This window comes from Acidovorax sp. (assembly GCF_046291265.1).
Lineage (GTDB): Bacteria > Pseudomonadota > Gammaproteobacteria > Burkholderiales > Burkholderiaceae_C > Acidovorax.
The window spans coordinates 1-115,148 of the sequence record NZ_JBKBTV010000008.1; the positions used below are offsets into that span (position 1 = coordinate 1).

Genomic DNA, 115,148 nt, shown 5'->3' on the forward strand with positions numbered 1-115,148 from the left:
CGCGCCTCCAGCGCCACCACGGTGCCCGCCATGGGGGCGTAGATGCGCGTGTAGCCCAGCCGCGCCTCGTCGGCCTTCAGGCTGGCCTGGGTCTGGTCAATCTGCGCCTTGAGGTGGTCGGTGCGCGCAGCCGCCGACGCCAGCGTGGCCTCGGCCACCTGCAGGTCTTCGGTGCGGGTGGCGCCTTCGCGCTCCAGCTGTTGCTGGCGCGCCTGTTGTTGCTGGGCCAGGCGGTGTTGCGCCTGCTGCTCGGCCAGTTGTGCGCGCAGCCCCGCCAGCGCGGCGCGGGCGCCATCTACCGTGGCTTGCTGCACGCTGGGGTCAATCTCCACCAGCAACTGGCCCTTCTTGACCTCGGCGCCCGGCTGCACATGCAACCGCAGGATCTGGCCGGACACCTGTGCACCCACATCCACATAGCGGCGCGGCTGCAGGGTGCCGATGGCGCTCACGGTGGCTTCGATGTCGCCGCGCGCCACAGGCACGGTGTCGTACAGCACGGCGGGCTGGCGGCTCCACCACCAGCCTGCTGCAGCCATTGCCGCCAGCAAGGCCAGCACACCGGCTACGCGAAGCATTCGGCCTGCGCGCCGAGACAGGTGCTGCGCCATCAGCGGGGCACCTCAAAACTCAGCGTGGCCGTGTGGCGCACGTCATCGTATTTTTTGCCCTCCACCGTGGCAGACCCGTTGACCCGGGCCGTCACCTCCAGCACGTATTGGCCGGGGAAAGGCGTCTCCAGTTGCACCGTGCCGTCCGCACCCGGTGCCAGCGTGCGGCGCCAGCCTGCGCTGGTTTCTACATGCACTTGGGTGGCGGCCACGTTCTGGCCCTTCCAGACCAGCTTGAAGGTGTTGCCACCTGCGGCCGTGGGCACCAGCTCCAGGTCATTGACTGCACGGGTCTCTTGCCGTCCCAGCCGTGCCTGGTAATAGGTGAGCACACCCTGCGGGCTGACGCGACTGGCCACGAAGCGCAGATCGGCGGGCGTTGCGGTGGCACTGGCCTGCCGATCCCCCAGCGAGACGTCGATGTAGGCGGCCTGCGGTGTGATGGGCAGGTCCTTGCCATCGGCCAGATAGGCGCGCGGTGCCAGCAACGTGGGCAACGCCGGGCTGCGTTGACCCTGCTCGCCCCAATGGGCGCGGGCGCCGGTGGCATGCCGCTCCAGCCAAAGCGCGTCAGCAAGCGCCGCCTGGTGGGCCACCACCAAAGAACAAGCCAGCAAGGAGGATTTCAGGGCAGAAGTGAACATGGTCGGGCGAAAGGCGGGGTATGCGGGTAATGCAGAGGTGACGCAAAGGCCAGAAAGGGCGCCCTTGCGGTCGATGGGAAGCAAGGCGTGCAGGCGCTGGCGCGCACCACGGCGAGACCGTGGCGAACGGGGCTGGGCAGAGCCTGACGTGGCGGCACCGGCGCTCACACGGAGCGCCAGAGCACTGTCGCGGACTTATGGAGCCACGAAGCTGAGCGTGGCGGTGTAGCCGAGTTTGTGCACCTTTTGCCCGGCGATGACTACGTCACCCACTGCATCGACCGTGTGGGCGCTGATGAGCACATAGCGGCCTTTGCCCTGCACGGGCACGTCAATGCGGCCTGCGGCATCGGTCTTGAAGCCCTTGCTCCACTTGCCCGGCGTGATCACGGTCACGGCCTTGCCCGGCAAGGGCTTGCCCTTGAAAAGCACGGTGAAGGTGTTGCTGTTGGGCGCCACAGGCACGAGTTCGTAGTCCAGCACTGCGCTGGTGTCAGCGCGGCCCGCGCGCGCATTGAACACAGCGGCCTGGAAGGTGCCGTCCTTGGTCTTCCAGGGCTTCCAGACCTGGTCGTTGACCAGGCGCACATCACCCGCGGTGGCCACAGCCGCTTCGAGGTGGTCTTCCTTCACGGTGAGCTTGGCGGTTTGCGTGCGGTCCGACGTGAAGACCTGCGTGGTGGCAGCCAGCTTGGCCACTTCTTCGCCGCGGTCGTGCTCGGCATCCGCATCACCCACATAAACGCGCACGGGGCCGGTGGCGTCACGTTCCAGCCACAGCTGGTGGGCGCTGGCCGACAGTGCGGTGGACAGCAGCGAGAGTGCGACGAGAGATTTCTTGAGCATGGAGATTCCTTTGATTTGAGTAGAAGGCCAAATGGCAACGGCCGGGCGCGCGCGCGCCGATCAGAACCGCACGTCCACACCCACACGCAGATTGCGGGGGGCGCCGTAGTACGAATTGCCGGTGGTGGTGTAGTAGCTCTTGTCCAGCGCGTTGTTGAGATTGGCGGTGACCGCCACGGTGGAGGTGACGGCGTAACGCACCATCAGGTCCACCACTGCATAGCTGGGCTGGGTGAACCGAACCCGTGATGGGCCCTGGTTGTCGCTGTAGATGGCGTTCTGCCAGCGCACGCCGCCGCCCACCGTCAGGCCCTTGCCGATGCTGGCAATGCGGTAGCTGGTGAACAGCTTGGCCGTGTTCTGCGGCACATTGGTGAGCAAACGCCCGCCATTGCGGTCCTGAGTGAGGTTGCGGGCAAAACTGGCGGCCAGCTGCCAGCCGGGGCGCAGTTCGCCCGAGGCTTCCACTTCAAAACCGCGCGTGCTGGTGCCCGACATCGATTCATAGGCTTGCGATCCATCGGGCGCAAACACGTTGGGCAGCGAGACGGCCAGATTGTCTTGCCGCGCCTTGTACACCGCCGCTCCCACATTCAACCGGTCGCCCATGAACGCGCCTTTGACACCCACCTCAAAGCTGTCGCCCGTCTGGGGGTCGAGGTAGTCGCCGTTGACGGTCTTGTTGTTCTGCGGTTTGAAGATGTTGGTGTAGCTGGCGTAGGTGGACCAGTGGGCGCCCAGGTCAAGCACCAGACCCAGATACGGGGTAAGTTCGCCGGATTCCGCGCGGTCGGTAAACGTGGTGGTGCTGGTGCTGAAGGACGTGTCGGTCTGGTAGCGGCTCCAGTTCGTCACCCGCGCACCCACCAGGATCGACAGGGGGTCGAGGGGCTTAAAACGCGCCGTGGCATAGGCGCTGTTCAGGCGCTCGTCCGAGCTGTAGGTGCCTACGCTGGGGTTATTGGGAGCTGCGGGGAAGTTGCCGTTCCAGGTGTAGATGTTGGGCACGGCGCTGCTCCAGCCGTCATGCCACCAGTTGGTGTAGGTGGGGTCAAAGTAGGTGGTGCGCGCCAGTTGTGCACCGACCGCCAGGTCGTGCTTGCGGCCCAGCCAGTCAAAGCTGCCGCTGGCCTGCACATCGAGGCTGTCCTGTGTGGGTTTGGCGGACCAGCGGCCCGCCCAGACCGTGACCCCTGCGCCGGTGGCCCGGTCCGGGTAGCCACCGCTGGCGTACCCCACCAGTTCGTCATAGTGGCTTTGGGTGCGGCTGGCCGAGGCCTTGATGCGCCAGTCGCCGTCCAGCCGATGTTCGAGCGATGCAAAGAGGGATGTGTTGTGGCGTTTGGAGTACGCCCAGGAGGGTGCCGCCGAATCCGACCGCGCCCATTGAACGCGTGAGCCATCAGCGTAGTAAGCAGGCAGGCCACCTCGGGCATGGCCTGTGGCATCGTGGTGCTGCACAGACGCACCGGCCAGCAACTGCGTGCGCGGCGCGAGGTCCACCTCGACCACGCCGTAGAGCAAACGCTTGCTTTCCTTGAGCCGGTCGATGTAGGAACCATTGTCCTGCGCGGCGGCCACCAGGCGCCCGCGCACCGTACCGGCCTCGTTCAGCGGCGCAGAGATATCGCCCTCGACACGGCGATGATCCCATGAGCCTGCCTCCGCCCTCACCGCAGCCTGGAAGTCTGCGGTGGGCCGCTTGCGGATAAGGTTGATGGCCGCGCCGGGCGTGCCCAGGCCGTTCATGAGGCCCGTGGCGCCCCGCACCACCTCGACGCGGTCGAACATGGCCATGTCGTTGGTCTGAAAGATGTCGGTGTAGTTGGAGTCCACCTGCCGCACGCCGTCCACCATGTAGGTGTCCACCGTGAAACCCCGCGCATAGATGGGCGAGGTGTCAGACCCCTGGTTGCCGCTTTGGCTGACCACCAGACCCGCGGTCTGCGCGGCAATCTCTGACAGCTGCGTGAGGCCCTGGTCTTCCATCCGCTGGCGCGTGATCACGCTGACGGACTGCGGCGTTTCGCGCAGGCTGAGCCCGAGCGGCGTGGCAGTGCCCGCCAGAGACGTGGTGTAGGAACCCGTGTGCTCGGTCAACGCACTGCGCTCTGCCTGGGCTTGCACCCGCACCTCCGACAGGCTGGTCTCCCCCTGGCTGGCTGGCGGCGGACGGCGCACCAGAATGGTGGAGCCCTCGATCACGCCCACCAGGCCGGTGCCTGCCAGAAGACGGCCCAGCGCCTCGTTCACCGTCAGCGTACCCGCCACGGCGGGGGCCGACCGGCCCGCCACCAGGGTGGGCTGGACCATGAGTTCCATGCGGGTCTGGCGCGCCAGATCGTTGAGCGCCTGTGCCAAGGGCTGGGCCGCAATGCTGAGCCCCGCGGCGCCTTGTGCGGTGGGTGCGACCTGGGCGTGAGCGCCCACGGCGGCCAAGCCCAGCGCCACGGCCAAGGCCAACGGAGCGGGCCGAAAGTTGAAGCGATGCATCTGCGAAATCTCCCTGGAAAACAAATCTTGAATAAGAAGCCTTCTCATGTAGACGCATCGAACTGCCAGCCCCCTAGGTCGGTTCAAAATTTATTTTTCATCGCGCACTCGCGGCCATGCAGCCGCAGCGGCCTGCCCGCAGCGCGGCCGCCCCCCCTATGGCAAAGGCGCGGCGATGATTTCTGTGGTGTCGCCCTGCGTGCGCAACTGCACGGGCAACACCTTGGGCAGGGCCCGCATGAAGTTGTCCAGGCGCCGTGGGTCGAAGGTGCCCGTCAGGCGCAGCGCGGCCACGCTGGCGTCCCGCACCACGAGGCGGCTCGCGCCATACCGCTCAAACTCCGCCAACGCCTGGGACAGCGGCGTGTCGTCAAAGCTCACCCGGCCGTCGCGCCAGGGCGCGATGCCTGCAGGCGCTACCGCCGCCACAGGCCCAAGCACACCAGCCGCATTGCTGGACACCTGCTGGCCTGCGGTCAGCTCCACCACCGCGGTGGGATCTGCAGCGTTAGAGCGCGCCACCCGCACGCGGCCTTCTTCCACCGCAATGCGGACGCCCTCTTCACCCGGCACGCCTGGCGTGTGGCGCACAGAAAACCGGGTGCCCACCACGGTGATGCGCAGCGGCCCGGCCACCACGTCAAACGGCCGAGCTGTATCGCCCTGCACCCGAAACAAAGCCTGGCCTTCCGGCAGGATCACTTCACGCCGCTGGCGGCGGAAGGTGACATCGAGCCGGGTGTGGGTGTCCAGCCGCAGCGTGCTGCCATCGGGCAACTGCACTTCTGACTGTTGACCAAACCCCGTGGCGACTGTCTGCACGAACACCGGTTGCTGCTGCCAATGGCTCCAACCCAGCCATCCACTCGCCACCACCAGGCAGAGCGATGCAAGGGCGAACGTCGGTCTGCCCCAGGCTCGGTGCAGTCTTCCCGTCAGAAAGCGCAATGGGGATCCCCAGGGCCGATGGGCTGCGGCCCGGGCCTTGTCTTGGGCGAGGCGGTGTCGCAAGTGCTGCAGCCCTTCGGCGGGCAGAGCGTCCAGCTGGCTCCAATCCTCTGCCCAGCGCGCCCAGGCAGCGGCATGTGAAGGGTCCGCGGCCCACCAATCGTCAAAGGCGCGCCGGTCTTCCGGGTCGAGGGTGCCAACGCCGCGCACAAACCATTGCAGCGCGATGTGGTCTGCGGCGGTCAAGGATGGGATGTTTGGTGTCACGCTTGCTCCCCGCCCTCGTTGGCAGCGCGGCATTGGCGGCACGCCACCATCGCCCGCTGGATATGCTGCTCCACCATCTTGCGGGAGATGCCCATCTGCACCGCCACCTGGGCCTGTGACAGCCCATCGAACTTGTGCAGGATGAAAGCCTCCCGACAGCGCAGGGGCAGCCCGTCAATGGTGGCAATGAGCGACGCCATTCCCTGTGCAGAGGTGGCAGCCACCTCAGGTTCATCCTCCGCAGGGGCGGGGATTTCTGCGATATCGAGAAGTGGAGTTTCTTCCGCCTCCCCACCATGGCTCCTCACTGCGCTGCGGCGGTGCTGGTCGATCAGCAGGTTGCGCGCAGTGCGATAGAGCAGTGCTCGGGGCTGGTGGATGACTTGCCCGGTTTGCTGCAACGCCAGAACCCGCGCGTAGGCCTCATGCACCAGGTCGGCGGCGCCATCGCGGCTGCGCACCATGCGGGCAAAGTAGTTCAGTAGTTCTTGGTAATAGTGGACAACCACGGGGAACACAGCCGGTCGGCAGAAATCGGTTCATCGTCTGGTGAACAGATTCCAGGGCCCCGGCACGGGGTCGGGGGCGATGCGGCTGAGGGCGTGGCGGTGGCTGGCCCCTGGCTATTTAATAAGAATAATTCTCAATATTGTAATTCGGCTGCTTCAGGCATTGACCGCCAAAGACACTGCGTTGCACCCGTCATTTCACCCAAGAATGACGTCTCCGCTGGGAGGCGTCGCATACATCGCCGCCACCGCCTCCGCTCTGCGCGACAGCACCGCACCTTGGTTGATATAGCCCTTGTCGGTGATTTCGCCCACATCAGGATCGGGTGGCGTGGACATGACCAGCGCACGTGTGGGGCATTGGGACGACCCCGCTCCGCCGCTGCGCCGCGTTTGCATGGCACTGCGCAACGCGGCATGCAGAGCCCCCAGGTCGCTCGCCCCCGCAGCGGACGGAAAAACGAGCATGCCCACTTCATCCCGGTCGTGGCCGGCGAGCACGATGTCCTGCACCAGCGGGGCCAACGCCGACACCAGATCGACCCGCAAGGTGCCCACCGACACCCAGCTGCCGCTGGACAGCTTGAAGTCTTCGGCCACGCGACCGTTGAAGACCACGCCGCGCTCGGGCCGTGTGGCGTCCACCAGATAGCCCGCATCGCCAATGCGGTAAAAGCCCTCATCATCGAACGCAGCAGCCGTTTCGCGCGGGGCATTGCGGTAGCCGCAGAACACCGAAACGCCTTTCACCCGCATCTCCAGCTTGCTGCCGTTGGGCACGAGTTTGAGCTCCAGCCCCGGCAAGGGTGCACCGATGCAGCCCGCGCCTTCGAGCTGCCAGTGCGCGGTGGTCACGGCCGGGGCGGTTTCGGTCGCGCCCCAGGAGGTGGTCAACCACAGGGGCTGCGCGGGTCGAACGCGCAGCGCCACCGCCTGCAACCGCTGCCAGGTAGACGGCGCCAGCGCAGCCGCTGCATAGAAAGCCAGGCGCATGCGGGACAGCACCTCAGCGGCCAGGGTGTCATCAGCCTCCAAAGCGGGCAGGAGCATGTCAAACCCGCGGGGCACGTTGAACAGCAGGGTGGGTTTCACGTCGCGCAGGTTGCGCACGGTCTTCTCGATGAGCCCCGGCACGGGGCGGCCCTCGTCGATGTAGAGCGTGCCCCCGTGACACAGCACCATGTTGAGGTTGTGGTTGCCGCCAAAGGTGTGGCTCCAGGGCAGCCAGTCCACCAACACGGGCTTTTCGTGGGCCAGAAAGCGCCATGTCTGCGCCATCATCTGCTGGTTGGCGCAGAGCATGCGGTGGGTGTTGATGACCACCTTAGGGCGGCCGGTAGAGCCCGAGGTGAGCAAGTACTTGGCATGGTCGTCCGGACGAATCGCGTCAAATGCCTGCTGCACTGCGGGTGTCTCCTTGCCATCGAGCAACTGTTGAAACGGCAGGCTGCCCGGGCAGGCGTCTGCATGGCGGCTGAACACCTGGACCGCGTTGCTCGCAAAGCCTGTGAATGCGGGCCCGTAGACCGTGGCGTCCGACGCATACACCAGGCTGGGTTGCAAGGCCGACAGCATGCTGTGCAACCGGCTGGAGTCTTGGGACCGCGCATACGCGCTCGACAGCGAGCACGGCGTGATCCCCACGTGCATGGCCGCCAGCATGAGCACGGCATGGTCCACAGCGTTGTCAGAAAGAATGGCGATGGGTTGTCCGGCAGGCAGCTCCAAGTCCAGCAGAGACTGGGCGACCGCGCGTACCTGGGTGCGCAGTTCGGCATAGGTCAGACCCCGCCATTGCTCACCACGTTCGTCGCGTTCCGCCAACGCCAAGGTCTCTGGCGTTTCGCGCACCCAGTGCTCCAGCCAGTCACCTACACACCGCTTATAGGGCCCCAATGCCTCCGGCGAGCGCAAGGTAAAAGACCCGTCTTCATAGGGCATCAGCACCGTGCGCGGCGGTGCCATCTGGGTTTCGTCGTCGAGGAATGCGGGGTACATGGTTTTGTCTCTTGAGCGATTTTTATGAAGGTCGATGTGCGCACGCTCCAGGCGGCGTACCTGGCGTTCCCCGGATTCAGTCCAATACCCCAGACGATTGCTTGGCCCGCAGCAAGTCAATCAGCAGGGCATCCCTGGCACGGGTCAAGTCGCTGGTATTGCGTTCCCCCAGCTCCTGCGCGACCCCTTCCACCACTTGGCGCTGCAGGTCGGCGCTCATCAACGGCGCACCCAGATCGCGCCACCAGTCTTCAATGGGCCCGCCCAAATGGTCCAGGAGGTGAGCGATCCCGCCTTCTCCCCCTGAGAGATGCAGATTCATGAACGGCCCCATCAACGCCCATCGCAGCCCAGGGCCTTGTGCAATGGCGGTATCGATGTCCGCCACACTGGCCACGCCCTCGTTCACCAAATGAAACGCCTCGCGCCAAAGCGCTGCTTGCAGCCGGTTGGCGATGTGGCCCTTGATTTCGCGCTTGACGTGGATGGGTCGTTTGCCGATGGCAGCATAGAACTCCATGGCCTCTTCAATCGCCTGCGGCGAGGTCTGCAGCCCGCCACCCACCTCCACCAGCGGAATCATGTGGGGTGGGTTGAACGGATGTCCCAGCACCACCCGCTGCGGAAACTGGCAAGCGCTTTGCATGGCGGTGACGGACAAACCCGAAGAGCTGGAGGCCAGAAGGGTGTGCTTGGGCGCTGCCGCATCCATCCTGCGAAACAGCTCCACCTTGAAGTCAATGCGCTCAGGGCCGCTTTCCTGCACAAAGTCGGCGTGCTCCAGGGCACTCTCCATCTGCGCATGGAAGCGCAAGCGGTCCATGCTGGCGCCTGGTGCAAGGCCTTGCTGCGTGAGTGCGGCCCAATGTGCGTGCACGGCATCGCGCAGGCGCTGCTCAGCACCCGGCGAGGGATCGGTCGCATCCACATCCAGCCCGCGTGCCAGAAAATACGCGGCCCAACTGGCACCAATCACCCCCGTGGCCACCACGGCCACCCGTTTCACATTCAAAGCCATAGCGCGCTTTCTCAGGACTCGGCGGTGAAGCCGATCTTCTTGACCAACGGACCCCAGCGCTCAAACTCTGCCTGCTGAGAGGCCTGCATCTCGGCAGGGGTGGAACCCCGGGCAATCAATCCGACCACCGCGAGGCTGTCGATGACCGATTTCTCTTTGATGGCCGCATTGATCGCTGCGTTGGCTGCAGTCACCATCCCCGCAGGGGTTTTGGCAGGCGCATAGAAGCCAAACCACTCTTCGGTGGTCAGCTCGGGGAAACCCTGCTCGGCAAAGGTCGGCACCTCGGGAGAGAACGGCGACCGTGCATTGCCGGACGTGGCCAGCAGCCGCAGCTTGCCTGCCTTGTGGTTGGGGATGAAGTCCCCGCTGGGCGTCACCATGGACGCGATCTGCCCACCCACCACATCGGTGACACCGGGGATGGAACCGCGGTAGGGCACGTGTTTCAGGTCCACACCGTTGTTCAACCCGAGCAGTGCACCGATGAAATGCGGGGTAGACCCTGCTGCTGGCGAGCCGTAGTTGGCCTGGCCGGGGTTCGCTTTGGCCCAGGCCAGAAAGTCCTTCACCGTCTTCACCGATGCTGGCACCAGCGGGCCCACAGCCAGGCCATGGTGCATGACAGCGCCAATGGACACCGGCACAAAATCCTTGGTGGGGTCGTAGCTGAGCTTGCTGTAGATGTGGGGATAGATCGACGTGCAAGAGAAAGGTGACAGCGTGAGCACACTGCCGTCCCCAGGGGCGCCCTTGAGCGACTCCAGCGCAATGCGGCCACCGGCCCCGGGCTTGTTTTCCACCACGGCGGCATTGCGCGTGTAGGCAGAGCCGGCCAGCTTTTCACCCACCCTGCGCGCCACGTTGTCATCCGTACTGCTCGCCGGAAAGCCATAAAAAATCTTGACCTGCTCAATGGTCTGGGCCCAGCTGGCTATGGGGGCCAAAGCGCCAAGCGCCGTAGCGCATCCCACGTGATTCATGAATTGGCGGCGTGTGTGCATCATCATTGGTCTCCTCTTTCTGGGTGGTTGAACGCAAGAACATTTTCAAAAAACAGTTGAGTCGACAGCGAATGCGGGGCGCGCGCCCTGGGCGCGGGGAAGCCCCATCAGCGCCCGCGCCTCTGCGGGCGTCGCGGGCTCCATGTCCAGCTCGCGGATGATGCGCACGATGCGCTCCGTCAGCTGCACATTGGTGGCGATCTCCCCTTGGCGGAAGTACAGGTTGTCCTCCAGGCCCACGCGCGCATGGCCGCCCAGCAACAACGCCGCCACATTGGCTTCGAGTTGCGACGGGCCAATGCCGCTCACGCAGAAAAGGCTGTTCTTGGGCAAGGTGTCCACCATCATCTGCAGGTAGCGGGGCGAATACGGCATGGCGTTCTGAAAACTGCGGTGCACATTCATGACCAGGTTGATGAAATGAGGGCCATCGTCGTGCCCCTCCTCGATCAACGTGGTGGTGTCCTGCAGGATATGGGTGGGGCTGAACACCTCCCACTCGGGCTTGATGCCACGCGCCTTCATGCCCATGGCCAGTTCGCGCCCCTTGCTCAGCGGCGTGTCCATCAATATCTCGCGGCCATCAAAACTCAGATTGAGCGTGGTGGCGTCCAGCGTGCACATCTCGGCACCCGCATCCATGCCCTTGATGCGCTCTTCCCAGGCGATCTCCCAGCGGCCGTCCGTCAAGGGTTTGACCATGTCGCCATGCACACCGCCACCGGTGGAGTTGTTGATGACAATGTCGCAGCCCTGGTCGCGGATGCGGGTGTTGATGTCGCGGTAGATGTCTGCGTTGCAGGTGGCGCCATCGTCAGGCCGCCGAGCGTGGATGGCCACCACGCTGGCGCCCGCGTTCCAGCAGCGTTCCACGTCATCCGCAATCTCGTGCGGCTGCGTGGGCAGGTGCCGGTTTTGTGCCTTGTGGGCCATGCCACCCGTGGGAGCAATGGTGACGATGACTTTGCGCTTGGTCATGGCGTGGGCTGGTAGAAAATGGTAGTGCTGGCCATTATTTTTTTTAGTGCCCACACACTCAGTCATCGCGATGACATTTGGACTCAGGGTATACGCTGGCCCGTCGTATTAGGGGGCCGGGCATACAGGAGAACGCTCACCATGCTGGTCAAACTGGCTTCGCCAAACATCACTGCACTGCTCAAGACATCGGCATGGTTTCCCGTGCTCGGCGATGCAGCGCAGCAGAAGGAGGTCGATGTGCCCCAAGGGGGCGCGTTGTGCCGTCGCGGCGATACACCGGTGCACTGGTACGGCGCCATTGACGGGCTGCTCAAGTGGACGGTGACATCCGACAATGGCCGCTCTGTCACGCTGGGGGGCCTGTCGGCTGGCAGCTGGTTTGGCGAAGGCACCTTGCTGCGTGGTGTGCCGCGCACGGCAGACATCATTGCGCTGCGCCCCAGCCGGGTGGCTTTGCTGCCCGTGGACACCTTTGACTGGCTGCATGCCACCCAGCGCAGTTTTGACCACTTTTTGCTGCGCCAGATCAACGAGCGCATGCACTGGTTTTTGGGCAACTTCACTGCCCACCACCTGCTCGATACCGACAGCCAGGTGGCGCGCGCGCTGGCCGGCCTCTTCCACCCGTTTCTCTACCCCGGCATGGACCGGCACCTGCAGATCTCGCAGGAGGAGATCGCCAACCTCACGGGCGTCTCGCGCCAGCGCTGCAATGCGGCCTTGAAGCGCCTGCAGGAGGCGGGCATCCTGCAGATCGAGTACGGCGGCATCACCGTGCTCGACCTGCCGGGGCTGCGGCGCTATGTCGAATAGTCAGAACGGGTAGGTGATGGGCCGCGCGAGCGTGCTCACCCACTGCGTCGTCGTGAAGGTTTCCACATTGGCCGGCCCGCCAAAGCGCCCGCCGCTGCTCGATGCGCCCATGCCGCCGAACGGCACCTGGAACTCGTTGTTCACCGGCTGGTCGTTGATGTGCACCATGCCGGTCTTCAGGCGGCTGGCCAGGGCGCTCGCGCGGCCGAGGTCTGCGCTGTGGATGGCGGCAGCCAGCCCGTATTCGCTGCCATTGGCCAGGGCAACGGCTTCCTCGTCGGTGTCGAACACGGTGATGGGCGCCACGGGGCCGAAGATCTCTTCGCGGAACGCGGGCATGTCCGGCGTCACGCCCGTGAGCACGGTGGGACGGTAAAAGCGTCCTTCATGGGTGCCTCCCGTGAGCAGCTTCGCGCCTGCGGAGAGAGAAGCCTGCACGATGCCGTGCACCTTGGCCATCTGCCGGTCGTTGATCAGCGGCCCCAGGTGCACGGGGCCTCGGGCCGGGTCGCCAACCACCAGGGCTTCTGCACGCGCAGCCAGCTTCTGGGCATAGGCCTCGGCCACGCTGCGGTGCACCAGATGGCGCCCGGCCTGCATGCAGATCTGTCCCTGGTGCAGGAAGGCGCCCCAGGCGGCGCAGGAGGCCGCGCCATCCAGGTCGGCGTCGGGCAGCACGATCATGGCGTTGTTGCCGCCCAGCTCCAGGACCACTTTCTTCAGCGCGCGGCCACAGGCCTCGCCAATGCCCCGGCCGACGGCCGTGGAGCCGGTGAAGGAGACCATGTCGGTCAGCGGGTGGCGCACCAGCGCATCGCCTGTCTCGGCGCCGCCGGGCAGCACCTGCAGCACGCCAGGCGGCAGGCCCGCATCCTCGAACAGCTGCGCCATCAGCAGGCCACCGGTGATGGCCGACTGCACATCCGGCTTGAGCACCACCGCGTTGCCCAGAGCCAGGGCCGGCGCCACCGAGCGCATGCCCAGCAGCAGCGGGAAGTTCCACGGGGCGATCACGGCCACCGTGCCCACGGGCACGCGGCGCCAGGTGTTGGTGCGCCCCGGCATGCTGGAGGGGAACTGCAGGCCATCGGCCTGCATGGGCAGGGCCGCAGCCATCCACAGCTGCTCCACGGTCGCCTGGTGCTCCCACTGCGCCTTGGGCTCGATGGAGCCGCACTCGCGCACGTTCCAGTGGTTGAACTCGGCCGCGCGTGCCTCCAGCAGCGCAGCGGCGCGGCGGATGACGGCGGCGCGCTGGTCGAAGGGAGTGGCTGCCCAGGCTGCGCCTGCGCTCCTGGCACGCTGCAGCGCGGCATCGACATCCTCGCGGTCTGCCAGGCCTGCGGTGGCCAGCAGGGCGCCAGTAGCGGCCTCGCGCACCTCCAGCGTGCCGCCGTGGGCGGCCTGCCAGCCGTTGCCGTAGATCTTGCCGGCCCAGGCCGATGAGGTAGGTATGGGGGTGGGGGTAGTGCTTGCGTCCATGCTGCGGGTTCCTTGTCGGTTGAAAAGAGGGAAGGAGAAGAAGGAGCTGCACCGGTTCAGGTGCGAAGGATCTGGGCCATGCGCTCGCCAATGACCACGCAGGGCATCATGGTGTTGCCGGTGGTGACGGCAGGCATGATGGAGCCGTCCGCCACGCGCAGGCGGTCGATGCCGCGCACGCGCAGCTGTGCATCCACCACGGCCAGGGGGTCGCGGCCCATGCGGCAGGTGCCTACCTCATGGAAGTAGGTGCCCGCCGCATTGCGGATGAAGTTCTCCATGTCCGCGCCCTTGAGCGGGCCGGGCATGACCTCGCGCTTCACGAACTCGCGCATCTCGCGCGAGTTGCCGATCTCGCGGCACAGGGCCACCCCCCGTACCAGCGCCTTGAGGTCGTCGGGGTGGGACAGGAAGTTGGCGTCGATGACCACACCATCGGACGGCTTGTTGGAGCGTACCGTGAGCCGCCCGCGGCTCTTCGGCCGCACCAGGCCGGGCGCGATGGACCAGGCGTTCTCGGCCATGGGGAACTGCTTGCCCGTGATCTCATTGGCGTAGGGGATCTCGATCTGGAAGGGCTGCAGGTCCGGCGTGGGCAGGCTCGCGTCGCTCTTCCAGAAGAAGGTGCACTCGGCCGCGTTGTTGCGCGGCGGTATGGCCTTGGGGTACTCCCACAGGCAACCGGCCAGCAGCAGGTGGTCGTGGTAGTTGCGGCCCACGCCCGGCAGGTGGTGCGCCACGGGGATGTCCTTGGCCCGGAGTTCGGCCTCGTCGCCGATGCCCGAGTGCATGAGGATGCGCGGGGTGTTCACCGCACCGGTGGACAGGATCACCTCGCGGCGCGCGCGGATGCGGCGCAGGCCGCCCTGGTGCAGCACCTCGATCCCCTCGGCGCTGCGGCCCTTGAGCAGTACGCGCTGCACCTCGGCACCCGTCAGCACCGTGAGGTTGGGGCGGTCCATGGCCGGGTACAGGTAGGTGCGCGCCACGCCGTGGCGGCGGCCGTCCTTGATGGTGGTGTTGGCGATGGCGCAGCCGCCCGGGCCTTCCATCATGCGGCCGTTGTGGTCGGCAAATGAAGGGATGCCCACGCCGCGCGCGGCGTCGACCATGGCCGGTGCAATCGGGTTCGGGTCCTTGGCGGGCTGCACCCAGAAGATGCCACCCTGGCCGCGCCACTGTGGGTCGGGTGCGCCCTGCCAGTCCTCGATGGACTTGTAGAGTGCCAGCACGCTGCGGTAGGACCAGGCTTCGTCACCCGCCTCGCTGGCCCAGTGATCGAAGTCGTTTTGGTGGCCGCGCACATAGGCCATGGCGTTGATGGCGCTGCCGCCACCGAGCGCCTTGCCCATCGGCTGCGCCACTACGCGGTTGTTGAGGTGGGCGTTGGGCGTGGTCGCAAACGACCAGTCCAGCGGCGAGCCCAGGTTGGTGAACCACACGCCGGGGTCGTTCACCGAATCCACGTCGTCGGTGCCGCCCGCTTCGATCAGCAGTACCCGCACCGTGGAGTCCTGTGTCAGGCGGTGCGCCACCACGCAGCCCGAGCTGCCGGCACCGCAGATGATGTAGTCGTATTCGTCGGTGAGCGCACGGTTCAGGGCGCGCTGGTTGTCGCGCACAGCCACGGCCTTGTCGGCCATGGTGCAGGCGGCGGTCATGGAGACGCCGGCCGTGAGCGCCCAGCGGACAAAGCGGCGCCGGTCGATGCGCCCGCGTGCCAGCGCCATTTCGGCGGCGTCGATGGCATCGCCACGGGCAAGGGCATCGGGTGGTTGGGATGGGTGGTACATGCGTGTCTCCTGTTCCTGGTATGCGGGCGCTGAAGGTGCCCGGTACACGCTGTCTTGCGTGCCAGGAAGTCTAGGAAGACGCGGGCATGGCTGCGAGCTCAGGACAAACCCGCAGGCAAAGTGTTCCGATCCGGAACAGCTTGCTCAGGTCGGAGTGCCGCTGGAAGGGGCAGGCACGCCTTGGTTGCGCTGCAGGTGCCGGTAGATGACCCCGCGCGACACGCCCAGCGCCCGGGCCGCGCGCGCCACCTTGCCGCCCGCAGACTCCAGCGCACGCGCGATGCTCTCGGCCTGGGCCTGTTCGAGCGTCAGCGGTGTGGCGGGCTGCGCAGTGCTATCCTGTTCCGGCAGGGCCGCAGGGGGCAATACCTGCGCAGGCGGTGCGAACGGTGCGGGCGTGAGCGCGGCAGCGCCATCGGGTGCCTGCAGCCGCGCGCTGCACCACACGGCAAGCCCGTTGGGCAGGCGCAGTGCGTGGGGCCCCGGATGGCGCGCCAGGGCAACCAGGGCATGCAACGGGCAGCCCAACACGTCCAGTGCGGGCAGGCCGCGTTCCGCGCCCGTCAGGCGTGCGCCCGTGCCATTGGTCCAGCGCACCGTGCCCTGGCCATCGATACCGGCCAGCGCTTCGAGCGGTGTGCCCAGAAGGCCTGCATCGGCATGGAAGGCCAGCACCAGCATGTCGTCGGACTGCAGCTGCAGCAGCCTGTTCTCGATGTCCCGCGCATAGGATGCAATGAGGGTGTAGGCGTCAAACCCGAAGCCCCGGCCCTCCACCGACAGGTCCAGCACGCCGGCCAGCCGGCCCTCCACGTCGTGGATGGGTGCAGCCGCGCACTGGACGCCCAGGATGGCTTCGTTGAAATGTTCGTTGGCCAGCACGGAGCAGCCCTTGCCCGTGGCGCTCACGATGCCCGGCGCCGTGGTGCCCAGCGTGCTCTCCGACAGGTCCATGCCCAGGCGTGCGAGGGCCGGCAGGGCCGACTCTGCAGCGCAGGGCGAGCGCTGGCCGATGCAGATGATCATCCCTTGCGCATTGGTCAGCAGGATCTGGCTGGCCGTGCCGGCCAGCGCCGTCTCCAGCCGCGACAGGCCGGGCGATGCGGCAGCACGCAGCAGCCGGCTGTGCCGCAGTGCGGCATCCAGGCGCAGTGAACTCACAGGTTCTGCGGTGATGCGGTCGCCCGTGCGCTTGCCTGCGGCATTGCAGCGCGACCAGGACTGCAGCACGGCATCGTTCACCAGGCCCGTGGGCTGATCGCCCTCTTCAAAGAAGCGCTCGCGCGCCAGCGCAGCACGCTGCTCCGGGGTGGAGAAGAACAGCTGTGCGGGTGGGCCTGTGCGCGGGTTGGGCATGGCCGGGGCTGTGTGTTCAGCAGTGCTGTGCTGCCTGCGCGATGAAGGTCGTGGCCGCCGCGATGACCGCATCGGGCTGGGCGCGGTGGGGCGAGTGCCCGCAGCCGGGCAATTCGAGCAGCTGCGTGCCCGGAACCTGGCGCGCGATGCCGCGGATCTGCTCCAGCGTTCCGTACTCGTCGTCCAAGCCCTGGATGGCCAGGACCGGGGAGCGGATGGTGGCGATCTCCGCTTCGATGTTCCACTGCCGGAACGGCGGGTGCAGCCAGATGCGGTTCCAGCCCCAGAAGGCCGAGTCCGCATCGCCGTGGTAGCGGCCCAGCTTCGCGGGCAGGTCGGTGGTGAGGTAGGCCTCGCGCGCCAGCTCGATGTTGGCGATGGTCACGTCCTCGACGAAGATGTGCGGCGCCATCAGCACCAGGCCGCGCACGGCGTTCGGAAACCGCGCGGCATACAGCAGTGCGATCGATCCGCCGTCGCTGTGGCCCAGCAGCCAGGGCGCTTCAGCGATGCCCAGCGCGTCGAAGAAGGCCGGCAGCACCTCGTGCGCCTGCTGGTGCATGAAGTCCATGTCCCAGGTTTCATCCGCGCTGCGCGGGGTGGAGCGGCCGTAGGCCGGGCGCGAGAACACCAGGCCGCGCACGCCGGCGGCGTTGCACAGGCGCTCGGGGAAGTCCTTCCACATCGCCACCGATCCCAGGCCCTCGTGCAGGAACACGATCAGCGGTGCGCCGCTGCGCTCGGGGGCGATCCACTGGTGCTCGATCTGTACCGTGCTGCCACGCCAGCCGATGCTGGCGAATGCGGTGGCCTGTGTCATGTGCGGGCCTCCTTCTCGCGCAGGCGAAAGCGCTGGATCTTGCCCGTGGCGGTCTTGGGCAGCTCGTCGATGAACTCGATGAAGCGCGGGTACTTGTAAGCCGCCAGCCGTTCCTTCACGAAGGCCTGCAGGGCCTGTGCGTCGGTATGCTGGCCCGGCTTGAGCACCACGTAGGCCTTGGTCTTGGTCAGGCCTTCGCCGTCCTGCACGCCGATCACGGCGGATTCGAGCACGGCGGGGTGCTGCATCAGCGTGGCCTCGACCTCGAAGGGCGAGACATAGATGCCGCTGACCTTGAGCATGTCGTCGCTGCGCCCCGCATAGGTGAAGTAGCCGTCGGCGTCGCGCGTGTACTTGTCGCCACTCTTGGTCCAGCCGCCCTGGAAGGTCTCGCGCGACTTCTCGCGGTTGGCCCAGTACATCAGCGCCGCGCTCGGGCCGCGGATGTACAGGTCGCCCACCTCGCCATCGGGCACGGGGCGGCCGTCCTCGCCACGCAGCTCCACCTCGTAGCCGTCCACCGGCTTGCCGGTGGTGCCGTAGCGCACGTCGCCGGGTCGGTTGGAGATGAAGATGTGCAGCATCTCGGTGGAGCCGATGCCGTCGATGATCTCGCAGCCGAAGTGCGCCTTGAAGCGCTGGGCGATCTCACCGGGCAGGGCCTCGCCGGCCGACGAGCACATGCGCAGTGCCACCGCCTCGCGCGCGGGCAGCGCGGGCGAGGCCAGCATGCCCGCAAAGCCCGTGGGCGCGCCGAAGAACACGGTGGGCCGGTGCTGCGTCCAGCGGCGGAAGGTGGCGTCGGGCGTGGGCCGCTCGGCCATCAGCACCACGGTGGCACCCACCGAGAGCGGGAAGGTCAGCGCATTGCCCAGGCCGTAGGCGAAGTACATCTTGGCGGCCGAGAAGCAGATGTCGTCCTCCGCCAGGCCGAGCACCGGCTTGCCGTAGAGCTCGGCCGTCCACCACAGGTTGGCATGGGTATGCACCGTGCCCTTGGGCTTGCCGGTGGAGCCCGAGGAATAGAGCCAAAAGCCCGGGTCGTCCGCCGCGATGCTGACCGGCGCGGCGAGCGGCGTGGCCTGCGCCAGCGCGGCCTCGAAGTCCTGCGCACCGTCGGGCAGCGGCCCTGTGGGCTGGGAGACGAGCAGGGTGCGCACCTCGTGCGGCGCGCGGCCCATGGCGTCCTGCAGCACGGCCAGCAGTGCGCCCGAGACAATGGCCGCCTGCGCGCGGCTGTGGTCCAGCATGTAGGCGTAGTCGTCGGCCGTGAGCAGGGTGTTCACCGCCACCGGCACCACGCCCGCGTACAGGCAGCCCAGGAAGGCCACGGGCCAGTCGCTGCTGTCGTGCATGAGCAGCAGCACGCGCTCCTCGCGCCGCACGCCGGCGCTGGCGAGGGCCGACGCCAGGCGCCGCGCGCGGTCTTCCAGCGCGCCGTAGGTCAGTGTGCCCCGGTCGTCGATGTAGGCCGTGCGCTGGGCGCGGTCCTTGTTCAGTGCGAACAGGTGGTGGGCAAAGTTGAATCGCGGGGGCAGGCTCATGGTGTTGTCTCCTTTGGCCGTCTTGTGGTGGGGTGGCGCGGGCTGTCTCGCAAAGCCGCTCAGAGCCCGAGCGCGGCCAGAACCCCCGGGCTGGCCTGCACGGCCGTGCGCTGGTGGTAGAAGTCGAGCGCGCGCAGACCGCCCAGTTCCGCACCGCCGCCCGCGCGGCCCGGGCCGCCGTGCTGCGACATGGGCATCACGTTGCCGTGGCCGCTGTGGGCCTGCGCCACGTCGGGCGTGACCACGTGCACACGGCCATGGCTGGCAGCCACGGCCAGTGCGGTGTGGGCCAGCGCCGTCTCGTCGCTGCCATACAGCGAGGTCACCAGCGAGCCCTGACCCCGGTGCGCCAGCGCGATCGCATGGGCCGCATCGCGGTAGGGCAGCAAGGTGGCCACGGGGCCGAAGACCTCCACGTCATGCACCTGGTGCGCTGCGTCGGCATCGCGCGCGCCCAGCAGCACGGGGCCGATGCAGGCGGCCACGGCGGGGTCGGCATCCACCAGGGGCTGGTCGCGGCCATCGTGCAGCACGCTGGTCTGCGCAGCAAGGGCGCTGAGGCCTTCGCGCACCGCATTCAGCTGGGCGCGGCTCACGAGCGAGCCCATGCGCACGCCCTCGTTGCGCGGGTTGCCCACGATGATGGTGGAGAGCTTGGCGGCGATGGCTTCAGCGGCCGCGTCGTACACCTCGGCCGGCACCAGGATGCGGCGGATGGCCGTGCATTTCTGGCCCGACTTCACCGTCATTTCGCGCACCACCTCGCGCACCAGCAGGTTGAAGGCCTCGCTGCCCGGGGCCTCGCCCGGCAGCAGCATGGCGCTGTTGAGGCTGTCGGCCTCGATGTTGGCGCGCACCGAGCGCTGCGCCACAGCGGGGTGGGAGCGGATCACGCCGGCAGTCTCGGCCGAGCCGGTGAACGACACCACGTCGAAGGGCTGCAGCTGGTCCATCAGCCCCGCCGAGCTGCCGACGATGACCGACAGCGCGCCTGCGGGCAGCACGCCCGCATCCACCACGTCACGCACCATGCGCTGCGTGAGCCAGGCCGTGGCCGTGGCGGGCTTGACGATGACCGGCATGCCCGAGAGCAGGGCCGGTGCCGCCTTTTCCCACAGGCCCCAGGACGGGAAGTTGAAGGCGTTGATGAACAGTGCTACACCCTGCCGAGGCACCGAGAGGTGCTGCGACTGGAAGGCCGGGTCCTTGCCCAGCCGGGCCGCATCGCCATCGCGCAGCGCGCGGGCATCGCCCAGGGCGTCCCCCCATTTGGCGTACTGGCCCAGGGTGAAGATGGCGCCGTCGATGTCCACGCCCGAATCGTTCTTCACCGTGCCCGCATTGGCCGTGGCGATCTCGTAGTACGCGTCGCGGTGGGCGAGCAGCACCTTGACGATGGCGGCCAGCAGCGCGGCCCGCTCGCGGTAGGTCAGCGCGCGAAGCGCCGCGCCGCCTTGCTGGCGCGCGAAGGCGAAGGCCTCGGGCAGGTCAAGCCCGGTGGCGTCCACGCGCACCAGTTCGTTGCCCAGCACAGGGTCGAACAGCGGCGTGCCGTTGCCGGTGCCTGCCTGCCAACGGCCCGCGGCGAAATTGGGGAGAAGTTCGGTCATAAAGATAAATTGAAAAAGAAACGTGGTTTCGGTTGACCAGCGCGCGACGCACAAAACTGGCGCGACCCAAGCCAGTGCCCCCGTGCAAGGGCCGCCCCGCCGCACCGGGGGCGTCCCCCTCCCGACTCGCGCAGCGGATCGAGAGAGGGGGAAGGCGCGAAGCGACTCAGGGGGTGTTTCACTTGCTGAATTGGATTTGGCCTTCCGGCAACAGATAGAGAACCAGGGCACGCCCCTGTGCCACCGTGGGGTGGTGGGCCGTGCCGGGCGGGTAAACACACCAGCCCGCAGGGTGCCCGTCAAAGGTGGCATGCCCTTCGATCGGCATGATCAAATCGATTTCGCCGTTGGGGTGGCTGTGGTGTGGACCCGCGATGTTTTGCATGTCCACGACGTCTACCGAAAACCGGTGCAACGCGTCTTCTGCCTTGAAGACGCGGCCATAGCGGATGCCTGCACCCTCGCGGTCACACAGCCAGCCTTCTTCGACACCTTGAACACAAGCGGCCTTGAGGGTCTGGTACGACACACTCTCTACCCCGTGCACGTCGTTGAGCCAATCGGCAAGGGCGGCGGTCAAAGGCTGCCCTGCAATCTGGCCCGTAAGGTCGGACAACGCTTGGTGAAATGCAGCTTTGGTGGACATCGAATCCTTGAAAGAAGTGGGGCGCAGGTTCAAACCCGCGGCGACCAGTTTGATCTGATCGCTTGTGCCAAACAAAGATGTGCAGTATTTTGCACTTGCACAAACAATAAGGTCCAAACCTGCACATGTCAAGCACTATAGTGCATATCAAGAAATTCCAAGCTATTTGCCAGCCGCATTGAAACCACAACCCTGTGCGTCGTACAGGTGGTGTGTGCCGCAGGCACTCAGCGCGTTAGACAATGAGATTCCGTGAACGAGGATGGGTATGAACGAACAAGAAGAAGCCGGGGCGCTGTTGATGCCGGACACCGCAAGTGACGCGGCCGCCCCCGCAGAAGACGCCAAGAACCCCTTGCTGGTGGCGCTGGGCGACCGCGTGCGCAACCTGCGCGCGCAGCGCGGACTCACACGCAAGGCGGTGGCCACGGCGGCCGATGTGTCGGAGCGACACCTGGCCAATCTCGAGTACGGCACCGGCAATGCCTCCATCCTGGTGCTTCAGCAGGTGGCCACTGCGCTGCACTGCTCGCTGGCCGAACTGTTGGGCGACTTCACCACCCGCTCGCCGGAGTGGCTGCTGATCCGCGAGTTGCTGGAGCACCGCAGCGAGCCCGAACTGCGCCGTGCACGCCTGGCCCTCAACGAACTGCTGAGTGGCGCAGGCAAGGACACCGCCCGCCACCGGCGCATTGCTTTGGTGGGACTGCGCGGCGCGGGCAAGTCCACCCTGGGACCGCTGCTGGCCCGGCACATGGATGTGCCGTTCATTGAGCTGAGCCGCGAGATCGAAACCCTGGCAGGCTGCAGCGTGCGGGAGATCCACGATCTGTATGGCACAACGGCCTACCGCCGCTACGAGCGCCGCGCGCTGGAAGAAGCCGTGCAGATTCACAGCGAAGTCGTCATTGCCACGCCTGGCGGCATCGTGTCCGACCCTGCGACCTTCAACGAGCTGCTGGCGCACTGCACCACCGTGTGGTTGCGTGCGGCGCCAGAAGAACACATGGGCCGCGTGCTGGCCCAGGGCGACATGCGTCCCATGGCCGCCAGCAAAGAGGCCATGGACGACCTCAAGCGCATTCTGGACGGGCGAGCCGCCTTCTATTCCAAGGCCGACATCACCATCGACACATCGGGCCAGACGCCCGACCAAAGCCTGCACGCGCTGCAGTCGAGCGTGCGCAAAGTCATGGCACAAGCCGTCTGATGCGCTAGAGGGAGGCCGCCGCAACGGTTGCCCCTCGCGCCACCCCACGCAGGGACTCCACCCTGCCGCCCCAGTCCAGTCCAGTCCAGTCAGAAAAATCTGCGACATGCATTGACTTGCACACGAATATGCATGATGATGCACATCAACGCACCGATACATGCATTATTATTCCTGTTAGCAGTCCTACGGAGACACCATGACCGAACTCACGCAAGCCCCTGCCCGCGTTGACTACCGCACTGACCCCACGAAGTACCGCCACTGGAATCTGGCAGTGGACGGCACCGTGGCGCGCCTGTCGCTCGACATTGCCGAGGACGGCGGCATTCGCCCGGGCTACAAGCTCAAGCTCAACAGCTACGACCTGGGCGTAGACATCGAACTGGCCGACGCCCTCAACCGCGTTCGTTTTGAACACCCCGAAGTGCGCTCGGTCATCGTCACCAGCGCCAAGGACCGTATCTTTTGCTCGGGCGCCAACATCTTCATGCTGGGGGTGTCCAGCCACGCCTGGAAGGTGAACTTCTGCAAGTTCACCAATGAGACCCGCAACGGCATCGAGGATTCGTCGAAATACTCAGGCCTCAAGTTCGTGGCGGCGGTGAACGGCGCCTGCGCCGGTGGCGGCTACGAGCTGGCGCTCGCGTGTGACGAAATCGTGCTGGTGGACGACCGGTCGTCCTCCGTGTCCTTGCCCGAGGTGCCGCTGCTGGGCGTGTTGCCCGGCACGGGCGGCCTGACCCGCGTCACCGACAAACGCCATGTGCGCCATGACCTGGCCGACATCTTCTGCACCAGCGTGGAAGGTGTGCGCGGCCAGCGCGCGGTGGACTGGCGCCTGGTGGATGCCATTGCCAAACCCGCGCAGTTCGCAGCCACCGTGCAGGCGCGTGCCGACAAGCTGTCTGAAGGCAGCCACCGCCCCGCGGGCGTTAAGGGCGTGACGCTTACCCGTGTGGAGCGCGAAGACAGCGCCGACAGCCTGCGCTACACCCATGTCACCGTCGATATCGACCGCACCCGCCGCACCGCAACCCTGACGGTGAAGGCGCCCACCGGCCCGCAGCCTGCGGACGTGGCAGCCATCGAGGCCGCAGGCGCCCACTGGTGGCCGCTGGCCATGGCGCGCCAGCTGGACGACGCCATCCTGAACCTGCGCACGAATGAACTTGCTATCGGCACCTGGCTGATCAAGACCGAAGGCGACGCGCAAGCGGTGCTGGCCAGCGATGCCACGCTGCTGGCCCACCAAGACCATTGGCTGGTGCGCGAAACCATTGGCGCGCTGCGCCGCACGTTTGCACGCCTGGATGTGTCCTCGCGCAGCCTTTTCGCCCTGGTGGAGCCCGGCTCGGCCTTTGTGGGTTCGCTGGCTGAGCTGGCCTTTGCGGCCGACCGCACCTACATGCTGGCGCTGCCGGACGACGCCGACCGCGCACCCCGGCTCATCCTGAACGAGTTCAATTTCGGACTGCTGCCGCTGGTCAACGACCAAAGCCGCCTGCAACGCCGCTTTTATGAAGAACCCGCGCCGATGGAAACCGCGCGTTCGGCCGCAGGAAAACCGCTGGACGCGGACGCTGCCCTGGCACTGGGCCTGGTCACCGCTGCGCCCGATGACATTGACTGGGACGACGAGATTCGCATCGCCATCGAGGAGCGCGCCGCCATGTCGCCCGATGCCTTGACGGGCCTGGAAGCAAACCTGCGTTTTGCCAGCAAGGAAAACATGAACACCCGCATCTTTGGCCGCCTGACCGCCTGGCAAAACTGGATCTTCAACCGCCCCAACGCCGTGGGTGCGCAGGGCGCATTGAAGGTTTACGGCACCGGTCAAAAAGCGGGCTTCGACCTGAACCGCGTCTAAGAACACCATCCCTCAAGGAGCACGTCATGAGCAGCATCAACTACAGCGAGAAGATCCCCAACAACGTCAACCTGGGCGAAGACCGCACGCTGCAGCGTGCGCTCGAAGGCTGGCAGCCCAACTTCATCAACTGGTGGGACGACGTGGGCCCCGAAGGCTCGACCAACCACGACGTGTACCTGCGCACAGCCGTCAGCGTGGACCCGCAGGGCTGGGCCCAGTTCGGCCACGTGAAGATGCGCGACTACCGCTGGGGCATTTTTCTGAACCCGGGCGATGCCAACCGCGAGATCCATTTCGGCGACCACAAGGGCGAGAAAGCCTGGCAGGACGTGCCCGGCGAGCACCGCGCCAACCTGCGCCGCATCATCGTGACGCAGGGCGACACCGAGCCCGCGTCGGTCGAGCAGCAGCGCCACCTGGGCCTCACGGCGCCCAGCATGTACGACCTGCGCAACCTGTTCCAGATCAATGTGGAAGAAGGCCGCCACCTGTGGGCCATGGTGTACCTGCTGCACAAGCACTTTGGCCGCGACGGCCGCGAAGAAGCCGAGGCGCTGCTGCAGCGCACGTCGGGCGACGTGGACAACCCGCGCATCCTGGGCGCCTTCAACGAGAAGACGCCCGACTGGCTGGCGTTCTTCATGTTCACCTACTTCACCGACCGCGACGGCAAGTTCCAGCTGTCGGCGCTGGCCGAAAGCGCGTTCGACCCGCTGGCCCGCACCACCAAGTTCATGCTGACCGAAGAAGCCCACCACATGTTTGTGGGCGAAAGCGGCGTGTCGCGCGTGCTGTCGCGCACCGCGCAGGTGATGAACGACCTCAAGACCGACGACCCCGCCAAGGTGCGCGCGGCCGGTGCCATCGACCTGGGCACCATCCAGCGCTACCTCAACTTCCACTACAGCGTCACCATCGACCTGTTTGGCGCAGATCAGTCGAGCAACGCGGCCATCTTCTACAGCTCGGGCCTCAAGGGTCGGTATGAAGAAGGCAAGCGCACGGACGACCACGTGCTCAAGGGCCAGACGTACAAGGTGCTGGAAGTGGTCAACGGGCAACTGCTGGAGAAAGATGTGCCCATGCTCAACGCCCTGAATGAAGTGCTGCGCGACGACTTCATCAAGGACTCGATGGCCGGCGTGGGCCGCTGGAACAAGGTGCTGGAAAAAGCCGGTGTCCCGACCCGCCTCACGGTGCCCCACAAGGCGTTCAACCGCCAGATCGGTGCGCTGGCAGGCATCAAGATGTCGCCAGACGGCCGTGTGGTGAGCGAGACGGAATGGGTCGCGCGCAAGGCCGAATGGCTGCCCACGCCGGAAGACTTTGCGTTTGTCGCCTCGCTGATGGGCCGCGTGGTGGAGCCCGGCAAGTTTGCGGGCTGGATTGCGCCACCGGTCATGGGCATCAACCGCCAACCGGTCGACTTTGAATACGTCCGCTTTAATTGAGCCCCCTGAGCCGCTGCGCGTCTTCCCCCTCAGGGGGACGCCACCAGCGGCCCGGCGAAGCCGGTTCCGCGGTGGCACTGGCATGGTTCGCGCCAGTTCCGGAGGCCGCTCCCGGCGGGGTCGGGTGACTTTTTGGAAGAAGAACATGGATACCACCACGCTGATCGACAACGGCATCCTGAAGCAGCACCTGATCGACCCCGAGATCTGCATCCGCTGCAACACCTGCGAGGCCACGTGCCCCGTGGGCGCCATCACGCACGATGACAACAACTATGTGGTGCGGGCCGATGTGTGCAATGGCTGCATGGCCTGCATCTCGCCCTGCCCCACGGGCTCCATCGACAACTGGCGCACCCTGCCGCTGGCACGCGCGTATTCGATTGAAGAGCAGCTGACGTGGGAGGAACTACCGCCCGAACTGACGCCAGACCAACTCGCCGCCGAGGGCGTTGCGCCCTCCACCGCTGATGAGGCGGCGGCGTTGGCACCGGCCACGCTCGCAGAGCCGGGCACCCAGACCTTCAGTTCGGCCCAGTACGGCGCCACCGTACCGCCCTGGTCGGCTGCGCACCCGTACACCAACCTGTTCCCGCCCAGGAGCCCCACCACCGCCACCGTGGTCGGCAACTTCAACTGCACCGAGGCGGGCTTTGAAAGCGAGACGCACCACGTGGTGCTGGACTTTGGCAGCATGCCGTTTCCGGTGCTGGAGGGCCAGTCCATCGGCATCGTCCCGCCTGGCACCGACGCGCTGGGCAAGGCGCACCACGCACGCCAATACTCGGTGGCCAGCCCGCGCAATGGAGAGCGGCCCGGCTACAACAACCTGGCGCTGACGGTGAAACGCGTGACCACCGACCACGACTGCAACGCCGTGCGCGGCATCGCGTCCAACCATGTGTGCGACCTGAAAGTGGGCGACCAGGTGCAGGTGGTGGGGCCGTTTGGCAGCTCGTTCCTCATGCCCAACCACCCGCGCTCGCACATCGTGATGATCTGCACCGGCACCGGCAGCGCCCCCATGCGCGCGATGACCGAATGGCGGCGGCGCCTGCGCAGCAGCGGCAAGTTCGAGGGCGGCAAGCTCATGCTGTTCTTCGGCGCACGCACGCAGCAAGAGCTGCCGTACTTTGGCCCGTTGCAAAACCTGCCCAAGGATTTCATCGACATCAACCTGGCGTTCTCGCGCACCGCCGGGCAGCCCAAGCGCTATGTGCAGGACCTGATGCGCGAGCGCGCCGCCGACCTGGCCGCGCTGCTGCGCGATGGCAACAGCCACTTCTATGTGTGTGGCCTCAAAAGCATGGAAGAAGGCGTGGTGATGGCGCTGCGCGACATTGCCCGTGACGCAGGCGCAGACTGGGACACCCTGGGCGCCAGCTTGAAGCGCGAAGGACGCCTGCACCTGGAGACCTATTGAGCTGCGGAGCTGTTGCCTGGCGCTCTCGGAGACTCAAGGATCCAGGCAAATTCATAGCCAAACTGCCTGATTAGGTACCCGCCTCAGATGGCTCTCACTCCCTCTCCCCTGGTGGGAGAGGGCCGGGGAGAGGGGGCGAAGCGGGCGCGGCGCGGGTGCAGGCCCCCTCTCCCCAACCCTCTCCCGCGAGGGGAGAGGGGGTTAATCCCCGCGCCGCTCCTAACGCGTCGGCGGATGCCCCCATCTGAGACATGTAAAAAATCAAGCCAAATCGGCCTCTAGCGCTTATCTATCAAGCGCTAGTAGCTATATTTTTGGTAGTAACAGCCCTATAAAACGCCCGGTGGATGGATCAAACCAGGGCGCTCACCCGCCATTGCACCCGCAGCGCGCAGGTCTCGCCCTGCGCCAGCACCCGCAGGCCGGGTTGGCCCGGCAGATGGAACGCATCAATGGGCTGGGTGATGGGCTCAAAACAGAACGCGGGGCCCTGCGGCGGGCGGTAGACCAGGCAGTAGTGCTGGTCGGCGCCCCCGTCTTTGTCAAAGTCCGGCATGTGCGCGGTCAGCGTCAGGCCGCGTTCGGGCCAGTCGATCTGTGCGGTGCCGCCCCAGCCGGTGTAGCCGTTGTCGATCAAATCGCCATGGGCAGACGCGCCCTGGTTCAGATCCCACCCGGGCGGAAACTGCGTGGTGTGTTCGGTGGGCAACGGGTCGACGCCACACAGCCACACGGCCTGCACCGGCGCGGTGATGCGCGTGGCGGGCGTGCGGGGAAACCACGGGTGCACGCCGATGCCGTAGGGCAAGGGCTGCGCGCCAAGGTGGCGCACCACCACGTCCTGGTCCAGTCCGCCGTCGACCAAGCGAAAGGTCTGCACCGATTCGTAGTCGTAAGGGTTGCCATCAAAACACGTGGATCGCAGCGTCATCACCAGCGTGTCGGGCGCGGGTTGCGACAAGCTCCACGGCTGCAGCCAGCCATCGCCATGGATGGGATACGGCTCGCCCACACGGTTGGGCTGCATGGGGTGAAACTGCCCGCCGTGCGTAAAACCGCCCCCGCTGATCCGGTTGGACCACGGCACCATGGCGAACGACGCCATCTGGTACAGGTCGGGCGTCGCGCCATCCCACGGGCGCCACAGGTCCAGCCGCCCGTCCGGGCCCTCTGGGTGGTCCAGCTGCCAGGCAGCGACACTGCCGCCCAGCGACGGGACCAGCCCCAGATGCTGGCCTGCGTGGTGCAACCAAAAGATGGGGTGGGCTGGCTGTGTCATGGATGAACGTGCTTTCAGAAATTCAAAAGGAGGAGGCATGGAGCGGCATCAGCCACCAAACCGGTGCGCGGCAAGCCCCGGCCCATCGACCGGCACCGCAAACACCCCGCCTGCAAGCGGCTCGACCACCAACTGCTCGGCACTCAGGCCCACCCGCGCGGTGGAGATGAACAAGGTGCGCAGATCCGCGCCGCCAAATGCGCAGTTGGTGACCTGGCTGGCGGGCACCGGCACACGGGCCAGCTCTGCCGCCGTGATGGGGTCGTGGCAGGTGACGCAGGCGCCGCCCCAGTGCGCGATCCAGATGCGGCCCATCGCATCGGTGGTCATGCCGTCGGGCACCCCATCGCCCAGTGCGAACTGGTTCCACAGCACCTTGTTGGACACCGTGCCCGCAGCGCAATCGCCGTCGTAGCGGTAGGTGCGGCCTTGGACGGTGTCGTTGAAATACATCGCGCCATCCAGCGCCCAGATGGGGCCGTTGGTCACGGCAAACCCGGTGTCGTGCTGCGTGCAGCGCCCATCCGGGTCAAAGCGATACAACGCGCCGGTGGGCGCCTCGCACGCAAAGTCCATGGTGCCCGCCCAGAACCGCCCCTGCGCATCGCATTTGCCGTCGTTGAAACGGTTGCCGGGCATGTCGGGCTCGGGCTGGTGCAGGTAGCGGGGTTCGGTGTCCACAGCGGGGTCGAACAGCGCAAAGCCGCGCCGCAGCGTGACGATGAGGCCCGGCGCCTGGGCACGCTCGGCCAGCGCAGAAATCTCTTCGGCAAACAGCCAGTGCCTTTGCGCGCCACTGGCGGGGTCCCACCGGTGCAGCTGGCACGACAGGATGTCCACCCAATACAGCGCCTGTTCGCGCACCGACCACAGCAAGCCCTCGCCCAACTGCGCGCCCGCAGGCCACACACAGCGCACATCGCCCAATACCAGCGGCGCAGCCAGCAGCTGGCCGGATGGCCGAGCCATCCCAGTTTCTGAGGGGTTCACACCAGTCTCCGTGTTCGTTGTTTCTGCACCTGTCTGACGCAGGGCTCTTGACGGCGGCCATCTTATCAACGCACAGTGATGCTTGTAATAGATATTTTTTCAATCAATCGATATTCATATTGATATGTCAATGATTTCAAATCCTTCTTCCATCCCGTCCGCTGCGGCACCTGACGCCGCCCGTTTCTCGCGTTTCCCCAGCCTTCAGGGCCGGGCGGTGTTTGTGACCGGCGGCGGCAGCGGTATTGGCGCCGCCATCGTGGCGGCGTTTGCCGAACAGGGCGCGCGCGTGGCGTTTGTGGACGTGGCCCGCGAGGCCAGCGAAGCCCTGGTGCAGCAGATGGCCGACGCGGGCCATGCCCGCCCGTGGTGGCGCGTGTGTGATGTGCGCGACGTGGCGGCACTGCAGGCCGCCATCGCAGATGCCGCGTCGGAACTGGGTGACTTCTCAGCCCTGGTCAACAACGTGGCCAGCGACGACCGCCACACACTCGAATCGGTCACGCCCGCCTATTACGACGAGCGCATGGCCATCAACGAGCGGCCCGCGTTTTTTGCGATCCAGGCAGCGGTGCCGGGCATGAAGCGGCTGGGTGCGGGGTCGGTCATCAATCTCGGGTCCACCGGCTGGCAGGGCAAGGGCGCTGGCTACCCTTGTTATGCGATTGCCAAGTCGTCGGTGAATGGCCTGACCCGCGGGCTGGCCAAGACCTTGGGGCAGGACCGCATCCGCATCAATACGGTGTCGCCGGGGTGGGTGATGACGGAGCGGCAGATCAAGCTGTGGCTGGACGCGGAGGGCGAAAAAGAGCTGGCGCGCAATCAGTGTTTGCCGGACAAGCTGCAGCCACATGACATTGCGCGGATGGTGCTGTTTTTGGCGTCGGATGATGCGGCGATGTGTACGGCGCAGGAATTCAAGGTGGATGCGGGGTGGGTTTGATTTTTGAGTGAAATTGGGCTCTATCGCTTATCCATAAAGCGCTGGTAGCTATTGTTTTTGTAGCAACAGCGTTTTCTTCAGGCCGTTCGGGCTGAGCTTGTCGAAGCCTTGGCGTGCTGATTTGAAAAGCATGCTTTTGTTGAGGGCGGAGGCCGGGAGTCGCCCGGCATGCGAGTAACTTCTCTTTTGCTTCGCCAAAAGAAAGTCACCAAAGAAAAGGCGACCCCGCTGTCTGCGTCCCTTCGCTTCGCTGCGGGCAACCTGCGGTGCTCGCGGGCGGGGTGCGCCGCAGAACTCGCTGCGCGCTGGCGCGCTCCGCTCAAACAACTGCGGCGAGCTAGACCACGATGCATGTGTGTCCTTCGGCACACATGCCACCCCGCCCGCTGCGCTCCTCGGCGCATACAGAGGGGCGGGGGAGAGAACATCCATTCGGGCCATTGCTTCGCTGCGCTTCGCTCGGCCTCGAACGCGCGGGCGCTAGCGCCACGCGCTGCGCAGACTGGGCCGAGCGAAGCAAAGGCCCGTGGGGATGTTCGGATGTTGGGCTGTTCGGCTGTCCACCCCCTGCTGGCTGCGCCTGCGGCGGGGCGGTTGCGGGGTGAGCATGCGCGTCGAAGCGCGCATGCCTCGTGATCTAGCTCGCCGCAGTTGTCTGAACGAAGCTGCACAGCAGCGCAGTGAGTTCTGCGGCGCACCCCGCAACCGCCCCGACGCAGGTCGCCCCGTAGCGAAGCGAAGGGGTCGCAGACTGGGGGTCGCCTTTTCTTTGGTGACTTTCTTTTGGCGACGCGAAAGAAAGTTACTCGCCCGCCGGGGCGACAACCCGGCCTCCGCCCTTAACAAAGGCACACACCACAATCGGCGCCAAGGCTTCGACAAGCTCAGCCCGAACGGATTGGGGTGCGCCCAGCATTCGAGAAGCTCAGCCCGAACTGGTTGCAAAACTATCAAAACAATAGCTACCAGCGCTTAATAGATAAGCGCTAGAGCCCTAAAACACTTAAAACCACGCCATGCAAGAAACCAAATCCACCTGCCCCTACTGCGGCGTAGGCTGCGGCGTGATCATCGAAAGCACCGGCCCCCAAATCACCGGCGTGCGCGGCGACCCCACCCACCCCGCCAACTTCGGCCGCCTGTGCACCAAGGGCTCCACCCTGCACCTCACCGCCACCAGCCCGGTCACGCTGCAAACCCGCCTGCTGCACCCCCTGCACCGCGCGCAGCGCAAAGACAAGACTGCACTGCCCCTGACCTGGGACGCCGCACTGACCCTGGCCACCGACCAGTTCGCACGGGTCATCAGCGAACACGGCCCCGATGCCGTGGGTTTCTACGTCAGCGGCCAGCTGCTCACCGAGGACTACTACGTCTTCAACAAACTCGCCAAGGGCTTGATCGGCACCAACAACATCGACACCAACTCCCGCCTGTGCATGAGCAGCGCGGTGGCGGGCTACAAGCAGACCCTCGGTGCCGACGCGCCCCCCGCCTGCTACGACGACGTGAACCACGCGCAGTGCCTGTTCATCGTGGGCAGCAACGCGGCCTGGGCCCACCCCATTTTGTTTCGCCGCATTGAAGACGCGCGCGCCGCCAACCCCGGCATGAAGGTCATCGTGGCCGACCCGCGCCGTACCGACACCGCCGGCATGGCTGACCTGTTTTTGCCCATCCAGCCCGGCAGCGATGTGATGCTGTTCAACGGCATGCTGCACCTGATGCTGTGGGAGGGCTGGATCGACGCCAACTACATCGCCGCGCACACCACGGGTTTTGACGAACTCAAGGCCCTGGTGCGCGAAGCAACGCCCGAGCGGGTTGCGCAGGTGTGTGGCATTTCGGTGGCCGACCTCACCACTGCAGCCAAATGGTTTGCCACATCCAAGGCCACGCTCAGCCTGTACTGCCAGGGCCTCAACCAGAGCACGAGCGGCACCGCCAAAAACGCTGCGCTCATCAACCTGCACTTGGCGACGGGCCACATTGGCAAGCCCGGCGCAGGCCCCTTCAGCCTGACCGGCCAGCCCAACGCGATGGGTGGGCGCGAGGTAGGTGGCCTGGCCAATTTGCTCAGCGCCCACCGCGATCTGGCCAACCCTGCACACCGCGCCGAAGTGGCTGCGCTGTGGGGCGTGGCCGATGTGCCAAGCCAACCCGGCAAGACAGCCGTGGAGATGTTCCAGGCCGCAGCCGACGGCGAAATCAAGGCGCTGTGGATTGCCTGCACCAACCCCGCGCAAAGCATGCCCGACCAGGCCACCGTGCGCCGCGCCCTGGAGCGCGCGGAGTTTGTCGTCGTGCAGGAAGCCTTTGCCACCGCCGCCACCTGCGCGTACGCCGACCTGTTGCTGCCCGCCACCACCTGGGGCGAAAAAACCGGCACCGTGACCAACAGCGAGCGCCGCATTTCGCGCGTGCGCACTGCCGTGCCCGCCCCCGGCCTGGCGCGCCACGACTGGGCCATTGCGGTGCAGTTTGCGCACCAACTGGAGGCGCGGCTGCGGCCAGGGCTGCCCACCCTCTTTCCCTACACCACCGAGCAGGCAGACCAGGGCGCCGAGACCGTGTGGAAAGAACACCGCGAAAGCACGCGCGGGCGTGATCTGGACATCACCGGCCTGTCGTGGGACCTGCTCGAATCTGAAGGCCCTCAACAATGGCCATTCGTTGCAGATGCAGCCACCGGCAAGGCCCGCCTGTACGAAGACGGCGTCTACCCCACCGCGGATGGCCGCGCCCGTTTTGCCGCGCATGCGTGGCAACCCACGGCCGAGCAACGCGAGTCGCGCTACCCCTTCAGCCTGACCACCGGCCGACTGCGCGACCAGTGGCACGGCATGACCCGCACCGGCACGCTGGGCCGCCTGTTCGGCCATGTGGCCGAGCCCTGCGTGCAGCTGCACCCGCAGGACATGGAGCGGCGCGGCCTGAAGAACGGCGACCTGGTGCACGTGACCAGCAAGCGCGGCTCCATCGTGGTGCCTGTGCAAGCCGATGCCACGCTGGGCCTGTCGCAGGCGTTCATGGCCATGCACTGGGGCAGTGAATTTTTGAGCGGCGTGTCGGCCACCGGCGAGCGGCTGGCGGGCGTAAATGCACTCACCACGTCCGCGTTTTGCCCCACGTCCAAACAGCCGGAGTTGAAACACGCTGCGGTCAAAGTGCTGAAGGCTGAACTGCCCTGGACGCTGCTGGCCATGGCCTGGCTGCCAAACGAAGGCGCCGACGGCGTGCTGGCCACACGCGAGGCGCTGTCGGCACTGATGGCGGAGTTTCCGTTTGCCAGCTGCGTGCCGTTCAGCAACAACACGCCGCTGGATGAGCCGGGCCGCGAACGCACCGGTGTGCTGCTGCGCGCGGCCGCACACGAGGCGCCTGCCGACGCGGTCATCGAACGCATCGAGGGGTTGATGGGCCTGGCCGCCGCCGACACGCTGCGCTACGCCGACAAAAAGCGTGGCCAGCGCCGCGCCGCACGGTTGGTGCGCAGGCTGCCTTCCGAGGGAGGCGCCACCACACTGGAAGGCGTTGTGCTGGCGGGGGACACCAGCGCCGAAGGCTGGCTCAAAACCCTGCTGCAAGAAGAATTGCCCGCACAAACCTACGGCCGCCTGCTGCTGGTGCCCAGCGCCAAGGCCCCGGTGGCGGTGCAATCGCGCGGCAAAACCATCTGCACCTGCTTTAACGTGACCAATGTGGCCATCACCGGCGAGCTGGCACGCTGCCACGGCACCGACGACGACCGCCTGGCCCAGCTGCAAGGCAAGCTGCGCTGCGGCACCAACTGCGGCTCGTGCCTGCCCGAACTCAAACGCATGGTGCGCGCCACGGGTCCGCTCGCCGCTGCCCCGACTGCAGCCCACGTCACCATATAACCAGAAGTTGGCTGGGTTGCGCGAAAATAGCGCCTCGCCCCCAAAAACACCCACAAGGACTTGTGCAACAGGACTCCAGCTAGGCATTTTCGGCGCAGACAGTACGCCTGTACGGCAAGCCGAAATAACGACGCTGGAGCCCTGTTTCACAAGTCCCACCACGAAAAGACCATGGGCATTAGCCAGTACATCAAGGAAATAGGGCGCGGCGCGCGCGGTGCCAAGCCGCTGTCGCGCGAGCAGGCCACCGACCTGTTCGGCCAGGTGCTGGACGGCAGCGTGACCGACCTGGAGATCGGCGCCTTCTGCCTGGCCATGCGCATCAAGGGCGAGACCGCCGAAGAGATGTGCGGGTTTCTGGACGCCACGCACCAGCGCCTGGCGCTGCTGCCCGCCACCGACCGCCCGCTCATCGTGCTGCCCAGCTACAACGGTGCGCGCAAGCTGCCGGTGTTGACGCCACTGCTGGCGCTGCTGCTGGCCCGCGAGGGGCTGCCGGTGCTGCTACACGGCATGCGCACCGAAGCGCGGCGAATTTTGGCATCCGATGTGCTTCTAGCGCTTGATATAACTGCACTGATAGCTCCTGAAAAAATAGCAAATGGAACAGTAGGACACATTCACACGCAGCACCTGCACGCAGGCCTCGCCCGCCTGCTCTCGGTGCGCGACGTGGTGGGTCTGCGCAACCCGGGGCACAGCGTGGTCAAACTGATGAGCCCGTGCGCGGGGCCATCGGTGGTGGTGACGGCCTACACCCACCCGGAATATTTCGAGATGCTGCAGACCACCTTTCGCACCCTGGGCATGAGCGCCCTGCTCTCGCGCGGGCTGGAAGGCGAAGTGGCCACCGATCCGCGCCGCACACCCCGTTACGACGGCTTTGTGCACGGCTTGCACGCGGTGCTCGAATCGCAACAGCCCGGCACCGCCAGCGAAGTGCCCGGCCTGCCCGCCGAGATCGACGTGGCCACCACGGCCCACTACACACGCCACGTGCTCGCAGGCGAGTTGCCCATTCCGCCCGCGATTGAGCGACAGGTGGAACACATCTTGCGACTTGCTGATCAAACAGTTTCGGAGACATCCCCATGAGCCGCCCAACGCCCCCCCACACCCTGCCCCCGTCCAAGCCCCATCTGGGCACCGGTGGCAGTTGCACGCTGGTGGGCGCAGGCCCTGGCGACCCGGAATTGCTCACCATCAAGGCGCTCAAGGCCATTCAGGCCGCCACCGTGCTGCTGGTGGATGACTTGGTGAGCGACGCCATCGTGGCCCACGCATCGCCCACGGCGCGCATCGTGTACGTGGGCAAACGCGGCGGCTGCAAAAGCACGCCGCAAGCCTTCATCGAAAAGCTGATGCTGATGGCCGTGAACGAAGGCGAGACCGTGGTGCGCCTGAAGGGCGGCGACCCCTTCATCTTTGGCCGCGGGGGCGAAGAGGTGGAACACCTGCGCGCTGCGGGCGTGCCCGTCACAGTCATCAACGGCATTACCGCGGGGCTGGCAGGATTGACATCCCTCGGCGCACCGCTCACGCACCGCGAGCACGCACACGGCGTGGTGTTTGTGACCGGCCACGCCAAGCCCGGCGACGCAGGCACCGACTGGCGCCAACTGGCTGCGACCGCACGCGACGCCAAGCTGACGCTGGTGATCTACATGGGCGTGAGCGGCGCAGCCACCATCGAACAAGAACTGCTGACCGGCCTGCCCGCTGACACGCCCGTGGCCATCATCCAGCACGCCAGCCTGCCCCAGCAGCGCCACGCGGTCACCACCCTGGGTGCACTGCACGCCACCATCGCCCGCGAAGGGCTGGCCAGCCCCTCGGTGATCGTGGTGGGGGATGTGGTGCGGGGCGTGGCGCTGGCATCGCACGACGGGATGGCGCAGCCGCTGGCGCGCCGCGCTGGCTGATCGGCCAGCCCTTTCGGCAAAGGCAGTCGCTGCGGCTACTGCCACCACAGCAATCACTGAACCACTGAACAACGGCCTCTGCGGCGCGCGCCAAGCGCGGCGGTAGGCTGGGCGTTCGTGAGTTCATGCGCGCGTGTGCAGCTGGTGCAGCCATGTTGTGGCACCGGTTTGGTTCATGCACCAACACACACCACTGGCCCAGGTATTGCTTAGTTATCTGTATCTGGATGCAACCAGCACAAGGAACACCATGGCAGCCTTTTCACTCTCGCCCCGCAACGGCATGCCCTTTTCTTCAACACCTGCACTGGCGCCCAAGCCCGGCGCTTCAGCAGGGCGCGACAGCGAGATGTCGCTGGTCAACCTGGCGGCACGCCAGCGCATGTTGTCGCAACGCATGGTGCTGCAGACCGTGCTGGCCGCACGCGGCAGCGACCTGCACATGAAGGCCGCGCGCGGCTCGCTGGCGCTGTTCACCGACAGCCAGGCCAAGTTGGTAGATACCGCCCGCCACCTCGACGCAGCCAGCGGCGACATCATCCGCAAGACCTACCACGGCCCCCAGGGCGTCGGACCCATCATCGACGCGTTTGCGCAGCAGGTCGGCACGGCGCTGGACCTGGCGGAGCGCCAAAGCCCACGGGTGGAAGACGCGCTGGCGCGGCTGGTGGAATCCACCGACAGCGCGCTGGAAGCACTCAACACGGCGACCACCGCATTCGATCAGGTCGGCAAGGCCAAATCGGAAACATTGATGAAAGAGCTGGCGGGCATCGTGGCCTCCATCCAGACCGTAGCGCGCGAGGCCAAGGTGGTCAGCTTCAATGCCCAGGTGATGGCGGCGCGGGCCGGGCAGCACGGGCGCGAGTTTGCCGTGGTGGCCAACGTGCTCTCGGGCATCACCAACGAGATCGATGGCCTGTCTCTGCAGGCGGTGTCGCTGGCGGGGCGCAGCCGGACTGCGGCGTAGCGCGCCGCGCAGGTAGTGTTGTCGTCAAGGGGTGGCTGTTTCACGCACTTGCTGAAAGCGCTCCGCCAGCTCCTTGCGCAACGACTTGCGCAGCAGCGCGGCGTCCCAACGGCGGCGCTCGTCGGGGGTGGATGGCGACAGCGGCGGCACCTGCACAGGCTTGCGCGCCTCGTCCACCGCCACCATCGTGAAGAAGCAGCTGTTGACATGCCGCACGACCTGCGAGCGGATGTCTTCGGCCACCACCTTGATGCCCACCTCCATCGACGAAGAGCCGGTGTAGTTGACGCTGGCCAGAAACGTGACCAGTTCGCCCACATGGATCGGTTGCAGAAACATCACCTGGTCCACGCTGAGCGTGACGACGTAACAGGCCGAATAGCGGCTGGCGCACGAGTAGGCCACCTGGTCCAGCAGCTTCAAAATGGCTCCGCCGTGCACATTGCCCGAGAAGTTGGCCATGTCGGGGGACATCAGCACGGTCATGCTGAGTTGGTGGGAAGGGATGTTCATGCCGAGATTTTATGGGCCCAGCGCAGCCGCGCTGGCGATTCTGTGGCCCGCTACACTCGCGCCACACAGGCCCGTAGCAGCGCAGTCAGGCCACCAAGATCAATTGCTTTAAAGCACGCAGGCAGCAGATGCCGGAGGGAAACATGCTCGAAATCGACAAGCTCAATGAGTTCACCGAAAGCCACGGCGCATTGCGGCGCGGGCGGGGGCTGGTGTCTGGCGTGATCGCGCTCACGCTGGCTATCTTGTGTTTTCTGGGCGTACTGGCGTTTCACTTCCCCGAATATCTGACCACACCGCAGCTGCGCAAGAGCTACGACGTGGCCGTGATCCGCAACATCATGCTGGGTGCGATGGCCGTTGCTGGCGGCATCTCGCTGGTCAACATTCTGTTCAACCGGTCGCGATGGTTGTCGACCTTCGCGTTTGCCATGGTGGCGCTGACCGCCATCCTGGGCGGCCACAAGGTGGAGGTGAACCCCAACTTCCCGGATGACACGCTGTACATCGGCCTGGACTGGTTCATCCTCGACCTGCTGGGCAGCTCGCTGATTTTTATCTTCATCGAAAAGCTGTGGGCACTGCGCAAAGACCAGCCCGTCTTTCGCGCCGAATGGCAAACCGACTTTCACCACTTCATCGTGAACCACATGGTCGTGGGTTTTGTGCTGCTGGCCACCAACCTGCTGGTGCACAAGTTTTTTGGCTGGGCCGCCAACGACGGGATTCGTGGCTGGGTGCAGGGCCTGAACTTTTGGGTTGCGCTGTTCCTCATCGTGCTGGTGGCCGACCTGGTGCAGTACTGGACGCACCGCGCGTACCACGAGGTGCCCGTTTTGTGGCGCCTGCACGCCGTGCACCACAGCGTCAAAAGCATGGACTGGATGGCGGGCTCGCGCCAGCACATCCTGGAGCTGATCATCACCCGCACACTGGTGCTGGCGCCCATCTATGTGCTGGGTTTCAGCAAGGAAGTGATCGACGCTTACATCGTCATCGTGGGCTTCCAGGCGGTGTTCAACCACGCCAACGTGAGCGTGCGCCTGGGACCGCTGCGCTACGTGCTGGTCACGCCCAATTTTCACCACTGGCACCACAGCCAGGATAACGAAGCGCTGGACAAGAACTATGCCGCGCACTTCGCTTTTCTGGACTACCTGTTCGGCACCGCCGTCAAAACCACCAAGCTCTGGCCCGAGCACTACGGCGTGCTGGGCGACTATGTGCCCAACGGGTTTGTGAAACAGTTCAAGTTTCCATTTACCTGGAAGGGATAGACGCCGTCAACAAGATGCATCAAAGTTTGGAGAGTTCGCCTTCGAGCGACTTCAACTGCTCGCGCAGCTCTTGGATGCGAGCGTCACACGCGGCTTTGTCCTTGGCCGCATTGGCCGATTGCTCTTGCGCAAACTGGGAGCCGGAGCTCAGGCTGCGCCGCAGCGGCCCCGACTGGGCCACCCCCTCTTGCGGCGTTGCCGCGCATTCACGCTGATTGCGCTCAATCGCCGCGCGGGCCTGGGGAATGCCCTGGCTCTGAAGCTGGTTCTTACGCTGCCATGAGGGGCCAAAGGCTCCTTCTTGCGAAGTAGAAGGGCTTGGCTGTGCAGGGGCCGCGCCCTTCATGGCGGGCCGCACTTCAATCTTCTCGCCCTGGCCAATGCAAGGCGCATCCTGAAACGACACCTTGCCTTTGTCGTCGATGCATTTATTGATGGCCCAGGCAGGGGCCAAAAAGCCAAGCGCGAAGGCGCAGACGGCAAATCGAAACATGTTCATGGAGCAAGTCCTTGTCAGATGAACGACCTGACCAAAAGGCCTGTCGGGCTTGAGATGGGGCCGCCGAAAATTGGGCTAACGATACTGACCGAGCTAGATTGCGGTCAACCACCGTTTGGTTTTTAACGCCTTGATCCGACCAGCTCCCAGCACACTGCGCACAATGTAACGCGGCGGACATGACAACCCCCGTGTTCGACGCGATCCCATCCGCATCGTTAGCGTCAACCGCGTCGGTTTGCTCACTTTATCCCCGTTGTCCGGACCGTGCTCCCATCACGGCACCGCAACGCGGCGCAGCGCCTCAAACGGGTTCACCGGCGTGCCCTTCCACCACTGTTTTTCAGGCCCCAGCCGGAACACCGCGAAGTGCAGGTGCGGCGCATCCGGCGAGGCGTTGCCGGTAGACCCCACGTAGCCCACCAGATCCCCCCGGCGCAGCGCAGCGCCTTCTTTCAGCCCGGGTGCGTAGCGGTCAAGGTGGGCGTAGTAGTAGGCCAGCTGTCCATGGGGGTCGAACTGGTAAACCGTCAGCCCGCCCGGTACGCTGGTGAAAAGCTTTGCCAGGCGCCCGTCGTCCACTGCATACACCGGCGTACCACGCGGCGCGAGGATGTCGATGGCCTCATGGGTGTGGCCAGGGCGTCCCTCGTTGAAGGTGTCGCGCAGGGACGAGGCCGGCACACCGTCGATGGGCATGCGGAGCGGTCTCGCGTCCAGCAGCGTCCGGCCGTCGCAGATGGCGTCTACCGGAGCTGGCTGCACGACAGACTGTGCACCTGCCCACCCCGCGCAGGCGCACAACGCGAAAGCGGCGGCGCAAGCAGACCATCGCATGACGTCAGACCTTCACGTAGACGACGAAACCGGCTTTGGCCACGGTTGACAAACGCTGTGCGTCCCAGTTCGTCATGTGGATGCAGCCATTGGTTTCATCGTGTCCCACGCGCGATGGAGCTGGCGTGCCGTGAATGCCCCAGTGCGGCTTCGACAGACCCATCCACAAACTGCCGACGGGATTGTTCGGGCCCGGAGCCACCTCGACCTTGGTGGCGTTGGCGGGGGCATTCTTCAGGATCTCGGGGTTGTACGTGAAGGTCGGCAAATTGACCTCTTTGGTGATCTTCATGGCGCCGAGCGGCAGCGGGTCCTTCGGACTGCCGATGCTGATCGGAAAGCCCGCCAGCGGCTTGCCGTCTTTATCGAGAACAAACAGCACATGCTCGGATTTATCGATCTCTATCGACCCCGCCGATTTGGCAATGGCATCACCCGGAGCATTCGGTGTACCCGAAGCCACCAGCACATTGGGCACGATGATTTCATCGCCTGCACCAAACGCTGCACCCCGATTCAGGCCCTTGAGGTACTTCGGCGACACATGGTGTTTTTCTGCCAGCGCTTCTTCGATGTTTTCGTAGTCCAGCGATTTGAGTTTGGCGCGTTCGTTCATGTCTTTCGGCGTGGTTGTGAACGGGCCCGCAGCTTCTTTGGCCGTCACCGTGTAGCGGACAAACAGCTGATCTTCATCGCCGTTCAGTGCGTTCAATGCAGCCCAGGTCGGCGCATCGACCTTGCCGGTGCTCTTGATCTCGTGCGCCTTTTGAAACGCTGCCACCATACGGCGCATGTTGGCGCCGAAACGGCCATCAATCTCGCCGGGCGAGAACCACGCTCGGTCCAGCAGTATCTGCGCGCGGACCACGGCGGCACTGGCCGCGCCCTGCACCAGAACCGGTGCTTCTTTGGCTGCATTGAGCTTATCGAGCCTGGCGCTGATATCGCCTTCTGGGACCATAGCGCTCTTATTTCCTGCGGCGTCTTTGGTGCCGGCTTGGCGTTGTGTGGCGGCCCATGCAGCGGTGGGCAACACGGCAGCGGCCAACGCGGCGGCAGACAACGACAGGAACAAGCGGCGGGGTGTGGTCATGAAAAATCCTGGGCAAAAGCAATCGACTCAGGCTACACATTTCGGGCGCGGTGCGCTGTCGGTGGACACGCCTTCAAGGGGAGAGCAACCGCCCATGTTCACCAGCGATGCAGTGGGCTTTCATTCCCCTGCCACAAGCATCGGCCGTTCCATTGCATGTCACACATCGGACACCACGCCCGTGAAAACCCGCAGCGGCTGCGACGCACAGCCCTCCTAACATCGGGCCACCTTGCGGCCACCCCGGCCGTCACCAGGAGACGCGGACCGATGGCAACAAAACCCGTTGTGCAGCCCAGCCCGGCCCAGCGCCACACACCCCGCGCTGCGCACACACTTTCGGTTCAGCGCCGCAGCCTGATGGCAGCGATAGGCGCCAGTGCCGCAGCCATGGGCCTGCCGCTCTGGGCGCAGCCATCGGCCGCGACCAAGGGCGACATCCTCATCGGCCGCTCCACCGCGCTGTCGGGTGGCATGGCCCCTTTCCTGCAGCCCATTCACGAAGGCCAGGATGCCGCCATCGATGACGCCAACGCCAAAGGCGGCGTCGGTGGCCGCAAGATCCGGTTGGTGACGCTGGACGATGGGTTCGACCCGCGTCGCACGCTCGAAAACGCCAAGCAGCTGGCCGAAAAGGACGGTGTGGTGGCCTTGTTTGGCGTGTCGGGCACCTCGCAGGTGATCGGGCTGCTGCCCTATCTTTCTCAGGCCAAGTTGCCGCTGATCTCGGTCTACACCGGCAGCCCGGCGGTGCGTGCGCAGCAGCACCCGTACCTGTTCACCACACGCGCCAGCTATGCCGACGAGCTGGTCAAAATTGTGCGCAACCTCGTAGCGGTGCAAACATCGCGCATCGCGGTGGCGTATGAGAACAACGACTTTGGCAAGCTGCTGCTGCCGCTGGTCGAAAAAACCATTGTGGCCGAGGGTGGAACGCTGGCGGGATCGCATGCGCTGGCCCCGACGGGACAGGACGCAGCGGACGCCGCCAAGGCGCTGGCTGCGCTCAAACCGCAAGCCGTGTTGCTGGTGGCGGCTGGGCCGCCCGTGGTGACCTACGTGCGCGCCAACCGGGCGCACCTGGGGGTGCCGGTGTATGCGCTGTCGCTGGCTGCGGGCTCCGCCGTGCTCAAGGCGCTGGGCGAAGACGCGCGCGGATTGGCCGTAGCGCGCACCGGCCCGTCCCCCAGCAGGCCCACCATTGCGCTCACACGAGATTTCCAGGCGTCCATGAAGCGGTACGACAAACCCGTGGACTACGACCGCTACACCGGCTACATGGATGGGCGCGTGCTTGTAGAAGGCCTGCGCGCCGCCGGACCGGGCGTGACCCGCGCCAGCCTGGTGACGGCCATGCAGGGGCTGGGCAACCTGGACCTGGGCGGCTATGCCTACCAGTTCAGTGCACAAAACCACCATGGTTCCAACTTCGTGGACATCGTGGTGGTGGGCCCGGGTGGTGTGTACCGGCAGTGACCGGATGATCCGTTGATCAAGCCCCCGTGAGCGCTGCGGCGACAATGGCGACCCCGCCACCGCCGCCTTTGTTTTTACCGTGCCCCACACACCCCCAGTTTTTGACGCCGTCATCATCGGCGCCGGTGCCGCCGGCCTGTTCTGCGCCGCGCAGGCGGGTCAGCGGGGCCTGAAGGTCTTGCTGATCGACCACGCCGAGAAGGTGGCCGAGAAGATCCGCATCTCGGGCGGCGGGCGCTGCAACTTCACCAACCGCGACCTGGACCCGGCCGCGCCGCACAAGCACTTTGTGGGGCAGAACCCGCAGTTCTGCCGCTCGGCGCTGTCGCGCTATTCGCCTGCCGACTTCATCGCACTCGTGCAAAAGCACGGCATCGCGTTTCACGAAAAACACAAGGGCCAGCTGTTTGCCGACCGCTCGGCCGAGGACATCATTGCCATGCTGCTGGCCGAGTGCGCCGCAGGTGGGGTGACCCATTGGCAACCTTGTGGCGTTAAAAATATAGTGTTTTTGGCCTCTAGCGCTTATCCATCAAGCGGTAACAGCTATCAAATTGATACTTATCGAGGCCCAGTGCATGCGCGCTCTCTGGTGATCGCCACGGGCGGCTTGTCCATCCCCAAGATTGGAGCGACCGACTTTGGCTACCGGCTGGCGCAGCAGTTCAACATCCCGCTGATCGAGCGCCGCCCGGGGCTGGTGCCGATGACGTTTGATGGCGCGGGTTGGGCGCCGTATGCGCAGCTGTCGGGCCTGGCGCTTCCGGTACAGATCAGCACCGGAGCCAAGAAAAACCGCATGGCGTTTGACGAAGACTTGCTGTTCACCCACCGGGGCCTGTCGGGCCCGGCGGTGCTGCAGATCTCCAGCTACTGGCAAGAGGGCACGCCGCTGACCATTAACCTCGCGCCCACGGTAGACCTGCCCGCCGCCTTGGCGCAGGGCAAGGCGCGTTCACGCAAGCTGATTGCCAACGAACTGGCAGCGTTGGTGCCCGGCCGCCTGGCCGATGCCTGGGCCCAGCGCGAGTCCGACTGGCAGCGCCCCATTGCCGAGGCATCCGACAAGGCCCTGGCGCGGCTGGCCGAGCAACTGGCGCGCTGGGAGCTGACGCCCACGGGCACCGAGGGCTACAAGAAGGCCGAGGTCACGCTGGGCGGTGTGGACACGCGCGTGCTGTCGCAGCAGACCATGGAGTGCAAGACACAGCCAGGCCTCTACTTCATTGGCGAAGTGGTCGATGTGACGGGCTGGCTGGGCGGCTACAACTTTCAGTGGGCCTGGGCCAGCGCCTTTGCGTGCGCACAGGCGTTGCAGCCATCGGAGAGCTGACACGTTCCATTCGAAATCGGGATGGGGCACCGCACCCAAACGCCCACCGGCAAAGCAGCTCGTTACCCGTGACACGTTGAGGGCACAGCATGGATGGATTCGAACGCGCAGAGAAGTACCAGGCGGCCGCAACCGCCGTGGGCGCACTGGTCGCCCTCGTCCCTGCAGCCAGCATGGGCGGAAACATCTTCATCGCGATCCTCGCGGCGCTGGGCGTGGGCTCGCTGGCCGGTGGCGCGGTGATGGTGTGGTGGCTGCGCACCGATGAGGGCGACGCCTACCTGCGGGCCGATTCGCGCATCTCGGGTCGCGCCACCTCTCGCACATCACTATGGCTGGGCAACCTGACCCCAGGCGTCACCCTGCTCGGGCTGGCCGTTGCGCTGCACATCCGGCTTGCCTGAGCGGTTTGCATGAGCGGCGTAGGTCGGGTTGGCCCGCAAGGGCGTAACCCGACGCCCACAGGGTGCGCAGCGTGGCGTCGGGTTACGCTGCGCTAACCCGACCTACGGGGTCTTGCCTGATGGTGCCGACGGGCACTGACGGCTGGATCAACCCACCAATGGAGCGGGCTGCGTGTTGGAAGGCTCCATCCAGCGCAGCGATCCATTCTGCAGCGCACGGTGCTGCCGTGCCCATGTTTCCAGTTGGTCCACCGGCAGCGGGCGGCTGAAGTAGTAGCCCTGCAGCTCCTCACAGTCCAGCACGCCCAGCACCTGCGCCGTGGCCAGGTCTTCCACGCCCTCGGCCACGATCTTCAAACCCAGCGTGTGGCCCAGCGCAATGATGGCGCGCGTGATGGCCATGTCGGCGGGGTTGCTCAGCATGTCGTGCACAAACGATTTGTCGACCTTGAGACGGTCGATGTCAAAACGCTTGAGGTAGGCCAGGCTGGAATAGCCAGTGCCGAAGTCGTCGATGGACAGCTGCACGCCCAGCGACTTGAGGGCCGCCAGTTGCTGCTCGGCCGCGTGGGCGTTGTCCATCAGCTGCGACTCGGTGATCTCCAGCTCCAGCCGGTGCGGGGGCATGCCGGTGCGGGCCAGCAGAGCCTCGATGTCGGGCACCAGCAGTGGGTCGGCCATTTGCGCGGCCGACAGGTTGACCGATATCGACACATCGGCCAGCGGGTGCGCAGCCGTGCCGCGGGCGGCGTCGCCCGCCACAGGCTGCCAGCGCACCCACTGCTCGCACGCCTGCTGCAGCACCCAGCTGCCAATCGCGCGGATCATGCCGGTCTCTTCGGCGATGGGGATGAACTCGCTGGGCGGGATGTGGCCCAGCGTGGGGTTGCTCCAGCGCAGCAGGGCCTCTACACCGAGCAGGCGCGTGCCCTTGGCGGCGAGGCGCGGCTGGTAGTGCAAGGTGAACTCGTTGCGCTCCAGCGCGCGGCGCAGTTGCTGCTCCATCGACTGGCGGGCCAGCGCGCGCTGGTCGGTCTCCATCGAATAGAACAGCGCCATGTCGCGCCCGGTGGTCTTGGCCTCGTACATGGCCGCGTCGGCTCGGCGCATCAGCTCGTCAATGTCACTGCCATCATCGGGGTACACCGCAATGCCCACGCTGCAGGACACGTTCAGTTCATGCCCTTCGACCGGGTGGCTTTGGCGGATGAGCGGGATCAGGCGCCGCTCCACCAGCTGCTGCACATCTTCGCGCCCGGCCACGTCTCGCATCACGACCACAAACTCGTCGCCGCCCAAGCGGCTGACGGTGTCGCGACTGCGCACGGCCTGCGTAAGGCGCGCAGCCACCGAGCGCAACAGCCCATCGCCAATGTGGTGGCCCAGCGTGTCGTTGATGGCCTTGAAGCGGTCCAGGTCGATGAACAACACCGCCACCTTTTCGCCCGTCATCGGCGCCTGCGCCAGCGCCAGTTGCAGGCGCTGCACACACAGCGAACGGTTGGGCAGCTCGGTCAACACATCATGGTGCGCCAGGAACTGAATGCGCTCTTCGTTCAGCTTGCGGTCGGTGATGTCGATGGCAATGCCGATGTGGTTGGCCACGGGTCCGCCTTTGCTCTCGCGCACGGCGGACACCATGAGCCAGGCCGGATACGTCTCGCCCGAACGGCGGCGAAACCGCACTTCGCCCTGCCACGATTCCTTTTCGAGCATGGTGCGGTTGATTTGGGCCGACAGCGGCTCGCCGCCCGCCTCTTCCAGCAAAAAGCCCAGGTCTTCGCCAATGACCTCGTAGAAGTCGTAATGCGTGCTGCGGCAGAACGCCTTGTTCACGCTGATGATCTGCTGCTCGGCGTTCATGATGATGATGCCCTCGGACGAGGCCTCGAACACCTTGGCCCACAGCTCCAGCCGCTGCTCCATCACCTTGAGCACGTTGATGGGCGTGAACGCGGTCAGCACCGCATCGCGCCCCTGAAAAATCAGGCGCCGCGCCGACAGCACGGCCCAGGAGGGTTCGGGGCTGCCCTTCCAGCGCACCTCAAACTCGTCCACCGAGCCTTGGTCCGCCAAGCGCTGAAAGAACCGCGCACGCACGCCCGGCTCCAGCCCCGCGGCCCAGGGGTCGGTGGTGCGGTCGTTCAGCCAGTGGGCTGCGGGCGCGTTGGAGTGCAGCACCTCATGCTCGGGGATGGACGTGACCACCATGGGGATGGGAAAAGCCTCCACCAACTCGCGCTGCGCCTCAGAGGCGCGGGCGCTGGCGGCCAGTTCTTGCTGCAGCACACGGTCGCGGTCCAGCTGGGACAGCATCTCGTTGAAGGCGGTGACCAGGCGGCCAATTTCGTCGCGGCTGTTCCAGCGCGCGCGCAGGGTGTGGTCGCCGCTTGTGCGCACCTCGTCAGCCACACGGGCGAGTTGCTGCAAAGGTTTGGCGATCTGCCGGGCCACCAGGGTCACCAGACTCAAGATGCAGCCCAGCAGCACCAGCGCCGTGCCCAGGTGCAGCCACATGCGCGCAAACAGGCTGTCCACCCGCTGGTGCAGCAGGCGCTCCAGGTCCACGATGCCCACCGTCCACGCGTCGCGCAGCGCGCCCAACACCTGCGACTGCTGCGCGCCGATCTGCGCCATCGTCAGGCGCGATTCCCCCGCGGCAATGCCTTGCAGCAGCGACTGAAAACTCTCCAGCGACGCCTTCAGCGCCTCGCGCTGGCGGACCAGCGCCGCACGCATCTCGGGCGACCCGGCGATGAAGGCCTGGTTGTAGTCCGACTCAATGCCCAGCATCACGGCGTCCAAGCGCCCCACCAGCGTGAGCAGCTCGGACGACCACTGCGGCCCACGTCCGCTCGGCGCCGCGTTCAGAAAGATCACGGTGTCGTGCACGGCCTGCAGCAGCTCGGGAAACCGCAGCACCACCAAAGACATCACGTAGTAGCTGTCCAGATCCGGGTCGAGAATCAGGTTGGACTGGTTGCCCACGGTGGTCAACAGCTCGCGCCCCTCGCGCAGCAACTGGCTGCGCTGGCGTGTGAGCGACTGCGCATCGCTCGCTTTGGGTACGCTGACGGGCAATTGCTCCAGCGCGGTGCTGAAACGCTCGCCCACATCGGTCGTGCGCAATTGCTCGTCATGCGCTGCGCGCACACCGGCCAGGCGTGTCAACACCTCGGCCACCTGCGGGGGCTGCTGCGATGCCTCCAGAAACTGGCCCAGCAGTCCGTCGCGCACCACGGCGGCGTAGGTGGTGCCCACGATTTCCTTGCGCGTGAAATCAATCGCCAGGTACTTTTCGTGGATCAGGATGCTGGACACATAAATCACTGCGGTCAGATCCAGCAGATAGATAAGCATGAGCTTGCGGCCCACACTGAGCCGCCCCAGCCAACCCGATACGCGGTGCATAAATAGCATGGTGTCTACGGCAAGGCGGCCCGGGCGGATGACCTGGGACGCCCACCGATGAATGAGAATGAGTGTTACAACGTGAAGCAATTTCCACGCCACTGATGGGTTTCTCTGGGATTTGCGAGCGACGGTGACTGTGCCTGGCAACACGCACGGCCCCTGGACTGGCACTTGCCCGGCGACAACCGCCAAAAACCGGGTTCTGAATGGCCGCCGGTGGCAACCCCACCCGCGCCGCGAGCTTGGGGAGAGCATGAAAAGGCCACACAGCTGGCGCTCATTTCGGCTATAATTTCCGGCTTTGCTGGCAATGCCCCGTCGGCCAAATACTAGTTACAGACGGGGAAACCGCTACGTATGGTCTTGAGGCCCGATCTCCCCAAGCCCCTCTGCGAGCAACATCTTGGAAAACCATTAGCTAATGACTACGATCCGCGTAAAAGAAAACGAACCCTTTGACGTTGCACTGCGCCGCTTCAAGCGCACCATTGAAAAGCTCGGCCTGCTGACCGACCTGCGCGCCCGTGAGTTCTACGAGAAGCCCACCGCCGAGCGCAAGCGCAAAAAGGCAGCCGCCGTGAAGCGCCACTACAAGCGCGTTCGCAGCATGCAACTGCCCAAGAAGATGTACTAATTGATCTTCGGATTCCAAGCCTTTCGCTTGGGTCCCAAAACCCGCGCTAGGGACGCCAAGCGCGGGTTTTTGTTTTTTCGGGTCTGCAAAAAGCCTTTCTGGCGTCGTTGCAGCGCCTTGCCGTAGCGAGACTACTGTCTGCGGCGCTGCGCCTAGCCAGAAAGGCTTTGTGCACACCCTTTGTCTCTGCCTGACCATAAAAAGGAAGCCGCCATGAGCCTCAAGGACCAGATCACCGAAGACATGAAAACCGCCATGCGCGCCAAAGACAGCGAACGGTTGTTGACCATCCGCAACCTGCTGGCCGCCATGAAGCAAAAGGAAGTGGACGAGCGCGTGGTGCTCGACGATGTGGCCGTGGTTGCCATCGTTGACAAACTCATCAAGCAGCGCAAGGACAGCATCGCCGCTTTTGAAGGCGCAGGCCGCCAGGACCTGGCCGACAAGGAAAAGGGCGAAATGACCGTGCTGCAGGGCTATTTGCCCGAGCGCATGTCGGCCGAAGAAACCCTGGCCGCCGTGAAAGCCATCGTGGCCGAGCTGGGCGCCGCAGGCCCAGGCGACATGGGCAAGGTCATGGGCGTGGTCAAGACCCGCTTGGCTGGCAAGGCCGACATGGGCCAGGTGTCTGCCGCGGTGAAGGCTGCGCTGGCGGGTTGAGCTATTTTCACGGGTTCAGTTGATCAAGACGGCTCAACGGAGCAGACATCAAAAAAGATAGCTGGTAGCGGTTGTATCTAAACGGGTTTAGATAAAAAACTATCTGAAGTCCTTTTAAATCAAGCGCTACCAGCTTCTTTTTTTGTAGCAACTGCCGCTTTCAATGCTCAGCTAACCCCTTCCACCTGTCCCCAGCTCCGCCCCGCAGATACATGCAAGCCTTTTTCCGTCTCCTGACTGTTATTGGCGCAACCGCTATTGCGGCCTGTGGCAGCACACCACCCAGCCCCGCACCCACTGCTCCCACCGCCTCCGCGCCGGTCGTAGCGGCACTGCCCTCATCCGCCCCCATCAAAGTCGGTATAGCCCTGGGCGGCGGCGCGGCCAAGGGCTTTGCGCACATTGGCGTCATCAAGATGCTGGAGGCCAATGGCTTTGCGCCTGCGGTGGTGGCGGGCACCAGCGCGGGCAGTGTGGTGGGCGCGATGTACGCCAGCGGCATGAATGCGTTTGAGTTGCAGGAAAAGGCCGTGGCCCTGGACGAGGCCAAGATCCGCGATTTGCAGTTCTCGTCGGGTGGGCTGGTTCTGGGGCAGAAGTTGGAGGACTACGTCAATGAACAAGTGCGCCGCAAGCCGCTGGAGCAATTGCCCAAGCCCTTTGTGGCCGTGGCGACGCGGCTGGAGGATGGCGAGCGCACGGTGTTTGCACGCGGCAATACGGGCCAGGCGGTGCGTGCGTCCAGTAGTGTTCCGGGGGTGTTTCAGCCCGTCACCATTGGCAAATACCACTTTGTGGACGGAGGCATCGTGAGCCCCGTGCCGGTGGATGCAGCGCGACAGCTGGGCGCCGATGTGGTGGTGGCGGTCGATATCTCCAACAAGGCCCGTGGGCAGTCACCGGGCAACCTGCTGGGCGCGCTGAACCAGTCCATTGCCATCATGGGTCAGAAGCTGGGCGAGGCGGAGCTGGCGCGGGCCGATGTGATCATCCGCCCGAAGGTGCTGGACATTGGCGCGACGGATTTCAGCCAGCGCGCTGCGGCCATTCTGGAAGGCGAAAAAGCCGCCCTGGCCGCCATGCCGCAGATCCGCGAGCGTGTGGCTCAGCTTCAGGCAGAGCGCGACAAGGCTACCCGTGCAGCGCAGCAAAAGGCAGCCGAGGCAGAACGCCAGGCCTGCATGGACAAGCGCTCGCGCATGCAGAAGCTGGCGGGGTTTGCCGGGCTGGATGACGCGTGCGCCAGCCAGTGACACCCGGGTTGGAACGCGCCCCGCGTTGACGCGCCGGGGGGTGATCGCTGCAGACATTCCGCCCACGCACCCAACCACAGCCGCGCCGTCATAGTCATCGTCAGCCGCCGCTGGGTGGCACCTTGAAGCTGTCCGTGATGCGCTGCTCGGCCCTGTCCATGGCGGCTCCCACCCTCGCAAACCAGCGTGGAAGACCGCTCTTTGCAGGCGCAATGGTTTGAACGTCCACAGCAGACGACGGGGACAGCAGCGGCGCGCGCACCAGCGGGGCACCATGTTTGCAGGGATGGCTACTTGAGGGAGATGAGTTGCGAAAAAACATGATTGGCATGCTCACGCCCGGCTTAACATCTGTAAAGTTGAATTCTGTGATGTACAAAGTCAGAAAATCTGATGCGTAACCTAAACCTTGACCAGCTGCAAACGCTAATTGCCATCGCAGACCTGGGCACGTTTGCCGCCGCGGCGCAGGCGCTGCACCTAGCGCCGCCCACGGTCAGTCTGCACATCAAAGAGCTGGAATCCCGTCTGGATGCCCACCTGGTAGTGCGGGGCAGACGGCAAGCAGAGCTGACGCCCGCCGGTCAATTGCTGGTGCAAGAGGGCCGCCAACTGCTGCTGGCCGGCGATGACCTGATAGAGCGCGTGCGCCGCCATGCGTCGGGACGGGAAGGCATCGTGCGGGTAGGCGTATCTGCGGGGGTCAGCACCCGACTGCTGCCGCGCGTGCTGGAGGCACTGGCCCAGCGCAGCCCGGGCGTGGAGATTCGGCTGGAGGCGGTTGGCTCGGCCGAGTCCATGCAACGGCTGAAGTCCGGCACGCTGGACGTCGGCATTGTCGCCAGCCCTCAGCCACCGCTGGCCGAGGTGCGCCTGACGCCGTGGCGCACCGATCCGATGGTGGCGCTGCTGCCCGCCGCGTGGGACGCACCAGAGCACGTGACCCCCGACTGGCTGGCCCACCGCCGCTGGGCTTCGTTTGCCCCCGCCACGCAGATGCATGGGCTCATCGCAGGCTGGTTTGGGCAGGCGGGGCACCATCCGCGCCCGTTTTTAACCCTGAGCTACCCCGGCGCACTGAAAAGCCTGGCAGTTGCCAGCCAGTGTGCAGCGCTGCTGCCGCTGGAAGAAGTCGAAGACCAGCAAGGCGCCGAGGGCGTGCAGATATGCCATCTGGAACCGCCACTGATGCGGCCAATGGCGGTGGCGCACCGCCACCAGCCAGCGCCCAACCCCGCCATTGGGTCTGTGCTGGCGGTGTTGGCAGACTTTGCGGACTGACATCGGACTCACCCCGCACTGCGCGCAGGAACCGCCTGGATCGGACAACCGGCCTAAAACGATCGGAGGCCACACTCAACGGTTGGTGTTCAGCAATGCATCCCCAAACACCTCCAGTGCCTGCCCGTGGAGCGCGCGCAGCATCTCGACCGCCGGGATCGCCTCGCCCAGCGCCAGCGCTCCGCTGCGTTGAAACGCCGGGTCCAACAGGCGTTGCGCGGCTTCGATCACCACGGGTGCCGTCACGGCATAGATGTCCTGCCCACGCACGCCCGCAATGCGTGTCTCACCGTTTTGCAGCAGTCGCACCACCAGTTCAAAGCGCTGGGCAGACCGGCCGCTGCCGTCCACTGCCGTGGGCGGTGGTGTGCTGGCGTCTCTGATGTCGGCAAGCGCTGCCCGGTTGAGCAGCGAGCTGATGCGATTGGCGGGCAGGTGGCGCGCCAACGTAATCGTTTCGCTGAACGGCAGTTCCACCATTCCGTAGGTGCCCAAGGGCGATGCAAACGTCCAGTCTGGCACCTCGGGAGAAGGCACCAAAGGCACCAGCCGTCCCCCTTGCACAACAAGACGTTGCGCCTTGTTGCGCTCTCCCGTCAGGCGGGTTCCGACCGTGGGCCACCAGCGGTCGAGCCCCATGGCGACGGTAATCTCGTCAATGGGCCCAAGCGCTGCCAGCGCGGTGGCCAGCAAGTCGGCCAGACCGCCATAGAACCCAGCGGCGGGGATCACCACACGGCCTGCGGCCAATGCCGGGGCGTGCAGTTCGGCAAAGCTGGCGATTGCGCTGGGTTGCTCTGCGGTGACATCGATGTAGTGGCAACCAGCACGCAAGGCCGCCTGGGCCACAGGGGGCGCAGTGTCCAGAAACGGCCCTACGCAGTTGACGACCAGCCCGCAGCCCATGAAGGCTTGCTCCAGTGCGCGGGCGTCATTCAACTCCGCCACGCGACGCACAACGGCAGAAGAAAACAGCGCGTCAAGCCGCTCGGCGTCGCGCCCGACAGCCACCACGTTCATGCCACGCAATAGGGCTTGTTGAACCACAAATCGACCGGTGTGGCCCGTAGCGCCGTAGACCGCAATGGATGGAAGAGAAGAAGACATGACACCCTTTCAATGAATAGATACAGACCTGTCTGTTCTTTAAATATTACAGACAGGTCTGTAGCATGTCAACCATGACCAAACTCCAGCAGCCCGCTTCAATCGGCAACCCAGCATCGAAAGAGCGCCCAAAAACGGCCCGAAACCGCGCAGTTCACAGCAGCACAGAGACCGTCCTCGACGTGCGGGAGCGGATTCTCGACACCGCCTCCACCCTCTTCTACCAACGCGGCGTGCGTGCGGTGGGCGTGGATCTGGTGGTGGCCGAAGCCGCGGTGGCCAAGACCAGTCTGTACCGCTACTTCCCCACCAAAGATGACCTCATCGTGGCTTTTCTGGAGCGCGAAGACGCGGAGTTCTGGGGCTTGTGGGATGAGGTGGCTGCACAACATGCCGACAACCCCGTCGATGAGCTGCAGGCCCACATGCGCTGGATTGGCGCGCGCCTGACCCGCGCCAATTACCGGGGCTGTCCGCAAATCAACGTGGCCGCCGAGTTTGCCGAGCAGGACCACCCGGCCCGCCTGGTGGCGCAACGGCACATGCAGAGCCTGCGTGATCGGCTGCACGGCATTGCCCAGCGGCTGCCGGACACCGCCCGTCCAGAGCACTTGGCCGCACAACTGGCGGTGCTCATCAACGGTGCCTTTGTGAGTGCTGGCCTGCTCGACGCCGAAGAAGCGACGCCGGTGCTGCTGCAGGCAGTGCAGGCCTTGCTGGCGGGCGCGCAAGCGACCAGCCCATAGCCCCCAGCTCCCCGAAAACAAAAAGGCCCTCGTGATGAACGACGGCCTTTTTTTGCTGGCTTCTTTGCCGGGGAATGCCGAGGGCTTGGCGTCAGCTCCCAGCCACCTTCATGCGGTTGACCAGAATGGACCCCACCGTCTTGGCGCCGTAGTTGTAGGCATCAGCGCCCACGGCCTCGATGCCCTTGAGCATGTCCTTGAGGTTGCCTGCAATGGTGATCTCGTGCACTGGGTAAGCGATCTTGCCGTTCTCGACCCAGAAGCCGCTGGCACCCCGCGAATAGTCGCCGGTCACGTAGTTCACGCCTTGGCCCATCAGCTCCACCACAAACAGACCGGTGCCCAGCTTTTGCAGCATGGCATCCAGGTTGTCGCTGCTCTGCGTGAGGCGCGAGGTCATCGTCAGGTTGTGCGAACCACCGGCGTTGCCCGTGGTCTTCATGCCCAGCTTGCGCGCCGAGTAGCTGCCCAGAAAGTACCCCTGCACGCGCCCGCCTTGCACCACCTTGCGCGGAGACACTCGCACGCCTTCGTCGTCAAACGGTGAGCTGCCCTTGCCACGCAGGATGAAGGGGTCTTCCAGGATGTCGATGTGTTTGGGGAAGACCATCTTGCCCAGCGAATCCAGCAAGAAGCTGCTCTTGCGATAGAGCGAGCCACCACTCACCGCCTGCACAAAGCCCCCCAGCAAGCCCGCGGCCAGGGTGGACTCGAACAGCACAGGGCACTGGGTGGTGGGGATCTTTCGGCTGCCAAGGCGGCTCAGCGCGCGCTGCGCGGCGTAGCGGCCCACGGCCTCGGGCGAAGCCAGTTCGTCGGCGTTGCGCATCGAGCTGTACCAAGCATCGCGCTGCATCTCGGCGTTGCGGCCGGGCAGCGACGCGATGGGCGCCACCGAGAAGCTGTGGCGCGAACTTGCATAGCCGCCACGAAAACCGCGCGTGTGGGCGCTGAAAAAATGGCTTTGCTGGGCCGACACGCCCGCGCCTTCGCTGTTGGTAATGCGGCGGTGGGTTTTGAGGGCAGCGGCTTCGCACTCCATGGCGATGCGGGCGGCGGCCTCGCTGTCCAAGGCCCAGGGGTGAAACAGGTCCAGGTCGCGGTGGGTGTCTAGCGGGGCGATGTCGTCAGCGTCCGGCAGGCCCGCCATGGGGTCTTCCGCCGTAAAGCGCGCAATGTCGTAAGCGGCTTGCACCGTTTGTTCGATGGCCTTGTTCGAGAAGTCTGAGGTGCTGGCATTGCCGCGGCGTTTGCCGAGGTACACCGTCACGCCCAGCGACTTGTCCCGGTTGCGTTCCACGTTCTCCAGCTCGCCCTTGCGCACGCTGACCGACAGGCCACAGCCCTCGGACGCTTCGGCGCCTGCATCGGTCGCGCCCAGTTTTTTGGCGTGGGCCAGGGCCCGGTCCACCAGCTCTTCAAAGAACGGGCGGCTGTAGCTGAAGCCGCTGTCAGGGGTGCGGGAGGTGGCAGGTGCAGACGCTGCGGCCGGAGCGCTTGCAGCGCGCGCGGCGCGGTTGGAGGGTTTATTCATAGCGGCAGCTATGATACTTGCCGCTGTGGCGCACACGCCGTCACCCCTCCCTTTGCCCCCACCCCATGTCACGCAAACCCAAAAAAGGCTACTTTGTGCGAGGCCAGTTCGTTGCCGAAGGCAGCGAAATGGACATTCAGCTCAAGGCCGAACTCAAAGGCACGCCCGATGCCAGCCGCACCGATCTCAAACGCGAAAGCGACGAACTGCAGGACCTGGGCAAGGAGCTTTTGAATCTGCGCGCCGACCTGGCCGAATCGTTGGGCCTGCCCGACAAGCTGGTAGATGCGCTGGCCGAGGCCAAACGCATCACCAACTTTGAAGGCAAGCGCCGCCAGATGCAGTACGTGGGCAAAATCATGCGCAAGCTCGACCCCGAGCTGGTGCTGGCCGCCCGCCAGGCCCTCGAAGAGCAGCACAAGGGCTCTGCCACCGAAAAGCTCAATCTGCACCTGGCCGAACAGTGGCGTGATCGACTCATCGCGGATGACGACGCCTTGGCGCCCTGGATGGCCGAGCACCCGGACACCGACACCCAGCAACTGCGCGCGCTGATCCGCCAGGCCCGCAAGGATGCCCAGCCCGAAGGCAAGGTCGCCAACGTGCAAGTCTCGCAGGGCCTGGCCCCGCGCAAGGGCCGCGCGTACCGCGAATTGTTCCAGCTGGTCCGCGAACACCTGGGTGGCACGGGCACGGACAACACTGGTGACGACGCCGATGAGGACAGCAACGATGAGTGAGCCGGTGAGCAGCCATGACGCCGTGAAGATCGGCATCGTCTCCATCAGCGACCGCGCCAGCACCGGCGTCTACGAAGACAAGGGCCTGCCTGCGCTGCAGGACTGGCTCACACGCGCACTGCACAACCCCATCACGTTCGAGTCGCGCCTGATCCCCGATGAGCAGGACGGCATCAGCGCCACATTAATCGAACTGGTTGATGCCGGTTGCAGCCTGGTGCTGACCACCGGCGGCACCGGCCCCGCCCTGCGCGACGTGACGCCCGAGGCCACGCTGGCCGTGGCGCACAAGGAGATGCCGGGCTTTGGCGAGCAGATGCGCCAGATCAGCCTGAAGTTTGTGCCCACCGCGATCCTGTCGCGGCAGGTGGCAGTGATCCGCGATCAGAGCCTGATCATCAATCTGCCAGGCCAGCCCAAGGCGATTGCCGAGACGCTGGAAGGCCTGAAAGACGCCGATGGCAAGCAAATCGTGCCCGGCATCTTTGCCGCCGTGCCTTACTGCGTGGACCTGATTGGCGGGCCGTATCTGGAAACGCGGGACGAGGTTTGCAAGGCGTTCCGGCCCAAGAACGCGGTGCGGACAGCCAAGCCGTAGGGGCATCCACCCTTCCCCCTGCGCGATAAGATCGCGCCAAACAAAGATGAGGGGAGGGTTACATGATCTATATCGTTCAGCTTCTGGCGATAGCCTACGTGGTGTGGGTTCTGTGGCAAAACCGACAACAAAAAAAGCAGCAAGACGCACTGGTAAAGCAATTGCGGGGCAAGCGATTTTGGCGCATTCACCTGGCAAGAATTAGCTACCACTCCAACTTCTGGCGTCATTCGGCCGTCGAGGCCACTGGTGCGCTCATAGACGAAGAGGACAAGATTCGCTTTCTGGGATTTCGGCTCCAGAACAAAAAGAGCATTGATATCACCCTGAACAAAAGCGATCTGACGATTCACTGGCTGGGCCGCCAGAGGGCGAAAGGGCCTTTCTACTGGGCCGAATGCGCCAGCCCGAAAGGGAGCTTGCTCTTTTGCGCTGATAGCAGAAACGTCATGCAGTCCCGAGAAGCGCTGCGCGACATACTGAGCAGCGCCTTCCCCGCGCTGGAGCTCGACGAAGAAACCACCGCTGATTTCGCACTGGAGAAAAGCCCGCGCAGCATCGCCACGATAGCGGCATTCTTCGGCCTGTTTTTCTTCAGCATGATCGACTCCTTCGTCATCAGCCGCTACGAGTTGACCGATGCCCAAATCGTCTCGCTGATCTTCAATCCCCTGGTGATGGCCGCCACGCTGCTCGCCATGGGCGCCTTAGGGTTCCTGGCCTTCCATTGGCTGCGCCGTGGCGGCATCCCATCCAGGGAGTCTTGGGGCCTGGTCGCCCTATTGGTCGCAACCTGTCTGGGTGCAGCCCTGCCCGGCGCCAAACGGGTGGACCAATGGCTAGCGGATGCGCCTTCGCAGGAGTACCGCTACCGCATCGTGGGAGTCGCCCGTCTGGAGCCCGTGGACACTCGTCTAGGACCGCCGGTGATGTGGTTTCCACGCGGCAAGGATTACTGGCAGCAGTTCCCGGTGGGCACCGAATACACCATACCGTTTCTGCACGGCCCACTGGGCCTTTGGCAACTGGACCACGAACTGTTCGACCCGCCGCTGCGGAAGTTCTACGAAGGAAAAGGATAACCAACAACGCACAGGTGCAAGGGTAACGGGCTGGCGGGGAGCGCAGTCCCGGCTACCACACGCTGAATTGGCTACTTCCCCACCAACTCATTGAGCTTGCCCGCCTCAAACTGCTCCTTGAGCGCCGCGTCACACGGCACGCAGTCCCTGTTCTGCGGATTGGCTGATAGCTTCTCAATAGCCTGCCACAGCAGCGCAATCTGGTGCTCTTGCGAGGACGCGTTGTCGATCAGCCCACGCATGGCTTGCGAGAGCGGGTCATCTTCCTGCGTGATGCCATAGGCCGTGAACTTGCGCGCCTGCTGCGGCTCGGTTACGTCGGCGCTTTCGCCTGCTTTGGACGGGATGATGCGCGCCGGGATGCCCACCGCCGTGGCACCGGGGGGCACGGGCTTGATGACCACGGCGTTGCTGCCGATCTTGGCGCCGTCGCCCACTTCAAAGCCGCCCAGCACCTTGGCGCCTGCACTCACCACCACATCCTTGCCCAGCGTGGGATGGCGCTTGGCGCCCTTGTACAGCGAGGTACCGCCCAGCGTGACGCCCTGGTAGATGGTGCAGCCGTCGCCAATCTCGGCCGTCTCGCCCACCACCACACCCATGGCGTGGTCGAAGAACACGCGTTCGCCAATCTTGGCGCCGGGGTGGATCTCGATGCCAGTGAACCAGCGCGCAAAGTGCGAGATAAAGCGGCCAGGCCACTTGAGCCCGTGGTGCCAGCACCAGTGAGCGGGCCGATGCAGCCAGATCGCGTGCAGGCCCGGATAACAGGTGATCACCTCCCACGTGCTGCGCGCGGCAGGATCGCGGTCGAGGATGCACTGGATATCGGAGCGCAGGCGGGCAAACATCGTTGTTATGGTTATTTGTAAATGGGCTGCCAGTCTATCGTTTTGACTGTGCAGTCTCGATCATGGCTTTGGCGACACCTCGCAGGATGTGGATTTCCTCGGGACTGAGCTGCGCGCGGTTGAAAAGTTGGTTAAGGCGGGGCATGAGCTTCTTGGGCGCGGCGGGGTCCAGAAAACCGATGTCGGTGAGCGCCTGCTCCCAGTGGCCCAGCATGCCCGCCACCTGAGCGGCATCCGCCACGGCACGGGCGGCTGTCGCATCCTGCACCGCAAATCCACCCAGGGCCGTGCGCCATTCGTACGCAATCACCTGAATGGCGGCGCCGAGGTTGAGCGAGCCAAAGCCGGGGTTGGTGGGAATGGACAGCGCCACATGGCAACGGTAGACGTCTTCGTTGGTCATGCCAAAACGCTCGGAGCCGAAAAGGAAGGCCACACCTGTCTGGCTGGCGGTCACTTGCGCTTTGGATGATGATTCGCCAGGGTTTTGAGTGTTTTTGGCCTCTAGCGCTTGTCCATCAAGCGCTGACAGCTCTTGTTTTAATAGCAAATCGAAGTGGGCACGCGGCGATTCGGTGGGCGGGCCAAAGTCGCGCGGGGTCATCGCCGTAGCGCACAGGTGGCTGATGCCGTCCAGCGCCTCATCCAGCGTGGCGACGATGCGTGCGTTCTCCAGCACATCGAGTGCGCCGCTCGCGCGCTGGATGGTTTCCTCGCGCCGCAGCACGTTGGGCCAGCGCGGGGCCACCAGCACCAGGTCGTCAAACCCCATGGTTTTCATGGCGCGGGCGGCTGCGCCTACGTTGCCGGCATGGCTGGTGTTGATCAGGACAAAACGGGTCTTCATGGCAGCGAAAAAGATGGGTGAGCAGGGCAAAAAACGGGGCCAGCGTGGCGCAGGGGCGGCGTGGGCAAAGACCCGCAGGTTAGGCAAAAACTGGCTCTGCGGGTAAAATCTCGCCCTCATTGTCGCCGCCCGCATCGCCGGGACGGATCGCACCGCTCCTGATTCGCAGGCTGCCCCTTCAACGGGCACCCTGCTCACCACCACAATTTATGTCGTCCAACCTGCACCCCATGCTTAACGTGGCCATCAAGGCCGCACGCGCCGCCGGCGCCATCATCAACCGCGCGGCACTTGACGTGGAATCGGTGCGGATCTCGCAAAAGCAGATCAACGACTTTGTGACTGAAGTGGACCATGCGTCCGAAAAAATCATCATCGAGACGCTGCTGACGGCCTACCCCGGCCACGGCATCCTGGCCGAAGAGTCGGGCACCGAATACGGCGCCAAGGATTCAGAGTTCGTCTGGATCATCGACCCGCTGGACGGCACCACCAATTTCATCCACGGCTTTCCCGTGTACTGCGTGAGCATCGCCCTGGCCGTCAAAGGCAAGGTCGAGCAGGCCGTCATTTATGACCCGTCGCGCAACGATCTGTTCACATCGACCAAGGGCCGCGGCGCCTACCTGAACGAGCGCCGCATCCGCGTGAGCAAGCGCACCCAGCTCAAGGACTGCCTGATCTCCACGGGCTTCCCCTTCCGCCCGGGCGACAACTTCAAGAGCTACCTGAACATGATGAGCGACGTGATGCAGCGCACGGCCGGCCTGCGCCGCCCCGGCGCCGCCGCGCTGGACCTGGCCTATGTGGCCGCGGGCTACACCGACGGTTTCTTTGAAACCGGCCTGTCGATCTGGGACGTGGCGGCGGGCTCGCTGCTGGTGACCGAGGCTGGTGGCCTAGTGGGCAACTTCACGGGCGAGGCGGACTTTCTGGAACAGCGCGAATGCCTGGCAGGCAACCCGCGCATCTACGGTCAGCTGGTACCTATTCTGGGCAAGTACAGCAAGTTTGCGAGCGCTGGCGACAAGGCCGCTGTGCGCCAGGCGGCTGCGGCAGATGCTCCCGCGAACACCGCCGAGGGCGATGCCGTCGCTGAAGTGGACTCCAGCGCAGCGGAAGCCACCCCAGAGGCCGACGCGCCCAAAAGCCAAGACGCTCCGTTCTGATTACTGAACCTCGCCCCTCAGGGGCGAGGTTCAGTTCGGGTCCGGGTATTTCTGGGCAATGCTGCGGAAGTCTTCCGCAATGTCCACAAACGCATCCACCATGTCCGGGTCAAAGTGCGTGCCTTTGCCGCGCACGATGGTGCTGCAGGCCTGGTCGTGCGAGAAGGCGGGCTTGTAGACGCGCTTGCTGATGAGTGCGTCGTACACGTCCGCCACCGCCATGAGGCGCGCTGACATGGGAATGGCGTCGCCCGCCAGCCCCACGGGGTAACCCGAGCCATCCCACTTTTCCTGATGGCTGTAGGCGATCTCCTTGGAGACGCTCAAGAACGCCACCCGCATGCCAAGGCGGCGCTCCGCGTCTTCAATGGCATTTCGGCCGAGCGTGGTGTGGGTCTTCATGACCTCGAACTCTTCCACCGTGAGTTTGCCTGGTTTGAGCAAGATGCTGTCCGGAATGCCGATCTTGCCGATGTCGTGCAGCGGGGCAGACTTGTAGAGCAATTCGATCATGCGGTCGTTGAGCAGATGCTCGAACCGCGGGTGGTGCCGCAGCCGCTCGGCCAGCGTCTTCACATACAGCTGCGTGCGGCGGATGTGGTTGCCGGTTTCGTTGTCGCGCGTTTCGGCCAGGGACGTCATGGCCATGATGGTCACGTCCTGGATGGCCTGCACCTCCAGCGTGCGCATGGCCACTTCGCGCTCCAGATAGGCGCTTTTGTCGCGCAAAAAATCCGCCGTCGCTTTGAGCGCCAAGTGCGTATTGACGCGCGCCAGCAGGATGGGCGGGCTGATGGGCTTGGTGATGTAGTCCACCGCGCCCATCGCAAGGCCCATGCGTTCATCGTCCGGGTCGGACCGGGCGGTCAGAAAAATCACGGGGATGTCGCGCGTGGCCGCTGCGGCCTTCAGGCGGCGGCACACTTCGTAGCCGTCAATCTCCGGCATCATGATGTCGAGCAGGATCAAATCTGGCGGCGTGCCCGATTGCGCAATCTTCAGCGCCTTTTCGCCATGGTTGGCCACCTTCACCAGAAAGTGTTCGCGCAGCAAACTGCCCATGAGGGTGAGGTTGTCCGGCGTGTCGTCCACCACCAGCACGGTGGCAATCGGCTTATCAACGAGAGCTGCCTGATTGGAGGCAAAGGGCGCGTTGTCCATGGAGTGTCCTGCGTAATGCGTGTGGCTTATGGCGTATGGCGTTTTGCGCCGTTCAGGGGGCGTGAACGACAGGGTGTTCCGGGCCCGACACGGCGGCCATGGCCTCTAGTGCCTGCTCGAAATCAAAGTTCAGGGTGTGCATCTCGACCACTTTGAAGGCGTCTCCCAACAGCGCCTTCAGCACACTGGCATTGTGTTGGAAAAATTCGGTGGCTGCTGGATCGTCCTGCGACAGCAGATGGCGCAGGCGCTCGGCGGTGTCTGCCGTCTCTGGGGACACAGCAACAGCGGCGGGCATTGCCACCACCGCGGCATCCGCCTGGGGCATCCACGCCTGCAGGCCGCCCAGCACGGGCAGCAACGCAGTCCCCAGTTCAACCAACAATTCGGTCTGGGTGCTGGCGGTTTGCTGGGAGCGCAGGGCATTTTCCAGGGCCTGGGCGCGATCGGACACCGCTTGCGCACCGATGTTGGCGGCCACCGACCGCAGCGTGTGGGCCAGGCGCTCGGCCAGAACGGCATCGCCCGTTGCCAGGGCCTGCTGCAGGTCGTTCAGCACGTGCGATTGGCCTTCGCTGAAGCGGCGCAGCATTTCTACATACAGGCCCCGTTTGCCCAGCGCGCGCTGCAGGCCCAGCGTGGTGTCAAGCCCCGCCACATTCGGCAGGGGCACGGTGGTCGCACGATCTGGCGCGGGCGGCGCCGTGATCGCACCCACGGCCACCACCGGCGGTGCACCGGTGGGCGGCGCCCCCAGGCCTGCGCGGGGGCGTATCCAGCGGCCCAGCGCCGCCCACAACGCGGCGGGTTCGATGGGCTTGGCCACATGGTCATTCATGCCCGCAGCAAAACACCGTTGGCGGTCGGTTTCCATGGCGTTGGCGGTCATGGCGATGATGGGCAGGTTCGCATGGCGTGGATCGGCACGCAATTGGCGGGTGGCGGTCTCGCCGTCCATGATGGGCATCTGCATGTCCATCAGCACCACGTCGTAGTGTTTTCGCTCGATGCGGTCGATGGCAATGCGCCCGTTCTCGGCCACGTCCACGGCAAAACCTGCGTCCTGCAGCAGTTCCACCGCCACCATCTGATTGAGTTCGTTGTCTTCCACCAGCAGAACATAGGCACCGCGGATTTCCAGCGGCAATTCGTCCGCAGCGGGTGCCGGGGTCACCACGCGGCGACCGCTGTGGGTGGAATGCTCCAGCGGCTGCATCAACGTGTCGAACAGCAGCGACGCATTGACGGGTTTGATGAGCACGGTCTCGATACCTTGGGCGCGGGCGGCCCGCATCACGTCTTCGCGGCCGTAGGCGGTGACCATCAGCATCTGCGGTACCTCTGTCATGCCCAGGCTGCGGATGTGCCCCGCCAGTTCGATCCCGTCCATACCGGGCATGTGCCAATCCAGCAGCAGCAAGCCAAAAAGCCTCTGCTGGACCATCGACTCGCGCAACCGGTCCAGCGCCTCCAGACCCGAATAAGCCTGCTCCACCTCAAAACCCATGGCGTGCAACATGTCCGACAGCACGGTCGCTGCGGTGTGGTTGTCGTCCACCACCAGCACGCGGCTGCCGCGCAAGTCGGGCGGGGGCAGCAGCACCCGCGCCGGGGCGCCCCGTTCCAGCGGCAACGACACCCAGAAGGTGGACCCTTTGCCGAACGTGCTGTCCACCCCCACCTCACCGCCCATGAGCTCTGCTAGGCTCTTGCAAATAGCCAGGCCCAGACCCGTGCCGCCGTAGCGGCGCGTGGTGGAGGTGTCGGCTTGCTGAAAACTCTGGAACAAGCGGCCCATCTGCTCCGGGGTCAATCCAATGCCGGTGTCGCGCACTTCAAACCGCAGCATGACGCGGTTGCCCGCCTCCTCCAGCAATCGCACGGCAAGGCTGATCTCACCCGCCTCGGTGAACTTGATGGCATTGTTGGCAAAGTTGATGAGAATTTGCCCCAGGCGCAACGAATCGCCCACCAGGTTGGGTGGCACGTCGGCCGCCACGTCGCACACCAGCTCCAGGCCCTTGGCCCCCGCCTTGTAGCCCACCACGTCCGAGACGCTTTCCAGCATGCGGTCGATCACAAACGGCTGTTTTTCGACCGTGAGTTTGCCCGCCTCGATCTTGGAAAAATCGAGGATGTCGTTGATCACGCCCAGCAGATGCTGGCCCGCCTGCTGGATCTTGCTCACGTAGTCGTGCTGCCGCGGGGAAAGGCCGGATTTGAGCGCCAGGTGCGACATGCCGATGATCGCGTTCATGGGCGTGCGGATCTCGTGGCTCATGTTGGCCAGGAAATTGGATTTGAGCGCGGTGGACTCCTCGGCCAGCTCTTTGGCGCGGCGCAGGTCTTGTTCAGCGCGCTGGCGGTCGGTGATGTCCACAAAGGTGCCAATGGCGCCAGCGGGCGACCCATCGGGCCGCGAAAAACCATGCAGCCAGAACAGCGTGTGGTGGATCAAGCCATCCGCATAGGGCATGTCCACCTCTTTGTGCACCGACTGCACGCCGTGCAGGGCTTCGTTCGAATCCGCATCAAACCGTGTGCGCTCGCTCTCGGGCAAAAAGTCGAGGTCCATCACCGTTTTGCCGATCAGCGCCTCACGCCGCACCCCAAAGGCCTGCTCATAGGCGCGGTTAAAGCCGATATAGCGCCCGTCCGCATCTTTGTAGAACAGCGGCACCGGAATGGCATCAATCAGTGCTTGCTGGAAATCCAGCTGCTCAGCCACGCGGGCCTCCAGCATCTTCTGGTCGTGGATGTCCACGTTGACGCCCACCACACGCACGGGACGGCCCGTTTCATCGCGAAAAATGCGCGCGGCCGACAAAAACCACCGCACCTCGCCATCAGGCCGGACGATGCGCCACGAATCGCGCAGATCCGTGGCGCCGCTGGCAAGTGTTTGAGCGAAATGCGCGGTCGCGCGGTCCCGGTCATCGGGGTGCAGGCGCGCCATCCAGTCGCGTTGGCTGCGCACCTGCTCGTCGGGCGGCAAGCCCAGCATGGCGACCAGTTTTTCGCTCCACAGCACCTGATCGGCCACCAGGTCAATGTCGAACACGCCGATCTTGCCGGCCTCCTGCGCCAGCTCCAGACGGTCTTTGGCTTGCTGCATGGCCACTTCAGCCCGGCGCTGTTCGCTCACATCTTCGATGACCCAGATCGACGCGGTACTAAAACCTTCAATCTTCAGGCTGCGGCCTGCCAAGCGCGCTTCGAAGCTGCTGCCGTCCAGGCGGTGCAGGGTTGCGGTCTCCCGCAGCGCTTGGCCCGCAGCGAGGCCCGGCGCCACACGGGCGGCAAAAAGGTCAGAGTTGCCCGTGCTGCCAAACAGCGCAGACACACCCAACCCGAGCAGTTGCGAGGCCGTGCCGCCCATGAGTTCCACGAACGCCGGGTTGAACTGGCGAAACTGCCCTTCACACACCAACACAATGGGCGGCGCGTTATCGAAAATGGCGGTTTGCTGCTCCAGCAACTCGTTGAGCAACCGCTCGCGGCGCTCCAGCTCTTTTTGGGCCTGGATGCGTTCGGACACGTCCTCGTGCAGGCCCACGATGGCGATGCGGTTGCCCCGCGCATCAAACACCGGCGACAGCGTGGCTTCATCGTGGTAGGTGCTGCCATCCTTGCGGCGGTTCACAAAATGCCCTTGCCACGACTGACCGGACAACAACGTGGACCACATCACCTGGTAGGTCTGCGCAGGTGTCTGGCCACTGGCCACCAACGACGGTTTCTTGCCCCGCACCTCGTCCAGTGCGTAGCCGGTGTTGCGTTCGTACTGCGGGTTTACCCATTCGATGCGGCCATCCCCATCGGTGATCACCACGGAGACCGGACTGCTCTCCAGTGCAGCCCCCAGCACGCCAAACCGTTCTAACGCAGTGGCCACCCGCGCACGGCTGCGCAGCAAGGCCAACGTCAGCAGCCCCATCAGCCCCAGCAGTACAAACGCGACACCACCCACCTGCATCCGCTGGGTGGTGGACATCAGCGCGCTGATGTCGTCCAACACCACCAATTGCCAGTTGCCGCCGGGGTCGTTCCAGTCGATGCTGCGGCGATCCACCGCATAGTCCACGCCGTTGAGCATGACGCTGTCCGCATCCGGCGCAAACGGCAATGCAGAGGCCACGCCGTTTTCAAAGTGGTTGCCAAACTGCCGCGATGCCCGAATGCCGTCGATGCGCGCCTGGGTGAGCGGCGGCGCCACGGCAAACAGCCAGTCAGGGCGGGTGGATGAAAACGCCACACCCTGGGGTGACAGCAGCACCGTGGTCAGGCCCGAGCGCTTGAGCAACCCGTCGAAAGACTCCACCCCTATCCGGAACATCACCACACCAATGATGGCGCTTGACGGGGTGTCGCTTTCATAGAGCGGAGCCGCGTAGTACAGGCCACGCTCCTGGGTGTTGCTGCCAATGGCGGCATACACACTGTTGGCGCCGTTGATGGCCTGCTGAAAATACGGCCGGAACGCCAGGTTGATGCCGGTGGACCGGTCGCCCGCCGTCTCGTGGGCCACCACCGTGCCATCGGCGGACATCACATACACGCCATTGACCTGAAAGCGTCCGCGCGCCACAGCCAGGCGGGCCAAAGCTTCGGCGTCATCCGGCGCCAGATGGCCTTTGGCCATGTCCTTGAGCAGGGGCTCGCTCAAACCCAGCAACGAAACGGCTCCCAACATGCCCCCGCCCATGGTTTGGCTGAGCATGGCATCGGCCGTCTGCAGCAGCAGGCGCGACCGTTCAACCGCCCGCTCAGACGCGCGCCAATGGGCCGCCGCCTGCACCACCAGCCACGCGCCCAGCAGGGCCACCGCGCACACCAGCACCAGGCCGCGCACCCCGGGTGCCTGGCGGTCCAGCACCTTGTCGAACCACATGCCGGTGCCCTCGCCCACGCGATTCATGGCGTGCCGTCGGCAGGTGCCGCGCGCGAGTTCAGAACAACATCGTCACCGTACTGGCTGCAAATAGGCATCGATGTCCTCCACCGGCCCAGGCCGCCCAAACAAATACCCCTGAAACGCCTCACACCCATGCAGCCTCAGAAACCCCAGCTGCCCCGTCGTCTCCACCCCTTCCGCCACCACCTGCAAGTCCAGGCTGGTCGCCAGCGCCAGGATGGTGCGCACGATGGCAGCGTCGTTGGGGTCTGTCAGCACGTCCCGCACAAAGCTCTGGTCGATCTTGACCTGGTCGAGCGGCAGGCGTTTGAGGTAGGACAGGCTGGAGTAGCCAGTACCAAAGTCATCCAGCGCAAACCCCACGCCTTCGCTTTTGAGTTGCACCATGCGGGCGATGGTGTCTTCGATGTCCCCGAGCAGGAGGCTTTCGGTGAGTTCGAGTTTGAGTTTCTTGGGGTCTGCGTTGTGTTGCTGCAGGGTGTGCAGCACTTCGGCCACAAAGCCCGCTTGTCTGAATTGCCGGGCGCTGACGTTGACGGCGATGGTCAGGTGGGCGGTGGTGGGGTGTTGGCTCCAGCGCTGTAGTTGTTCGCAGGCGGTTTTGAGGACGTATTGGCCTAAAGGGAGGATGAGTCCGGTCTGTTCGGCCAGGGGGATGAAGTCGCCGGGGCTGATCATGCCGCGCTGGGGGTGGCGCCAGCGCACCAGGGCTTCGGCGCCCATGAGGGTGGCGTGGTGGTCGACGACGGGCTGGTAGTGCACGAGGAGTTCGCCCCGGGCGAGGCCTTGGCGCAGGTCGGCTTCGAGGTTGGAGCGGGCATTGACGGCCGCTTGCATGTCGGGGTCAAAGAAGCGTTGGGTGTTGCGCCCTGCGGCTTTGGCCTGGTACATGGCCAGGTCGGCGCGTTTGAGGAGTTCGTCCACGGTCAGGCGGGTGTCGCCAAACAGGGTGATGCCGATGCTGGGGGTGCTGTAGTGTTGGCTGCCGTGCAGCTCAAAGGGCTGGTTCAGGCTGGCCAGGAGTTTTTCTGCGACGGTTTCTGCCTGGGTGGCGGCGTCCTGCAGGTCGGGGCTGAGGTTGTCGAGCATGACGACAAATTCATCGCCCCCAAAGCGGGCCACGGTGTCGGCTTCGCGCACGCAGCTGACCAGGCGGGCGGCCACTTGCGACAACAGCTGGTCGCCCATGTCGTGGCCCAGGGTGTCGTTGAGGTCTTTGAAGTTATCGAGGTCGATGAATAGCAAAGCGCCCTGGTTCTTGCTGCGCTGGCAGGCGGCGATGGAGCGTTGCAGGCGGTCGAGCAGCAGGCGGCGGTTGGGCAGGCCGGTCAGGGCGTCATAGAAGGCCAGGCGCTCGATCTCTTGTTCTGCTCGCTTTCGGTCTGTGATGTCGCGGCACACGCCCAGCACGCCGGTCACGCGGCCATGCAAGTCCCGGATGGGGGTCTTGATGGTTTCAAACTGGCCTTGGTAGCCATCTTCGGCAAAGGTAAGCGTTTCCTCATACACCAGCGGCTGCCAGGCCTGCATGGCGCGCTGGTCGTACTTGCGAAAGCTCTCGGCCTGCGAGGCCGAGGTGAGGTCATAGTCGTTGCAGCCCACAATTTGCCGCTCAGGGCGCCCCGCAAAACGTTCGAACACGGGGTTGACCGACAGGTACACGCCGTTGGCATCCTTCAAAAACACCATGTCGGGCATGGCGTTGACCACGCGGGACAGGTGGGCCTTCTGGTCGGCCAGCTCGGCCTCGACACGTTTGAGTTCGGTGAGGTCGTACGCAAACAACACCACGGCGGGCACCACACCATCGTCACCGGCACCCTCGGGAGCGATGGTGGTGTGGCGAACCTGCAAGCCATCCGGGCCCTCCACCCGGTTCTCGAACACGGTGGTTTCGCCCGCAAAGGCCTTGTCGAAATGGGGCTGCATGCGCGCCATCAGTTCGGAGGGGATGACGTCCTGCACCCGTCGCCCTTGCAGATCGTCGGCCGACCGGCGCAGCCACAGCGCCTGCTGTTCATTGACATACAAAACACGCATGTCGCGGTCCACCCGCGCCACGCCACCGGGCACCTGCCGCAGCATGTTGGCCATCAGTGCCTCTTTGGCGTGCGCGGCCTCTTCCGCCTGGTGGTGGGCGGTGATGTCGGTCTGCACGCCATCCCACAGCACCCGGCCGTCGTCCAGCAGCCGGGGCGACGAACTCAGGTGCATCCAGCGCACCTGGCCATCGGTGCGGCGCACGCGAAAGACCGCCTCCAGGCTGGTCATGGTCAGAAAGGACTGCCGTTCGGCTTGGCGCAGGCGGGGGAGGTCTTCTTCCAGCACTTGGCGGTACAGCACCCCCGGGTCGGCCATGGCTTCTTGCGCCGTCACCCCGTTGAGCCGCTCGATGGCGTCGCCCATGTGCACGAATTGGGAGCGCCCATCCAGTTCGCGCACCACCTGAAACAGCACACTGTGGGGCAGGTTGCGCCCCAGCAGCGACAGGCGCCCTTCGCTCTCGCGCAAGCGGCGCTCGGCCTCTTGCACCCGCGCAAACGGCTGGCGGATGCCCGCATTGAAAACCGCCTGGTACAGCAGCGCATAGGCCAACACCCGCAATCCGTGCGCCAGGGGGCCGCCCACGGGCGAATGCCCACCCAGCAACGCCACGGTGAACTCGCCACACGCAAACGCCCCGGCCGCCCAGGCAAACACCCGTTCGCGTGGTTGCGCGCGCCGCGCCCCGCTGCGGTACAGCAGCACCGCCGTCGTGGCCAGCGCGGCGGCAAAACCCATGGCCACCACTTGCCGCAGGGCCCCACCGGCTGCCTGCGCAAACCAGCCGGGCAGCGACCCCAGGGCCGAGCCCACCAGCAGCATCGTCGCCCCAGCCGCCGCAGCAAGCCAGCCCCTGGCCGGGCCGGGAGCCGCCACCTGCAGCGCCGTCAGCAGCAGCGTGACCACCTCGGCCACCCGCGCCCAACTGCTGAGCCACAACGAAATATCCGCCGTGCCTGCCGGCAGGTGCACCGGGGTGGAATGCGCCAGCACCCCGTGCAAAAAATTGCAGGCGGCCGCCACACCAAAACCCGCCACCAGCACGTTGGCCCGCGCCTGTTCACGCGCCTCCAGCGTGTGCAGCGATACCGACACCACCAGCAGCCCCAGCAGCACGGCCACCAATTCCAAAAACGGTTCCAGCCCATGCTGAGCCCCTGCCCCATCCCCCAGGATTTGCGCCAGCGGCACGATCACCAGTGCGAGCACCACCACCACCAGCACCACCGTGAGGGCAGGCGCATCCGACAGCGGCGAGCGCGCAGGCGAAGGGGTGGTCAGAGGCGGCATACGAGCGATGTGCGGGCGTTATATCAACATAACGTCACAAGTGTATCGACGAGTAAGGTGAATGTTCATGCTGTTTTCCAGTGCCCGGGTGACTTCACGCCACGCGCCTGTTCATGCAAAACGGGGCCGAAGCCCCGTTCTTTGCTCGGCCAGCTTAGCCTTCCAGCAACTGGCGCAGCACAAAGGGCAGGATGCCCCCGGCCTGGTAGTAGTCCACCTCAATCGGCGTGTCGATGCGCAGTGTCACCGTCAGCTCCTTGCGGGAGCCGTCGGCACGGTGGATCACCAGTTGTGCATCGCTTTGGGGGGTGAGCGCCGGGTCGGGCACCACATCAATCACCTCGTTGCCCACCAAGCCCAGCGTCTCCCACGAGTCCGCGCCCTTGAACTGCAGCGGCAACACGCCCATGCCGACCAGGTTGGAGCGGTGAATGCGCTCAAAACTGCGCGCCACCACGGCCTTGATACCCAGCAGTTGCGTGCCCTTGGCCGCCCAGTCGCGGCTGGAGCCGGTGCCGTACTCCTCGCCCGCAAAGATCACCGTGGGCGTGCCTTGCGACATGTATTGCATGGCGGCGTCAAAGATGAACATCTTTTCGCCCTGCAGCGCGCCCTCGTTCTGGAACACGGTCACACCACCCTCCTCGCGCGATCCGTCGGCCGTGGCGGGCAGCATCAGGTTCTTGATGCGCACGTTGGCAAAGGTACCGCGCATCATCACGTCGTGGTTGCCGCGGCGGGCGCCGTAGCTGTTGAAGTCGGCCTTCATCACGCCGTGCTGCAGCAGCCACTGGCCAGCGGGCGAGCTGTCTTTGATGGAGCCTGCCGGCGAGATGTGATCGGTGGTGATGGAGTCGCCAAACAGCGCCATGATGCGCGCGCCGCACACCGACGGAAGTTTGGCATCATTTTGGCCTCCAGCGCTTGATGCACTTGCGCTAGCAGCTCCTTTTTCAAGAGCAAACTGGGCAAAGAATGGCGGCTCGGCGATGTAGGTGCTGGCAGGCCAGGTGTAGGCCGTGCCGCTCACACCCTTGATCTTTTCCCACAGCTTGCCGGGGTCGGTCGCGACCTTGGCGTAGTTCTCGCGGAAGGCCTTGCCGTTCATGGCGAACTTGAGCAGGGCGTGCACCTCATCGCTGGTGGGCCAGATGTCGCCCAGGTAGATGTCTTTGCCACCCTTGCCCTTGCCCACCGGCTCGGTCATCAGGTCTTTCAGCACCGTGCCCGCGATGGCGTAGGCCACCACCAGCGGCGGGCTGGCCAGAAAGTTGGCCTTGAGGTTGGGGTGAATGCGCGCCTCGAAGTTGCGGTTGCCCGACAGCACGGCCGCGCACACCAGGTCGTTGCTGGTGATGACTTCGTTCAGCTCGGGCGTCAGGTCGCCTGCGTTGCCGATGCAGGTGGTGCAACCGTAACCGGCCAGCGCAAAACCCAGCTTTTCCAGGTATGGGAGCAGGCCCGTCTGTGTGAGGTATTCCGTGACGATGCGCGAGCCGGGCGCGAGCGAGGTTTTGATGTGCGGCTGCACTTTCAGGCCCGCCTCCACCGCCTTCTTGGCCAAGAGGCCTGCCGCCAGCAGCACGCTGGGGTTGCTGGTGTTGGTGCAGCTGGTGATGGCGGCAATCAGCACGTCGCCATTGCCGACCGTGGGGTCTGCGCCCTTGGTCGGCATGACCGCCGCGGCATCGGCATGGGCCGTGGCCAGCGCGGGCTTGTTGCCCTCCATCTCGGCCAGGGAGCGCGGAGCCCCTGCGGGCGCGGGTTTGTCTTTGGGTGCAGCGTCCTGTACCAACTCTTGCCCGCGGTGGATATGGTGGCGCGTGTGCAGCAACTCGGCCGGGCGGTTGAAGCCATTTTGCGCATTGGGCTTGCTGAACAGGTCGGCAAACTGGCTGCTGACCTTGCCTAGCTCGATGCGGTCTTGCGGGCGCTTGGGGCCCGCCAGGCTGGGGGTGACGCTGCCGAGGTCGAGTTGGACGACCTGCGAATAGTCCACCTCGCCCGCCAGCGGTACGCCGAACAGGCCCTGGGCCTTGAAGTAGGCCTCGAAGGCTTCGATCTCGCTCTTGGTGCGGCCCGTGCCCTGAAAGTAGTCAATCGTCTTCTCATCGACCGGGAAGAAGCCCATGGTGGCGCCGTACTCGGGCGCCATGTTGCCAATGGTGGCCCGGTCGGGCAGCGCCAGGGTGCGCGTGCCTTCGCCGAAAAACTCCACAAACTTGCCCACCACCTTGTGCTGGCGCAGCAGCTCGGTCACGGTGAGCACCAGGTCGGTGGCGGTCACACCCTCGCGCAGTTGGCCCGTCATCTCGAAGCCCACCACGTCGGGTGTGAGGAAGTACACGGGCTGGCCCAGCATGGCGGCCTCGGCCTCGATGCCACCCACGCCCCAACCCACCACACCAATGCCGTTGATCATGGTGGTGTGACTGTCGGTGCCCACCAATGTGTCGGGGTAGTAAACGCTGTCCTTGCGCTTGTGCACGCCACGCGCCAGGTATTCAAGGTTGACCTGGTGCACGATGCCAAAGCCCGGGGGGACCACCTTGAAGGTGTCAAACGCCTGCATGCCCCACTTCATGAACTCGTAGCGCTCGCGGTTGCGCTGGAACTCGAGCTTCATGTTCAGGTCGAGCGAATTCTTTTTGCCGTAGTGGTCGATCATGATCGAGTGGTCCACCACCAGATCCACAGGCACCAGCGGCTCGATCTTCTTGGGGTTCTTGCCCAGTTTGACGGCCACGCTGCGCATGGCGGCCAGGTCGGCCAGCAGCGGCACACCGGTGAAGTCCTGCAGTACCACGCGGGAGACGACAAACGGGATCTCGTCGGTGCGCGCGGCGTTGGGCGCCCAGTGGGCCAGCTCCTTCACATGCTCGGCCGTGACCTTGCGGCCATCGCAATTGCGCAGCACCGATTCGAGCACGATGCGAATCGACACGGGCAGGCGGTTGATCTGGGGAAACTGTTTGGCCAGCGCGGGCAACGAATAGAACTGACCTTCCTTGCCAGAGGCGGTCTTGAAGTTCTTGAGGGTGTTGGCAAACGCGTGACGGACGGGTTTGGTCGGCGATGTGGCTGGCTTGGGTTTTGAGGCCATGGCGAACTCCTGTGAAAGGCAACAAGGCCTATTCTGGCAGTCCCACGTGATGGCGCAATTGTGGGGACTTGCACCGCGCCAGCACGCAAGGCCCGGATTGCAGCGCACCGCTGGAAGCGGCGCCCACAATCTGCGGCGAAAAAATCAAGCAAAAATGCCTTCTAGCGCTTTATTTATAAGCACTAGTAGCTATATATCTAGTAGCAGACCCTTGTCAGCAGTTACGCGGCAGCCAATCCCGGCAAGCGACGCACGCCCATCCATTGCAGTTCTGCCAGCATGGCCACCGACACCACATGCACCAGCAGATAGGCCTGCCCCAGCAGCGTAGGGGTGACGGTGCTGCCCAGCAACAGCCCCAGGCTGGCAAGCGCCCAGGCGAAGTTACCGACGATCAGCACCCACAGCCCACCGCGCGGCATCGAGGGGGCGCGGGCCAAGGTGATGGCCAGCGCTGCATAGCTCAGCAGCATCACGCCCGACACGGTCAACAGGTTCTGGGGCAGGCCCAGCCATTCCGCCAGCGACGCGGTGAGCAACAAATGCAATGCGCCCAGCAGCACGCCGGTAAACGCATCAAACCAGACCACAGCGCGCAGGGTGGAGGACGAAGACAACAGGTTCAGCATGACAAGCTCCTAAAGGTGGGAAAGAAGGCTGCATCGTGGCTGCGGCGGCGCAGCGCGTCGATGACCTGCCAGGTAATGGTTAGGCGGCTGTTTGCGCCTAGGATGCGGGGCATGACGTCATCCACCTCGCCAACTCCCTCGCACCGCACCCCGCGCCATCCGCTGCCGCACCGCGTGGCAGCGGCGGGGCCGGCATCTTTTGGCGACCACCTGCGCACCTGGCGCCAGCAGCGCCACCTGAGCCAGCTGGAATTGGCCGATGAGGCCGATATTTCTACCCGCCACGTGAGCTTCATGGAAACCGGTCGCACCAACCCCAGTCGAGAAATGGTGCTGCGCCTGTGCGAGCGCTTGGCCATCCCGCTGCGCGAGCGCAATGGGCTGCTGGTAGCTGCTGGCTATGCGCCCATGTACCGGGAACGTGCGCTCGACGACCCCGCGCTGGCCGCCGCGCGCCAAGCGGTGGAACTGGTGCTCAAAGGCCACGAACCCTGCCCCGCCATTGCCTTGGACCGCTGCTGGAACGTGGTGGCCACCAACCGGGCTGCGCACGCATTGCTGGCTGCCCACATCAGCCCCGAACTGCTGGCGCCGCCGATCAACGTGTTTCGCCTCAGCCTGCACCCACAGGGCCTGGCGCCACGCATTGCCAACCTGGCCCAATGGCGCGCCCACCTGTTCGAGCGCCTGCGCCAGCAAATCCAGGCCACCGCTGACCCGGCCTTGATTGCGCTGCAAGAAGAGCTGCTGCAATACCCGGCGCCCGAAGAACCCAGCCCCTTGGTACTACCAGGAGAAATGTTGGGGGTGGTAATGCCTTTTTGCTTTGAAAGCGTGCACGGAATGCTGTCGCTCATCAGCACCACCACCATATTCGGCACACCAGTGGATGTGACACTGCAGGAACTGGCGGTGGAGTCGTTTTTTCCGGCCGACGATTTCACCGCAAAGGTATTGCGCGACGTGGCGCAGCAGAATTCGGAGGCTTGAAAATACCCGGAGGTCCAGTTGTGCTTCTGGGCGGGGCTTGGCAGCTCACCGTTGAAGTATTGGCATCCGGGGGTTCAGCTACCCACCCAGGAATAGCGATAGCGCTCGATGAGCTTCGACACCATTCCTTCGCATCCGTGGGCATTTAATGGTCGCTGGCACCCGGCAGCGTAACCGTTCCACACCATTTTTCGAAAATCGCCCGACCATAAAAAAAGCCCGCCAATGCGGGCTTTCTTTTCGATGGATGCGCTCAGGCAACAATCGCAAACTTTGCGCGGTCCTGATTTTGAATCCACTTGGGGGCTTTGCCCCGGCCGGTCCAGGTCTGTCCCGTTGCAGGATCGCGGTATTTGGGAGCCACCTTGGTCCCCGCCGTGGAGCTGCGGGTTGCCTTACCAGCAGCTTTGCCCGCCGGGAAGACATCCTGAGCCGTCAGACCGTGCTCTGCGACCAGCGCACGAACCTGGGCCACAGCGTCCGACAATTCGCGGCGGCGCGCTTCGCTGATTTGTTGCTCAAGGGCTTCACGCTGCTTCAACAGGTCTTTGTAGCTGGTCATGGTGTCTGAATTTAAGAGGTGGTGGAGGACGGGCGAATTATATAAATATAACGATGAATTTTGGGGCGGTACCGAAAATTCATTCAAAAACGATTACCTGCTGGGCCATACATATTGGGCGCACATCCAATGATTGGCTTCGGGGTAGCCCTCAATTGCACGGGCCTTTTTGGATCAGTGCATCTGTTCAGTCCCATCTCCCCCACCCCAATATCGGGCCGCCAAACACCCGTCTCACTACAACTGAGCGCAAGTGCCCATTTTCTGACGCTAAAAACCCGGTGAGATTGAAGATCAATAGTCAATAGCCGCTGGAATCCTGCCATAAATCTGCTTCATACCCAGAAACTCCGTGAATGCACATGCGCCCGGCGGCTGAATGAATGTGATCACCCGCCCTGACACAGCTGTCGCGGAAAAACCGCACAGCACTTTCAGCAGAAAATCCACGCTTCCTTCCACACCGCACACACCATGGCTCTTTACTGCATTGGCGATATTCAGGGCTGCGACGCCGCCCTCGCCCGCCTTCTGGACGTGATTGGTTTCTCGGCCAGCCGGGACACGGTCTACCTTCTGGGCGATCTGGTCAACCGCGGCCCGGACTCTGCCGCCGTGCTGCGTCGCTGCATGGCCCACGGCGACGCGATCCGCTGCCTGCTGGGCAACCACGACCTGCACCTGCTGGCCGCCGCACACGGCGCCCGCAAACCATCGCGCCGCGACACCCTGGGCACGGTGCTGGACGCGCCAGACCGCCATGCCCTGCTCGACTGGGTGCGCCAGCAACCATTGGCCCGGGTGCATGAGCATGCCGGGCAAACGCTGCTGATGGTGCACGCGGGGGTGTTGCCCGTCTGGTCGGCGGCCGACACTCTGGCCCGCGCGCAGGAGGTGCACGCGGTGCTGCGTGGCAGCGATCTGCCGGCGTTCTTGCACACCATGTATGGCAATACGCCTGACCAATGGAGCGACCCGCTCACGGGCGCAGACCGGCTGCGCGTCATCGTGAACGCGCTCACGCGGCTGCGGTTTTGCTCGGCCAACGGGGTGATGGACTTTGAAAGCACGGAAAGCGCAAGCGACGCCCCGCCGGGCTTGATGCCGTGGTTTGACGTGCCCGGGCGCAAAACCGCCGGAACACTGATAGCGTTTGGCCACTGGTCCACGCTGGGCTGGCTCAACCGCAGCGATCTGCTGGGGCTGGACACCGGGTGTGTGTGGGGAGGGTGCCTGAGCGCCGTGCGTTTTGGCGCGACGCTGGCCGACCGGGAGCTGCTGCAGGTGCACTGCGAACAGGCACAGCAGCCCGGGAACTGAAAAATGACAAAAAAATAGCGGCCTCTGCGCCGCTATTCTTTATATAGCTGTCAGCGCTTTACCATCAAGCGCTAGCAGCCATTTTGACCCAATTATTGGGTGGAAGTCTCAGGCTGAGCCGCCTTGAACAGTGCGGCCACCTTGCGCTTGGGCTTGATGTTGGCCGAGATGCTGCTGCGCTGTGCCGACTTGGCGGCTTCCCAGGCGGGGGCGGCATCGGGTGCAGCGCTGGCTTCGTACGGCTTTTCAAAGAACGGGTCGCGCGAGGCGACCGCGGGGCGGAACCCGCGGTGCTGTTCGCGCGGCTCGCGGGGTTCGCGGCCCAGGGGACGCGGCTCGCGTTCACGGCGTGGGGCCGCTGAGATGGCGTCACGCCCGTCACCGGTTTCACCCGCTTCGCGCCAAGCACGGCGGCCATCGTTGATGCGGCCACGGGGCTGGTCTTCTTCGTATTCGATGGCTTCGAGTTCGATCTTCTTCTTGATCAGCTTCTCGATGTCGGCCACCAGGCGGGCATCGCTGCCGGACACCAGCGTGACCGCCAGGCCCGACGCGCCCGCACGGCCCGTGCGACCGATGCGGTGCACGTAGTCTTCGGCGTTGAACGGCACGTCAAAGTTGAACACCGCCGGCACGTCCTTGATGTCCAGGCCGCGTGCGGCCACATCGGTACACACCAGCAGATCAACTTCGCCGCTCTTGAAGGCCTCGAGCGCCTTCAGGCGTTCGTCCTGGCTTTTGTCGCCATGCAGCGCGGTGGTCTTGAGTCCTTCGCGCTCCAGGCTGCGCGCCAAGCGGGCACAACCGAGCTTGCTGTTGACGAAGATGAAGGCCTGCTTGATGCCGCGGGTCTTGAGAACCTGGTGAATAGCGCGGCGCTTGTCATCGTCGTTGGCGCTGTAGAAACGCTGCTCCACCGTGGAGGCCGTCTCGTTCGGGCGGGCCACCTCGATGGTGATGGGGTTTTGCAGGTAGCTGCTGGCCAGGCGCTTGATCTCGGGCGAGAACGTGGCGCTGAACAAGAGCGTGGTGCGCTGCTTGGGCAGGAACGAGAGGATGCGCTGCAGGTCGGGCAAAAAGCCGATGTCCAGCATGCGGTCAGCTTCGTCGAGCACCACGTACTCCACCTGGTTGAGCACCGCGTTCTTGGCTTCGATGTGGTCCAGCAGACGGCCCGGCGTGGCCACCAAAACTTCCACGCCCTTTTTCAGCTCGATGGTCTGGGGCTTCATGTCCATGCCGCCAAACACCACGGTGCTGCGCAGCTTGGTGTACTTGGCGTACAGCGCGATCTGCTGAGCGACCTGATCGGCCAGCTCCCGCGTGGGCAGCAGCACCAGCGCACGCACCGGGTGGCGGGCGGGGGACGTGGAGCTGCTTTCGTGCTTGAGCAGGCGCTGCAGCAAAGGCAGCGAGAACGCCGCCGTTTTACCCGTGCCGGTCTGGGCGGCGCCCATCACGTCTTGCCCTGTGAGCACCACCGGAATGGCTTGCTCCTGGATGGGTGTCATGGACTCGTAGCCCATTTCGGCTACGGCGCGCGCCAGCGGCTCGGCCAGCGATAGATTGGAAAAGGAACTTGTCATTTAGCCCGCTATTGTCGCACCGGTGGCCCAAAAAGCGTTTTTTCGCGGTGGGGGCGTGGTAAACGGCAGGCATGATGGCCACAACAACACGGGCATTCACTACTCTTTTGATAGCTATCAGCGCTTATGAATAAAGCGCTATAGCCACTTTTTATTCAAAATTTACTCCAGCACCGCGCGCAACTGGCGTGTGGTCACCGCCAAACGCCTCGCCCCGATCTGGGCGAGGTTATTCATCACCGTGAGGGCCGCTTCGGGGTGTTGACGGGCCCAAGCATCAAAGTGGGCACGCGACAAACGCACCAGATGCGCGGTGCCTCGCTCGACCCCTGCGCTGGCACTGCGGGCTGCACCGTTGAGAAACGCCATCTCGCCAAACGCCATGCCCGGGCCCACCGTGGCCAGGCGCAGGCCCTTGTCGGGCGGCCACTGGGTCACCAGCGTGATATGGCCCGATTGCACCACCAGCAGGTCGTGGTCGGTGTCGCCCGCGTTGAACACCACGGCCTGCGCGGGCACGGCCTGGTGCTGCAGCAGCGCCAACAGCGCGTCGGACGCGGCGCGCGGAACGCCTTCGCCGATTTCGCCGAGCAGATCGCGTTCGGGGTGCGCGGGGCGCTGTTCGATGGGGCGTTGCGACAGGATGCCCGCCTCCGCCCATTCCAGCGCGCGGTCCAGGTCGGCAAAGCAGCGTACCTGCTCGCCCGCATGTTCTGCGGCCAGCGGGTCCAGCGCCGCCACGGCGGCCGCAATGCCTTGCTGACCCAGGTCACGCACCAGCGCGCGCAGTTGGGCCATGGCGGTGCTGTCCCACGCGGGCACCCGGCCCGCATCCAGAATGACCCAGCGGTGGCGCGGCAGCAACATCAAGCGCACCTGCTCGGCCAGATGGGCGGCCACGCCAAACGACATCACCCCCTGCAGTTCAAACACGGCGACCTGGTTCATGCGCGGCGCCAGCCAGGTGTCCGAGCCCGCCCGGCGCAACCGGCGCGAGCGCAATTCGCCATCCAGCCGCACATGCCGCAGCACCTTGGCAGCCGAGTCGTGCAGCAACACAAACGTGGCCACCACCAGGCCTGCCACCAACGCCCCCACGCCACCCATCACCGCAAACACCAACGCCACCAGCCAGCTTTGCGCCCAGGTCACCCGCGAGCGGCGTGCGTAGCGCAGCGACCACATCAGCCCCGGCACCTGCATCAACCCCGCCAGCACCAGCCCGCCCGCGAGGCAGGCCATCGGCACCCAGTGCAGCCACCATGCGCCAGTGACGGCCACGCCCAGCATGATCCCGGCATGCCAGCGCGGTGCATTGCGCGACGGCCCCGCCTGTGCCAGCACGATGCGCGAGCGCGACGCACTGGTAGACGCCGGAATCATCCCGGCCAAGCCACACAAGGCGCCCAGCAGGCTTTCGCGGCGCAAAGCCAGGTTCGCGTTGCCGCGCAGGCCGTGGTCCAGCTCCAGTTCCTGGTTGAACACCAGAATCTCCAGACTGTTGACCAGCGCCATCAGCAGCGCCAGCACCACCAGCGCCGACCCTTGATCGCGCGCCAGCGCCATCCACGGGATGCCCGACCAATCGGGCAGCAAGGGCCATGCAAACGCGCTGGGCTGCGTGGCAGGTGCAAACACGTCCCCCAGCCCTGCCCCCCACACGCCTGCCAATGCCACGGCCAGCGCCACCAGCACGACCGCAGACATCAGCCCCGGCATGCGCGGCCACAGGCGGCGCAACCACCATGCCAGCCCCACCACCGCAAAAGCCGCCAGCGCATGCCAGCCCGTGCCCGTGTCCCACAGCGCGGCGGCGCCCGCTCCAAAACCGCTGTGCACCTGCCCCAACACCATGGACAAACCCACTCCCGCCGCAAAACCGTGCGTGACCGATATGGGAAGAAACCGCGCCACCGACGCCAGCCGCAGAACGCCCAGCAACCACTGAAAGACAAAGGCCAGGGCCACCGTGGCGCCACTCACCGCCAGCACCTGCCTGGCGCTCAGGCCGAGCGAAGGCGCTGCACCGTGCGCTGTGGCCAACACCGCGGCAAACAGCAAGGCGACCACGGTGGTCGGCGCGTAGACCACACCGGCACGTGGCGCCACCAGGGTCAGCAGCAAACCCGGCAAAGCCGCAGACCACAAGGCCAATGCCGCCAAGGAATAGTCGCCCGCCAACGGCGCAAAGGCCAGCAGGCCCAGCCCCACGGCATGCGGCACGGTGACCGCAGCTGCGGACCAGGCCGCGGCCACACCCGAGGGCGGCGGAGCGGACGGCCCCACCGCTGCGCCCTGCGCGCCGTCAGACGAACCGCTGCCGGTGGCCGTGGCCGGGGCCACACCCGCAGTTGTGGTAGTAGCCATGTCCGTCAGGTGCTGCGCGGGCGACATGGGCTGCGGCTTGGGTCAACAGCTTGCGTATCGCCGCGGCAGGCTACAGGCTGCGGGCCGCAAACGTGTCGCAGCCCTTCACACTGCCGTTCTGTAGCCCGTTGTTGAACCAGCGCTGGCGCTGAGCGCTGGTGCCGTGGGTAAAACTGTCGGGCACCACGGCGCCGCCACCGGCGCGCTGCAGGGCGTCGTCACCAATCTTGGCGGCCGCATTCATGGCCTCTTCGACGTCGCCTTTTTCCAGGATCTGGCGCGCGCTTTGGGCGTGGTGGGCCCACACCCCGGCAAAACAATCGGCCTGCAGCTCTAGCCGCACCGACAGCGCGTTGTATTCGGTCTTGCTCACCCGACCACGCATCTCGTCGACCTTGCCACTGATACCCAGCTGGTTCTGCACGTGGTGGCCCACCTCGTGGGCGATCACGTAGGCCTGGGCAAAATCGCCGGGGGCGCCTAGGCGGTTCTTCAGCGTTTCATAAAACCCGAGGTCGATGTAGACCTTCTGGTCTGCAGGACAGTAAAACGGTCCCATGGCGGCCTGCCCCGTGCCACAGGCGGTGGGCGTGGAGCCCCGAAACAGCACCAACCGCGGCTCCTGGTACGTGCCGCCACCCTGGCGGAAAACGGTCTTCCACACGTCTTCGGTGTCCGCCAGCACGGTCGAGACAAACCGGGCCATGGTGTCATCTGCAGGCGGGCGCTGCGCCGGGCCCTGCGACTGAACCTGTGCGGGCGCACCACCGCCGCTGAGCAGTCCCAAAATCGTCAATGGGTTGATTCCCAGCACCCAGCCGCCCACCAGCGCTATCACGATGGTTCCGATGCCGATGCTGCGCCCGCCAAATATGGGCGATCCACCACCGCCCCCGCCGCTGCGGCGGTCTTCCACGTTGTCAGACTCTCGATTGCCTTCCCATTTCATACTGGTTCTCCTGCACGCTCCACAGGCGGAGGGCATGGGCGACATGTTACGCGCCGGAGCGCGCACCGGGGCGGCCCGCTACCATTCAACCAGCAAGAAGGAACCCGCCCCTTTGCACCAAGGTCTCAAAACGCCGCCGCACCCGACACGCCATGCTCAATGACGCACCCCATTTCGCACCCCGTGCAGAGCGGCTGATTCTGCTCACCGGGTTTGACCCTTTCGGGGGCGACACCCAGAACCCCAGTTGGCTCATCGCGCAGGCACTGCGCGGCCAACGCATTGCAGGCCACACGGTGGTGGCAGCCCAGTTGCCCACCGTTTTTGGCGAATCGCTGCAGCGGCTACAAGCGTTGCTGGCTTTGCACCAACCGGCCATCACCCTTTGCCTGGGCCAGGCCGGTGGGCGCAGCGCCCTGTCGCTGGAGCGCATTGGCATCAACATCAACGATGCTCGCATTGCCGACAACCGGGGCGGCCAGCCCATCGACACACCGGTGGTACCCAACGGCCCCGCTGCGTATTTTTCAAGCCTGCCCATCAAGGCCATGCTGCGCGCTGTAGTGGATGCGGGGGTGCCCTGTGAGGTGTCGCAAACCGCAGGTACCTTTGTCTGCAACCACGTGCTGTATGGCCTGATGCACCTGCTGGCGCGCGGCGCCGGTCCGGCGGGCGCACGGGGTGGATTTGCGCATGTTCCCTGGTTGCCCGCACAAGGTGTGCCTCACCTGGCGTTGCGGGACATGGTGCGTGGCGTCTACACCGCGCTGTGGACGGCCGTGCTGGCGCAACAGGACATCACGCTCGGTGCGGGCGCCACGCACTGATGGGCTGCCAACGCGGCAACCATTCGGCTGGGTTTCCAGCCTTTTACCCGGCGGCGCCTGAGGGCTTGTCCGCTCCCACCGACGCCTTGCGCTGTGTAAAGTCCCGTCATGCTTTTCGCCCCCGCTCCTGACCCCTCTGGCACCCTGAACGCAGCGGCAACTGCGGCGCTGCTGCCATGGGGCCCTTTGGCCGATGAGATTTCTGCATTGCTCCAGGACCGCACCGTTTCGGTGCCTGCCCGCAGCGTGCTGGCGCTCCCGCAAGGCGCCTCTCTTTTTGTGATGCCCGCCACCGACAGCACGGTGGCGATGACCAAGCTCATCACCCTCACGCCCGCCAACGCGGGCACGGGGCGCCCCGCCATACAGGGCGACGTGGTGGTGTTCGACATCGCCACGGGCGAGCGCAGACGGGTACTGGACGGCCCCACGGTGACAGCGCGGCGCACCGCGGCGGTCTCGCTGCTGGCAGCCCGTCATCTGGCCCAGGTGCCGCAGGGCCCCCTGCTGATCGTGGGCGCCGGTGTGCAGGGGCTGGCCCACGCGCAGGCTTTTGTCCACGGCCTGGGTGTGCAAGAGGTATGGGTGACGTCACGCAGCGCCCACAGCGCCGAGCTATTGGCTGAACAGGTGCGTGCGCTGGGCGCCAGCGTCCGCGTGGTGGCTGACGCGGATGCGGCCGCGCCCCACTGCCCCCTGATCGTGACCTGCACACCAGGCCACAGCATCGTGCTCACCACGCCCCCCCGGCCCGACGCCTTTGTCGCGGCCGTGGGCGCCTTTACCCCCACCATGGCCGAACTCTCGCCGTCGCTGTGCCAACATTTCGCGCACGATGGGCACATCGTGGTGGACACCGAGGATGCGTGCCACGAAGCAGGCGATCTACTGCAGGCTGGCCTGGATGTGGGCACCCTTCCTACGCTGCGCGATGTGGTCCGGGGACCTTTCACCGCGCGAACAGGGCCCGTGCTGTTCAAAAGCTGCGGCTGGGCGGGTTGGGACCTGGCGGCCGCGCGGCTGGCGATGCGACCAGCGGCGCTACCGGCATTGCCAGTAACGGAGACGTCACCATGAGCGCACTTGCCCGTTTCTCCGACCATGGCCTGCGCATGCAGATAGCACTGGTCTTTGGCACGCTGGTCGTGACGCTCTCGGTGTTGTTGTCGCTCGCGTTTGGCGAGTTGCTGAAATCACGCCTCCAGCGCGACGCAGGCGCATCGCTGCAGATGGTGGCCGAAAACGCTGGCAAATTATTGGCCAACGGATTGATGGAACGCAGCCTGGAAGCCGAGGTGCTGGCCGATTCCGCGCTGGTGTGGACCAAAGGCCTGGACACCCCGGAGGCCCGCTACATGCTTGCCCGCGCCCAGGCAATGCACCCCACCAGCCTCTGGATCGGCGTGGCCGATGCGCAGGGCGTTGTGCGCTCTGCCACCAGCGGCATGCTGGTGGGCCAAAGCGTGGCCGAGCGCCCCTGGTTCAAGGCCGGTTTGAAGGAGGTTCACGTTGGCGACGTCCACCCCGCCAAGCTGCTGGAACGCCTGCTTCCCCCCTTGGCGTCTGGCGAGCCCTACCGGTTTGTGGATTTTGCAGCCCCTATCCGCGTCAACGCGACGACGGTCGGCGTTCTGGGGATTCATGGCAGTTGGGAATGGACCCGTGAGGTGCTGGAAAGCCTCACGCCCCCCCGCTCGGACGAAAGTGCCCTGGAACTCTTCATCTTTGACCAGGCTGGCGAAATGATTCTGGCGCCCAGCGGCGTCACCCGCACGCTGCAGGCTTCGGGGCAGCGGCTGCCCGAAGGCGTCAAGGTCAACAACAACCGTGACGGCGGACGCATCGACACGGCCGTGGTGCAGTGGCAGGACCAGCAGCGCTATCTCACCGCCGCCACCCAGCTGCAACCGCGCAACGCGGCCAGCGATCTGGGCTGGCGCATCGTGGCGCGCCAGCCTGTGGAGCTGGCGTTTGCCGAAGCCAACCGCACCGTGCGCCTGGCACTGGGGATCGGCCTCGCAGCCGCTCTGCTGGCCTCGGTGCTGGCGTGGATGGCGGCACGCCGCCTGAGCGACGACCTGTACGCCCTGGCCCGCGCGGCCAGCGCCGTAGAGGCAGGCAAGCAGGGTGCCGACATCCCGGCCTTGCACAGCAACCGTGAGGTGAGCCAGTTGTCTGTCGCCCTGGGCCGCATGACCCACCGCCTGCTGGCCGCACGCGAAGCCATGGAAGAAAAAGTCCGCCTGCGCACACTGGAGCTGGAGGCAGCCAACCGGGCGCTGGACCTGCAGGCGCGCACCGACGCGTTGACCGGCCTGCTCAACCGCCGTGGGTTCGAAACCCAGATGGCGTTTGGCCTGGCCATGGCCCGCCGCAGTGGAAGGCCGTTGAGCCTGATCACGGTGGATGTAGACCACTTCAAGCGGGTGAACGACACCTACGGCCACGAGGCTGGAGACGAGGTGCTCAGGCGGCTTGCGCGTACGCTGGAAGAGCGCCTGCGTGGCTCGGACGTGGTGGCCCGTTTAGGCGGCGAAGAGTTTGTGGTTCTGTTGCCAGACACCGACTTGGCGGGAGCCCAAGCCATCGCCCAGGCCCTGGTCAAAGCGATGGCTGAGCAGCAAGACCCTGTGGTGGGCACCATCACGGTGAGTGCAGGCGTGGCCAGCATGCGCGGCGTGCAGGACAACGGCACCGACATCTTGCGCCGTGGTGACGCTGCGCTTTATGAAGCCAAAGGCCAGGGCCGCAACCGGGTGTGTGTGGAAGTCTGACCTTCGGGCGACTGTCTGGTTTACAGAACTGCGCGCTGCTGAACAGCCGTGTCAGCCGGAGCATCGAAATACGCTTGCAGTTCGGCTGCCAGACTGCGCAGCGCCTCGTCGGGCACCTGCTGCGCGGCGGCCAGTTGCTGCACCGCGTAGGGGCGGTGGCCCAGCATCATGGCGGCGCTCACGCAATGGCCATGGGCTGCCATTTGAAGAATAAAAGCGTTGAGTCGCTCGCAGGGCCAGTAAGTCACGCCGCTTGCAGCACCGCCAGCACCTGGAAGGCAAGGGCTCGTGTCATCCGTCGGACCAGCGCCCAGCGATGGGGCAACCGACCGGAAAGTGACGGGTGACGGCGCGTCTGCTGCCACCGCGGCGGAAGCCGCCGATTGCGCGGTTGGCCGACGGGGAGTTGAAGTGAAAAAGGTGGTGAACGGAGCTGCCAACGAACCGATCCAGGCGGCCACCGACGGTGCAACGGAGGGAGAGGCAAAGGTCAACATGGCAAGGTTCCTTCCAGATTCGGTCGCCCCAGCATGACGCGGGAACGTGACATCCATGCTAAGAAAACTTACCCCTGCTTGCATTTCGGCCAACCGGCAGTGGCGTTGTAGGACGCCACCGCAGCCGCACCGGTGGCCGCAGGAGGCCACCACTGCTGCACTGCCGCCCGTCAGGCCTTGGGCAGCGTCACACCCACCTGGCCCTGGTATTTTCCGCCGCGGTCTTTGTAGCTGACCTCACACACATCGTCCTTGTCGCTCTCGAAGAACAGCACCTGCGCACAGCCCTCACCCGCGTAGATGCGCGCAGGCAGCGGCGTGGTGTTGGAGAACTCCAGCGTCACATAACCTTCCCACTCGGGCTCGAACGGCGTGACGTTGACGATGATGCCGCAGCGTGCGTAGGTGCTTTTACCCAGGCAGATGGTGAGCACATTGCGCGGAATCCGGAAGTATTCCATCGTGCGGGCCAGCGCGAAGCTGTTGGGAGGGATGATGCAGCTGTCACCCTCAAAGTCCACAAAACTCTTCTCGTCAAAGTTCTTCGGGTCCACCACCGTGCTGTGGATGTTGGTGAACACCTTGAATTCGGGGGCGCAGCGAATGTCGTAGCCGTAGCTGCTGGTGCCGTAGCTGATGATCTTCTTGCCATCGACCTCGCGCACCTGACCAGGCTCAAAGGGCTCGATCATTCCGTGCTCGGCCGCCATGCGGCGGATCCATTTGTCGCTTTTGATGCTCATGGCTGAATTCCCTGCGCTGTGGCCCAGGCAGGTTACAAACCGCCGGGCGCTATTAAATATGTAGCTATTAGCGCTTGATGATCAAGCGCTAGAGCCGTATTTTGCTTGAGAAATCACGGTTTGCTCCACCACCCGGTCATCGCCCAGCACGATCAGCGCAAACAAAAGCTCATCCAGGTTGCGTGCTTGGGCGGTCTTGCGCGCCAAAAGCGGGGTGGCTTGCGGGTTGAGCACCACAAAATCAGCCTCGCAACCAGGCTGCAGATTGCCCACCACACCCGCCAGGCCCAGCGCCTTGGCCGCGCCTGCCGTGTGCTGCCACCACAGTTGCTGGGGCGACAAGCTCAGGCCTTGCTTGCTCTGGCCCTCACGACCCACGTAGTAGGCGGCCATCATGGTGTGGAACGGACTGAAGCTGGTGCCCCCGCCCACGTCGCTGGCCAGGCCGTAGCCAAAACCCACGCGGTCGGCACTGGCGTAGTCAAAAAAGCCACTGCCCAGAAACAGGTTGCTGGTGGGGCTGACGGCAGCCACCGCCCCGGTGTCGCGCATCAATCCCCGGTCGTCGTCGTCGAAGTGGATGCAGTGCGCATACACCGCCCGCTCACGCATCAGGCCAAATTCGTCGTACACGCCCAGGTAGCTGCGCGACGCGGGAAACAACTCGCGCGCCCAGCGAATCTCGTCCAGGTTCTCGGCCACGTGCGACTGAATCCACACATCGGGGTAGCGTGCAGCCAGTTCGCCCGCGCCGCGCAGTTGCTCGTGCGTGCTGGTGGGCGCAAAGCGTGGGGTGATGGCGTAGCCGAGGCGGTCCACGCCATGCCAGCGCTGGATCAACGCTTCGGTGTCGATGAGGCTTTGTTCAGTGTCGTCCCGCACGCCGTCGGGCGAGTGGCGGTCTTGCAGCACCTTGCCGGTGATCAGGCGCATCTGCTGGCGTTGCGCCTCGGCAAACAGCGCGTCGGCCGATGCCGGGTGTGACGTGGAGAAAGCCAGCGCCGTCGTCACGCCGTTGCGCAACAACTCGGCAACGAAGAACTGCGCCACCTGTTCGCTGTAGCCGGATTCGACAAAACGCGACTCGTGCGGAAACGTGTAGTTTTCAAGCCAGGGGAGCAACCCGTCAGCTGGCGAGCCGATGACATCGGTCTGCGGGAAGTGGATATGCATGTCCACAAAACCTGGCGCCAGAATGCGCCCGGGCAGGTGCGTCACGGGCTGGTCAGCGTATTGCGGTGCCAGCGCGTGCCAGGCGCCCGCAGCCAGCACCCGCTGGCGGCCCAGGGCATCGGGGCCGATGGCCAGCAGGCCATCTTCGTCATAGAGGGCCGTGCCGTCGTCGGCAAAGCGCAAAAGGGCAGATCGGTAAACAGGCATGGAGGCAAGCTTAGCGGCAGGGGGCACCGCTTGTATATGGAGCGCCCCATAGTGGCTATGGGGTTCGGGGAGCGCCGGTAGGCCGCGCAGGATTAGCGGGACAGCTTGCCAACCACGCCTTCCACCAGCCAGCTCATCTGCAAAATTTGCGCATCTGACAGCGCCTGGCCCGTTGCAATCCGCTCTTGCCCGTCGTTGTCGCGCACCGGCGCCTTGCCCGCACGGAAAGGCTGGAGCTTGCCAGCACCGATGGCCTTTTGCGCAGTCAATACCTCCTGCTGCACGGCGGCAGGCACGCGGGGGCCAAAGTCGCCGACGCGGATCATGCCTTCGCGCACGCCACCCCAGAGGCTGGCGCTCTTCCAGGTGCCGTTTTGCACGGCGCGCACCCGCTCGGTGTAGTAGCTGCCCCACTGGTGCGTCACGGCCACGATCTGCGCATCGGGCCCCGTGCGGCGCATGTCCGAGTGGTAGGCCACGGCCATCTTGCCGCGCTCCTGCGCAGCCGCCATCACGGCTGTGGAGCCGGTATGGAACGCGATCACATCCACATCCTGGTTGAACAGGGCCATGGCCGCATCGCGCTCCTTGGGCGGGTCGAACCACACGTTGAGCCACACCACCTTGACGGTGGCCTGCGGGTTGACCGAGCGCATGCCCAGCGTGAACGCATTGATGCCCTGCAGCACTTCAGGAATGGGGAAACCCGCCACAAAACCAGCCACACCGGTCTTGCTCATGCGGCCCGCCGCAATGCCCGCCAGATAGCGGCCCTCGTAGTAGCGCGCGTTGGCGGTGGCCACGTTGGGCGCGGTTTTGTAGCCGGTGATGGACTCAAACTTCACGTTCGGATAGTCCTGCGCCACCTTGAGCGTGGGCTCCATGTAGCCAAAACTGGGCGTGAAGATGATCTGGTGCCCGGTGGCAGCCAGGTCGCGAATCACGCGCTCGGCATCGGCGCCTTCGGCCACGTTCTCCACAAACGTGGTCTTCACCTGACTGCCCAGCGCGGCCTCGACGGCCTTGCGGCCTTCGTCGTGCTGGCGGGTCCAGCCCGCTTCGGTGATGGGGGAGACGTACACGAATCCGGCTTTGACGGGCTCGCCAGCACGGGCCTCTTTGCCCGACGCGGTCTGTGAAAAAACGGGAGAGAAAAAACAGGCGGCCACGAGCGCGGCTGCGAGGTTTTTGTACATGGTGGTCCTCTACATGGCCCAGGTGGTGAAAACACCAGATTCGCAGGGCGACGAATCTGGCGGTTGGTGTGCAGCTTGGTTCGATCAGCTGGAGGGTAGGCCTCTACAGGGTGGTTGTGGTCGCCGAAGCACTCAGTTCAGGCGCGGCGTGTGCGAGGGCGCGCCCAGACGGAAGGCCCCCACCACGTCTGCCAGGCGTGCAGCCTGGTCTTTCAGGCTCTCGGCTGCAGCGGTGGACTCTTCGACCAACGCCGCGTTTTGCTGTGTCATCTGGTCGAGCTGGTTGACCGCTACGTTGACCTGGCCGATGCCCAGGCTCTGCTCGGATGCGGCGGCGCTGATCTCGCCAATGATGTCGGTCACGCGGCGCACCGAACTGACGATCTCGCCCATGGTGCTGCCTGCATTTTTCACCAGCGCGGCGCCCGACTCCACTTTGGCGACGGACACGCCAATCAGCGTCTTGATCTCCTTGGCGGCTTCGGCGCTGCGCTGGGCCAGGTTGCGCACCTCACTTGCCACCACGGCAAAACCACGGCCCTGCTCGCCTGCGCGTGCAGCTTCTACCGCCGCGTTCAGCGCCAGGATGTTGGTCTGAAAAGCGATGCCGTCAATCGTGCCGATGATGTCGGAAATTTTCTTGCTGCTGGCGTTGATCTCGTCCATGGTGTTCACCACCTGGGCCACCACATCCCCACCGCGCTGCGCCACCTGCGCGGCCGATGCCGCCAACTGGTTGGCCTGCACGGCAGAGTCGGCACTCTGGCGCACGGTGCTGGTCAGCTCTTCCATCGAACTGGCGGTCTCCTGCAGGCTGCTGGCCGTCTGCTCGGTGCGTGCGCTCAAATCCTGGTTGCCAATGGCGATCTGGGTGCTGGCGGTGGAGATGCTGTCCACCACACCACGTACCTGCTGCAGCGATCCATGCAGCGCACTGCGCATCACATCCAGCGCGCGCAGCAGGCGGCCGGTTTCGTCGTTGGCGTAGCTGGCCTGCGGCGCACCGGTCAGGTCCATGTCGGCAATCGACTCGGCAATGGCTTCGGCATGGCGCAGGGGGCGCGTGATGCTGTTGGCCAGCAGCCAGGCCAGCAAGGCGCCCAGCAGCAGCGAGACGCCGGTGCAGATCTGCAACAGCAACGTGGTCTGTGCGCGCAGCGCTTCACTGCGCTGGCCTGCGGCGTCCAGCCGGGTGCGCTGGGCGTCCACCATTTGCTGCACGCCCGCCAGGTAGCTGCGCGATGTGGGCTCGAACCGCTCGGAGAAAACCCGGTTGGCGGCATCGGCGTCTCCGGCTTGCTTGTGTTTGCTCACCTCTTCGCGGGCCGCCAGATAGTCTTTGCGCAGGTCGCCCACTTTGGCAAACAGCGCCTTGTCTTCCGGCGTCAGCATCTTGGACTCGATGAACTTCTGCAGCTCGTTGGTGTTTTTGATCGACTCCGCAGTGGCTGGCGCAAAGTATGGAATCAGGCTCGCATCGCTGCTCTTGGCGATGGCCGCCGCGCGCTGCACGCCCGACGTGGTGTGCCGCAGCCAGTCAGAGCCCGCACGCTCGGTCTTGATGTTGTCGTCGACCATGGTGTTGATCACCGTGCCCAGCTGGTTCAGCTTGACGACTGCGACCACACTGCTGACGAAAAACAGCACGAGGATCACGCCAAGCACCAGGGTCAGGCGCTTGCCGATAGAAATTTGATGGAGAAACATGGGGAGAGATCCGACAACGACCAGCACACAACGCGTGCGCAAAACGGCGGCCCCACGGTGCGGAGCACACACGCCCTCGCCCAAGAAAAGGCGCATCGAGGCGTACAAAATCTCACAATTGTAGGGTTTACCCGGAAATTAGGTGGCAAACCAGTCGGCTCAACGTGCCTTCATCTGCTGAGGCAGATGTTGTGCCCTCTCACGGCACCCAGGGGAAAAATTGAACCAAATTGGTCTCTAGCGCTTATAGATAAAGCGCTAGTAGCTACTATTTTCATAGCAAACTATTGATTACTGCAGAGGATTGGCCCCACCAGCAGCCACCCCTGCCCGCTCCGCATCAGTAATCGTGCTCCACACAACGCTCAAAGGTTTCCTTGAGTTTGTGCTCCCACACCCGCTTATCGGCATTGCCCGCAAAACTCGCCTCAAAGCTGTTGAACGCCAGCTGGTAGGCATGTTTGGCCGTGAGGCCGGTGGCGGCAAACACCTGGGTGAAGTTCTCGTTGATGTAGCCACCAAAATACGCCGGGTCGTCTGAATTCACCGTGGCTGCCAGCCCTGCATCCAGCAGCTTGCCCAGGTTGTGGTCCGCGAGGTTGGGGAACACGCACAGCTTCTGGTTGGACAGGGGGCACACCGTCAACGCGATGCGGTCTTGCGCCAGGCGCTGCATCAGCGCGGCGTCGTGCACGGCCTGCACGCCGTGGTCGATGCGCTCCACTTTCAGGACATCGAGTGCGCTCCAGATGTAGGCGGGAGGCCCCTCCTCGCCCGCATGGGCCACCAGATGCAAATCCAGCTCCCGGCAGCGGGCAAAGATGCGTGCGAATTTTTCTGGCGGATGGCCGACTTCGCTGGAGTCGAGCCCCACGCCCACAATCTTGTCGAGCAGGGGCATGGCCTGCTCCAGCGTTTCAAAGGCGGACTCTTCGCTCAGGTGGCGCAAGAAACACAGGATCAACGTGGCGCTGATGCCCAGATCCGTGCGTGCGTCTTCACACGCGCGGTGCAGGCCGTTGATGACTGTCTCCATGGCCACGCCGCGTGCGGTGTGGGTCTGCGGGTCAAAGAAAATCTCGGCGTGCAGCACGTTGTCTCGGGCAGCGCGCCCCAGGTAGGCGCGCGCCATGTCGTAAAAATCCTGCTCATGCAGCAGCACGCTGGCACCCGCGTAGTAGATGTCCAGAAAACTCTGCAGGTTGCTGAACGCATACGCACTGCGAAGTTCTTCCACGCTGGCATAGGGCAAGGTCAGTTCGTTGCGCTGCGCCAGGGCAAAAATCAGCTCGGGCTCCAGGGAGCCTTCGATGTGGATGTGCAGCTCGGCCTTGGGCATGGAGCGCAACAGACTGGGCAGGCGCTCGGCGGAAATGGGGGGCACTTTAAACATCAGCAGACTCCAAAGGTGATGCCGCTCTGGCGCAAATAGCGGCGGTAGGCAGATGATGCCTTGTCGGCAGCGGTATGCAACTCTGCGCGCAGGTCCAGCGGCAGGCACTGCGGCATCTGCGACTCCAGCACGGGTTGGTCCTGCGTGAAGATGGTGTGCTGAAAGGCCTGCAGCTTCTCGTCGGGCGAATCAAAATCTGCCACGGCCAGGCGAAACCACACGCGGCTGCGCACCGGTGTGATCGGGCAGATGAACAGCGCAATGGATTCACGCCAGCCATCCAAGGCCGTGGTGCCTGCTTCAGGCACCTTGGTCAGCACGGCGGCATAGGGCGCGGTGACTTCGTACGTGTATTCCACCTGGGCCGGGGCCGTCGAATGCAGGTTGGACTGCGGCTGCCAGGCCTTGCAGCCCGTGGCCAGCAGACCGGTGGCCGTCGCCTCCACGCGGTAGTCGTCAATGGCGGTGGCATCACGGCTGCCCAGCCAGCCTTCGTGCACAAAGCCGAAGTGCGACATGTCCAGAAAGTTCTCGATGATGCGCGGTGCACTGGCGGCCACGTCATACGGCCCGCAGTTGAGCTTGCGCAGGCGCGCGTCGCCTTCGGCCGCAAAACCGGGCAGCGCTGCACTGCCCTGCTCCTCCATGCGCACCCAGACCAGGCCATGCGCTTCACGCGCCTCAAAGGCCCGTGCGCAATGCCCGGGCGGGGGCACAAACGCGGGCAATGCGGGCACCTGGGTGCAGCGTCCGCCCGCCGCAAACTGCCAGCCGTGGTACGGGCACTCCAGTTGTCCCTCTGGCGTCACGCGGCCCAGCGACAGCCGGGCGCCGCGGTGCGGGCACTGGTCGGCAAACGCCTGCACCGCACCCGCCGCGTCGCGCCACACCACCACGGGTTGTTCCAGCAGCTGCACGGCAACGGGGGTCTGCGCCACATCGCCCACCAAAGCCACCGGATGCCACAAGCTTGATTCGACCATCTGCCTGCACCTCAAAAAACCAAAACAGAAACGGAAAAGGGCCACCCGCAGGCGGCCCTCTCTGTAGGCAGCAAGCCGCGAGGCCCGCTGACCAACCCGTCGACTTACTTCTTCTCGCCGCCGGGGATCTTGCCTTCCACGCCCTTGACGTAGAAGTTCACGCCGCCCAAGAACTTGTCATCGGCCACCGCATCCTTGGCCAGGATTTCCTTGCCATCCTGACCCACGATAGGGCCCTTCCAGATGTTGTAGGTGCCTGCAGCCAGGCCCTTCTTGATCTCTTCGACCTTGGTCTTGATCTCGGCAGGCACGTCGTCGGCGATGGAGACGATGTCGATGGCGCCTTCCTTCACGCCCCACCAGCTTTGGCCCGTGCTCCAGGTGCCTTCCAGCGCGTCTTTGGTGGCCTTCACGTAGTAAGGGCCCCAGTTGATCACGGCCGATGCCAGGTGGGCCTTGGGGCCGTAGGCGGTCATGTCGCTGTCCCAACCGAAGGCGCGCTTGCCCTTCTCTTGTGCAGTCTTGAGCACGGCGGGCGAGTCGGTGTTCTGGAACAGTACGTCAGCGCCGCCGTTGATCAGGCTGGTGGCGGCTTCGGTTTCCTTCGGTGGGCTGAACCATTCGTTCACCCATACCACCTTGGTCTTGACCTTGGGGTTGACCGACTGGGCGCCCATGGTGAAGCTGTTGATGTTGCGGATCACTTCAGGAATTGGCACCGAGCCGACCACGCCCAGCGTGTTGGACTTGGTCATGGCGCCAGCGATCACGCCAGCCATGTAAGCGCCTTCGTAGGTGCGGCTGTCGTAAGTGCGCACGTTCTCGGCCGTCTTGTAGCCGGTGGCGTGCTCGAACTTCACATCCTTGAAGTCGGGAGCGAGCTTCTCAATGGAGTTCATGTAGCCAAAGGTGGTGCCAAAGATCAGCTTGTTGCCCTGGCCGGCCATGTCGCGCAGCACGCGCTCGGCGTCAGCGGATTCGGGCACGCTCTCGACGAAGCTGGTGACAACCTTGTCGCCAAATTCTTTTTCGATGGCCTTGCGACCGTTGTCGTGTGCAAAGGTCCAGCCGCCATCGCCCACTGGGCCGACATAGGCAAACGCGATCTTCAGTGGCTCGGGCTTGGGTGCCGGGGCCTCAACCACAGGGGCCGGTGCGGGCGCTGGGGCCGGTGCCGGTTCTTCCTTCTTGCCACAGCCCACGAGTGCGGCAGCGGCAACGGCGGAGAGCGCTGCCACCTTGAGCATGGAGCGTTTCTGCAGATCAGTCATGTCGGTTCCTTCTTGAGAACGTTAGGGGGTTACACACGCGAAAAACACTAATTATGGGGCGATCTACCGCTGGGTAACGCGCATTTGCGGCGCGGGCATCTTCCATTTCAGCTGCCCGGATAAAACGGCTTGCCCAGCGATGCGGGCATGTTGATGCGGATCCACGCTGGATTGCGCGAGATCAACGCCAGCACCACGATGGTGGCCACATACGGCAACATGCTCAGCAACTGGCTGGCCACCTGCACGCCCGTGGCCTGCAAATGGAACTGCAGCATGGTCACGCCGCCAAACAGGTAAGCCCCAAGCAACACCCGTGCCGGGCGCCAGGTGGCAAAGGTGGTCAGTGCCAACGCAATCCAGCCGCGACCGGCCACCATGCCTTCGACCCACAGCGGGGTGTAGACGGTAGAGATGTACGCCCCGGCAAGCCCGCACAGCGAGCCACCGGCCACCACCGCCGCCAGGCGAATGCGGCGCACCGGGTAGCCCAGTGCGTGCGCCGACTCGGGCGACTCGCCCACCGAGCGCAGCACCAAACCCGCACGCGTGCGGTACAGGAACCAGATCATCCCCACCACCAGCAGCATGGTGATGTACACGAGCGGGTGCTGCCGGAACAGCGCGGGCCCAAGCAATGGCACATCGCCCAGCACCGGAATCGCGTATTTGGGCAGCTCGGGCAGCTTGGCCTGCACGTAGCTGATGCCCGCAAACGCGGAGAAGCCGACGCCGAACAACGACAGTGCGAGCCCGGTCGCGTACTGATTGGTGTTGAGCCAGATCACCAGCACACCAAAAATGGCGGCCAGCAGCGCGCCAGCGGCCATGCCCGCCGCAAACCCCAGCCAGGTGTTGCCCGTGTGCACCACGGTGGCAAACCCCGCAATGGCGGCGCAGAGCATCATGCCCTCGGCCCCCAGGTTGACGATGCCCGCCTTTTCATTGATGAGCAGCCCCAGGGCCGCAATGGCCAGCACGGTGCCCGCGCTCAGCGTGGCGCCGATAAGCAATGCGTAAGACTCCATCACTTGCCTCCCTTCGAGGCCACCCAGCGGATGCGGTAGGCGATCAATGTGTCACACGCCAGCAGCGTGAACAGCAGCAAGCCCTGGAAAACGCCCGTGAGCGACTTGGGCAGCCCCAAACGCGACTGTGCCAGTTCCCCACCGATGTAGAACATGCTCATGAGAATGGCCGACAGGATCATGCCCACCGGGTGCAGCCGCCCCACAAAGGCCACGATGATGGCCGCAAAGCCGTAGCCTGCCGGCACGTAAGGCGTGAGCTGGCCAATCGGGCCCGCCACTTCCAATGCACCTGCCAGGCCCGCTGCGCCGCCCGAAATAAGCAGAGCGGTCCACAGCGCGCGGCGCGACGAAAAGCCCGCGTAACGCGCCGCTGCAGGCGCCAAGCCGCCCACCTGCTGGGCAAAACCGGCCCGCGTGCGAAACAGAAACACCCACAGTGCCGCCGCTCCCGCCAGCGCCAGCAGCAACCCAATCGACATGCGCGAGCCCTGCATCAGCCGCGGGATCTGCGTGACCTTTTCAAAGGTCTTGCTCTGCGGAAAGTTGTAGCCCAGGGGGTCCTTCCACGGACCGTAGACCAGGTAGCCCAGCACCAGCGTGGCCACATAGACCAGCATCAGACTCACCAGAATTTCGTTGGCGTTGAACTTGTCGCGCAGCAGCGCCGTGAGCCCCGCCCACGCCATGCCGCCCAGCACACCGGCCAGCAAAATGGCGGGCACGATCCAGGGCCCGGTGGTCTTGTCGGCCAGCAAGGCGATTCCACCGGCCGTGACCGCACCAATCACAAACTGGCCCTCGGCACCGATGTTCCACACATTGGAGCGAAAACACACGGCCAGCCCCAGCGCGATGAGCAGCAGCGGCGTGGCCTTGACCATCAATTCGCCCATGGCGTAGGGCGTCTTGATGGGCTCCCAGAAGAACACCTGCAGGCCCCGCACCGGGTCTTTACCGAGCGCAATGAACAAGGCCACACCGATCAGCACGGTCACCACCACCGCAAGCAGCGGCGAGCCGTAGGTCCAGAGGTTGGACGCCTGGGGACGCGGTTCCAGCTTAAGCATGCTGCACCTCCGCATCCCGGGCTTGCTGTTGTTGCTGGGCCAGATGGGCTTGCACATCGGCATTCCACAGGCCACTCATCCATTCGCCAATGCGCTCCACGGTGGCGTTGGCACGCGGCACCGAGGGCGACAGGTGCCCCTTGGCCACGACATGCAGCCGGTCGCAGATTTCAAACAATTCGTCCAGCTCCTCACTGACCACCAGCACCGCGCAACCTGCATCGCGCAGCGCCAGGATAGACCCGCGAATCTGCGCCGCCGCGCCCACGTCCACACCCCACGTAGGTTGCGAGACGATGAGCAGCTTGGGGTTGGCGTCAATCTCGCGTCCCACGATGAACTTTTGCAGGTTGCCCCCCGACAGCGACTTGGCAGCGGCGTTGGGGCCACCGGCCTTGACGTTGAAGCGCTCGATGATGGCCTGCGCATGTTTTTGCAACGCCCCCACCTTGATCCAGCCGCTGCCACTGACCGAGTTGGTGCGCGTGAGCAGCAGGTTGTGCGCCAGCCCCATCGTGGGCACGGCGCCCCGGCCGAGGCGCTCTTCCGGAACAAAATGCAGGCCCAACGCACGGCGCTGGCTGGGGCCCATGCGGCCCGCGTTCTGGCCCGACACCTGGATGCTGGTTGGCTCGGCGCGCCGGTCTTCGCCCGACAGCGCATACAGCAGCTCTTTTTGCCCGTTGCCCGACACACCGGCAATGCCCACCACTTCGCCCGCCTTCACCTCGAACTGCAGGTCGACCAAGTCCACCCCAAACTGGTCGGCGCGCGGCAGCGACAGGCCCCGCACACGCAGCACGGTGGCGCCAGTCTGCACGGCACGGTGCTCCAGCGCGGGCGGCTCGGCGCCAATCATCAGGCGCGACAGGGACGCGTTGGATTCTTCCGCCGGGTTGCAAACACCCGTGACCTTGCCGCCGCGCAGCACGGTGCAGGCGGTGCACAGCGCGCGGATCTCGTGCAGCTTGTGGCTGATGTAGAGGATGCTGCAGCCCTCGATGGCCAGCTTGCGCAGCACCACGAAGAGCTTTTCGACCGCCTGGGGCGTTAGCACCGAGGTGGGCTCGTCCAGGATCAGCACCTTGGGGTTGGTGAGCAGTGCGCGGATGATTTCCACGCGCTGCATTTCGCCCACGCTCAGTGTGTGCACGGGGCGCAGGGGGTCAATGTCCAGGCCATATTCCGCCGCCTTGGCGGTGATGCGCTGCGTGACCTCGGCCAGCGTCAGGCTCTTGTCCAGCCCCAGCCACACGTTCTCGGCCACCGTGAGGGTGTCGAACAGGCTGAAGTGCTGGAACACCATGGCGATGCCCAGCGCCCGCGCCTCTTGCGGGTTGCGCACCTGCACGGCCTGGCCGTTGAAGAACACGCTGCCCTCGTCGGGCTTGACCGAGCCGTAGATGATCTTCATCAGCGTGGACTTGCCCGCGCCGTTTTCGCCCAGCACCGCATGGATCTCGCCGGGCAACACCGTCAGCGACACACCGCTGTTGGCCACCACCGCCGGGTAGCGCTTGGTGATGCCCGTCAGCTGCAACCGGGGTGGCGGCGCGCCCGGAGCGGGAGAAGTAGGGGGTGAACTCATGCGGGGATTGTCTCTCAGTTTTACAACTTGTTATAAGAATGAAAACACCTTCTTGCGCTTGTTCAGCATGCGCTGACAGCTATTCTTTTCGTAGCGACGCCGCCACCGTTTTCACACAGTCGCGCAGCCAGGCGGCCGCCGCCGAGTGGTGTGTGCGCGCATGCCACAGCTGGTAGTACATGAGCCGGGGAAACGCCACCGGGCACGGCAGGATGGCCAACGGCAGTTGCTCCACATAACGTTCGCAATATTGGCGGCCCGTGGTCAGCACAAGCAAGCTCGATGCCACGATGCTGGGGATCAGGCTGAAATGCGCGCAGCGCGCCGTGATATTGCGTTGCATGGAGAGGCTGTCCAGGTGGGCGTCGATCACGCCGCGAGCACCGGGGTGGGTGGGGGTGGGGGCAATGTGCTCGGCCGCCAGCCAGCTTTCCACGTCCCAGCCGCGCCGCACGGCGGGGTGGTCCTTGCCGACCAGGCAGACCACTTCATCACCAAACAGGCGGCCCATGTGCAGATCGTCCGGCGGCTGGGGCCAGTTGCCGATGACCACATCCACCTCGCCCTGCGCCAGGTGCGCGTGGTAGTGCGTGTCGGCCGACAGGGGCAGGATTTCGATGGGGCACAACGGGGCTTCGACCTTGATGCGGGCCACCAGCTGGGGCAGAAAAAGGGGGTCGAGGTAATCGCTGGCGGCCACGCGGAAGGTGCGGGTGGCGGTGCGCGGGTCAAACCCGCGCGCATCCGAGAACAGCGCCTCGGCCGACCGCAGGATGGCGCCTGCGGGTTCGACCATGCGCAGTGCGGCATCGGTGGGCATCATGCTGGCGCCGGAGCGCACCAGCAGCGGATCGCCCGCCAGGTCGCGCAGGCGTTTGAGCGCAGCCGACACCGCCGGCTGGTGCATGCCCAGGCGGACGGCGGCCCTCGATACGCTGCGTTCAGTGAGCACGGTGTGCAAGACCCTTATGAGATGGAGGTCTATCTTGTCGAAAAGGGCGTGGTCTCTCATAGCAGTGCGTGCATTGATGTCATAAGCTTGTACTTATGCTGGCGGCCATGGGGCGCCCTACCCTCTGATGAACACGACTTGCGCAAAACAAGGCTCAGACAAGCCGCATCGCCCCAAGGCAATGCGGCCATTGCATCCCGATGTGCGTAAGTCCTCATGAATTGTTAGCAATCGAAGAAGCGGCCTCCGTCATGACCACCCAACCCTTGCAATTCCTGCGCCGCGGCCAGCCCGTGGCGCTGGGCAATGTACCACCCGACCGCACGCTGCTGGAGGTGCTCCGCGAAGACCTGGGCAACACCGGCACCAAGGAAGGCTGCGGCGAAGGCGACTGCGGCGCCTGCACCGTGGTGCTGGGCGAGGCGCGGGACGGCAAGGTGCACTACAGCGCCATCAACAGCTGCATCCGCCTGGCGCACTCGGTCCACGGCATGGCGCTGTGGACGGTGGAGGACCTGGCGGAAGACCCGTTGATCCAGCCGGTGGGCGACGCGGCCCCCGCCGCTCGGCAGTCCATCACCTTGCATCCAGCGCAGGAAGCCATGGTCCAGTGCCACGGCTCCCAATGCGGCTTCTGCACACCCGGTTTTGTGATGAGCCTGTTCGGCATGTACCAAAACCATGTGTGCAACGGGCAGCCGATCACCCGTGAACTGGCTCAAGAAGAACTCTCCGGCAACCTGTGCCGCTGCACCGGCTACCGCCCCATCCTGGACGCCGCGCAGCAGATGGCGGCCTTGCCCGCGATGGCGGTGAACGAACCTCTATTGCTACAAAAACTAGAGCTACTAGCGCTTACCCATCAAGCGCTAGAGGCCAATTCTTCTTATATTTCACCCGCCACACTGCCCGACCTGCTGGCCGCGCGGGCGGCACACCCAGCGGCGCAGGTGGTGGCAGGTTGCACCGATGTGGGCCTGTGGGTGACCAAGCAACACAAACAATACGAACGCATCCTGGACGTGACCCGCGTGGCCGAGCTGCGGCAGATTCAGCAAGGCGCGCACGACATCACCATCGGCGCCGCCGCAACGCTGACCGACGCCTTTGCGGCACTGACGGCGCAGTGGCCGCAGCTGCACACCTTTGCCACGCGCTTTGCGGGCCTGCCCGTACGCAACTCGGGCACGCTGGGCGGCAACGTGGCCAACGGCTCGCCCATTGGCGACTCGATGCCGCTCTTGATCGCCCTGCGCGCCCAGATGGTGCTGGCCAGCGTTCGCGGCGAACGCGCCATGGCGCTGGAAGAGCTGTACACCGGCTACCGGCAGAACGTGATGGCGCCGGACGAGTTGCTGGTGCGCATCGTGGTGCCACGGCCCAGCGTGACCGAGGCACTGCGGGCGTACAAAATCTCGAAGCGCTTTGACGACGACATCTCCGCAGTGTGTTTGGTGATCAACCTCGACATCGAAGCCAACGTGGTGCGCCGCGCCAGCATCGGCGCAGGCGGCGTGGCCGCCACCCCGGCCCGCGCCCGCCAGACCGAAGCCGCGCTGGTCGACCAGCCATGGAACGCCGACACCGTCGCCCGCGCCGCGCAAGCGCTGCAAAGCGAGTTCAACCCCATCTCGGACATGCGAGCCAGCGGCGCCTACCGCCGCACGGTGCTGGCCAGCCTTCTGCAGCGCTTCTGGCTGGAAAGCCAGGGCGAAGAGGCGGTGAGCGTGGAGAACTTCCGCCTGGAGGAATCGGTATGAACCAGCGCGAGATTCCGTCCAACGGCCTGTCCATCAGCCGGGACGCGGTGGACGACCCGGCCGCCGCCGCTGCTGATGCCCATGCGGCCGAGCCCCTAGCCGCCCCGCAGCCCAGCGCCCCCGCCAGCACGCGCGCCATGGGCCAGTCGCACATCCACGAAAGCGCACGCGCCCAGGTGGCGGGTGCGGCCCACTACATCGACGACCTGCCCGAGGTAAAGGGCACGTTGTACGCGGCGCCCATCCTCTCCACCGTGGCCCACGGCACTTTGAACGGCGTGGATGCCAGTGCCGCCCTGGCCCTGCCCGGCGTGCGCGGTGTGGTGCTGGCGGCCGACGTGCCCGGCGACAAGCTGCTGGCCGCCTTTGCGCACGACGAGCCCGTGTTTGCCTACGACACCGTGCAGCACATCGGCCAGGTCATCGGACTGGTGGTGGCTGACTCGGTGATGCAGGCGCGCCGCGCGGTTCGGGCGGTGAAGCTCGACATCACGCCGCTGCCCGCCGTGCTCTCGGTGCACGACGCACTGAAGGCCAAGAGTTACGTGCTGCCGCCCGTGTTTGTGCGCCGGGGCGACGCCGCCACCGGCCTCGCGCAATCGGCGCACCGCCTGCAAGGCGCCTTCGAGGTGGGCGGGCAAGAACATTTCTACCTGGAAGGCCAGATCGCCTACGCGCTGCCGCTGGAGCAAAAGCAGTGGTCGATCTACTCCAGCACCCAGCACCCCGGCGAGGTGCAGCACTGGGTGGCGCACGCTTTGGGCGTCGACAACCACGCAGTGAAGGTGGAATGCCGCCGCATGGGCGGCGGCTTTGGCGGCAAGGAAACCCAGGCCGGCCACCTGGCCGTGTGGGCCGCCGTGGCCGCCCACAAGTTCGGCCGCGCCGTCAAGCTGCGGCTGGACCGGGATGAAGACTTCATGGTCACCGGCAAACGCCACCCGTTTGCGTACGAATACGACGTGGGTTTTGACGCCACCGGCCGCATCACGGGCCTCAAACTGCAGATGGCGGCCAACTGCGGTTTCAGCGCCGACCTGTCGGGCCCCGTGGCCGACCGCGCCGTGTTCCACAGCGACAACGCCTATTACCTGAGCGACGTGGAAATCGCCTCGTACCGCTGCAAGACCAATACGCAGAGCCACACCGCATTCCGGGGCTTCGGCGGCCCGCAGGGTGTGATCGTGATCGAAGCCATCCTGGGCGACATCGCCCGCGCTTTGGGCCGCGATGCGCAGGACGTGCGCATGGTCAACCTGTACGGCAAGGACGCAGCCGATGGCCGCAATGTCACTCACTACCAGATGACGGTGGAAGACAACATCCTGCACGCGCTGATGCCCCAGCTGGAGCGAAACGCCGACTACCGCCAACGCCAGGCCGACATTGCCGCGTGGAATGCGCTGCAGCCCGTGCTCAAGCGCGGTCTGGCCATCACACCCGTCAAGTTCGGCATCAGCTTCACAGCCACCTTGTTCAACCAGGCCGGCGCGCTGGTGCATGTGTACACCGACGGTAGCGTGCAGGTGAACCACGGCGGCACCGAAATGGGCCAGGGCCTGCACACCAAGGTGGCGCAGATCGTGGCCGACGAGCTGGGCGTGCCGCTGCACCGCGTACTGGTGACGGCCAGCGACACCAGCAAGGTGCCCAACGCCAGCGCCACAGCGGCCAGCAGCGGCACCGACCTGAACGGCCGCGCCGCGCAGTTTGCAGCGCGCAATGTGCGCGACAACCTGGCCTCGTTTGTGTGCGGGCTGGACGGCTGCGGTGCAGGCGCCATTGAATTTTCGGGCGGGCAAATCACCTCGCCCAAAAAGGTGCGCGCGTTTGACGATGTGGTGAAAGAGGCCTACGCCAACCGCATCCAGCTGTGGAGCGACGGCTTTTACCGCACGCCCAAAATTCACTACGACAAGGCCACGCTCACCGGCCGCCCGTTTTACTACTTCAGCTACGGCGCCGCCTGCTCCGAGGTGGTCATCGACACCCTCACCGGAGAGAGCCGCGTGACCCGCGTGGACATCCTGCACGACGTGGGCCACAGCATCAACCCGGCCATCGACATTGGTCAGATCGAAGGCGGCTTTGTGCAGGGCATGGGCTGGCTGACGACCGAGCAGCTGGTGTGGAACGAGAAGGGCCACCTCGCCACCCACGCACCGAGCACCTACAAGATCCCGGCGACCGGAGACATCCCCGCGCACTTCAAGGTGGCGCTGTGGCCCGAGGCCAATAGGGAGGACAACGTAGGCGGCAGCAAGGCCGTGGGCGAGCCGCCGTTCATGTTGGCGATCAGTGTGTACGAGGCGCTGCGCAATGCGGTGGCTGCAGGGCGCGGGGTGGAGTCGGACGCTGCGGCGCCGGTGGTATTGACGGCGCCAGCGACTGCGGAGAATGTGTTGCGGGCGTTGGGTAAGTTAGGGGAGTGAAGGGCTCGGGCCCCTTCGCACGATCCACCGCCCGATCCAGCTGAGCTTATCGAAGCCTTGCGCTGATCGTGTCTCATGCCTTTGCGCAGGGCGGAGGCATGGGTGTGCGCCCGCCGGCGCAGTCACTTTTTCTTGCGTCCGGTCTGAAAAGGCGACGCAAAAGAAAGAAACTTGGCCTCCGGGGCGACGATCCGCCCCCCCGCCCTCACCCCAAGCATGCGTTCCTAACCAGCACGCGCGCCCAGGGTTCGGCAAGCTCCGCCCGAACGAGTAGCGGGAAGACAAAAAACCATAAAAACAATAGCTACTAGCGCTTATTCCATAAGCACTACAGCCCATTTCGACCCTTAAACCCCAGCCGCCCCCTGCGGCACATGGTTCCGCAACAGCCACTGCGTCTCCCGCGTGGCGTCGGTGTCCGGGTGCCTTGACTCCAGTGTGGCCAGCACTCGCAAGGCCATGTCCACGCGGTTCATGCCCTGCAGCAGCACGCGGGCGACCAGCTCGTAGGCGGCGGGCACGCTTTCGTGGTCCTTGAAGCGGCGGTCAAAGCCCTGCAGCAGGTCCAGCGCGTCTTTGGCCTCGTTCGCATGCCAGGCGGCTTTGGCGAGGTTCAGCGTGGCGTTGGCATCTTGCAGCGCAAACTCGGCGTTTTTGCTGCGGCAGGTGTGAAAGGCTTTGAGTGCTTCGCCACCGTGGCCGAACTTCAGCAGCAGCGGGATGTAGCGCTGTGCGTGGTCGAGCAGGGTGGCAGTTTTGCCTTCTGCCAGCGCCAGCACGCGGTGGTAACGGCGTTGTGCCGGCACTTCTTCGCCATGGGTGCGCTGCTCTTCATAGGCCACGGCCAGGGCGGCCACCATGTCGCCTGCGGTGACCAGCTCGGCCACCTGCGCGTCGAGGGCGTCTTGCTCGATCCGGCGCGGGCTGCGGCGGTCCACGGGGGGCGCGTCTTCGTCCAGTCCGGCGCCCGGCAGCAGGTCAATGCCAAAAGCTTCGTGGTTTTGGTACATGGCATAGCCCAGCAGGCTGGCCATGACCCAGGCGAAGTAGATGAGTACCCAGTTGATGATGGGCAGCAGAATCCAGCCACTGAAGACGGGCAGCAACATGCCCAGTGCGATGAAGGTGCCTTGGCTCAGCAAAAAGAGAAACAGGCACAGCAGCAGGTAGGGCCAGCCAATGGTGCGCACGGCGTTCCAGGCGTTGGCGGGGTTCAGGGTTTCGGTGAAGCTGCCGGTTTGCACCAGAACGATCTGTGTGGCGGGCAGCAAAAAGCACATGGCCAGCCAGGCCAAGGTGCCCAGTCCCGGGTTGATCCGCTGCAACCAACCCACTGCGATGGATTGCGCAATCAGAATCGCAAACAGTTTCCAGGGCAGGTTCTTCCATTCCGGGTCCAGTTCGGCGGGGTAGTCCTCTGCCTTGTAGATGCCGCGTGAGCCCAGGGCCGTCACTTTGAAGCCATAGCGCGATGCCGCCAGCAAAATCCCGATCTCCACGATCAGGATGCCCAGGGCGTCCGGCAAGAAGAAAAAAACTTTGTACAGCATGCTGGAGAACGCCAGCAGCATGCTGTACATCAGTGGCTTGGATTGCAGCGGAAACGTGAAGAAGGTGTTGAGCCGGTGCCAGAAGGGCGCGGGCCGTTTGGTGGGCTGGGCGGCGTTGTCGTTGCCTGGTGCTCTTGTAGCCATGGTGGTTCTCCCGCCTCCCTCCGCGGGGTGCGCGGCCTAGGCTGCGCGGATTGTGCGCGGGAGTATAGGCCGCTCACATGTGCTGGCATCTGCAGCACTTTCTCACACATTCACGCTCTGGACAGGCGGCGCAAGGTGGCGCCTGAGCGGGTGGATCGGCTACCCTCAGAACCCTTGCAGGCATGAGCAAAACACAATGAAAACAACACTTTGGAGGAAAGCCCCGGTCGGCGCAGTGATGCTGCTGGGCGGGTTGCTGCTGGCCACAAACGCGCAGGCGTTGCAGATCACCAGCTTTTCGCCCCAGGGCGAGGTGGCGCGGGTGCGGCAGGTGGTGGCCAAGTTCGATAGCGCTGCGGTCAATTTCGGCGACCCCAAGGCGCCGGCCCCCATCACCCTGAGCTGCAGTGATGCCGACGCCACCAAAGGCACGGCCCGCTGGACGGGTGAACGTGAATGGGTGTTTGACTTTGAGCGCGACCTGCCGCCGGGTGTGCGCTGCACGGCCACCGTCAAACCAGGGTTCAAATCAGCCGCTGGCGCAGAACTGACGGGCGCTAAAAGCTATCAATTCAATAGTGGCGGACCGTTTGTGCAGAACATTCGACCCGGCACCTACCAGCAGATCGACGAAGAGCAGTTTTTTGTGCTGCAGCTCAACGGCCCCGCCACGCTGGCCAGCGTGCAGGCCAACGTGTGGTGCACCGCCGACGGTGTGGGCGAGCGCGTGCCGGTGCGCCTGATTGACGGCCCACAGCGCGCCGAAATCCTCAAGACCCTGGGCCTGGACAAGCGCGCCACGCAAGACCCTTTGCAATACGCCACGCTGGCCTGCAACCGCCGCCTCACGTCAGGCTCGCGCATGCAGATCGTGTTTGGCAAGGGCGTGTCCACGCCCAGTGGCGTGCCCAATGCGGTCGAAAAACGTTTTGACTACACGGTGCGCGAGCCCTTTGCCGCCGAGTTCAGCTGTGAGCGTGAAAACGCCCAGGCCGCGTGCCTGCCCATCCGGCCCATGTCGCTGTCGTTCAACGCGCCCTTGCCGCGCAAGCTGGCAGCGGCCATTCGCCTCAAATCTGGCAAGGAAACCCTCAAGCCCCAGTTGGACGGCAGTAACGAAGGGCAGCAGGCCGATGCCGATGCTCTGGTCACCAGCGTGCAGTTTGCAGCGCCTTTGGCTGAGAACACCGCGTTCACGCTGGAGCTGCCCAAGGACTTCAAAGACGCCTCGGGCCGCCCGCTGCGGAATGCCGAGAACTTTCCGCTGAAGGTGTCCACGGGCGGCATGCCACCTCTGGCCAAGTTTGCAGCCGCCCCCTTTGGTGTGGTGGAGCGGTTTGCCGAAGGCCCCGCTGCCGACAAGCCGCCCGCGCTGCTGCCGGTGACGCTGCGCAACGTGGAAGCCGCCCTGCGCGTACAAGGCCTCCAACCCGGAGCCGCTGCCGCTGCGGCCCCCGCCGGCAAGGTCAGCACCCTCAAGCCGCGCACCGATGCCGACATCATTGCCTGGTTCAAGAGGGTGCAGCGCTACGACAACTACGTGGTCAACCGCAAGCAGGCGCGCCAGGACGTGACCGGCCCGCTGCCCCAGGTGCTGGACAACGACAAGGACTATGTGCAGTCGCGCATGCTGTCCTTGCTGGCAGGCAAGGGCGGGGTCAAGACGCTCGACTTGCCCAAACCCGCCAGCACCGACCCGCGCCCGTTCGAGGTGGTGGGCATTCCGCTGTCGCCGGGCTTCCATGTGCTGGAGATTGCCTCGCAAAAGTTGGGTAGCTCGCTGCTCGACGAGCGCCATGGCGATACCCGCATGATGTACGTGCGGACGTCTGCCCTGGTGACCAATCTGGGCGTGCACTTCAAGCTGGGCCGCGAAAACGCGCTGGCCTGGGTCACCACGCTGGACAAGGGCCAGCCGGTGCAAGGCGCCACGGTGCGGGTGTCGGACTGCCGCGGCAATGAGTTGGCCAACGCCACCACCGACGCGCAGGGCGTGGCCCGTATTGAAGGCATTTCGTCCGACCCCAGCCGCTGCAGCGACGGGGGCGACTACGGCGATGGTGGCAACGCCTATTTTGTGAGCGCACGCCAGACGGGCACCGATGGCGTGGAGGACATGGCCTTTACCTGGAGCGACTGGCAACGCGGCATCGAGCCCTGGCGCTTTAACGTGCCCACGAGCAGCGAACCTCGCCCGGACGAGCGGGCCCACACGATTTTTGACCGCACCCTGTTCCGCGCGGGCGAGACCGTGTCGATGAAACACGTGCTGCGCTCTGAAACCCGCCAGGGTTTTGCGTTGCCCAAATCGCGACCTGGCACATTGGTGATCACGCATGTGGGTAGCGGCCAGCAGTTCACCCAGCCGCTGGCTTGGCGCGACACCGCATCGGGCGGTCTGAGTGCACAGAACACCTTTGCCATCCCGCCCGCCGCCAAGCTGGGGGTGTACCAAGTGGAGCTGCGCAACGAGTCCGGCAACGAGCGCAGCTTCGGCTCGGGCGAGTTCCGGGTGGAGGAGTTCCGCCTGCCGGTGCTGGAGGGGCGCATTACCCCCACCGACAAAAAAGCGCTGGTACGCGTGCGCTCGGTGCCCACCGATGTGCAGATCAACTACGTGGCCGGTGGCGGGGCCGCCAACCTGCCCGTGCGGGTGTCGGCCATGGTGCGCGGCAAGTCGCTGCAGTACAGCGACTACGAAGTTTTTAGCTTCAACCCGCCGCGCAAGCGCGAGCAATCGAACGCCAACAGCGACGACGAAGAAGCCACGGCCAGCCAGGATGCGCGCGTGATTGCCGACAAGCTGCCCCTGACGCTGAACAAGGATGGCGCGGGCAAGGTCACCATCGACAACGTGCCCCAGGCCCGCCAGCCACAAGAGCTGCTGATGGAAGCCACCTACGCTGATCCCAATGGCGAGGTGCAGACCATTCGCAGCACGCAGACGCTGTGGCCCGCAGGCGTGGTGGCCGGGGTCAAGACCGAAGGCTGGGTGTCTGCCCGCCAGAAGATCCGCTTTCAGGCGCTGGCGCTGCAACACAACGGCAAGCCAGCCGCCGATACGGCGCTGCAGGTGCAGGCCATTGCGCGCATCACCACCACCACGCGCAAGCGCATGGTGGGAGGCTTCTACAGCTACGACAACCAGACAGAAACCAAAGACCTGGGCACGCTGTGCACCGGCAAGAGCGATGCGCGCGGCCTGCTGCTGTGCGAATCCAAGCTCGACGAACCCGGCGAGGTGGAGCTGGTGGTGACGGCCACCGACAAGGACGGCAATACCAGCGTGGCCGCATCGTCGGTGTGGGTCACGCGCCAGGGCGAGCTGTGGTTTGGCGGCGAAGACCACGACCGCATCGACCTGCTGCCCGAAAAGAAGAGCTACCAGCCCGGCGAGATCGCCAAGTTCCAGGTGCGCATGCCGTTCCGTTTTGCCACGGCCCTGGTGGCCGTGGAGCGCGAGGGCATCATCGACACGCAGGTGATTCAACTCAACGGCCAGGACCCGACCGTGAGCCTGAAGGTGTTGCCCGACTGGGGCCCCAACGTGTACGTGAGCGTGCTGGCCCTGCGCGGCCGCCTGCGCGAGGTACCGTGGTACAGCTTCTTCACCTGGGGCTTCAAGTCGCCGCGCGAGTGGTGGACGTCCTTCTGGTACGAGGGCAAGGAATACCAGGCGCCCACCGCCATGGTGGATCTTTCCAAACCCGCCTTCCGTTTGGGCGTGGCCGAAATCCGCGTAGGCACAGCGGCGCACCAGATCGATGTGAAGGTGACGACCGACAAGGAGAGCTACGCCGTGCGCGGTAAGGCCCAGGTCACCATCACCGCCACGCTGCCCGGAGGCAAGCCCGCCGCCAATGCCGAGGTGGCACTGGCCGCTGTGGACCAGGCGCTGTTGGAGTTGATGCCTAACACCAGCTGGAACCTGCTCGAATCGATGCTGCAGCGGCGCAGCTGGGGTGTGGAGACATCCACCGCGCAGATGGAAATCATCGGCCGTCGCCACTACGGCAAAAAAGCCGTGCCCGCAGGCGGTGGCGGGGGCCGGGCGCAGACGCGCGAACTGCTCGACACCCTGCTGCTCTGGGAACCCGCCATTCAGCTGGATGCCAACGGCCAGGCCAAGGTGACGGTGCCGCTCAACGATGCGCTGACCACCTTCAAGATCGTGGCGGTGGCCGATGCGGCCACGGGCCTGTTCGGCACCGGCAGCGCCAGCATTCGCGCTACGCAAGACCTGCAGATCATCAGCGGCCTGCCGCCGCTGGTGCGCGAGGACGACCAGTTCCGCGCCCAGATCACCCTGCGCAACACCACCAAGACGGCCATGAAGGTCGAGGTGGCGCCGCGTGCCACGCTGCTCGACCTGAAGCCACAGACCATCGACATCCCGCCCGAAGAAGCGCGGGAAGTGGCCTGGAACGTGACGGCGCCCGCGCAACTGGCGCAAACGCGCGCCGAATCCATTCTGTGGGAGATCGAAGCCAAGGACACGGTGGGCGGCGCACGCGATGCGCTCAAGGCGCGCCAGCGCATCATCCCGGCCGTGCCGCTGACGGTGCAGCAGGCAACGCTGGTGCAGGTGGACGGCAGCTTCAACCTGGATGTGAACCCACCTGCGGACGCCATCCCGGGGCGGGGCGGTCTCAAGATGTCGCTGCAACCCAAGCTGGCCGAAGGCCTGCCCGGTGTGCGCGACTGGTGGGCCCGCTACCCGTTTGCCTGCCTGGAGCAAAAGACCAGCAAGTCCGTGGGCCTGCGCGACGGCGCGATGTGGCAGACCGTGGTGGCGCAACTGCCCACCTACCTGGACAGCGATGGTCTGGCCAATTACTTCCCGCCCCGCGAAGGCGACGGCAACCGGGGCAGCGACACGCTGACTGCCTACCTGCTGTCTGCCACGCACGAGGCCGCCAGCCTGAATCCCGCGTTTGCGCTGCCGGACGAGGCCCGCGCACCTATGGAGCGGGGCCTGATCGCCTTTGTGGAAGGACGCATCCAGCGTGAATTCTGGAGCCCTCGCAAGGACCTGGACATGCGCAAGGTGGCTGCGCTGGAGGCGCTGTCGCGCTACGGCAAGGCCCAGGGCCGCATGGTCAGCAGCATCACCATTGCGCCCAACCAGTGGCCCACGCACACGGTGATCGACTGGGTCAACGTCTTGAAGCGCGTGGCCGACGTGCCCCAGCGCGACCAGCGTTTGGCAGAGGCCATGCAAATCCTGCGCAGCCGCCTGTCGTTCCAGGGCACCAAGCTCATCTTCAGCACCGAGCAGGACGACTACTGGTGGTGGCTGATGCAAAACGGCGACGTGAACACCGCCCGCCTGATGCTGGCCGTGATGGACGACCCGACGTGGAAGGACGACATGGGGCGCCTCGCCAACGGCTTCATCAGCCGCCAGCAAGCCGGTGCCTGGCACACCACCACGGCCAACCTTTGGGGCGGACTGGCACTGGAGAAATTCAGCGCCAAGTTCGAGGCCACGCCCGTCTCGGGCACCACCAAGGCGACCATGAGCGGTAACAGTGCCACCGTGGACTGGAGCAAGGTCGAACGCATCAAGACCAGCGACGTCACCGGTGCGGCGCACCAGACCACCTGGTTCGGAGCACCCGCATCGCCCGGCAACTTCAAGAACAACGACATGTTCCTGGCCTGGAGCAAGGCGGGTGGCAAGGAGAGCCTGGCGGTGGCGCACCAGGGCCCGGGCAAGCCGTGGCTCACGCTGCAGTCGGTGGCGGCCGTCCAACTGAAGGCGCCATTTGCTGCGGGCTATGCCATCAAGAAGACCATCACGCCGGTGGAACAGGCCAACAAGTCGCTGCCCGCAGGCCAGTACACGCGCGGCGACGTGTTGCGCGTGACGCTGGAGGTCAACGCCAGTGCCGACATGACCTGGGTAGCCATCACCGACCCCATCCCGGGCGGCTCCACCATTCTTGGCAGCGGCCTGGGCCGAGACTCGGCCATTGCCACACAAGGCGAGAAGGCGCGTACCGGCCCCGGCTGGCCCGCATTCGAGGAGCGCAGCTTCGAGGCCTTCCGCAGCTACTACGAGTACCTGCCCAAGGGCACGGTCAAGATGGAATACACCGTGCGCCTGAACAACGTGGGCGACTTCGCGCTGCCCCCGAGCCGTGTCGAGGCGATGTACGCGCCCGAGATGTTTGGCGAGGTGCCGAACGCACGCGTGAAGGTCGACGCAGCCAAGTGATTGGCACTGCAAGACCCCGCCCGTTCGGCTGTCATCTGCACAGAGCACCGCACCATGAGCCTCAGCGTCTTCGTCGAACTGCGGTTCTGGGTGCTGGTGGCCTTCTCGGTGGTGCTGCCCGCAGGCATCTACGGGCTGCTGCTGCGCACGCGCACCATCTCGCGCATGGCGGTGCTGGGCTTTGGCATTGCGCTGGTGCTCATCTCCGGCGTGGACGTGTATCTGCTGCAATCCCTGGCGGCTGTGGCCAAGAACACGCCCTCGCTGGCCGACGACGCGGTGTTCATCTCCGAGCTGTCGATTGCGCTCTACATCCTGCCTGTGGTGTTTGGGGGGATTGGCGTCAACCTGATTTCGCACGTGCTGCTGCGGCACCTGACCGAGGCGGAGAAGCGGTTTGATCGGGAACATCCGGATGACTGAGCGCGTGTCGCCCTGGCCCACGGTTGCCCGGTGGCGCGGCGGGCAGGCTGTGCAATGGGTTGCTGCATTTTTGATAGCTTTTAGCGCAATGCCAGCAAGCGCTATACCGTCTTTTGATGAAGTCCGCGCCGACTTCCGCCCCTCCGACACCCAAATCCTCTCGCGCGAGGGCGAGGTACTGCAGCGGCTGCGCACCGATGTCACCGTGCGGCGTGGTCAGTGGATACCGCTGGCCGACGTGTCGCCCGCGCTGCGCACAGCGCTGGTGCTGAGCGAGGACAAGCGGTTTTTTGAACACAGCGGGGTGGACTGGCGCGCTGCCTCGGCCGCTGCCTGGGGCAATCTGTGGAACCAGCGCACGCGTGGGGCCAGCACCATCACGATGCAGCTGGCGGGTTTGCTGGACGGGGACTGGCGCCAGGGCCCCGGCGGGCGCACGGTGGTGCAAAAGCTCGGGCAGACGGTGGCCGCGCAGGTGCTGGACCGGCGCTGGCGCAAGGACCAGATCCTGGAGGCGTACCTCAACCTCGTGCCGTTTCGCAGCGAGTTGGTGGGCATTGACGCGCTGAGCCGCACGCTGTTTGGCAAGGCGGCCCATGGTCTGGATGACCGCGAGGCGGCGGTGGCCGCAGCGCTGGTGCGCGCGCCCAATGCGCGGCCTGCGCTGGTGGCGCAGCGGGCGTGTGGCGTGTTGCGCGACATGCAGGCCGGCCCCGCCCCCAGTTCGTCCGCCGCTTCAACACCGCGGCGCGAAAAAGGGGCTGCACCGGTAGCGGCACCCAAAACTGCTGGCACGCCCGTCGATTGCGATGCGCTGGACATTTTCACCACCGCCGCCCTGCAGCGCCGCGCGTTTGACGCGAGTGAAGGCGTGGCGCCGCACTTTGCGCGCTATCTGTTGCGCCAGCGCTTCAAGGACGGGGCGGTGGTGCCCGAACGGGTGCCCAGCACGCTGCGCGCACCGCTGCAGCGGTTTGCGGTGCAGACCTTGTCGCAACACCTGCGCGAACTGCGCGGGCGCAATGTGGAAGACGGCGCGGTGCTGGTGCTGGACAACGCTACGGGTGCGGTGCTGGCGTGGGTGGGCTCATCCGGCCAGCTCAGCCAGGCCAGTGAGGTGGATGGCGTGCTCGCGCTGCGCCAGCCGGGCTCCACGCTCAAGCCTTTTTTGTATGCGCAGGCGATTGCCGAGCGGCGGCTGACGGCGGCCTCGCTGGTCGACGACTCGCCCGCACACATCGCCACGGCCAGTGGCCTGTATATCCCGCAGAACTACGACCGGCAGTTCAAAGGCTGGGTGTCGGTGCGCACGGCGTTGGCCGCGTCGCTCAATGTGCCGGCGGTGCGCACGCTGGTGATGGTGTCGCCCGACGCATTCCACCGCCAACTGGGCGCGGTGGGTCTGCCGCTGCGCGAAAGCGGGGATTATTTTGGCTACAGCCTGGCGCTGGGCAGCCCGGAGGTGCCGCTGCTGCACCTGACCAACGCGTTTCGCACGCTCGCCAACGGCGGACGGGCCAGTCCTATTGCAGGTACGCTGGGCAATGGGGGGCGGCTCAGTGCGGTGTCGGTGGCAGACGCCCCACCGGGCGCCAAGCCACGTTTTACCTCGGCAGTCGATGCGCAGGCGGCGTTCATCGTGGGCGACATCCTGTCCGACGGCAACGCGCGTGCGCGCACATTTGGCACCGACAGCGTGCTGGCCACCCGGTTCTGGTCGGCCGTCAAAACCGGCACCAGCAAAGACATGCGCGACAACTGGGCGGTGGGCTGGTCCGAGCGCTACACCGTGGGCGTGTGGGTGGGCAACGCCAGTGGCGCCGCCATGCACGACGTGAGTGGCACCAGCGGTGCCGCGCCCATCTGGTCGGCCGTGATGGGTTTTTTGCACGCGCGCGAACCCAGCCGGGCGCCCAAGGCCCCGGTGGGCCTGGTTCAAGCCGCCGTGCGGTTTGGCCCTGGGCAAGCAAGCACCCCCACGTCAGCCACCCCGGCCCACACAGCCGCCGCCGTCCCGCTGGAGGCCGCCCGCCAGGAGTGGTTCATGCCCGGCACCCAGCAAGCCTTGTTTGCTATGGATACAGGAGCTACTAGCGCTTATGGGATAAGCGCTAGAGGCCAAAATGACCATAAAACCCCCATCCGCACGGCAGGCTCGACCCCTGCTGCCGCGGCCACCGCTGCCACCGCTGCCACCGGCACCGCTGCCCGCATCACCGGCCCGGCGTCCGGCACCATCATTGCGCTGGACCCGGACATCCCGCCCGCCCGCCAGCGCCTTCAGTTCACTGCCACCGGCGACGGGGTGCTGCTGTGGCGCATGGACGGCAAGCCCCTGGGCCGCGGCCCGCGGGTGGCTTGGTTGCCTTGGCCGGGGCGCCATGTGGTGCAGATCACCAATCCCGAAGGCCGGGTGCTCGATGAGATTCGGCTGGAGGTGCGCGGCGCCGGGGTGGTCGTCACACCACCAAGGGCTGCTGCGCATTGACGGCCCCATTCCTGAGGAATACGGTGTGACTTGACGGCAGGGCGCGCTCGCCCCCGTGTATAAAATGGTTACAAATTATCTCTATGCCGATCCGCCAGTTCTTTTCCCACCGCCTGATCTGGCTGGCATTGCTCGTCTCGTTGGGCATCGGGGCGCTGTTTGCACGCACCATTTGGACCATTCGCAATGACGAATGGAGTTACGCCGAGCAGACCAACGGCAATCTGGCACGCACGCTAGAGCAAGGCTTGGGCTGGGCGCTTGATTCGTTTGACAAGTCGCTGGAGGGCGTGGCGCGAGAAGTGAGTCGGCCGGAGGTGATGGAGCTGCCACCCGATTTGCGCGCTCGCGTGGTGTTTGACAACTCGCTGCGCGCGCGCGGGGCGGGCGACGTGTTCGTGCTGGATGCGCTGGGCAATTTGGTGCTGGACTCCGGCTCGCTGGTGCCGCGCAAGGCCAATTTTTCGGACCGTGATTACTTTGCGGCTTTCCAGACTCCAGGGCACCGGGGCCTGTTCATCGGCAAGCCGGTGCCCTCTCGGGTGTCGGGACTCAACATCTTGCCGCTGTCACGCGGTTACTACCACCCCGACGGCAGCTTTGCCGGTGTGGTGGTGGGGGCCATCCGCCTGAGTTATTTCAACGAACTGTTCGGCTCGCTCGACCTCGGTTTTAACAGCGGCGTCAATTTGTTCCGTCAGGACGGTGTGGTGATTTCGAGGTTTCCGTATGGCGACGCCGATGTGGGCAAAACCATAGCGGGCACTCCCAACCTGTTGCGGTTTCAGGCAGAGGGCACGGGCTCTTTTGTTGGCGTCGCCGCACTGGACGGGGTGGAGCGCTTGTATGCGTTTCGCCCTGTAGGGAACTACCCGCTGATCCTGAACGTGGCGCAGTCCACCCACAGCATTTTGGCCAAGTGGTATGGCAACGCCTGGGTGCTGGGCTGCTTCACCGTGCTGCTGATGGTGGCCTGCGTGGGACTGGCCCTGCTTTTTGTGCGCGAACTCACTTTGCGCCAGCAGGTGTCGGCCCGCTTGCGCGAGGCCGAGAACGATGTGCGCACCATCCTCAACAACATGCCGTCGATGATTGGCTACTGGGACGCCCAGCTGCACAACCGGTTTGCCAACC

At 65.0% G+C, this 115,148-nt stretch carries 85 protein-coding genes and 1 pseudogene; 34 read left to right on the plus strand and 52 right to left on the minus strand.

The features are described 5' to 3' along the window. From ACK41V_RS04860 to ACK41V_RS04905, 10 genes are all read right to left on the minus strand, one after another. On the minus strand, window positions 1–539 hold a 539-nt coding region (locus ACK41V_RS04860; RefSeq protein ID WP_409778831.1), incomplete at its 3' end, for a biotin/lipoyl-binding protein. A gap of 71 nt (window positions 540–610) precedes the next feature. After that, window positions 611–1,255, minus strand: a complete 645-nt coding sequence (locus ACK41V_RS04865; RefSeq protein WP_409778605.1) for a hypothetical protein — start codon at window positions 1,253–1,255, stop codon at window positions 611–613. Window positions 1,256–1,450: 195 nt separating this feature from the next. Beyond that, window positions 1,451–2,101 (minus strand): nickel uptake transporter family protein, encoded by a 651-nt coding sequence (locus ACK41V_RS04870; RefSeq protein ID WP_409778608.1) that lies wholly within the window; start codon window positions 2,099–2,101, stop codon window positions 1,451–1,453. Between the two features lie 60 nt (window positions 2,102–2,161). Beyond that, entirely contained in the window at window positions 2,162–4,594 is a 2,433-nt protein-coding gene (locus ACK41V_RS04875; RefSeq protein ID WP_409778611.1) for a TonB-dependent siderophore receptor, read from the minus strand. A gap of 156 nt (window positions 4,595–4,750) precedes the next feature. Beyond that, on the minus strand, window positions 4,751–5,788 hold the full coding sequence (locus ACK41V_RS04880; RefSeq protein WP_409778613.1) for a FecR family protein: 1,038 nt from the start codon (window positions 5,786–5,788) through the stop codon (window positions 4,751–4,753). Between the two features lie 17 nt (window positions 5,789–5,805). Further along, window positions 5,806–6,318, minus strand: coding sequence for a sigma-70 family RNA polymerase sigma factor (locus ACK41V_RS04885; protein WP_409778615.1), 513 nt, complete (start codon window positions 6,316–6,318; stop codon window positions 5,806–5,808). A 198-nt stretch (window positions 6,319–6,516) separates the two neighbouring features. After that, entirely contained in the window at window positions 6,517–8,316 is a 1,800-nt protein-coding gene (locus tag ACK41V_RS04890; protein WP_409778618.1) for a feruloyl-CoA synthase, read from the minus strand. Window positions 8,317–8,392: 76 nt separating this feature from the next. Beyond that, window positions 8,393–9,334 (minus strand): 3-hydroxyacyl-CoA dehydrogenase NAD-binding domain-containing protein, encoded by a 942-nt coding sequence (locus ACK41V_RS04895; RefSeq protein WP_409778621.1) that lies wholly within the window; start codon window positions 9,332–9,334, stop codon window positions 8,393–8,395. An 11-nt stretch (window positions 9,335–9,345) separates the two neighbouring features. Beyond that, a complete protein-coding gene (locus ACK41V_RS04900) occupies window positions 9,346–10,338 on the minus strand; it encodes a Bug family tripartite tricarboxylate transporter substrate binding protein (RefSeq protein ID WP_409778833.1) in 993 nt (330 codons plus the stop codon). Between the two features lie 45 nt (window positions 10,339–10,383). Further along, window positions 10,384–11,316 carry a 3-keto-5-aminohexanoate cleavage protein gene (locus tag ACK41V_RS04905; RefSeq protein ID WP_409778623.1) on the minus strand — a complete coding sequence of 311 codons (933 nt, stop codon included), beginning with the start codon at window positions 11,314–11,316 and terminating at the stop codon, window positions 10,384–10,386. Between the two features lie 141 nt (window positions 11,317–11,457). On the opposite strand from ACK41V_RS04905, the gene ACK41V_RS04910 reads away from it, so the two are divergent. Beyond that, complete coding sequence (locus ACK41V_RS04910; protein WP_409778626.1) at window positions 11,458–12,132, plus strand: Crp/Fnr family transcriptional regulator; 675 nt, start codon at window positions 11,458–11,460, stop codon at window positions 12,130–12,132. Here the strand turns inward: ACK41V_RS04910 and ACK41V_RS04915 are convergent, their stop codons facing one another. From ACK41V_RS04915 to ACK41V_RS04945, 7 genes are all read right to left on the minus strand, one after another. Further along, the gene (locus tag ACK41V_RS04915; RefSeq protein WP_409778628.1) at window positions 12,133–13,614 is read right to left on the minus strand and encodes a benzaldehyde dehydrogenase; all 1,482 of its coding nucleotides are present in this window, start codon (window positions 13,612–13,614) and stop codon (window positions 12,133–12,135) included. 56 nt (window positions 13,615–13,670) lie between these two features. Beyond that, window positions 13,671–15,407 (minus strand): GMC family oxidoreductase, encoded by a 1,737-nt coding sequence (locus ACK41V_RS04920; RefSeq protein ID WP_409778631.1) that lies wholly within the window; start codon window positions 15,405–15,407, stop codon window positions 13,671–13,673. Window positions 15,408–15,551: 144 nt separating this feature from the next. Next, on the minus strand, window positions 15,552–16,763 hold the full coding sequence (locus ACK41V_RS04925; protein ID WP_409778634.1) for a helix-turn-helix domain-containing protein: 1,212 nt from the start codon (window positions 16,761–16,763) through the stop codon (window positions 15,552–15,554). 16 nt (window positions 16,764–16,779) lie between these two features. Continuing rightward, window positions 16,780–17,583 (minus strand): alpha/beta fold hydrolase, encoded by an 804-nt coding sequence (locus ACK41V_RS04930; RefSeq protein ID WP_409778636.1) that lies wholly within the window; start codon window positions 17,581–17,583, stop codon window positions 16,780–16,782. After that, a complete protein-coding gene (locus tag ACK41V_RS04935; RefSeq protein WP_409778639.1) occupies window positions 17,580–19,127 on the minus strand; it encodes a benzoate-CoA ligase family protein in 1,548 nt (515 codons plus the stop codon). The genes ACK41V_RS04930 and ACK41V_RS04935 overlap by 4 nt, the downstream gene beginning before the upstream one ends. Before the next feature lie 59 nt (window positions 19,128–19,186). Continuing rightward, window positions 19,187–20,737, minus strand: a complete 1,551-nt coding sequence (locus ACK41V_RS04940; RefSeq protein ID WP_409778642.1) for a 3,4-dehydroadipyl-CoA semialdehyde dehydrogenase — start codon at window positions 20,735–20,737, stop codon at window positions 19,187–19,189. A 178-nt stretch (window positions 20,738–20,915) separates the two neighbouring features. Further along, the gene (locus ACK41V_RS04945; RefSeq protein ID WP_409778645.1) at window positions 20,916–21,383 is read right to left on the minus strand and encodes a DUF4863 family protein; all 468 of its coding nucleotides are present in this window, start codon (window positions 21,381–21,383) and stop codon (window positions 20,916–20,918) included. Window positions 21,384–21,651: 268 nt separating this feature from the next. Between ACK41V_RS04945 and ACK41V_RS04950 the strand changes: the two genes are divergently transcribed. The 4 genes from ACK41V_RS04950 to boxA all read left to right on the plus strand — a co-directional run bounded on the left by ACK41V_RS04950 (window position 21,652) and on the right by boxA (window position 27,340). Then, a complete protein-coding gene (locus ACK41V_RS04950; RefSeq protein WP_409778648.1) occupies window positions 21,652–22,593 on the plus strand; it encodes a helix-turn-helix transcriptional regulator in 942 nt (313 codons plus the stop codon). Between the two features lie 199 nt (window positions 22,594–22,792). After that, entirely contained in the window at window positions 22,793–24,463 is a 1,671-nt protein-coding gene (gene boxC, locus ACK41V_RS04955) for a 2,3-epoxybenzoyl-CoA dihydrolase (protein ID WP_409778651.1), read from the plus strand. 26 nt (window positions 24,464–24,489) lie between these two features. Then, window positions 24,490–25,917, plus strand: a complete 1,428-nt coding sequence (boxB, locus tag ACK41V_RS04960; RefSeq protein WP_409778654.1) for a benzoyl-CoA 2,3-epoxidase subunit BoxB — start codon at window positions 24,490–24,492, stop codon at window positions 25,915–25,917. 145 nt (window positions 25,918–26,062) lie between these two features. Continuing rightward, complete coding sequence (gene boxA / locus ACK41V_RS04965) at window positions 26,063–27,340, plus strand: benzoyl-CoA 2,3-epoxidase subunit BoxA (protein ID WP_409778656.1); 1,278 nt, start codon at window positions 26,063–26,065, stop codon at window positions 27,338–27,340. A gap of 352 nt (window positions 27,341–27,692) precedes the next feature. Here boxA and ACK41V_RS04970 read toward each other — a convergent pair whose 3' ends face one another. Next, the gene (locus tag ACK41V_RS04970) at window positions 27,693–28,619 is read right to left on the minus strand and encodes an aldose 1-epimerase (protein WP_409778659.1); all 927 of its coding nucleotides are present in this window, start codon (window positions 28,617–28,619) and stop codon (window positions 27,693–27,695) included. A 48-nt stretch (window positions 28,620–28,667) separates the two neighbouring features. Continuing rightward, window positions 28,668–29,588: an SMP-30/gluconolactonase/LRE family protein gene (locus ACK41V_RS04975; protein ID WP_409778662.1), complete on the minus strand. Its 921-nt coding sequence runs from the start codon at window positions 29,586–29,588 to the stop codon at window positions 28,668–28,670. Window positions 29,589–29,739: 151 nt separating this feature from the next. Between ACK41V_RS04975 and ACK41V_RS04980 the strand changes: the two genes are divergently transcribed. The 5 genes from ACK41V_RS04980 (at window position 29,740) to ACK41V_RS05000 (ending at window position 37,325) form a co-directional block, all read left to right on the plus strand. Then, a complete protein-coding gene (locus ACK41V_RS04980; RefSeq protein ID WP_409778836.1) occupies window positions 29,740–30,552 on the plus strand; it encodes an SDR family NAD(P)-dependent oxidoreductase in 813 nt (270 codons plus the stop codon). A gap of 1,016 nt (window positions 30,553–31,568) precedes the next feature. Then, on the plus strand, window positions 31,569–34,433 hold the full coding sequence (locus ACK41V_RS04985) for a molybdopterin-dependent oxidoreductase (RefSeq protein WP_409778665.1): 2,865 nt from the start codon (window positions 31,569–31,571) through the stop codon (window positions 34,431–34,433). A gap of 171 nt (window positions 34,434–34,604) precedes the next feature. Next, window positions 34,605–35,528 carry a DNA-binding protein YbiB gene (gene ybiB, locus ACK41V_RS04990; protein ID WP_409778668.1) on the plus strand — a complete coding sequence of 308 codons (924 nt, stop codon included), beginning with the start codon at window positions 34,605–34,607 and terminating at the stop codon, window positions 35,526–35,528. Then, window positions 35,525–36,355, plus strand: coding sequence for a uroporphyrinogen-III C-methyltransferase (cobA, locus tag ACK41V_RS04995; protein ID WP_409778671.1), 831 nt, complete (start codon window positions 35,525–35,527; stop codon window positions 36,353–36,355). Before ybiB ends, cobA begins: the two co-directional genes overlap by 4 nt. 250 nt (window positions 36,356–36,605) lie before the next feature. Then, complete coding sequence (locus ACK41V_RS05000; protein ID WP_409778674.1) at window positions 36,606–37,325, plus strand: methyl-accepting chemotaxis protein; 720 nt, start codon at window positions 36,606–36,608, stop codon at window positions 37,323–37,325. 24 nt (window positions 37,326–37,349) lie between these two features. Here ACK41V_RS05000 and ACK41V_RS05005 read toward each other — a convergent pair whose 3' ends face one another. Further along, on the minus strand, window positions 37,350–37,838 hold the full coding sequence (locus tag ACK41V_RS05005) for an acyl-CoA thioesterase (RefSeq protein WP_409778677.1): 489 nt from the start codon (window positions 37,836–37,838) through the stop codon (window positions 37,350–37,352). Window positions 37,839–37,981: 143 nt separating this feature from the next. On the opposite strand from ACK41V_RS05005, the gene ACK41V_RS05010 reads away from it, so the two are divergent. Continuing rightward, entirely contained in the window at window positions 37,982–39,115 is a 1,134-nt protein-coding gene (locus ACK41V_RS05010) for a sterol desaturase family protein (protein WP_409778680.1), read from the plus strand. Between the two features lie 19 nt (window positions 39,116–39,134). On the opposite strand, the gene ACK41V_RS05015 is transcribed toward ACK41V_RS05010, so the two are convergent. From ACK41V_RS05015 to ACK41V_RS05025, 3 genes are all read right to left on the minus strand, one after another. Beyond that, on the minus strand, window positions 39,135–39,614 hold the full coding sequence (locus ACK41V_RS05015; RefSeq protein ID WP_409778682.1) for a DUF4124 domain-containing protein: 480 nt from the start codon (window positions 39,612–39,614) through the stop codon (window positions 39,135–39,137). 276 nt (window positions 39,615–39,890) lie between these two features. Then, a complete protein-coding gene (locus tag ACK41V_RS05020) occupies window positions 39,891–40,313 on the minus strand; it encodes a M23 family metallopeptidase (protein WP_409778685.1) in 423 nt (140 codons plus the stop codon). 142 nt (window positions 40,314–40,455) lie between these two features. Beyond that, entirely contained in the window at window positions 40,456–41,544 is a 1,089-nt protein-coding gene (locus ACK41V_RS05025; RefSeq protein ID WP_409778688.1) for a L,D-transpeptidase family protein, read from the minus strand. A 270-nt stretch (window positions 41,545–41,814) separates the two neighbouring features. On the opposite strand from ACK41V_RS05025, the gene ACK41V_RS05030 reads away from it, so the two are divergent. The 3 genes from ACK41V_RS05030 (at window position 41,815) to ACK41V_RS05040 (ending at window position 44,757) form a co-directional block, all read left to right on the plus strand. Further along, entirely contained in the window at window positions 41,815–43,020 is a 1,206-nt protein-coding gene (locus tag ACK41V_RS05030) for an ABC transporter substrate-binding protein (protein ID WP_409778691.1), read from the plus strand. Between the two features lie 79 nt (window positions 43,021–43,099). Beyond that, window positions 43,100–44,353, plus strand: coding sequence for an NAD(P)/FAD-dependent oxidoreductase (locus tag ACK41V_RS05035; RefSeq protein ID WP_409778693.1), 1,254 nt, complete (start codon window positions 43,100–43,102; stop codon window positions 44,351–44,353). Window positions 44,354–44,442: 89 nt separating this feature from the next. Beyond that, window positions 44,443–44,757 carry a hypothetical protein gene (locus tag ACK41V_RS05040; protein WP_409778696.1) on the plus strand — a complete coding sequence of 105 codons (315 nt, stop codon included), beginning with the start codon at window positions 44,443–44,445 and terminating at the stop codon, window positions 44,755–44,757. A gap of 147 nt (window positions 44,758–44,904) precedes the next feature. On the opposite strand, the gene ACK41V_RS05045 is transcribed toward ACK41V_RS05040, so the two are convergent. Then, entirely contained in the window at window positions 44,905–48,177 is a 3,273-nt protein-coding gene (locus ACK41V_RS05045; protein WP_409778698.1) for an EAL domain-containing protein, read from the minus strand. Between the two features lie 415 nt (window positions 48,178–48,592). Between ACK41V_RS05045 and rpsU the strand changes: the two genes are divergently transcribed. The 3 genes from rpsU (at window position 48,593) to ACK41V_RS05060 (ending at window position 50,718) form a co-directional block, all read left to right on the plus strand. Then, window positions 48,593–48,805, plus strand: a complete 213-nt coding sequence (rpsU, locus tag ACK41V_RS05050; RefSeq protein ID WP_005799779.1) for a 30S ribosomal protein S21 — start codon at window positions 48,593–48,595, stop codon at window positions 48,803–48,805. Window positions 48,806–49,018: 213 nt separating this feature from the next. Beyond that, entirely contained in the window at window positions 49,019–49,465 is a 447-nt protein-coding gene (locus ACK41V_RS05055; RefSeq protein ID WP_409778703.1) for a GatB/YqeY domain-containing protein, read from the plus strand. Window positions 49,466–49,677: 212 nt separating this feature from the next. Next, a complete protein-coding gene (locus tag ACK41V_RS05060) occupies window positions 49,678–50,718 on the plus strand; it encodes a patatin-like phospholipase family protein (RefSeq protein ID WP_409778706.1) in 1,041 nt (346 codons plus the stop codon). Between the two features lie 100 nt (window positions 50,719–50,818). Here ACK41V_RS05060 and ACK41V_RS05065 read toward each other — a convergent pair whose 3' ends face one another. Then, window positions 50,819–51,049, minus strand: coding sequence for a hypothetical protein (locus ACK41V_RS05065; protein ID WP_409778708.1), 231 nt, complete (start codon window positions 51,047–51,049; stop codon window positions 50,819–50,821). A gap of 62 nt (window positions 51,050–51,111) precedes the next feature. On the opposite strand from ACK41V_RS05065, the gene ACK41V_RS05070 reads away from it, so the two are divergent. Next, complete coding sequence (locus ACK41V_RS05070; protein WP_409778711.1) at window positions 51,112–51,999, plus strand: LysR family transcriptional regulator; 888 nt, start codon at window positions 51,112–51,114, stop codon at window positions 51,997–51,999. A gap of 75 nt (window positions 52,000–52,074) precedes the next feature. Here ACK41V_RS05070 and ACK41V_RS05075 read toward each other — a convergent pair whose 3' ends face one another. Further along, window positions 52,075–53,106, minus strand: a complete 1,032-nt coding sequence (locus tag ACK41V_RS05075; protein ID WP_409778714.1) for a saccharopine dehydrogenase NADP-binding domain-containing protein — start codon at window positions 53,104–53,106, stop codon at window positions 52,075–52,077. 74 nt (window positions 53,107–53,180) lie between these two features. Here ACK41V_RS05075 and ACK41V_RS05080 point away from each other — a divergent pair, with 74 nt between their 5' ends. Next, window positions 53,181–53,852, plus strand: coding sequence for a TetR/AcrR family transcriptional regulator (locus ACK41V_RS05080; RefSeq protein WP_409778717.1), 672 nt, complete (start codon window positions 53,181–53,183; stop codon window positions 53,850–53,852). A gap of 91 nt (window positions 53,853–53,943) precedes the next feature. Here the strand turns inward: ACK41V_RS05080 and pmbA are convergent, their stop codons facing one another. Continuing rightward, window positions 53,944–55,386 carry a metalloprotease PmbA gene (gene pmbA, locus ACK41V_RS05085; protein WP_409778718.1) on the minus strand — a complete coding sequence of 481 codons (1,443 nt, stop codon included), beginning with the start codon at window positions 55,384–55,386 and terminating at the stop codon, window positions 53,944–53,946. 65 nt (window positions 55,387–55,451) lie between these two features. On the opposite strand from pmbA, the gene yjgA reads away from it, so the two are divergent. The 3 genes from yjgA (at window position 55,452) to ACK41V_RS05100 (ending at window position 57,806) form a co-directional block, all read left to right on the plus strand. Then, window positions 55,452–56,126 (plus strand): ribosome biogenesis factor YjgA, encoded by a 675-nt coding sequence (gene yjgA, locus ACK41V_RS05090; RefSeq protein ID WP_409778721.1) that lies wholly within the window; start codon window positions 55,452–55,454, stop codon window positions 56,124–56,126. Then, window positions 56,119–56,724, plus strand: a complete 606-nt coding sequence (gene mog / locus ACK41V_RS05095) for a molybdopterin adenylyltransferase (protein ID WP_409778724.1) — start codon at window positions 56,119–56,121, stop codon at window positions 56,722–56,724. Before yjgA ends, mog begins: the two co-directional genes overlap by 8 nt. A 62-nt stretch (window positions 56,725–56,786) precedes the next feature. Beyond that, window positions 56,787–57,806, plus strand: coding sequence for a hypothetical protein (locus tag ACK41V_RS05100; protein WP_409778727.1), 1,020 nt, complete (start codon window positions 56,787–56,789; stop codon window positions 57,804–57,806). A 71-nt stretch (window positions 57,807–57,877) separates the two neighbouring features. Here ACK41V_RS05100 and cysE read toward each other — a convergent pair whose 3' ends face one another. Together cysE and ACK41V_RS05110 are read right to left on the minus strand one after the other, a co-directional pair. Then, the gene (gene cysE, locus ACK41V_RS05105) at window positions 57,878–58,657 is read right to left on the minus strand and encodes a serine O-acetyltransferase (RefSeq protein WP_409778730.1); all 780 of its coding nucleotides are present in this window, start codon (window positions 58,655–58,657) and stop codon (window positions 57,878–57,880) included. A 34-nt stretch (window positions 58,658–58,691) separates the two neighbouring features. Next, window positions 58,692–59,504 carry an RNA methyltransferase gene (locus ACK41V_RS05110; RefSeq protein WP_409778731.1) on the minus strand — a complete coding sequence of 271 codons (813 nt, stop codon included), beginning with the start codon at window positions 59,502–59,504 and terminating at the stop codon, window positions 58,692–58,694. Between the two features lie 209 nt (window positions 59,505–59,713). Between ACK41V_RS05110 and ACK41V_RS05115 the strand changes: the two genes are divergently transcribed. After that, on the plus strand, window positions 59,714–60,673 hold the full coding sequence (locus ACK41V_RS05115; protein ID WP_409778734.1) for an inositol monophosphatase family protein: 960 nt from the start codon (window positions 59,714–59,716) through the stop codon (window positions 60,671–60,673). A 30-nt stretch (window positions 60,674–60,703) separates the two neighbouring features. Here ACK41V_RS05115 and ACK41V_RS05120 read toward each other — a convergent pair whose 3' ends face one another. From ACK41V_RS05120 to ACK41V_RS05140, 5 genes are all read right to left on the minus strand, one after another. Then, on the minus strand, window positions 60,704–61,834 hold the full coding sequence (locus ACK41V_RS05120; protein WP_409778737.1) for a two-component system response regulator: 1,131 nt from the start codon (window positions 61,832–61,834) through the stop codon (window positions 60,704–60,706). A gap of 52 nt (window positions 61,835–61,886) precedes the next feature. Continuing rightward, a complete protein-coding gene (locus ACK41V_RS05125) occupies window positions 61,887–66,752 on the minus strand; it encodes a PAS domain S-box protein (RefSeq protein ID WP_409778740.1) in 4,866 nt (1,621 codons plus the stop codon). Between the two features lie 45 nt (window positions 66,753–66,797). Further along, window positions 66,798–70,082 carry an EAL domain-containing protein gene (locus ACK41V_RS05130; RefSeq protein ID WP_409778742.1) on the minus strand — a complete coding sequence of 1,095 codons (3,285 nt, stop codon included), beginning with the start codon at window positions 70,080–70,082 and terminating at the stop codon, window positions 66,798–66,800. A 154-nt stretch (window positions 70,083–70,236) separates the two neighbouring features. After that, on the minus strand, window positions 70,237–73,185 hold the full coding sequence (locus ACK41V_RS05135) for an aconitate hydratase (RefSeq protein WP_409778744.1): 2,949 nt from the start codon (window positions 73,183–73,185) through the stop codon (window positions 70,237–70,239). 221 nt (window positions 73,186–73,406) lie between these two features. Then, complete coding sequence (locus ACK41V_RS05140) at window positions 73,407–73,814, minus strand: hypothetical protein (RefSeq protein WP_409778747.1); 408 nt, start codon at window positions 73,812–73,814, stop codon at window positions 73,407–73,409. A gap of 111 nt (window positions 73,815–73,925) precedes the next feature. Here ACK41V_RS05140 and ACK41V_RS05145 point away from each other — a divergent pair, with 111 nt between their 5' ends. Continuing rightward, window positions 73,926–74,804, plus strand: coding sequence for a helix-turn-helix domain-containing protein (locus ACK41V_RS05145; RefSeq protein ID WP_409778749.1), 879 nt, complete (start codon window positions 73,926–73,928; stop codon window positions 74,802–74,804). 253 nt (window positions 74,805–75,057) lie between these two features. Here ACK41V_RS05145 and ACK41V_RS05150 read toward each other — a convergent pair whose 3' ends face one another. Together ACK41V_RS05150 and ACK41V_RS05155 are read right to left on the minus strand one after the other, a co-directional pair. After that, window positions 75,058–75,366, minus strand: coding sequence for an H-NS histone family protein (locus tag ACK41V_RS05150; protein ID WP_409778752.1), 309 nt, complete (start codon window positions 75,364–75,366; stop codon window positions 75,058–75,060). A 294-nt stretch (window positions 75,367–75,660) separates the two neighbouring features. Then, the gene (locus ACK41V_RS05155; RefSeq protein WP_409778755.1) at window positions 75,661–75,816 is read right to left on the minus strand and encodes a hypothetical protein; all 156 of its coding nucleotides are present in this window, start codon (window positions 75,814–75,816) and stop codon (window positions 75,661–75,663) included. 24 nt (window positions 75,817–75,840) lie between these two features. Here ACK41V_RS05155 and ACK41V_RS05160 point away from each other — a divergent pair, with 24 nt between their 5' ends. Beyond that, entirely contained in the window at window positions 75,841–76,686 is an 846-nt protein-coding gene (locus ACK41V_RS05160; protein ID WP_409778758.1) for a symmetrical bis(5'-nucleosyl)-tetraphosphatase, read from the plus strand. A 92-nt stretch (window positions 76,687–76,778) separates the two neighbouring features. Here the strand turns inward: ACK41V_RS05160 and ACK41V_RS05165 are convergent, their stop codons facing one another. The 3 genes from ACK41V_RS05165 to ACK41V_RS05175 all read right to left on the minus strand — a co-directional run bounded on the left by ACK41V_RS05165 (window position 76,779) and on the right by ACK41V_RS05175 (window position 81,588). Further along, window positions 76,779–78,272 carry a DEAD/DEAH box helicase gene (locus tag ACK41V_RS05165; protein ID WP_409778761.1) on the minus strand — a complete coding sequence of 498 codons (1,494 nt, stop codon included), beginning with the start codon at window positions 78,270–78,272 and terminating at the stop codon, window positions 76,779–76,781. Between the two features lie 162 nt (window positions 78,273–78,434). Beyond that, the gene (locus ACK41V_RS05170; RefSeq protein WP_409778764.1) at window positions 78,435–80,666 is read right to left on the minus strand and encodes a SulP family inorganic anion transporter; all 2,232 of its coding nucleotides are present in this window, start codon (window positions 80,664–80,666) and stop codon (window positions 78,435–78,437) included. A 43-nt stretch (window positions 80,667–80,709) separates the two neighbouring features. Then, complete coding sequence (locus tag ACK41V_RS05175; protein WP_409778767.1) at window positions 80,710–81,588, minus strand: neutral zinc metallopeptidase; 879 nt, start codon at window positions 81,586–81,588, stop codon at window positions 80,710–80,712. Between the two features lie 152 nt (window positions 81,589–81,740). On the opposite strand from ACK41V_RS05175, the gene pcp reads away from it, so the two are divergent. From pcp to ACK41V_RS05190, 3 genes are all read left to right on the plus strand, one after another. Further along, window positions 81,741–82,415: a pyroglutamyl-peptidase I gene (pcp, locus tag ACK41V_RS05180; RefSeq protein WP_409778770.1), complete on the plus strand. Its 675-nt coding sequence runs from the start codon at window positions 81,741–81,743 to the stop codon at window positions 82,413–82,415. Between the two features lie 108 nt (window positions 82,416–82,523). Continuing rightward, on the plus strand, window positions 82,524–83,492 hold the full coding sequence (locus tag ACK41V_RS05185; RefSeq protein WP_409778773.1) for a delta(1)-pyrroline-2-carboxylate reductase family protein: 969 nt from the start codon (window positions 82,524–82,526) through the stop codon (window positions 83,490–83,492). Then, window positions 83,489–85,189 carry a diguanylate cyclase gene (locus tag ACK41V_RS05190; RefSeq protein ID WP_409778776.1) on the plus strand — a complete coding sequence of 567 codons (1,701 nt, stop codon included), beginning with the start codon at window positions 83,489–83,491 and terminating at the stop codon, window positions 85,187–85,189. The genes ACK41V_RS05185 and ACK41V_RS05190 overlap by 4 nt, the downstream gene beginning before the upstream one ends. Window positions 85,190–85,209: 20 nt before the next feature. On the opposite strand, the gene ACK41V_RS05195 is transcribed toward ACK41V_RS05190, so the two are convergent. From ACK41V_RS05195 to ACK41V_RS05250, 12 genes are all read right to left on the minus strand, one after another. Next, the gene (locus ACK41V_RS05195; RefSeq protein WP_409778779.1) at window positions 85,210–85,686 is read right to left on the minus strand and encodes a hypothetical protein; all 477 of its coding nucleotides are present in this window, start codon (window positions 85,684–85,686) and stop codon (window positions 85,210–85,212) included. Between the two features lie 170 nt (window positions 85,687–85,856). Continuing rightward, entirely contained in the window at window positions 85,857–86,429 is a 573-nt protein-coding gene (dcd, locus tag ACK41V_RS05200; protein ID WP_409778782.1) for a dCTP deaminase, read from the minus strand. Window positions 86,430–86,510: 81 nt separating this feature from the next. Continuing rightward, complete coding sequence (gene guaD, locus ACK41V_RS05205) at window positions 86,511–87,809, minus strand: guanine deaminase (protein ID WP_409778785.1); 1,299 nt, start codon at window positions 87,807–87,809, stop codon at window positions 86,511–86,513. Between the two features lie 92 nt (window positions 87,810–87,901). Next, window positions 87,902–89,005 carry a BMP family ABC transporter substrate-binding protein gene (locus ACK41V_RS05210; RefSeq protein ID WP_409778787.1) on the minus strand — a complete coding sequence of 368 codons (1,104 nt, stop codon included), beginning with the start codon at window positions 89,003–89,005 and terminating at the stop codon, window positions 87,902–87,904. Window positions 89,006–89,137: 132 nt separating this feature from the next. Continuing rightward, window positions 89,138–90,712, minus strand: a complete 1,575-nt coding sequence (locus ACK41V_RS05215; RefSeq protein ID WP_409778790.1) for a methyl-accepting chemotaxis protein — start codon at window positions 90,710–90,712, stop codon at window positions 89,138–89,140. Between the two features lie 340 nt (window positions 90,713–91,052). Further along, window positions 91,053–92,105, minus strand: coding sequence for an adenosine deaminase (locus ACK41V_RS05220; protein WP_409778793.1), 1,053 nt, complete (start codon window positions 92,103–92,105; stop codon window positions 91,053–91,055). Further along, window positions 92,105–93,088, minus strand: coding sequence for a Rieske 2Fe-2S domain-containing protein (locus ACK41V_RS05225; RefSeq protein ID WP_409778795.1), 984 nt, complete (start codon window positions 93,086–93,088; stop codon window positions 92,105–92,107). Before ACK41V_RS05225 ends, ACK41V_RS05220 begins: the two co-directional genes overlap by 1 nt. A gap of 104 nt (window positions 93,089–93,192) precedes the next feature. Continuing rightward, window positions 93,193–94,359, minus strand: a complete 1,167-nt coding sequence (locus tag ACK41V_RS05230) for a BMP family ABC transporter substrate-binding protein (RefSeq protein ID WP_409778799.1) — start codon at window positions 94,357–94,359, stop codon at window positions 93,193–93,195. Window positions 94,360–94,466: 107 nt separating this feature from the next. Beyond that, complete coding sequence (locus tag ACK41V_RS05235; RefSeq protein ID WP_409778802.1) at window positions 94,467–95,387, minus strand: ABC transporter permease; 921 nt, start codon at window positions 95,385–95,387, stop codon at window positions 94,467–94,469. Next, window positions 95,387–96,457: an ABC transporter permease gene (locus ACK41V_RS05240; RefSeq protein WP_409778805.1), complete on the minus strand. Its 1,071-nt coding sequence runs from the start codon at window positions 96,455–96,457 to the stop codon at window positions 95,387–95,389. The genes ACK41V_RS05235 and ACK41V_RS05240 overlap by 1 nt, the downstream gene beginning before the upstream one ends. Next, window positions 96,450–98,045, minus strand: coding sequence for an ABC transporter ATP-binding protein (locus ACK41V_RS05245; RefSeq protein WP_409778808.1), 1,596 nt, complete (start codon window positions 98,043–98,045; stop codon window positions 96,450–96,452). Before ACK41V_RS05245 ends, ACK41V_RS05240 begins: the two co-directional genes overlap by 8 nt. Window positions 98,046–98,124: 79 nt before the next feature. Beyond that, window positions 98,125–99,057, minus strand: a complete 933-nt coding sequence (locus tag ACK41V_RS05250) for a LysR family transcriptional regulator (protein ID WP_409778811.1) — start codon at window positions 99,055–99,057, stop codon at window positions 98,125–98,127. A 191-nt stretch (window positions 99,058–99,248) separates the two neighbouring features. On the opposite strand from ACK41V_RS05250, the gene xdhA reads away from it, so the two are divergent. Beyond that, entirely contained in the window at window positions 99,249–100,757 is a 1,509-nt protein-coding gene (gene xdhA, locus ACK41V_RS05255) for a xanthine dehydrogenase small subunit (protein ID WP_409778814.1), read from the plus strand. After that, window positions 100,754–103,189: a xanthine dehydrogenase molybdopterin binding subunit gene (gene xdhB / locus ACK41V_RS05260; RefSeq protein ID WP_409778817.1), complete on the plus strand. Its 2,436-nt coding sequence runs from the start codon at window positions 100,754–100,756 to the stop codon at window positions 103,187–103,189. Before xdhA ends, xdhB begins: the two co-directional genes overlap by 4 nt. A 347-nt stretch (window positions 103,190–103,536) precedes the next feature. On the opposite strand, the gene ACK41V_RS05265 is transcribed toward xdhB, so the two are convergent. Then, complete coding sequence (locus tag ACK41V_RS05265) at window positions 103,537–104,883, minus strand: tetratricopeptide repeat protein (RefSeq protein WP_409778820.1); 1,347 nt, start codon at window positions 104,881–104,883, stop codon at window positions 103,537–103,539. 196 nt (window positions 104,884–105,079) lie between these two features. Between ACK41V_RS05265 and ACK41V_RS05270 the strand changes: the two genes are divergently transcribed. From ACK41V_RS05270 to ACK41V_RS05285, 4 genes and pseudogenes are all read left to right on the plus strand, one after another. Further along, on the plus strand, window positions 105,080–111,103 hold the full coding sequence (locus ACK41V_RS05270) for an MG2 domain-containing protein (RefSeq protein WP_409778822.1): 6,024 nt from the start codon (window positions 105,080–105,082) through the stop codon (window positions 111,101–111,103). 54 nt (window positions 111,104–111,157) lie between these two features. Continuing rightward, window positions 111,158–111,526 (plus strand): hypothetical protein, encoded by a 369-nt coding sequence (locus ACK41V_RS05275; RefSeq protein WP_409778825.1) that lies wholly within the window; start codon window positions 111,158–111,160, stop codon window positions 111,524–111,526. 88 nt (window positions 111,527–111,614) lie between these two features. After that, window positions 111,615–114,014 carry a penicillin-binding protein 1C gene (gene pbpC, locus ACK41V_RS05280; RefSeq protein ID WP_409778828.1) on the plus strand — a complete coding sequence of 800 codons (2,400 nt, stop codon included), beginning with the start codon at window positions 111,615–111,617 and terminating at the stop codon, window positions 114,012–114,014. A gap of 83 nt (window positions 114,015–114,097) precedes the next feature. Then, a pseudogene (locus tag ACK41V_RS05285) lies at window positions 114,098–115,148 on the plus strand (sensor domain-containing diguanylate cyclase); the annotation flags it as partial.

Excerpts from the sequence above, each read along its gene's own strand:
- cysE (WP_409778730.1), bottom strand. The coding sequence starts at position 58,657 with ATGTTTGCCCGCCTGCGCTCCGATATCCAGTGCATCCTCGACCGCGAT.
- rpsU (WP_005799779.1), top strand. The coding sequence starts at position 48,593 with ATGACTACGATCCGCGTAAAAGAAAACGAACCCTTTGACGTTGCACTG.
- ACK41V_RS04865 (WP_409778605.1), bottom strand. The coding sequence starts at position 1,255 with ATGTTCACTTCTGCCCTGAAATCCTCCTTGCTGGCTTGTTCTTTGGTG.
- mog (WP_409778724.1), top strand. The coding sequence starts at position 56,119 with ATGAGTGAGCCGGTGAGCAGCCATGACGCCGTGAAGATCGGCATCGTC.
- ACK41V_RS04920 (WP_409778631.1), bottom strand. The coding sequence starts at position 15,407 with ATGTACCACCCATCCCAACCACCCGATGCCCTTGCCCGTGGCGATGCC.
- ACK41V_RS04985 (WP_409778665.1), top strand. The coding sequence starts at position 31,569 with ATGCAAGAAACCAAATCCACCTGCCCCTACTGCGGCGTAGGCTGCGGC.
- ACK41V_RS05075 (WP_409778714.1), bottom strand. The coding sequence starts at position 53,106 with ATGTCTTCTTCTCTTCCATCCATTGCGGTCTACGGCGCTACGGGCCAC.
- ACK41V_RS05065 (WP_409778708.1), bottom strand. The coding sequence starts at position 51,049 with ATGCCAATCATGTTTTTTCGCAACTCATCTCCCTCAAGTAGCCATCCC.
- ACK41V_RS05210 (WP_409778787.1), bottom strand. The coding sequence starts at position 89,005 with ATGTACAAAAACCTCGCAGCCGCGCTCGTGGCCGCCTGTTTTTTCTCT.
- ACK41V_RS04950 (WP_409778648.1), top strand. The coding sequence starts at position 21,652 with ATGAACGAACAAGAAGAAGCCGGGGCGCTGTTGATGCCGGACACCGCA.
- pbpC (WP_409778828.1), top strand. The coding sequence starts at position 111,615 with ATGCCAGCAAGCGCTATACCGTCTTTTGATGAAGTCCGCGCCGACTTC.
- ACK41V_RS05160 (WP_409778758.1), top strand. The coding sequence starts at position 75,841 with ATGGCTCTTTACTGCATTGGCGATATTCAGGGCTGCGACGCCGCCCTC.
- ACK41V_RS05130 (WP_409778742.1), bottom strand. The coding sequence starts at position 70,082 with ATGCCGCCTCTGACCACCCCTTCGCCTGCGCGCTCGCCGCTGTCGGAT.
- dcd (WP_409778782.1), bottom strand. The coding sequence starts at position 86,429 with ATGAGCATCAAAAGCGACAAATGGATCCGCCGCATGGCGGCCGAGCAC.
- ACK41V_RS05060 (WP_409778706.1), top strand. The coding sequence starts at position 49,678 with ATGCAAGCCTTTTTCCGTCTCCTGACTGTTATTGGCGCAACCGCTATT.
- ACK41V_RS05220 (WP_409778793.1), bottom strand. The coding sequence starts at position 92,105 with ATGTTTAAAGTGCCCCCCATTTCCGCCGAGCGCCTGCCCAGTCTGTTG.
- ACK41V_RS05045 (WP_409778698.1), bottom strand. The coding sequence starts at position 48,177 with ATGCTATTTATGCACCGCGTATCGGGTTGGCTGGGGCGGCTCAGTGTG.
- ACK41V_RS05240 (WP_409778805.1), bottom strand. The coding sequence starts at position 96,457 with ATGCTTAAGCTGGAACCGCGTCCCCAGGCGTCCAACCTCTGGACCTAC.
- ACK41V_RS05140 (WP_409778747.1), bottom strand. The coding sequence starts at position 73,814 with ATGCTGAACCTGTTGTCTTCGTCCTCCACCCTGCGCGCTGTGGTCTGG.
- ACK41V_RS04910 (WP_409778626.1), top strand. The coding sequence starts at position 11,458 with ATGCTGGTCAAACTGGCTTCGCCAAACATCACTGCACTGCTCAAGACA.
- boxA (WP_409778656.1), top strand. The coding sequence starts at position 26,063 with ATGGATACCACCACGCTGATCGACAACGGCATCCTGAAGCAGCACCTG.
- ACK41V_RS05245 (WP_409778808.1), bottom strand. The coding sequence starts at position 98,045 with ATGAGTTCACCCCCTACTTCTCCCGCTCCGGGCGCGCCGCCACCCCGG.
- ACK41V_RS04905 (WP_409778623.1), bottom strand. The coding sequence starts at position 11,316 with ATGACCAAGCGCAAAGTCATCGTCACCATTGCTCCCACGGGTGGCATG.
- ACK41V_RS05215 (WP_409778790.1), bottom strand. The coding sequence starts at position 90,712 with ATGTTTCTCCATCAAATTTCTATCGGCAAGCGCCTGACCCTGGTGCTT.
- ACK41V_RS04945 (WP_409778645.1), bottom strand. The coding sequence starts at position 21,383 with ATGTCCACCAAAGCTGCATTTCACCAAGCGTTGTCCGACCTTACGGGC.
- xdhB (WP_409778817.1), top strand. The coding sequence starts at position 100,754 with ATGAACCAGCGCGAGATTCCGTCCAACGGCCTGTCCATCAGCCGGGAC.
- ACK41V_RS05265 (WP_409778820.1), bottom strand. The coding sequence starts at position 104,883 with ATGGCTACAAGAGCACCAGGCAACGACAACGCCGCCCAGCCCACCAAA.
- ACK41V_RS04915 (WP_409778628.1), bottom strand. The coding sequence starts at position 13,614 with ATGGACGCAAGCACTACCCCCACCCCCATACCTACCTCATCGGCCTGG.
- pcp (WP_409778770.1), top strand. The coding sequence starts at position 81,741 with ATGCTCAATGACGCACCCCATTTCGCACCCCGTGCAGAGCGGCTGATT.
- ACK41V_RS04975 (WP_409778662.1), bottom strand. The coding sequence starts at position 29,588 with ATGGCTCGGCCATCCGGCCAGCTGCTGGCTGCGCCGCTGGTATTGGGC.
- cobA (WP_409778671.1), top strand. The coding sequence starts at position 35,525 with ATGAGCCGCCCAACGCCCCCCCACACCCTGCCCCCGTCCAAGCCCCAT.
- ACK41V_RS05010 (WP_409778680.1), top strand. The coding sequence starts at position 37,982 with ATGCTCGAAATCGACAAGCTCAATGAGTTCACCGAAAGCCACGGCGCA.
- ACK41V_RS04930 (WP_409778636.1), bottom strand. The coding sequence starts at position 17,583 with ATGACACAGGCCACCGCATTCGCCAGCATCGGCTGGCGTGGCAGCACG.
- ACK41V_RS05110 (WP_409778731.1), bottom strand. The coding sequence starts at position 59,504 with ATGAAGACCCGTTTTGTCCTGATCAACACCAGCCATGCCGGCAACGTA.
- ACK41V_RS05190 (WP_409778776.1), top strand. The coding sequence starts at position 83,489 with ATGAGCGCACTTGCCCGTTTCTCCGACCATGGCCTGCGCATGCAGATA.
- ACK41V_RS05015 (WP_409778682.1), bottom strand. The coding sequence starts at position 39,614 with ATGAACATGTTTCGATTTGCCGTCTGCGCCTTCGCGCTTGGCTTTTTG.
- yjgA (WP_409778721.1), top strand. The coding sequence starts at position 55,452 with ATGTCACGCAAACCCAAAAAAGGCTACTTTGTGCGAGGCCAGTTCGTT.
- ACK41V_RS05025 (WP_409778688.1), bottom strand. The coding sequence starts at position 41,544 with ATGACCACACCCCGCCGCTTGTTCCTGTCGTTGTCTGCCGCCGCGTTG.
- ACK41V_RS05115 (WP_409778734.1), top strand. The coding sequence starts at position 59,714 with ATGTCGTCCAACCTGCACCCCATGCTTAACGTGGCCATCAAGGCCGCA.
- ACK41V_RS05275 (WP_409778825.1), top strand. The coding sequence starts at position 111,158 with ATGAGCCTCAGCGTCTTCGTCGAACTGCGGTTCTGGGTGCTGGTGGCC.
- ACK41V_RS05005 (WP_409778677.1), bottom strand. The coding sequence starts at position 37,838 with ATGAACATCCCTTCCCACCAACTCAGCATGACCGTGCTGATGTCCCCC.
- ACK41V_RS05070 (WP_409778711.1), top strand. The coding sequence starts at position 51,112 with ATGCGTAACCTAAACCTTGACCAGCTGCAAACGCTAATTGCCATCGCA.
- ACK41V_RS05040 (WP_409778696.1), top strand. The coding sequence starts at position 44,443 with ATGGATGGATTCGAACGCGCAGAGAAGTACCAGGCGGCCGCAACCGCC.
- boxB (WP_409778654.1), top strand. The coding sequence starts at position 24,490 with ATGAGCAGCATCAACTACAGCGAGAAGATCCCCAACAACGTCAACCTG.
- ACK41V_RS04895 (WP_409778621.1), bottom strand. The coding sequence starts at position 9,334 with ATGGCTTTGAATGTGAAACGGGTGGCCGTGGTGGCCACGGGGGTGATT.
- ACK41V_RS05080 (WP_409778717.1), top strand. The coding sequence starts at position 53,181 with ATGACCAAACTCCAGCAGCCCGCTTCAATCGGCAACCCAGCATCGAAA.
- ACK41V_RS05030 (WP_409778691.1), top strand. The coding sequence starts at position 41,815 with ATGGCAACAAAACCCGTTGTGCAGCCCAGCCCGGCCCAGCGCCACACA.
- ACK41V_RS05120 (WP_409778737.1), bottom strand. The coding sequence starts at position 61,834 with ATGGACAACGCGCCCTTTGCCTCCAATCAGGCAGCTCTCGTTGATAAG.
- guaD (WP_409778785.1), bottom strand. The coding sequence starts at position 87,809 with ATGCCTGTTTACCGATCTGCCCTTTTGCGCTTTGCCGACGACGGCACG.
- xdhA (WP_409778814.1), top strand. The coding sequence starts at position 99,249 with ATGACCACCCAACCCTTGCAATTCCTGCGCCGCGGCCAGCCCGTGGCG.
- ACK41V_RS04970 (WP_409778659.1), bottom strand. The coding sequence starts at position 28,619 with ATGACACAGCCAGCCCACCCCATCTTTTGGTTGCACCACGCAGGCCAG.
- ACK41V_RS04875 (WP_409778611.1), bottom strand. The coding sequence starts at position 4,594 with ATGCATCGCTTCAACTTTCGGCCCGCTCCGTTGGCCTTGGCCGTGGCG.
- ACK41V_RS05100 (WP_409778727.1), top strand. The coding sequence starts at position 56,787 with ATGATCTATATCGTTCAGCTTCTGGCGATAGCCTACGTGGTGTGGGTT.
- ACK41V_RS05175 (WP_409778767.1), bottom strand. The coding sequence starts at position 81,588 with ATGAAATGGGAAGGCAATCGAGAGTCTGACAACGTGGAAGACCGCCGC.
- ACK41V_RS04940 (WP_409778642.1), bottom strand. The coding sequence starts at position 20,737 with ATGACCGAACTTCTCCCCAATTTCGCCGCGGGCCGTTGGCAGGCAGGC.
- ybiB (WP_409778668.1), top strand. The coding sequence starts at position 34,605 with ATGGGCATTAGCCAGTACATCAAGGAAATAGGGCGCGGCGCGCGCGGT.
- boxC (WP_409778651.1), top strand. The coding sequence starts at position 22,793 with ATGACCGAACTCACGCAAGCCCCTGCCCGCGTTGACTACCGCACTGAC.
- ACK41V_RS05235 (WP_409778802.1), bottom strand. The coding sequence starts at position 95,387 with ATGGAGTCTTACGCATTGCTTATCGGCGCCACGCTGAGCGCGGGCACC.
- ACK41V_RS05020 (WP_409778685.1), bottom strand. The coding sequence starts at position 40,313 with ATGCCCATCGACGGTGTGCCGGCCTCGTCCCTGCGCGACACCTTCAAC.
- ACK41V_RS05185 (WP_409778773.1), top strand. The coding sequence starts at position 82,524 with ATGCTTTTCGCCCCCGCTCCTGACCCCTCTGGCACCCTGAACGCAGCG.
- ACK41V_RS05150 (WP_409778752.1), bottom strand. The coding sequence starts at position 75,366 with ATGACCAGCTACAAAGACCTGTTGAAGCAGCGTGAAGCCCTTGAGCAA.
- ACK41V_RS05145 (WP_409778749.1), top strand. The coding sequence starts at position 73,926 with ATGACGTCATCCACCTCGCCAACTCCCTCGCACCGCACCCCGCGCCAT.
- ACK41V_RS05230 (WP_409778799.1), bottom strand. The coding sequence starts at position 94,359 with ATGACTGATCTGCAGAAACGCTCCATGCTCAAGGTGGCAGCGCTCTCC.
- ACK41V_RS05270 (WP_409778822.1), top strand. The coding sequence starts at position 105,080 with ATGAAAACAACACTTTGGAGGAAAGCCCCGGTCGGCGCAGTGATGCTG.
- ACK41V_RS05250 (WP_409778811.1), bottom strand. The coding sequence starts at position 99,057 with ATGAGAGACCACGCCCTTTTCGACAAGATAGACCTCCATCTCATAAGG.
- ACK41V_RS05125 (WP_409778740.1), bottom strand. The coding sequence starts at position 66,752 with ATGAATCGCGTGGGCGAGGGCACCGGCATGTGGTTCGACAAGGTGCTG.
- ACK41V_RS04925 (WP_409778634.1), bottom strand. The coding sequence starts at position 16,763 with ATGCCCAACCCGCGCACAGGCCCACCCGCACAGCTGTTCTTCTCCACC.
- ACK41V_RS05055 (WP_409778703.1), top strand. The coding sequence starts at position 49,019 with ATGAGCCTCAAGGACCAGATCACCGAAGACATGAAAACCGCCATGCGC.
- ACK41V_RS04980 (WP_409778836.1), top strand. The coding sequence starts at position 29,740 with ATGATTTCAAATCCTTCTTCCATCCCGTCCGCTGCGGCACCTGACGCC.
- pmbA (WP_409778718.1), bottom strand. The coding sequence starts at position 55,386 with ATGAATAAACCCTCCAACCGCGCCGCGCGCGCTGCAAGCGCTCCGGCC.
- ACK41V_RS05000 (WP_409778674.1), top strand. The coding sequence starts at position 36,606 with ATGGCAGCCTTTTCACTCTCGCCCCGCAACGGCATGCCCTTTTCTTCA.
- ACK41V_RS05195 (WP_409778779.1), bottom strand. The coding sequence starts at position 85,686 with ATGTTGACCTTTGCCTCTCCCTCCGTTGCACCGTCGGTGGCCGCCTGG.
- ACK41V_RS05135 (WP_409778744.1), bottom strand. The coding sequence starts at position 73,185 with ATGGCCTCAAAACCCAAGCCAGCCACATCGCCGACCAAACCCGTCCGT.
- ACK41V_RS04890 (WP_409778618.1), bottom strand. The coding sequence starts at position 8,316 with ATGTACCCCGCATTCCTCGACGACGAAACCCAGATGGCACCGCCGCGC.
- ACK41V_RS04900 (WP_409778833.1), bottom strand. The coding sequence starts at position 10,338 with ATGCACACACGCCGCCAATTCATGAATCACGTGGGATGCGCTACGGCG.
- ACK41V_RS04870 (WP_409778608.1), bottom strand. The coding sequence starts at position 2,101 with ATGCTCAAGAAATCTCTCGTCGCACTCTCGCTGCTGTCCACCGCACTG.
- ACK41V_RS05170 (WP_409778764.1), bottom strand. The coding sequence starts at position 80,666 with ATGTCGCCCGCGCAGCACCTGACGGACATGGCTACTACCACAACTGCG.
- ACK41V_RS05165 (WP_409778761.1), bottom strand. The coding sequence starts at position 78,272 with ATGACAAGTTCCTTTTCCAATCTATCGCTGGCCGAGCCGCTGGCGCGC.
- ACK41V_RS04935 (WP_409778639.1), bottom strand. The coding sequence starts at position 19,127 with ATGAGCCTGCCCCCGCGATTCAACTTTGCCCACCACCTGTTCGCACTG.
- ACK41V_RS05225 (WP_409778795.1), bottom strand. The coding sequence starts at position 93,088 with ATGGTCGAATCAAGCTTGTGGCATCCGGTGGCTTTGGTGGGCGATGTG.